Source organism: Marinobacter sp. MBR-105 (assembly GCF_053628895.1).
This window is the reverse complement of the sequence record NZ_JBRJHG010000008.1, coordinates 115,344-207,705: the sequence shown is the minus strand read 5'-3', so window position 1 is coordinate 207,705 and position 92,362 is coordinate 115,344. Positions and strand designations below refer to the sequence as shown.

Below are 92,362 nucleotides of genomic sequence, written 5' to 3'. Positions count from 1 at the left end.
ACCTGGCCGTCGCTAAACTGCATCACCGCCACGTAACCGCCGTCGCTGGTCGGCTCCGCGTGAACGAACTGATAGTTCGGATCTTCCCGGAAATCACTGCCATTCGGGCGCTTCAGCGTCACATCGCCGGCGGACGTTTCCACCGTGTATGCCCCCTCCACCACTTTCAGGGTGGCTGCGCCTTCGGATTCAATCACCGTTTCCACCGGACCCGCACCGGTCAACACGCCGTCACCGTCCAGGTCGATGTTCAGCTCGGCTTCGCGCTCAATATAGGAGCTCAAGGATGCGTTCGGCGTCAGGTCGACCATGTTGCCCGTGGCACTGAACCAGCGCAGGCTCACCTGGCCGTCGCTAAACTGCATCACCGCCACGTAACCGCCGTCGCTGGTCGGCTCCGCGTGAACGAACTGATAGTTCGGATCTTCCCGGAAATCACTGCCATTCGGGCGCTTCAACGTCACATCGTCCGCAGAATTCTCGACGGTATATGCTCCGTCCACCAACTTAAGTGAAACTTCCCCAGCTCGCTCTATATACTCAACTGCCATATCAAAACTCCCTTCCGGCGCAGCACATCATTATTTTTTGAATTTTTGCAAAAGCTCTTCTTTCAAAAGCTTTATCCCCAGCCCATCTGGCTGAAGGCGGGAGGCTTCATCGATTAATTCCAACGCGGCCTCTACCTTGTTAAGTCTCGCCAAAGATCTGGCCAACTCCCTTAATAGCACATGCAAATCAACTTCGTAACGCGCAGCGATAGTTGAAATGTCAATTTTTGAAAAATCATTACCGGAATAGGCCAATAGCCAGCCACTAAATCTGGCATCTCTCAAGCAGCCCGGAACAAGACTAAGCTCCTCCTGGCAAGCTCGTTCATCAACCAAATTCTTCAATTCGCTCTGAGCGATCGCGATTAACTCACCTTCAGTATCAAAGGTTCGCTCCCCAGAAATATCAGGCTCAAAAAAAGGTTGCCCAACCCGTTTCTCAATCCACTCCACCTGACTCCGGTTTTTTCTCAGCATTGATTCCCGTAAAACCTGACCGAAAAGCACTTTGCTTTTCCCGAAACCTGCCAAAAAGTTTAGCAGGTTACTTCGCTCAGACCTGCTGATTCCTGCCCCAGACTCTTTAGCATAACGCTGGAATGCGTATAAAAGAGCTGTTGCTTCTAAAGATAACGACTCGTTGTTTCTAGCTGCCCTGTCCACACCTGCAGTAACTCCGACACGGCTCAGAAAATCTTGAACGACATCCCCCCCCTTAAGGGTACTCGGCGAGTATTTAACTAGGCTGACGTTATCCCGGCCGAACAAGCTATCAATTGGCTCAAACCTTTGCTTATAGGCTGGAAATTTTCTTTCTGCATTAAAGCGAAATTCTCCCCCCTTCACGGACTCTTGAAAGTCACTTTGAGCAAACCCAATCGGAGGACGCACGTAACTAATCACTTCGATTTTATCGAAATGGGGCTCGATCAATTCCTTCATCTTCCGGAGAATCTCAATACTCCCAGGAAGAGATAATACTTCTCCGGAAATCACAAGATCTCGGTCGCTACCAGAAATTTGTTCCTTCAACTCCGCAAGATACTTTTTTCGATAATTCGCAACATCATTCTCTCCCATGCCACGCATTCGCAACAAATGATGACCAGCAGGATCACCAGAAAAAAGCGTATAAAGCGCCACGGAGTGATTTGGCTCGTCTAACTGGAGATAATTAAACTCATCAAAAGTCTGTGATGAAAGAGCCTTTTGAATAGAAGTTGATCCAGTTTTATGCATTCCAACATGGATAAAACACTTCAAACTCTAACTTCCTATATTAAAGGGTGAATTTTTCAGATGGCTTCCCGACAAATTTTCTCTAACCGAGATGGAAGTAATTTTATCAAAAGAAGAGATATCACATTCGAACGCGCAATTGAGTCCAAACTTTTCCTTTAAGTCACTTCGGCTTTTGTCTGCTAAAACACTCTTGAAAAAAGCACCATTCACATAAATATCCAGGCGCACTGGCTCCTGAGAAAATCCAAATCTAGCCCAACCAAAAACCTTCCCCTCGCGAACATCATCCACGCGCGCTTCGAGTTCCTCGATGCTTCTGGCTGCAGGTGCCAAAGCATCTTCATGCCTCGCCAAAGTTTGGGCCTCAGCCTGCCGGTAAAGAATCATGTCAAAGCGGATAAGGGGATAGAGAGCGGAAATGAGCCCTTCATTAGAAACAGAAAGCGGCCCATCGGTGGCTTGACGCACATTATCTCTGGGAGGCTTCTCAGGAGCATTTATAGCTGCAGCTGCGCAGATCCTTCGCAACCCGTTATCGAAAGCTTCAACAAGGCCAAAAGCCCCCATTGCTTCAAGACCTTCAACCGCATGATCAACATCCGACTCACTGACCGCACCTGCATGTCTTTTTCGAAGGTAGCGAACCTGAGGATTGTCTAACAACGCAAACTCAACCGGACTCAGGTTATCAACAAGCTGGCTTACCTCAGTGTCATTTCCAAAATCAACTTGCGATAACTTCGTCGCCAGCTTCTGAATGTACTCAGGATGATCAAGAAAGTCTTGCTCGTGGCCTGGTTCTCTGAGACGGCGAATCCAAGCTAAGTGTGACACCACGTGCGCAACAGGATCCCTCAGAAAAGTAAATACAAAAAACTCACTCAAGTTCAACTTTTCCGAAAAATCAGTGAGCGTTCTATGCCCCGAAATGAAATTTTTACCCTCCGTAAGGGCACCTCTTCTCACAGGGTCATTCCAGTCGGGCTCACTTTCCACATGAACAAGGCAGCGCTCTGCGCCTAAAACGTCCTGAAAAACTGAGTTGACGGATGTTCCGGCGGTCTTTGCAATATGAACAAAAAGGTATTTCATTTAGCGCCCAATTGAGAAATCCTCGCGATCTCTGGTCAGGTTTATTGAGTAATACGGGTCCGCGTCCAACAAGCTCCCCCAACGTGTTCGCATGTACTCAACCTCGCGTTGAAAGCGCTTTAACTTTTCAGGAGAGTCTTCAGCGCCGCGACTAATAGATTCATGATGATACAGCTCGGCAAATGGGGTCCATAGATTTTTGTAACCAGCACTGAATACCTTAAGACAAAAATCTACATCATTGAATGCCACCGTAAGATTCTCTTCATCCAGGCCGCCAACCTCATCAAACACATCCCTGCGAACGAGCAGACAAGCGGCCGTAACTGCAGCTATATTCTGAGGCAGGACCAACCTGTGGAAATAGCCGGTATTTTGAGCGTCGAAATATTTATGAGAGTGACCTGCCACCCCCCCCAACCCAAGAACCACCCCTGCATGCTGGATCTGGCCATTGCCGTAGTAGAGCTTTGCGCCAACACAACCTATTTCCGGCCGAACGGCCTGCCGCACCATTTCAGTGAGCCACTCAGGAGAGATCACCTCGATATCATTATTAATCAGGCCGATAATACTTCCACGGCTTTTTGAAAAGCCATAGTTGTTAATAGCCGAATAATTAAACGGGAAATCATATCTCTCTACTCTAACCCGATTGTCTTCTTTTTGAATCTGCGAGAAAAATTCGAGAGTCTCCGACTCCACGCTTCCATTGTCGAGAATCAGTATCTCAAAATTCCCGTAGGTAGTTTTGTTAAGAATGCTCCGGACAGCAACCTCCACCAAGTCTCGACGATCCCGGGTAGGAATTAGCAGGCTAACCAACGGCTCTGGTTCTGGCAACGGCCACGTCACACGGTAAGTGTTCTCCACCTTCCCCCTTTCAACTCTTGCACCCTTCGGACCATGCACCGACAGGTAATCCCTTAATGCAGTCAAACCGGCTTCGGTCGTATAGCTCTTTTCTGATGCTCCCCGAGCGGTAGAACCCTCAATAGAACGCCAATGGTACAGAACCCTGGGAATGTGAATTATTTCACCATCAGAAACAAAAGGAAGGCACCGTAAAAGTAAGTCCTGGTCTTGGCTACCCTCTAAACCTTTCCTGAACCCTCCCACTCTCTGCACCAGTGAAGCTCGATAAACACCCAAATGGGATACATAATTTTGGGCAAAAAACAGTTCGGGATTCCAACTGCTTTTGAAGTGAGGATCAAAACGAACCCCGGCTTCGTCTATTTTATCTTCATCAGAATACAGTATCTGTGCACCAGGATTCTTATTCAAAGCATCAACAACGAACAGCAAAGCATGCTTAGCTAATTCATCATCATGATCCATCAACACAACAAATTCGCCATCAGCAATCTCAAAAGCACTATTCGAAGCCTCTGAGATATGACCATTATTCTCACGAAAAACCACATTGATGCGAGAATCTTTGGCTGCATATTCTTCCAAAACTTCGCGGACAGCACTATTCGGCGAAGCATCATCGGCAAGGCACAACTGCCAGTTTGTATAGGACTGACTTAATACAGACTCAATACAAGACCTTAACCATTCTGGCTCCGGGTTATAAACTGGCACCAAAACAGACACCAACGGCGTCACATGCATTTCGTCAAGCATGACGTTTACATCTTTGTCTGACGGACATCGCGGCGTTTCAACGGCTTGGATCCACTCCTCATATTCCAAAACACCGGGAGGCTCCGCGAACGACTCCTGATAACGGGAGTGAACAAGCTCCGATAAATCTAAATCTAACTCTACTGCGTCTGCCGCCAGTTTTTCCTTACACGTTGACACCGACAAGCTAGAATACTCCTGGCCCTCGTCACATAGCCTGCGTAGACATTCGTCCAACGCTTCATCCCCGGAAACTGCTGAGAATGAAATACCGTCAAGACGAAAAGGCCCGGGCCTCTCCTGGGGATCAAGACGAACTGCTTCGGCCCCATTAGGCAGATAGACCAACCGGCGGCTAACAGAATTCTTGGGTGTAACCACTGTTAAGCAAGACTCTTCCGAAAACTCACCATCGACCCGAAAATACACCCGAGCCAATTGTCTTCGGGCGGGAAAGTCAAGGTGTATTCGCGCATCGTACCAACCAGGTGAAAGCGCTAACTCAGACTTACCGGCCATGACTTTGAAATACGGATCTAAACCCTCAGACAACCAATGATACTCGCCCTCTAACTGACGTCTCACTTGATTGACTGGCTCAACCATTAAGCCCATTTCGCCATCTTCTAAGCGAAAATAATGCGTTAGCCAGGGGGCATCATCGACTAACCCCGAGGGGACATCCTCACTCCACCTCAGCGTTAGCTCTTCTATCGAAAACTCAACAAGTGCTGTAGCGGGATCAAGCCGCAAACCATCCAAGTCTCCGGGTGAATAAAAAACAAACTGCACCCTCTCCTTTTCGCCAACATCCCGACTTACAACGATATCCTCCTGATACCCGTCGCCCAGGTTCAAGTACAACTGATGATGCGTAGGCTTGTCTGCGCAAAAGTCGTACTCAAGCACCAGCCACCCTTTTCTTTTTAACAAGCCAGGCTCGTCAAGATTCAGGTAAAACTGTGGGTCGCGAGAATGACTGCGCCACATTGACGCAGCCCCCTTCTTCACCGGAGTCAATCCCTGCAGAGCAACAAGTGACGCGGAAGAGTGCGTGACCAATTCATTAATAGAATCTAGATTTGCCCCAATTACTTGAGAAAACAATCTTCTCAGCCGATTCATAGCGCGACACCCGATTCCTTAGACATCAAAATTTTCACCCAAATTACTCTGTTTCGATATTGAGCTTTTCCGACAACGCTTTAACATTTTCTGCAGCAATCTTCCTTGAGTTCTTAAAAAGAACGTCTGACAACTCCTTCAAAACCACTCTTGGAGAGCTTTTTTCGCTGGCAAAAACCTTTATATTGCGCTTCTCTACTTTGAGCGGAACATCATCAATTTTTTTTGATCCCGCTTCACCGGTGGATGGCTTAAAGTCCGCAAAAAGGACTTGACCATCATCACCAATCACCTTTCGCATTTTTGCCGGCTCGGGTGCGGGGGCCTTCCCTTCTACCACGTTAAAATACTGGCCACCCAGGCCTTTATAGGAACCATCCTGAGTTTTTCTTATTCCACTTCTACCCCGATCAATCCTATCAACATTCTGTGCCGCTTTATCCACAAGTCGATCCCCGACTCTTTTAAAATGAAGCAGGGCTAACGGGTGCTCATTTGATGACTTATATCCATAAGTGGTCTTCATATACTCAAACCCAACCCCAGCCGGGTGGCAGCCTACGCTATAAGCCATGTTGAATTCACAGTCAAAGACGATTCTTTTGTCATAGTGAGGGCTCCTGAATCCATACTGATATTGCCCGGCGATACTCCTTGCAGGATCAACTTCATGGTCACCCACCATGTTAAAGCCAGTAATTTGAGGAACAGTAACACCTTTACTTTTGTAATCCTCAAGAATTGACTTAATATCTGGGTGATACAGAATTTCATCCATGTCACACGATATTATCCAGTCAGCAACCTCTTCAGTGTATCTACCCCCCTCCCTACTATACTCTTTATACATCTGGCTCTTGAGGCGAACATACATTCTCTCATCGATCTTTCCATCATCGGTTTTCCATTTGATAATGGAAACCATGGGGAACTTACGTGCAACTTCTACACTTCGGTCTGTAGAATAATTGTCCATAACGAAAATCTTGGAGCAAAACTCTGAATAGTATCTGAGAACACTTTCAATCATTTTCTCTTCGTTAAAACAAAGCAGGTAGCAATGAACCTTCATAGCCTTAAAAATCCTCTAAATACATTTGCCGAATCTGAAAACGTCAAACCCTACCATTTTCTAATTTAGCTTTCCTCACGGCTCGAACGATCCAATTCTCTCTCCAGCAACATTCTCAAGTCGCGAATCCGTGGACCCCTCGGTCTTCGTTTTGCTGCCTCTCGTATTACATTCAAAGCTTCAAACTTAAAACCTTGGTCGGCTAAAAATTCAGCAAACACCTTGAGATAATCTTCGGCTTCAGCCTTAGGAGCCCGAAGAACCCTCAAAAACTCCTCGCCCATTACCTGCGGCGTTTCCGGCTCGCTGTATGGAATACCTATTACATCCGCCAGTTTGTAAATCGCATATGGCACCCGCCGCTGCGTTAGCATTTCCGTAACACGGGCTTGCAAATAACGAGACACCTCGGGAAGCTTTTCTGTCATCGCGCGCCCTAGAGTTAATACTCCGAGCGCATCTGGCACTTCAGGCTCACCAAGCGAATAGGGTGTTTTTAGGAAACCTTTCGGGGGGCTTTGCACAAGCTCTTTCAATAACCTGGCATTTGAATCCTCAAACGCCTGATAAGCGCTTCGTAGCACAGCGGGCTGCACCGGCAATCCACCTGCACGCCTTGGTGTCTCGTTATTTCGCCGATCTGAATAATGCTGGAGAAAGATGTCAACCTGGTGATTTATTGTTCGATCGTCCTGGATCAAAACTGTATTGAGTAACCTCTTAAGCTCAAGCGCTTCAGGCGCGTAACTCGTATTAATCAGTCGCTCAGGAACACGAAAGCCAGACAACGACAATCCCGAAACACCCAACCATTTCAAAAACGCAAATTCCACACGCCCCTTGGGCAAAGATGGCTTGTGATAAGCGAGAACACTCAGATTGTCTCGACCAACGGCCTCAGCCCATTCAAACAGGAGCTCGCCATTTACCCCGCGATTCTGAGACTGTGGCACCTTTTCCAAAACACTTTGGAGGGTTTGAGTGCCAAAGTGCCGCTTAACAGACTGATTGTGGTTGGCAATGACAAACTCAACCGGATGGCGCACAAAAGCTGCGACTGAGAGCTCATGCCCCTCAAACAACAACGGCAATGTTTTAGCTTGTGTGTAAAAACCTTCAGCCGAAAGAAGCAGAACCAAATTTTTCCGCGCTGCGGCTTTTAGCCAGGTATCCAGTTGCGCTCGCGCCTTGTCGAGTTCGCCATCTTCCATGAGCCGGGCCAAACTGCCGTGGCCGCCTGAAATCTGATTTCTGTCGAAGTTGTGCTTCGGGTAATAGTATCCGTGCCGAGCAAGCTGCTTGCGATTTTCGTTCAGAAAATACTGCAGCGCAGAGGAGCCGGTTTTTGGGGTTCCAATGTGTAGAACGACTTTCATGCAGTCAGCCGCACCGCATGTTTTATCATTGCTTGCAGGAATGCCTCACCCACAAAACTCTCCCCATAAACCTTAACCAAATCCTCAGTCCCACTCGGCCTTACCGCAAACCAGCCATTCGCCGTGGTTACCTTCACCCCGCCAATCGCCGCGCCATTGCCGGGGGCTTCGGTAAAGCAGCCGGTTACCGGTTCGCCGGCTATGTCGGTAAAGGGAACATCACTGGCGGTCAAGGCTTTGAGTTTCTGCTTTTGCTCCGGCGTGGCCGGGAAGTCTTTGCGCTGGTACACGGGTGCGCCGTAGGTTTCTGTCAGTGTTTGGTAATACTGGCTGGGCAGTTTACCGGTTTTGGCGAGAATTTCAGCCGCCAGCAGGCACAGAATGATGCCGTCTTTATCGGTACTCCAGGGGGTGCCAGCCATAGTCAGGAAGCTGGCGCCGGCGCTTTCTTCGCCGCCGAAGGCCAGGGTGCCCTGGTGCAGGCCGTCTACAAACCATTTGAAGCCTACGGGTACTTCGTACAACTCCCGCCCCAGGCCTTCTACCACACGGTCAATCATGGAGGACGACACCAGCGTTTTGCCAATCTTCAATTCCGGCTTCCATTGCGGGCGGTTGCGAACCAGGTAATCGATGCACACGGCCAGGTAGTGGTTGGGGTTCATCAGGCCGGCGGCGTCTACTATGCCGTGGCGGTCGGCGTCTGGGTCGTTGCCGAAGGCCAAGTCGAAGCGGTCTTTGATATTCAGCAGGTTCGCCATGGCGGCGGTGCTGGAGCAATCCATGCGGATTTTGCCGTCGTGGTCTGGTGGCATGAAGGCAAATTCCGGGTCCTGGCTGCGGTTGACCACTTCCAGGTTCAGCCCGTATTGAAACGCAATCGCTTCCCACACCGCCAGGGCAGAACCGCCCATGGGGTCTACGCCAATTTTCAGCCCACTGGCCGCAATGGCCGGCATATCTACCACGTCGCCCAGGGCCTGCACATACTGGCCTACGTAATCCCAGCGCTCAGCGTCGTTAATGGCCATACGCCGTGGGGAGGTTTTCACCCCCACCAGGCCGGCAGCCAGTAACTCGTTGGCGCGGTTCTCAATCCAGCCGGTGGCGCCTGTATTAGCAGGGCCGCCGTCTGGGGTGTTGTATTTAATGCCACCGTCTTCCGGCGGGTTGTGCGAGGGCGTAATAATCAGGCCATCCGCCAGCCCTTCTGCCCGGCCCCGGTTGTGTTCAAGAATGGCGTGCGACACCAGCGGCGTAGGCGTAAAACCACCCTCGGCATCAATACGGGTAACCACACCGTTGCCGGCCAGCACTTGCAGCACAGTGTCCATGGCGGGGGCAGACAGCGCGTGGGTGTCTTTACCCACGTACAGCGGGCCGGTAATGCCCTGCCCTGCGCGCCACTCCACCACGGCCTGGGTGATGGCCATAATGTGGTGTTCGTTGAAGCTGTTATTCAGTGCACTGCCCCGGTGGCCAGAGGTACCGAAGCTGACCCGCTCAGCGACAACGTCCGGGTTTGGGCGGCGATCTTTATAAGCTGTCTGGAGTTTGGAGATGGTCATTTTTAGTGTGTTTCGTGGATTTTGTGGCCGAAATGCCTTTTACTTCACCAGGCGTTTCAGGTACTGGCCATAGTGGGTTTTCTTCAGGTCGTCTGCCCGCTGCAGGATGAACTCTTTGCTCACCCAGCCCTGGTTCCAGGCAATCTCTTCCAAACACGCCACTTTCAGCCCCTGGCGGTGTTCGATGGTTTGCACGTACTGGGCGGCTTCCAGCAGGCTATCGTGGGTGCCGGTATCCAGCCAGGCAAAGCCACGGCCCAGGCGCTCTACGTGCAGGTCGCCGCGTTCCAGGTAGGCGTTATTCACGCAGGTGATTTCCAGCTCGCCACGGTCTGATGGCTGCACATTTTTTGCGATTTCAACCACGTCGTTGTCGTAGAAATACAGGCCCGTTACGGCATAGCTGCTCTTGGGCTTTTTCGGCTTTTCTTCGATGGAAATCGCCTTGCCTTCGGCATCAAACTCCACCACGCCGAAGCGCTCCGGGTCTTTCACCAGATACCCAAACACGGTGGCACCGTGAGGCTTCGCGGCGGCGCGCTTGAGTTGGTCGCTGAAGTGCTGGCCATGGAAGATGTTGTCGCCCAGTACCAGACACACAGAATCGTTGCCGATAAAGTCTTCACCAATGATGAACGCTTGGGCCAGGCCGTCCGGGCTTGGTTGAACGGCATAGCTGAACTGCACACCAAACTGCTCACCGTCGCCCAGCAGGCGTTCGTATTGCGGCAGGTCTTCTGGAGTGGAGATAATCAGAATCTCCCGAATACCGGCCAGCATGAGTACCGAGATGGGGTAGTAGATCATCGGCTTGTCGTAGATGGGGAGCAGTTGCTTGGAAACCCCGTGGGTAATGGGGTGCAAGCGGGTACCGGAGCCTCCGGCGAGGATGATGCCTTTCATTACTTCTCCTGAGTTTTAAAGACCTGCTTCTGTCACCTGATTGTACAGATGCCAGTAGTCTTCAGCCATTTGGGCGCAGCTGCGCTGGCCGTTTTCCTGCCAGTTTTTGACTTGTGCCAGGGCCTGCTGCCATTCACCCGGCTGGCTGGCCCGGAAAACGGTGTTCATCATGGCCTCGGCCGTAGCCTCCTCGGCCAGCCACCCTGCTCCGGTGCTCTTCAGCCGCTCGCCCACTGCCCCGGTGTTAAAGCCCATTACCGGCAAACCCGCGGCCCAGAGTTCCGTTAGGGTGTGGCACCAGGTTTCTGGCCATATGGACAACACCGCGCCCAGGTGGGGCTTAATTTCCGCCACATGGGCGAAGAAATCCTTACGTTGGTAGGCGCCGTGCACAATCACATTGGCTGGCATTTTGTCGCCAAACCCCTGCTGCAGAGTACCCAACACATGCCACTCTATATGAGCGAGCTCTGGCCGGTTGGCCAGGTGCTGCAAAATCTCCGCGCCTTTGGAAATGGCGATGTGCCCCGGCACCAACACCCGTACTGATTCACCCGGTACTGGCGCCTGTGCCAGCTGCACCATTTCCGTAAAATCCCGGCCGTGGGGAATCACATCAAAAGGCTTTTCAGCCAGTGCCGGAAACACATCCAGCATAATGTTCTTCACGGCCTGGACCGTCGCCACAAACCCGGAACACAGCGCCAGGGCTCCTGAGAACTGGCCTTGCCAGGCATAGACGGATTCGTGCTTAAGCGGCAACACCTGCGCGTTGGGCCATAACTCCTGGTGGCATTCCCCCCGAGTGGCGGTGCAGCGGCCGCCGCAGAAGTGACGGTTTTCATCCAGCAACTTCACCGATGGACAGGCGGTGTAATAATCGTGGAACGAATACACCACCGGTACGTTGCGTTCATACGCTGCTTCAATCAACCCCAGGCTCTGGTAGGCAGAATGCCGAACGTGCACCAACGATACCCCAAGGGCATCCAGCCACTGGCCAACCACCGTGTCGAATTCGTTATCGCTGTGAGGAAACGGTGCAATGGGCGCGGCTAAAAGATGCTCGGCGATGGTGGCATACACACCATGATAATACAGATACAAACAAAGATTTCGGCCGGTGCACCGAAGCACGAAGCAGTCTACCGGGCCATCATCTCTTGCAGCCAGCGCATTCATCAGGTCTTCATTGGTTTGCGGGGTGCCACCAGATTGCACCGAGAGCGCATAGAGCACCCGTACACCCGCGGCGCCAAGATTTTCCCGCAGCGGCCCGGGCAATCGCTTCTCGGCCAGGCCGTGGTTCAGATAGTGCTGCCATGGGTCCAGACCACTGGCCCGAACGTCCTCGTTTTGCTCCAGATACCATGTAGCATCAAACAGTTGCAGGCGTTGCAGCCGTTCAATCAATGGTTCGGGCTGGCTCATTCACCGTCCACAGGCGGCGCAAAGGCCCGGCCTTCGTCACGGCCAAATCGCAAATAATGCGCCAGCGGGTTGATGCCGGCTTTAGCCACATCAGCATTACTGCGCAGGTAAAACGAGGAATCAAACTCCGGACAAGGTTTGCGGCCTTCGAAAGCGCCAAACAGCGTGTAGTGGGCTGCCGGAGCCTTGGCAAATTTTTCGGATTTGGCAATATCCGGGTAGGTGGCCAGGTACCAATCGGCATCGAACAGATCGCTGCCGGCAACCAGCTCGATATGCTTCTGATTTTTCTCACGCTGCTCGTCGGTCAGCTCCAGTTTCAGCGGCGCCGAGGCCGCCTTCCGAGCTTGCTGCTGCAGGGCTCCTATTTGCTGTTGCAGGGCGTCCACCCCCGCCTGCTCCTTTTCCAGTTGCTCGGTCAGCCGGGCCACCTCTTCAAAACGCTGGGCAAGATCGGCTTTTTTTTGTTCTAGCTGCTCTTTCAACTGATTCAGGTTCTGGTCTGGCACACTTAATTCCTATTCAAAAGACTTGAAGACTTTTTCGCCACGAAATCCACTGAAACCACGAACAAAGATTTTTAGTGGATGCATTACCGCAGTATATCAGCCGGCGCCTTGAACGCACGCCGCTCCGGGCCCCTTGCAAGGTAAAGCTCCCAGGCGCCTTTGGCGCTTTGGTGCCAGGCAAACGCCGCCTTGCGGTACTCGGCCCTTACGCCGGCAAACTGGGTGGCCAGATGGGTCGCGGGCAGCACCGTGAGCGCCGTGGGCACCACTCGGCCGAAGGCCAGGGGAATACCCGGCAGCACTTCGCCTGTGCTTTCGGGGCCGAAGGCGGCGCGTATGCGGTAATAGTATTCGGTGTCTGCCTCTACCCGCACCTCATCCCAGTAGCCCAGGGTTTCAAACACCACGCGGCGAAACATCAACGAGGACGTGTTGCGGTAAATCCACCCCTCTTCCATGCGCCAGCGCGTAAACTGAAGCTCCGGCGTGCAGCGCACCCAATGAGAATTGCAGGCCATCCACTGAGAGTTTTCCTGCAAGGCCCGCCACTGCAGCTCCAGTTTGCGCGGGTGCGACCAGTCGTCGGCATCGTGTACGGTGATAAAATCGCCACGGGCCTCGGCCAGGCCACGGTTACGGGCTGCATAGGCGCCGGCATTGCTCGGTTGGCGAAGTACCCGCACATTCGGGTGCTGGCGCGCGAAGGTTTCTGCCACTGTGGCGGTGTTGTCGGTAGAGGCATCGTCTACCACAAGAATTTCCACTGCCCCGGGGCAAGCAACAACCAAAGACTGATCGACCAGGCTTTTCAGCGCCGTACTCAGCCCTTGCTCCGAGTTGTAGGCCGGGATAATCACCGAAACCAGCGGTGTTTTGGCCGGGGTAACCTGTACCTCTGGCAACGGGCGATCCACCGCAAGATTATCCAGCTGAAGCGCCCCATTTGGGTCGACCAGTTTCGCCGCCTCAAGCCCAACCTGCTGCCACACCCGGTTAATCCAGCCCAGGCGTTGGGCTTGCCAGGCCTGCTTTACCGATGAAGGCGCCCGGGCATAGTGCGTGGCTTTGGCCGCCAACACATTTGCCGTAGCCAGGCTGGCGTCTGCCCATGCGCGTTCTTGCTGCTGCAAGCCACCCAACCGGTGCCAGGCTTTTGCCAGCTGGCCAGAACGAACCAAAACCTCTACCGTCAGCAGTTCCGGGCCGTGATGCGCCGGTAACCTTTGCCCTGCCTGAGCACGCCCTGCCAGCACCCTGGCCGCTTGTGGCCAGTTGTCCTGCCAGGCATGCCAGCGGCCCAGTGCAAAGGCTGCATAAGAAGCTTCCAACGGGTTATCACTGGCGGCCAGTGTCGATAACGCCTGAACACACTCGCGCTCTGGCTGCTCCTTTTGCCACAAAGCCTGATCCCACTCCAGCGACTGCAGCCGACACGGCAGCCGGCCCTCATTGATGCCGTGGTTCAGGTAGTGTTCAAGCGGGTTGAGGCCGGCGCGAGCGATATCGGGGTATTGTTGCAGGTACCAGTGGGGGTCGAACCACTTTGAGGAGGATAAAGCCAAAGTAACACCTTTATAGGGCATGGTATGCGTCTATGTGGGCATACTGCGTAAACTGCTGCCCGTTCCATGCCAAAACGTAATGCCCGGCCTGGGTGACCGGGGTGGTCGCGGGTGGCCTTAGCAGAGCTACAGCCTCTGCCCCCGGAGACCGCACAGAGCTGTATAGGATCCCGTACTCGCCCGCACTAAGGAGCTCTGCAGCCAGTTGTTGGCCCGGTTGGTAATCGGTAGCGCGCCTATATTCCGGTTGCCCCCGTACGTCTACCAACAGCTTGGTGACATGCCCGGTGTAACAGCGCACAACGGCTGAAAAATCATTGCCCACCCCAAAGCCCTGCCACACCTTACCGGTGTGATGCGCCCATTCCCGCAGGGCTGTCTCCAGGCAATCACCGGCGTAATAGGCACCCCGGCTTGCGGTGTTGAACCGGCCCTCTGCCGGGTAGCAGAAAGACGCCATAACCGCACCCCAACCTCCACCGGCGCGGTAATCCTCTTCCAGAACATACCTCGGCCAGTTCACCACCCGATCACTGGTGGCCGATTCCAACTCCCCCAAAATAAGATGATCCGGGCTTTCGAACACATCGATAGGCGGATACTTGCTGTGAATAACCCGATGATGCTTCCACTGCGGTTGAACTCTGTTCATGGAACAATTCCTTTTGCTTCCCCACAAGAGAGCCAGAGGCCTTTCTCAGCCGCGCATGGCATCCAGGTTACGGCGCACATAATACAGAGCGTCCATCGTACCCTGGGCCAGAAGATAGTCCCGAATCGAACGGCCACGCAAGCCCATCAAGTCGATGGGTTTGCAGAACCATTCGTACGCCATGCGCTCATGGCCGGCCGGAGTGATCAGGGTTAAGGCCTTGTGGATACCCAGCAGCAGGCTGATCCGCTCCATGGTATCTCGAGACACCTCTACCTCCTGGCCGGCATTCAGCTTTTGCTGCCAATCGTTCAGGGTGCGCCGCTTCACCCCGCCAAGCAGCTCACCAAGTTCTTCCATGGTGAGAGACCAGGCATCACGACGCTCAAAGAGCCAGCGCAGGCCGGCGCTGCTATGCCGGGCGGTAAGAGTTGGCCCAAGCTGCGTTGGTGGCTGGTGGTCAACCTGATGGTGTGTTTGGTATGCGTGCATGGCTTTGCCTCCTGCATTGCCCTCTGCGGGTGGGTATTTATTGAATGCTCTAATTATAGAGCTCAGCCGGAGTGTGCGCAAACTTGCGCAAGCAACCTGACTTCGAGCAATCTTGCTCGACTTGGCGACAAAACCCGCGCCTTACTCAACCACCTGAATCTCGGCCGTATCGTACACGCCAATAAAGTGAATTCGGCTGATATCGGCCACCGAACGCACCGTATAGGCCCCACGGCTGAACCCAAACAGATACAACGCATCGCCTTCATCGTAGTTATGCACAATGAAGCGGTAGCAATCCATGATGTTCTTATCGATGCCCTTACCGGTAACCCCGCCCGAGAACGTATCGCCCTCAGAGCCGACGCCCCAATCGTAGAACACGACTTGTTGATTACCGGAAGCATCTTCCGGGGCCAACCCCTCTGCCAAACGCAGAATATGGGTGCTGGTAGAAGATTCCGGGGACTGCCAGGTGCCATCGGCACAGATGATGATGTTTTTCCTGGGCTCCTTTCCTTGGAGAGTGTTGTCCTCTAAACCATAGACTGATCAGCTATCAATCACTACCAAACAAATCACGTGTGTAAACCTTCCGGGCAACATCTTCTAATTCAGGGGCCATTCGATTGGCCAGAATCACATCCGCTTCCTCCTTGAAGGCTTCAAAGTCTCTCACCACTCGGGAGTGATAAAACGCCTCGTCTTCCAGTACCGGCTCGTAGACGATAACCTCAACACCTTTAGCCTTGATGCGTTTCATAACCCCCTGCATGGCGCTGGCCCGGAAGTTATCGGAGCCGGTTTTCATAATCAGGCGATACACACCCACCACCTGCGGGTTACGGCGAAGCACCGCATCGGCCACGAAATCCTTGCGGGTGCGGTTGGCATCCACAATGGCCTGAATCAGGTTGTTGGGTACATCGTTGTAGTTCGCCAGCAGTTGTTTGGTGTCTTTCGGCAGACAGTAACCACCGTAACCGAATGAGGGGTTGTTGTAGTGGTTACCGATGCGCGGGTCTAGCCCTACGCCGTCGATAATCTGCTTGGTATCCAGGCCGTGGCTTTCAGCGTAGGTGTCCAGCTCGTTGAAGTAGGCTACGCGCATCGCCAGGTAGGTGTTTGAAAACAACTTAATGGCTTCGGCCTCTGTGCTGTCCACAAACAGAACGGGCACATCTTTTTTAACCGCCCCTTCCTGCAACAGCGCCGCGAACGTCTCAGCACGCTCCGAGCGCTCACCCACGATAATCCTTGAAGGGTATAGGTTGTCGTAAAGCGCCTTACCCTCGCGGAGGAACTCCGGTGAGAACATCAGGTTGTTGGTCCCAAACCGCTCACTGGCCTCCCGGGTAAAGCCAACGGGAACTGTCGACTTGATTACCATCACCGCCTTCGGGTTGATGGCCATGACATCCTGAATCACCGATTCCACCGTGCCGGTATTGAAATAGTTGTTTTCGGGATCGTAATCCGTTGGGGTGGCGATAATCACGAAGTCTGCGTTGGTGTACGCCTGTGCCTTATCCAGTGTTGCCCGGAAATTCAGCTCTTTTTCAGCCAGAAACCGATTAATTTCCGAGTCTTCAACGGGGCTGACTTTGTCGTTCAGTAGCTGGACCTTGTGGGTATCGATATCCAGCGCGACAACTTCATGGTGCTGGGCCAGGAGCATGGCGTTGGAGAGGCCGACGTAGCCGGTGCCGGCGATGGCGATTTTCATGAAACGAGAAGTCCTTTTTTACTAATAGGAGTGAGGTCAGGCGCGACCGTAACGGTCTTCAAAGCGGACAATGTCATCCGCACCAAGATACGTACCGCTTTGCACTTCGATAAGCTCCAGCGGAATCCGGCCCAGATTTTCCAACGCATGAACGCTGCCTACCGGAATGTAGATTGATTGGTTTTCCGTCAGCATCCGGACCTCACCATTAATGGTGACGTTCGCTGTGCCCGATACCACAATCCAGTGCTCGGCACGGTGGTGATGCATTTGAACTGAGAGTTTCTCACGGGGCTTAACAAACAGTAAGGCGGTTCTCTTAGTACCGATCGCCATTATCTACTGAGCTGTATTTGCCCCATGGCCAATGGGGATAGTGCCTTCGAAATCGATACCTGACTTATCTTCTCAATTTCGCCGTCAAACTTCATCCTTCACTTCAGCAAAAAATAGCACTCTTTACAAAAAATCAGACCCAAACGACAATCTGATAAAACACCACTTAAAATTATCGGAATCCCTTCGCTCACCTTATTTCATTGGCCCAAAAACAAAAACTATTCATTTGATAAATCATTAATAGAAACTCCAGAAAAATCAAATTTATGAATTTTATTTTCACTCACATCCCGAGAAAAAACATCAATAAACTCTTCAACATTAGAAATGTCATATTTGAGAATTTGTCTTGGCTCATAGTTCCACCACTTCAATGCCTTAACACTATCTATTAAATCCTCCTTAAATCTAAACTTGATTATTTTCGCAGGGTTACCGCCAACTATACTATAACTTGGGACATCTTTAGTCACGACTGAATAAGCCGCGACAATAGCGCCGTCACCAATTCTAACACCCCTATTCAGAGTGACATTTTGACCTATCCAAACATCATTACCAATAACTGGCATTGGCTTTTCCAATGTTCTAGGATCATATTTTTTAACAGGCTCACCTATAGAGTCAAAATATTTTTCTAAATTTCCAGCATGCCTATCATAGCTTATATTAGAAATTGTCAAAAATTCATATGGATGGCGAGGCCCCGTAATAGTGAGCCCCCAAGAAATAGCGCAGTAACGCCCGATTTTTATACCCGGAACTAAATTAGAGTGACTGTATGAAAACCCGCCCATTGAAGACAACACATCGCCTTTAAAGAATCCAGTGAATTTTTCAATCACTGAATCCTCAGATACAATTATTTTTTCAGGCAAAGGCCGTGGGGCCGATCGCCTCCAATGAAACGATATGTTATTATTTTCGAGCTTCGAAATAACACTATCAGTCAAAAATATACTTTTATTCAAAACGCCTCCGGATATTTTAAAAACTATAGATGATCAACTCTGAAATTAAAAGCTCGCTCAACACGAGAGTTATCATTCTCATCAAAAAAACCTATATATTTCGACTCCATAAACTTGATCAACTTAGAACGAAAGTCAACATCAAAAAAATCAAGATTATTTACATTAACTCTCTCAAAAAATGAAAAATCCAGATATTTCGATGCTTCGGGAATATTAGAACAATAGTTACTTCGCACCCACTCTACCCCAAGCTTCCAGACAAGATAAAGGGCGACCATATCGTCACCAAAACCACTGCCAAAAACATGGCGCCTCATATTTTCATCAGCACAAGATGGCACTCTACCCTTCACAATATCTATAAGCACTTCTTTTCTATATCTTTTTAGTGAACTTTGTGGCGCAAGAGATCGGAGACTTTCGTAAAGTACCTCTTCGCTTAAAGTGTCCACCACTAACTTCGTAGTCAAATATTCGCTTAAACAGGATACTGGATTTATAACAGAAACCCCTGGACCAAAACCAAAATCAGAATAACCAGAAAAGTCACTAAAGCCTTTAAATCGCCACCAAAAAGGGCTCGCTTCCATAATTGTGCCCGTTGCAATCACCAATTGCTCTCCTCTCTTCCGCTTTAGGAGGCTTGGAGCAAGCATAAATCGCCAATCTATACTTTCATTGAATTTGAAAGAACTTTCGCGACGATCTCTAAGATTCCATTTAAAAGTTAACGGGTCAAATTTTTTAAAAAAATCTGCCTCCCTTTTAAAATCACCACCAAAATCATTAGATATTAGATTTGCCTGTCCTAAAACAAAATATGAGGACAAACTATCAAACCCACCAGAAAAGCAAAGATACGGAACATTTTCACCGACTTTATCCAGCTTAAAAAAATGATCATTATCGCACGACTCACAATCTATCTTTGCTTTAAGATATTTTTCGTAGTAATTCAGCGTAACCTTTTCTGGCGTTACACCGACCACCACATAATCTTCAGAGTTCTTTGGCCTAGAAAGAATAGCGACCCTAAAAATCGAATCATCCAATGGAAAACAGTTATTCGGAAAGCTTATTGCATGCTCAAATGACTGACTATCCCAACTATACCTAAAAGTAACAGACCTATCCGATCTAACCACTTGTATTCTCATAATATTACTTTTTTCCAGGTATACTTTCGACATTTATCATCATCTAGATTTTGCGCGACGTACTGCCAAGATTTAATATTTTGCCGATTTAAAGACATATTTACTACCCGAAAATGATTTGTTTTTTGCGCAGCTAAGTTTCTGATCGATGTATTTGATCCATGCAACACACGATTATAACTCATTAAATTCAGGTGTCTAAATTGACCAACCTCGCTTAACTTTAAATAAATATCATAGTCGACAGCGTTTGAAACATCTTCATTAAATCCACCAGTAAGATTCCAAGCACGCGCTGTAAACATTCGAAAATGATGGCATATCATTGAAGATGTAAGTTTTTCTCTAGAATACTCTGGCCAGTTATAGCCTACATTAATCAACTTACCTTCTGGATCGACATTTCTATTTCCGGTGTAGACACAAGCTAGGGTTCTGTCTTTCATAAACTCTTTTAAGCAGTTTTCAACGGCATCAGGTTCCAAGTAGTCATCTGAGTCCAGTTGGCCAATGTAGTAGCCTCGGCAAAGCCTCACCGCGTTGTTGGAAGCTGAGCCAATGCCCCCATTCGGTGTCGACACAAACCTTACCCGTGGGTGATCGCCATAGTTTTCTTTCAATACCCGCAAGGTGTTATCGGTAGAGCCATCGTCACAGATACACACTTCGAGATCGGTCACGGTTTGATTCAGTGCGCTGTCTACACACCGCTTGATAGAGTCTTCGCAGTTATAGGCAGGCACATAGATGGATACCAACGGCACTCTGTGTATACGGGCTTCCTGAATTGACGCCAGCTTGCGATAGAAATAGGGTACTTTTTCCTGAACAATTTTGATCGTTATTGCTTTACCCGCTGCCCTGTCGGTTTCGTTTTCCCGGCCAGGGGGCTCTTGGTGGTATGCCATACCGCCGTGAACAACTTTGAAGAAGCAACCTGCACGGAATAACCGGTACCCGAACTCGTTGTCTTCTCCACCCCAGTGGGTGAACTCTTCATCAAACCAGCCGATTTTTCTCAGCCATTTTCGGGAGAATGCTACGTTACCACCAGAAAAAAACCGGAAAGGAGCATCACAGAGTCGCAGGTCGTCTGTTTTCTTAAAATGCTCAAGGCGCCAATCAACCGAAATATCGCCCTTCTTGGAGTTGCCCAGATCGCTGTTCGTTCTTACCTCCGGCAACCCAGCCACCAGTTTCGGATCGGCTAACACCTGCTCAGGTGTAATATCGTGAGTATCCACGTATTTTCGGGGGCCTATCAGAGCAATGTCATCGCACTTAACCAGTTCTTCCACATAAGACTGCACCCAGTTCACACCCGGCGCCATGTCGCAATCAAGGATGGAGACGAACTCGTATTTGGCGGTTCTTAACCCGAGATTACGCACTGCACACAGTTGGTAACCGTAGTCCTTTTGCCGAACAAACTTGATATCCAGTTTATCTTCATACTTCCGGACAACCTGGGTCAGCTCTTCTTTGCTTCCATCGTCTGCAACGATAACCTCAAAGGGATATTCGGTTTTCTGATGTGTCAGGCAAGCAAGGGTGATATCCAGAATCCGGTGCCTGTTGAAGGTAGGGACAACAATGCTGAGGCCGATTTCTTCGGGTTCGCTTGGTGAGACCAGCGTTGTTTTGGGATGGTAGCGGTAGGTTACGTACCAGTCGTAATCGTTAGGCCCATCCGGGAGGGGGGCAAGTTCCAGCCCCTCTGGCCAGTCTGCTGGAATCGGGTTAACCGGTTTTACGGGCAGTGGCTCAGACTTTTTACTCTGAAGTGCTTGGTAGTGAGCAAGTGCTGCGTCTCTTTCACCGTTAGTGAGTTTTATTTTCTCTGAATTTTCGAGCAGAAGCTGAGTGATTGCATCAGGCTTAACTGGCCTCGATGCGGCACTATCCAAGTGTTTTTGGCAGGTTTTGATGTTAATTTCAACGATATGTCTACCGTACACATGAGACGCTTGTTCGTATAGCTCAAGTGCACTTTCATATTGCTTCTCGCGAAAGGCTTTATTGGCCGCCTTCAACAGATTAAATTCCTTGCCCACTGACTACTCCAGCTTCAATATATTGAGTTTTCGTCTCTGGCTGAATGCCTATCCGATAGCGATGCAAATCGCTCCTTTTTCGAGAGATAACTTGGTTTCGGCGTGATTAATCGATCTTTTTCCAAGCAAATCAATCCATTTGTCCGCCACGCATTTTTCTTCATTTCGATTGTAATCATCAAGAATCACCTCAAAGCTTGCCTTTGGGAGATGATTTAATAACTTAGGAAGCGCGGGAAACCTGGCATTTGGCCCGGTCGCCCCAGGCGGGCCATCAACCAAGACCAAAATATTCGGCTGCCGCTCTTCATAGAGTTCTGCGATCTTTGACAGTGTTTTGTCACAGTCGTAATAGAGGTAGTCACTACCTTGATAGCTGTAGTCCACCAGCGGAGAGTGCACGAGGTCTACAACCTGTTCCAGGCCTGCCTGGCGAAGCATTTCAGCGGTCTGTTGATGGTAATGCTCGTTGTGCTCAAAGGTGAGTACTCGCTTCGGCAGGTCGGTTTCGCTCGGCAAGCTTGTTTCTTCCACCCAGGTTTGTGTTGACTGGGATGTTTTCTCGGTGCCAAGTCGCTTTTGGCCTTTGGCAATGTTCTGCCGCAGCATTTTTTTCATGAGGACCTTGGCAAACAGGACTGTCGAGGTGCCAGAGCCGAACTCGATAACCAGATCGAAGTTCTGAGTTTCCAGCCGCTCCGTGAGGTACAGCGCCAAATCCGGGCTGATTGGCCAGCCGTGGTAGTTAAGTGGCAGCTCTCCGGTACTCAGGTAATTTTGCAGGCCTAGAGTGTCTTCCACCTGTTTGGCGGTGTTGGTCAGCTTTTTGTCAATGTGGTTGGTGAGATTGCTGCCGAGGCTCGCAATTTTCTTTTCCAACTCCTCGAGTTTGGTGTTTGTGGCCTTCTGCTCTTCACGTTTCTCGATTTCGCTGGCTAACGCTTGCTGGGCCTGTTTGAGGGCGTCGGCTTGTTGCCTCAGCTGCTGCTGAAGGTCTTCATTCTGCTTTTTGAGTTCGGCTAGCTCGGTTTGTTGCTGCTCTGCTTGCTGTTTGCGGGCCTGGAACCATTTTTTGTTGTCTTCCAGCGATTTTTCGGTTTGCAGCTGGGTTTGGTGTGCCTCTTCCAGCTGCTGGGTGGCTTTTGTAAGCTCTTGTTCCTTGTTTGCGACTGTCTTCTTCGCCTCTTCCAAGGCGGTGGCGGTTTGCTTGTGGGCCGCTTGCTCTTTGGCCAAGGCATTCTGGCATGGTGGCAGCTGCTCGGCTTTCTGGCGTAGCGTTTCCAGTTCGGTTTTTAGGGCTTGCTCGGTGGCCTGGTGTTGTTCTTTTTCTTTGGAGAGGGCTTGCTCGACCTGCGCTTTAGCTTGTTCGGCTTGCTGTTTAGCGTGTTGTTTAGCCTGCTCTAACTGCTTCAGAGCTTGCTCGGTTTGCTTTTGAGCCTGCTCCCGGACTTCTTCTTCGCTTTTGAGCAGCTGCGCTAGTGTGGTTATTTGTTCCGTTTGCTTTGCCAGTTCGGCTTCACTGGTTTTGAGTTGTTGCTGGTATTTTTCTGCCTGAGCTTTGCAGGCCTGCTGCTCGGTTTGCAGTGCTTGCTGGGCTTGTTTTAAGGCCTGCTCTTTTTCAGCCAGCGTTTGTTGGGCCTGTTTCAGTTGTTTTCTGGCTTGCTGTTCGGCTTGAACTTTGGCGCTGAAGGCGGCTTCTGCATGGGTCAGCCGCTGTTTCAGTTCATCCGCTCTGGCTTTGTGTGCGGCGTTTGCTTTCTGGGCTTCGGCTTTTTGGCTTTCGCTTTGTTGCAGCTGTTCTTTCAGGGTTTCTTTTTCTTTGGCGAAGGCCTGAAGGTTGTCGTCTTTTTCCTGCAGTTGTGCTTCCAGGGTATGGGTGCTTTGTTGCAGTTCGGCGATTTTGTCTTGCAGGGGGTTGCGGGCCAGTTGCCAGGTTGGCCAGTCTGGGTCTTGCTGGTTTTCTTCGGTGATGTTGTAGCCGTTATCTGCCAGTACTTGCAGGGTTTGTTCGGCGGCGGCGCTGCCCTGGTAGTAGGGTTCCGGGTTGGCGGCCAGGTGCAGTTGTTGAAACTGGTTGAGCTGTTCGGCGGTTATCAGCGCTTGGATGATGGCGTGTTCTTCGCCCGGGGTTTGCAGTACCAGCATGGCGGGCTGGCCGTTTTCCGGGCCGTGGTCTGCCAGGAGTTGTTCGGGGCTGAGGGTGGCCACGGTGTGGGTGGCGATGGTTTTCAGGCCCGGAAACAGGGTTTTCAGGCCGGTGAGCGTGTGCAGGCTGCTGGCTTCCGGCAGGTTGTATTCGTGCAGCTGGTTATTGGCCGGGTTGCTGGTGATGGCGGCCTCAACCACCGTTACTCTGGGTTCGCTGCTGGTGTTCTGGCGAAGTTGTTCTGCCAGATTTGGGTTGGGTTCTACCAGAATGATACGTTCGGCTTCGGTGTTCAGCCATTCCGGCAGTTCTGTGGCCTGGCCGGCGCCTATGTGGAGGATGGTGTGCATGGTGGTGGCTTACCTTTTCCGTTGGCCGTTGTTCAGTGTTGTTTGGCCACTGGCTGGGCCTGTGGTGCGGGTAGTGATGCCAGGGCGCCGGGGCGCGGGGCGCGCTGTTCTTTCTGGCCGTAACGGATGTAATGAATAAGCGGGTTGAGGCCGCTATCGGTTACGTCGCGGTAGTAGCTCAGGTACCAGGTGGTGTCGAAGGTTTCGCTGGGGTTGCGGCCTTCGTAGGCGCCGGTTTTCAGGTAGTGTTCGATGGGGTTCAGTTTGGCTTTGGCCACGTCCGGGTATTTTTCTTGATACCAGGTTTCATCAAACAGGCCAGACTTTTCAATTTCAGCTCTTTGCTGTTCCAGTTTTTCCGCCGCGGCTTTTTTGCTCTTCTTACTGTAGCTGGCGGTGGGGTTGGCCAGGCGCCAGCTGCGGCTTTTGGTGACTTTATTAAGTTCGGTGCTGAGTTCGTTGATACGGCGATTGGCCGCTGCCAGGGCCAGGGTGCCATTGCGTTCGGCCTGCTGATGCTTGTGTTCCCAATCGCTTTGGTGCTTTTTGGCGGCGGCGAGCTGGTTTTTCAGCTCGGCCAGGTTGCCATTGAGGGTTCGGTTGGTGCGTTCCAGGTTTTCCATGGCATCGCGTAGTTTGTGCAGGCGGGCTTGCAGCCGCTGGTTTTCGTTTTGGCTGGCGGCGTGTTGTTGAACGGCCTGCTGGTGCTGCTGTGCGGATTGCTGGTGTTGTTGCTGAGCCTGCTGCAACTGGGTTTGCAGGTTGCTGATGGTATTTTGGTGCTCTTTGGCTTGCAGGAATTTGGTTTCAAGTTCTTCCTGTACCAGGTGCAGCTGTTCCAGCAATAGCTGGTTTTCCTCTTCCAGCCCGGCGCGGGTTTGTTGATGCTGCTGCTCTGCGGCTTGGCGGGCTTTTTCCGCCTCTTCGGTTTTGGCGGTTTGGGCTTTGAGTTGCTTTTCCAGCTCGGCGGTGGTTTGGGCCTGGGTTTTGTTGCTGGCTTTCAGGGCTTTTAGCTGGTTTTCCAGGGTGGCTTTTTCGGCTTTGGTTTTGGTGTGCTCAGTTTGTTCTTTTTTCAGGGCCTTTTCGGCATCTGCGCTTTGCTTTTCGGTGGCCTGCTGAGCTTTCAGGGCTGCATCAAGCTTTTTCTGTTGCTCTGCCCGTTGTTTCTCGGTGTCTTTCGCTGCCAAGACGCGTTGTTCGAGTTCTTCTTGCACCAGGTGGAGTTGTTCCAGCAGGAGCAGGCTTTCTTGCCGGGCTTCGTTCAATGCCTGGTTTTCGGTGTTGGCTTCGGTGGTGAGTGCCTGGTATAGCTCGTTCGGGTTGAGCGCTTCGGCCGGAGTGTCTGGGGTTTCCAGCGGCAGGGTGCAGGCTTCCAGCTGGGCCAGCAGTGCGTTTAGCTGCGGGTTTTGCTGGAGGGTGGCGCTGGCCAGTAGTTGGTAGTAGGGGTTGGCAGCCGGTGCGGGTTGTTCCGCTGGGGTTTCTGGCAGTTCGGGCGTTTCTGGCAGTTCCAGGGTTTGTTGCCAGTGCTCTGCCAGGGCCTGGGTGGTGTTTGCCAGGTTTTGTGCGGCGTGCCGGATGTTGATGACTACCGCCCGGCGGCGGTTTGCTTTGAACAGGTTCACCAGTGCCTGGGCGCTTTCGGCCCATTGGTGCAGGGCGCTTTCCGGGGCCTGGCCGTTTGCCATGGCGGTTTCCAGGGTCTGCTGGGGGTGGGTGTAGGCAAGCAGGAGGTGGCCCTCGGGTAGTTCCTGGGTGTTCAGGTGCCCGGTTTCCGGATTGGGGGTTTCACAGCCCAGGGCTCGCAGCAAGGGGGCGAGGGTTTGCCAGTTGCTGTGGGGGGTTGTGCCTAGGGTGGCTTTCATGGGTGTTGCTCCGGGAGACTAATGATTTCCTGGCGAATCAATTCTTTTCCAGGTACTCGGCGAGGGTTAGGTGTAGTTGGCTTTGCCAATCTGGTAGCTGGATGTTCAGGGCTGTTTCGAGTTTGTTCAGGGCCATTCTTGAGTTCAGTGGGCGTTGGGCCGGGGTTGGGTAGTCGCTGGTTGGGATGGGGTGAGCGTTTTCCGGGCCCATCGTCAGCTGTTCGCCCTGCCCTTTCGCCAGGCGGAAAATTTCCTGCGCAAAGCCGTGCCAGCTGGTTTCTCCCGCCGGGGCCAGGTGGTACAAGCCGTTGGGGATGTGGCTCTGAATGGCCATGGCGGTAATCTGTGCAATCAGGCGCGCGGGTGTCGGGGCGCCGATCTGGTCCGCCACGATGTCGAGTTCGGTTTTGCTCTGGGCCAGGCGCAGCATGGTTTTCATGAAGTTGGTGCCACGGGCGCTGTATACCCAGCTGGTGCGGAAGATCAGGTGTTCACAGCCGCTTCGTTGAATGGCGTTGTCGCCTTCGAGTTTGGTTTGGCCGTATACGCTGAGCGGACCGATGGTGCTGGTTTCCTGCCAAGGCTCAGTGCCGTTGCCAGGGTAGACGTAATCGCTGCTGTAGTGCACCAGGAACGCGCCCTGCTCTGCGCTGTACTTGGCCAGCTGTTCCGGCAAACCAGCGTTCAGGCGGCGGGCTTTGGATTGCTGTTCTTCTGCGGCGTCTACAGCTGTCCAGGCGGCGGCGTTTACGATTAGGTCTGGCCGGCTTCGCTCCAGGTAATCCGCTACAGCCTGTGCGCTGGTTAGGTCAAGCTCTGCGCGGCTGGGTGCGTTGATTGGCCCCAAAGGAGAGAGCACGCGGTGGAGTTCAAAGCCGACCTGGCCTGTTTTACCCAAGAGCAGGATATTCTTCATGCGCCTACCCCCAGGCGTTCGCCCTGGTAACTGCCATCCTGTACTCGTTTCCACCAGCTTTCGTTGTTCAGATACCACTCCACGGTTTTGCGCAGGCCAGTCTGAAAGGTTTCCTGGGGTGTCCAGCCCAGCTCTTTCTCAATTTTGCTGGCGTCTATGGCGTAGCGGCGGTCGTGGCCCGGGCGATCCTGTACGTATGTGATCTGTTCCTGGTAACTGGCTTCTTTGGGGGCCAAATCCTGCAGTATGTCGCAAATGGTTTGTACCACTTCAATATTTCGTTTTTCGTTGTGGCCACCGATGTTGTAGGTCTCCCCCACGCTGCCTTTTTGCGCTACCAGAATCAGGGCTCGCGCATGGTCTTCTACGTAGAGCCAATCCCGGATTTGGCTGCCATCGCCGTAAACTGGCAGCGGTTTGCCAGCAAGGGCATTCAGAATAACCAGAGGAATCAGCTTTTCCGGGAAGTGGTACGGGCCATAGTTGTTGCTGCAGTTGGTCACTACCGTGGGCAGGCCATAAGTACGTTGCCAGGCACGTACCAGGTGGTCGGAGCTGGCTTTACTGGCCGAATAGGGGCTGCTTGGTGCGTAGGATGTGGTTTCGGTAAACAGATGTTCAGCCGCGTTTTCGGCCTCGTCCGGGTGCGGGAGGTCGCCATAGACTTCATCGGTGCTGATGTGGTGGAAGCGGAAGTGGGCTGCTTTTTTCGGATGTGTTTGCTGGAGCTGTTTCCAGTAGGCCCGGGTGGCTTCCAGCAAGGTGTATGTACCAACGATGTTCGTTTCCATGAAGGCGGCAGGGCCATCTATGGAACGGTCTACGTGACTCTCGGCGGCCAGGTGCATGATGATGTCTGGCTGATGCTTGGCAAGGGCTTTATTCATGGCATTTGAATCGCAGATATCGGCCTGGATAAAGGCGTAGCGGGGGTTGTTGACTACGGATTCCAGGGATTCCAGATTGCCGGCGTAGGTGAGTTTGTCGATGTTAACCACCGTGTGGTCGGTGTTGTTGATCAGTTCTCGGACGACGGCGGAGCCGATGAAGCCGGCGCCGCCGGTTACCAAAAAGGTTTTGGACATGGTTCTTGATTTCTATTTAACGGAAGTTTGAACTTTGGCGTGCCAGTCGTTTGCTGGATCTGGCACCACATTCTCTGAGGCTATCGGTGCGACATTTATACCTATGTTTTTCATTATCGACTGATTGATTTTACGCACATCAAATTGTTCTTTTGCCAGCCGGTAGCTCTCTACACCCATAGTCGGTATGAGATCTGGATTTCGAATGAATTGGACCATGGCACTTTCCAGGCCAGCCTGATCGTGGGGTTCTATCAGGTAGCCGTTTACTCCCTCCCGCACGGTCTTACGACAGCCTGGCATTCGTGTGGTGATTACTGGGCGGCCCATGGCCAGGGCTTCCTGGGTGCTTCTTGGCACCCCTTCGCGGTAGTAGGTGGGCAGCACAAAGACACTGCTCCTTGCCAACCAGGGGGCTACGTCTTCTACGGGGCCGGGCCAGGTCACTACTTGATCGCATACCAACTGATCCAGCTCGGCCTTGTTGATGGCCCCGGGCTTGTTGTCTGGCGCACCGACCAGGATAAATTCGGTGTCGGGGTATCGCGTTTTCAAGGCTTTTGCGGCCTCCACAAAATAACGCACACCCTTTTCTGGCAAAAGACGGCCCACAAAGATGAACCTCACTGGCGCAGTAACCGGCGGTCGGAAGGGGTAGCGTTTCAGGCATACGCCGATTCCGCCCAACACTGTCGGTTCCGGTATTTTTTTACTGAAGCTTTGGAGGTCTTGCTTGTCGCCTTCGTTCAGCACAAGCACTTTGTGGGCATGGGGCAAGCTGATGTGGAACAGTGCCGCCATTATCCTGCGAAGGATGCGTTTTTTGAGTTTGTCGCCATCCGGGTGGCTCGTAAATACCCGGCCCAGCCCCTCAATTTTTGCCACCCGTGTTGTAACACCCGCCAGTTTGGCGGCCAGGGTTCCGTAGATTGCTGGCTTTGAAAAGTAGCAGTAGCTCAGGGTTATCGCACGCTCCTTGAAAAGCCGGTAGAGCTGCAGCGTGGCTTTAATGTCGGTGAGCGGATTGGTGGAAAGCTGACCCATCCTGTAAGAAACCGGCGTTGCGCCCATGGCCCGGATTTCCTGTTCCGTTACCGGCGTATAATCAATGGCAAAAGCAAACACGGTGTGGCCGCCCGCCACAAGATCTCGAATCAACTCGCCCCTAAAACCCAGCATGGTATTAGCCAACGTTCCAACAATGGCTATGCATTGGTTCTGGGCAGAGTTATTCCGTTCCATGGTGCTCAAGATTACTGAGCTCCTCTGATCAGGTTGATGGCTTTCCTGGCGTATTTACCAAGACGTCTGCCGGGACCCTGTCGACGTGTCTTCTGGCTCTGAAGCTCTTTCAGTGCCTGTTCAGGGGTAATGAAGCCATGGTGATTCAAACTGCTGTACAACGGATATTGAATCAGCACGGCATGTGCCAACTCTTCGAGGCTTAGCGTACGTTTTCGACGATGGCAGGTGTATTGGTCGTTTGTAAGCCCCCACCCCGCATAGAAGGGTAAACCATAGCAGGTGACGCTTTTGTGTCGCAGAAGCGCTTCGAAACCGGCCAGCGAGGTTAGCGTATGGACTTCGTCTACTTGCTCCAGCAATTCCGCAATATTGGCATGGGTGACGATTTCGTCACACCATTGCAGTGCGTTTTGCTCCTGGTCGCCCTGTTTTCGGGCACCGGCGACCACGTCTGGGTGGGGTTTATAGACAACCCAGGCTTGAGGGTTCTGCTGCCGAACGGTTTGTAAGAGTTCCATGTTGGTTTTGATGCCGGGCGCGCCAAACGCGATGGAGGAATCGGTTTCTACCTGCCCCGGCACCAGGATGACGTGTTCTTTCCCTTGGCGTGCCCAGGAGGCCGTCTGGCTGTTGTATTTGCTCACACGTGCCGCTGTGATGCCTTCAATTAATGCTTTGGCCCGGCTTTTTTCGACCTCGGTAACCGATTGCTCGTTGAGCAGGGTCTCCAGGCGAGATGGGCCGGTGGCATCAAAATACAAATGCTGGAAATCCGCCACCCAGGACAGCGGCCTGGCAAACTCCGCTCCCAAACCAACCGACCTCAAAAAGCCATCCTCAAGGCGCACCAGCACCGTCTCTTTATGCTGGATTTCCACCTGGCGTTGGCCCCATATCAAAGCCAGGGCACCTTCCGGCACCTGGTCTGCCGTGCGTACATGAGTTATGTCGCTGCCTTGGGTAAACCTTGCCAGGGTTTTACGCCAGTGTGGGTTAAAGCCAATAGCGTACACTAGCCGGTGCTGCAGGCCGTGTTGCACCAGAAATTCGCGCCAACAATTGGCCTTTGTGCCGTTGTGGCTCATGCTTAGTTAGTCTCTGTGGTCCCGAATGACTGCCATGACCATTTGCAGAATCGCCGCAAAAAGTATGGCGAAAATCAGGAAAACCACGATGTTGTAGGTTCTGTCTGGCCGTGTGGGGTATTCCGGCAGGGTTGGGAACTCCAGCACCGAGACTTGCTTGAGCTTGCGGGCCGCTTCTACCCGGGTGGTTTCGAGTGTAGTCAGGGCGTTGGAATAAAGCTCCAAGGCAAATTCCGCGCGCATCTGCAGGGTTTCGTATTCCGCCGAGACTTTGTTCAGGGCATCGCCGCCCTGGCGTGCCATTTTTTCTTTCTCTATGGCTATTTGTTCTTCCAACGATTGGGCTTCGGCCCGGAGCCGCCGGATTTCAGGTGAGTTCTGGCTCTGGTAGGTACTCTGGGCCTTGATGCGAGCTCGCAACAACGCCAACTCACCTTCCAATCGGGATACGGTAGTGAAGATGGCTTCTACAGTTTGAGTAGGCGCTACCAGCCCTTTTTCGTTCTGATACGCCAGCAACGCATCGCGGGCGTCAAACAGCCGGGTTTCAAGTTCCTTTGCCTGTTTATCGATGAACTCTACCTGCTCTTCGGCCAGGCGTTGGCCCATTTCGTTCATATGGCGTTCACCCTCGTCCAGCAAGGCTTTTACAATATCCTGAGCCATTTCGGGTGAGTAAGCCTGCACTTCGATTTTCAGAACGCTGCTGTAGTCGTCGAACAGTATTTTGATACGGCTGGCCATGTATTCGTGGAACTTTTCTATTGGCACGTCCGCCGATGACAGGCGCGAGAACCGGTCTATGGAGGTTTGTGAGTAGTGGCCGCGCAAATCCAGCTTTTGCTGCAGCGTTCTGAGCATGGCGACCGATTCCAGATGATCTTTCAGCAGTAGAAGATCGCCAGAGCCACTGGTACCAGAGAGCAACGACGAGACGTTCAGACCCGTGGGCACGATTTCAGGTGTTTGCAACACGATGTGAGCCCTGGAGACATAGCGGTCTGTCGCCATTACTCCCCAGTAGATAACGGCAAACAGGGTGGCAATGGCTGCAATGGCCCAAAAGGGGTTGCGCTTGAGGAACTGAATCATTTACCGATGCTCTCGTGGTAACTGTTTATGGCTTCGTTGATGTCGTCGAACCAGGTGGCGGTTCCGTTGTTTATCCATACCCCTGCCTGGCAGAGGTCTTTCAGCATGCCAACCTGATGCGACACCATTACGATGCTGGCTTTGCCTACACGGTCTTTGAACGCCTTGGTGGCCTTGGCTTTGAATGCTGCATCGCCTACGGCGGTTGCTTCATCAGACAGGTAAACATCAAAATCAAAGGCGAGTGACAGGCCGAACGCGAGGCGACTGCGCATGCCAGAGGAATAGGTTTTTACGGGTTGATCAAATGCCTTTCCGATTTCCGCGAAATCCTGAACCCGGCTGATAATTTCCGGAATTCGATCTCCACCTCCGTGGATTCGGGCTACGAATTTCACATTCTGTCGGCCCGTCATAGACCCCTGGAAGCCTCCCCCCAGGCCTATGGGCCAGGATACCCGGCAATCCCGGTTAACGGTGCCCTTGTCTGGCGAGTCCATCCCGCCAATGATCCTGAGCAGGGTGGATTTACCGGCGCCATTTCGACCAAGCAAACCCACGCTGACGTTGTCTGGAATGGTGAAGTTAACGTCTTTCAGCACCCAATCACCACCAAAAGGGCCGTGATAGCGTTTGTAGAGGTTACGAACTTCGATCATTGCGCCAGCAACCGTTGTTTAAAACGAAGTTGCAGCAAGAAGCCCAGAAACACACTGCCCCAAACCCATTGGTGAAGATACAAAGCGCTCACTCCATCGACTGCACGGTAGGTTTCAAAGAACCCGGTACGGATAAGTTCAACGGCGTGCAACATGGGGTTATAGAGAAGGTATTGCTGTAAATCGTGAGGAAAGTACTGCACTGGAATCATAATGCCGGAGAGGAAGTACAGCGGAAACATAAACATACGGATAAATTTGCTGGCTTCCGGCAGGCTGGTAACTACAACAGAAAAGATCAGTGCCACGCCCACGCCGAACGCCCAAACAGTAACCCAGATATGAAGGACAACCATGGGATGATAGGGAACCAGATTGTGACCAAGCAGGGAGAACAGAAACACCATTAGCGTAATGACAACAGTGCTGATTGCCCCCTCGAGGCCGCAGCGGGCCAGCACGGTATCCACAGGCTGTACCTGGCGATAGGCAAAGAGGCCACGGTTGGCCGCTATGGCTTCCATTCCACGATTCATCTGGTTACGAAACATGATGAAGGTGGTGATTCCCACAACCAGCCAGGGTATGAATTCCGCGCCGGGGATCACCCGTATCCTTCCAATGAGTGTGCGTACCCACACCAGCAAAGCCACATGTGCAATCGGTTCTGCCAACAGCCACAGCCAGGCGACCCTGTCTGCGCTGATTCTGGCCACAGCTTCCCTCAGGAACAGGGCCTGCCATACGCCGGTGGTTATCTGCCAGGGGGTACGTTTCGCGCTTTGCACTTACAGGTCCAGCGCTACCTTGGTTGCTACAGCAATCTGATAGAGAATCTGGGTGACGGTGGACGCAATCTGCAGATTCTTGGTCTCTACCTTAGGCAGGACCAGTATCTGATCCCCCGGCAGGAGCTTCACCTCACCCGCGTCCCTTACCTCACCATTCTGGCGGGCAATCAGAATATGGTCCGGGTTGGCATGCTGGCTGAAGCCGCCAGCTGCATCAATGTAATCGCGAGCGCTGCGGCCCGGGATATACACCAGGGATTGCGGAATATAAACCTCACCGGACACGAGGATGGCATCCGTGCGTTGTGGTAGCGTGATGGTGTCGCCATCCTGCAGCCGCACATCTACCAGCTTCCCTTGGTGGGCCACCACCAGGCGTCCATTGGGCTCTACCTTGCGGGCTTCCTCAACGAAGCGAGAGATCAATTCTGCCTCCTGTACCCGGATGGCAGATTCCTCGGCGGTGGATGATGAGGCACCAAGGTAGGTGGTCTCCAGCCGGCGCAAGCTGTCGTTCAGAGCTTCCTTCTGGCGTTCAGCCACGGTTTCCCGGCGCAGCGAGATGCTTTCCCAGGCGGTTTCTTCCGGGTTGATGGCAATTTCGTTCAGCAATTCGTGAAGTGATGTGCCTTTGGGCACCACATAGTAAGATTTGCCCAGGTAGGCGCCCTCTAACTGAACCACGAGATTCTGGGAGCGCTGATCAGCCAGAAACAGGACTTCATCGCCGTTGGCGAGTTCAGCAGATTCAAAGCGTTCAAGGGGCAGGTATTCGGAATAGGGAGCGGTGCCCCGCTTTCCACGAATCAGGGCGTGAGAAACGCCGGGGCGCAATGGCGCCAGTTCACTGAGCATGGAGCCCGTAAGAGGGCCGGGGGGAAGTTCGAAAAGATACGGCTTGCTGACATCCCCCAACGCGGTGATGGCGGGGCCACGCTTTTCAACCAGCAGGGTGTCGCCTTCCTGCAACTGAGGGTGGCTCAGCGCGCCTTCAAGGAGAAAATCGTAAAGGTCAATCCTGGCGATCACTTCGCCATTGCGGCTCAGTTTGATGTTCCGATAGCTGCCCAGCTCTTCATCTATTCCGGAGGCCTGGTCCAGCAGGTAGAGGATAGAATCGCTGGGCACACCCACATACCGGCCCGGCTTGTTGACGTAGCCGGTTACAAATACCGAGACGGGCTGAACGCCCTGGAGGTTGGTGTAAACATTCACGTTATCCGGGTAGACGCGACGCACAGCGCTCTTCACCACGGAATCCAACTGGCTATGGCTGACTCCCTCTACCTGAACGGGGCCAACCGCAGGAATGAAGATATTGCCTTGTGCGTCTACCGGGAGCACTCGGTCCATCTCGACAGCGCCCCAAAGGCGAAGCGTTACCTGGTCGCCCGGCAGAACGCGGTAGTCGGGATTAAGTCCATCTGAGCGCAAGCCGCGAAAGCCACCGGTAAACAGCTCAGCGCCGAAAGGTTGCAGCTCTTCTTTCTGTTCTTCCGTCAGGATCGGACCATAAGTGCCGGTAGACCTCAGGGTTCTGGCCTGGCGCTCCTGGTCTGCGGTATCTGCTTCGGAAGGGCCGTTGCCCGCGTTTTCCGTTGCAGCCTGGATCTGCGGCATCAGCCGTTCGCGCTGACTTGCCGGTATATCACCCAGGCTTTGTGCGCTCACACCCACACTCACCATGGAAGTGACTACAAATAAAAGTGCCGCCACCACGGAGGCAGAATGACGAGTGATCATTGCACACCTCCTATTGCCTGGTCTTGAGCTGCCTTTTGTTCTGCAGTGTAAGACCGGGTTACTCCCCAGTTGCCTTCCGGGTACTCGCATACCGTTGCAGGCTGGGTTCCTTCCGCACTTACTATGCGGGTAATAAAGCAGGATTTACCGGTTGCGGAGAAGTAACGCTCGCCTACCCGTAACTGTGTATTTTCGCCCCAGGGCGAAGCACCCAGCTTAACGATCTCTCCGGTTCGGGCTTTATCGATCTGCTGTGAATGCTGTGCTGAAAGGGAGGTGACTGTGTTCTTGGTATTTAGCCACTGCGGAACTGGAATCGTTTTAGCCGTGTCTATCTGCCCACCGGTCGCACAACCGGCCAATACAGCAACGAAGGCCATCAGCGGAGCGATCGTCGCTGTGGCTTTCGCCTGGTGATGTTTATTCATTCAATCTTGCCTGAATTATCAGAATCCATAAGACCATCGCGCAGAAAGGGACCACTGGTCCAACTCCCGCGAGCGTACTGCAATTTTATCTTCCGCGATCTGACCGGAAAGCCTGACCTTACCGTATTCCGTTCCAAACTCCCAAAAACCGCCGTAAAGCATGACGGCCTGATCTCTTGAGGGATAGAAATACGTCACGTCTGAGTCTGGCACGGTAACCCGAGACGGTGGGTTCCCGGTGAAATCAACATAACTGACGGACGCACCGACGGTACTGCCGTTTGACAGAAAGTCGAAATAACCCAGGGTGAGAATCTGGCTGTCTGAGTCTATGCTTGCGGCGAGGTTACGCCCCTTGTAGCGGTAGCCGGTACGATAAACCCGGTGTTCGTACGCTATGTCTTCCATGGGCGAGCCAAACAGGTTATCGGCCAGCGTGTCTGCACCTTCCAGATACCAACGCTGCTCCCTGCCCCACAAACTGGTGGTTGCATCTACCCCAAACAACCAGGATTTCCGCGACGGAAAGCCGCCTGCTTCGTCTTCGCCCATCATCTGGCCGTAGATAGAGGCGGTCTGCTCACCTACTTTAAATCCGTATCTAACGTCCACCGCCCCCAACTGATTGCTGGGGTCTTCCGCGGCATCTCTGGGGTTGTCATTGCCTGCAAAGGCATCCCAGAACGTCGAGAAAGAGGTAGACCGACCATCCCCACCAAAAATAAAGGTGCGTGTAAGGCCGATATCCAGCCCTTTGATCGGCCTGAATGTTCCGCGAAACCCAACCAGGAGTGGATCGGCCACTTCCCGTTCGCCTTCAAGTTGGCTCACGGTTGCAGTGATTTGCCAGGGACCGAGCCAGGATAGCCAGGGCGTCTCAAATGGCGTTTCACGATGGCGGCTTAACCAAACGCCAGGTGCAGGCCGAGCATTATTCGAAAGAATCAGACTGTTCTGCCAACCTGGCCCCCACCATCGTTCAACGGCGCCTGCTCCCAAGACCCAGTTGCCGGGAAACAGGGCGAGATAACTGCCATCCAGGCGTGCTGCATCGTCATCGCTTGGATTGGCAACCAAGTGCGCATTGATTCCAGCGGCCCACCAGCTGCCATCATACTCCGCACTGGCTGCGAGCATGCCTTCCTGGGACTCCGCGCCGGCGTAGCCGGTAATAAACTCGTTCTCTGTGCTGCCCGAGATGGCCAAACCAGCAGACAGGCCGTTACTGCGAGCCAGGCCAACAGAGTCTTTCATAACCGGCCAGGTCGTAACGGTATGGTTTAAAGAGCCGGAATCTACTCGTTTCTGGAGCTGATGGCGCTCGTAGGCATCGCCGACTGTTGTCCACGGTGCCGCATTGACTGTGATAACGCTTAGGCACGCTACCGCCCCACCGACCAGGGCCCAGTGTTTTGAGGTCATAGGATTTGGTTTTCTTTAGACAAGGATAGAACGGTTACAGCGGGAGGGAAGTTCCCAACGGTTTCCTTGTCAGGGAATGAATGAAGTATTTCAAAAGCATGACGATTCTACGGCAAGCGGTATGACGCGCAAGTGACAAAAAGTCTGACACTTGACCAATCAGGGCGTTAGACCAGTAAACATTTGTTAAAGATTAGAAAATGCAGCTAATCAGGTCACATTTTGGGCGCTTTATCCATCTGGCTTTCTTCAGGGCCTGATTACAGAAACCGGCACCTTTACCTGCTGCTGCTTCTGCATAAACGTAATCAGTACAATGGCCCGCTCCTCGCCATCATAGGCCTGGAAGATAGCGTTGATGCCTTTAAAGGGCCCATCGTCCAGCTCTATGGGCTGACCAGGCTTGATGCCGCCCTGCTCCGCCACTTTTTCCATGCTGTTTTTTATGTGAGCAATCACCTCGTCGTCAATCGGCGCAGGTCGGTTGGCGAAGCTGACGATTCGCAGCACACCGCGAGTCGAGCGAAGCTTCGCCCACATGGGGTCGGTTTGCTCCAGGTTCACAAATACATAACCAGGAAACAGGGGCTCCAGCTTTTTGGTGCGTTTACCTGCCTTGATCTTCTCCACCTCGATTTTCGGGTAGAAGCAGGCGATGTCCTGATTCTGCAGGTGCTGGACCGCCCGGTCGCCCTGAGCCAGCTTGTGTTGTAGTGCGTACCAGGTCATGGGTTAGAAATACCAGTTTCCCGCGGCAATGAAATTGGGGTTCAGGATGTTTTCTTTTCCGTAAACCAAGGGCTGGCCCTCCGGCGTTTGCACCTTCCCCCCTGCGGCGACGAGCACCGCGTGGGCGGCCGCAGTATCCCACTCGCTGGTTGGGCCCATTCGTGGATACATATCAGCATGCCCTTCGGCAATTCTGCAGAATTTCAGGGAACTGCCAGCCTGGACTGTTTCGTGTGCGCCGAGGGTATCGATAAAGGCGCGGGTTTCTTCATTCAGGTGGTTTTTGCTGGCGACCACCCGCAACGTCTCTTTGGGTTCTGCCACCCGTATGCGGTGCACCCTGCCAGTGCGGTCCCGCATGTGAGCACCCTCACCCCTGATGCCCCAGAAAGCCTCTTTCAGGGCCGGAGCGGTGACCACGCCCATTACAGGCTCGCCGTCTTCAATCATGGCGATGTTGACGGTGAATTCGCCCGTGCGCTGGGTAAAATCCTTGGTGCCGTCGATGGGGTCGATCAGCCAGAACCGGCGCCATTTCTTGCGTTCTTCCCAAGGGATTTCTGCGCCCTCTTCCGAGAGTATGGGAATGTCCCGGCTGATTTGGCGCAGCCCCTTAACAATCATGTCGTGGCTGGCAATGTCCGCAGCGGTGATGGGTGAGTGATCTTCCTTATAATTTACTTTGAAATCAGACTGGTAGATATGCAGCACTTTTTCGCTGGCTTCATCAGCGATTTTGATCACATCTGGCAGTATGGAGCTGTAGTGCATCAGATCTCTACCTCTTCGAACAAATCCGGTACCTCGGCATCCCATCCGAACTTTTCCGAGATGCGTTTGCGCATGGTATCACTGGCCACCGCTTCGCCGTGAGTCACGTACACCTTTTCGGGCTTCAGAGTACCTTGCTCCAGCCAGTGCAGGATTTCCCGATAGTCGCCATGAGCACTCATGGAATCCATGTTATGGATCTCTGCTTTCACCGGCCAGTACTCACCGTGAATCTTGACCGATTCGGCGCCATGCACCAAGACATCGCCGCGTGTGCCAGGTGCCTGGAAGCCCGCAAAGACAACGCTATTTCTGGGATTTGGCAGCAGGGTTTTAAGGTGGTGCAACACCCGGCCGCCCGAGGCCATTCCACTGGCTGAGATGATCACGCAGGGATATCTCACGGCATCCAGCTCAATGGATTCCTCGACGGTGCGAACGAACTCTGTTTTGTCGTCGATCAGCTCGCACTGGGCGCCGTTAAGCTTGTGCTCTTTGTGATGTTTGCAGAAAATTTCCGTGGCTTTGATGGCCATGGGGCTGTTGAGATACACCGGAAGTTTGGGAATTCGCCCCTGCCCCATCAGTTTGTGCACAACGTACAACAACATCTGGGCCCGGCCCACGGCGAAAGCAGGCATCAATACGATCCCGCCGCGGCCCGCGGTTTTAGTAATGATCTCTTCCAGATCCTTTTCTGGATCGGTTTCACCATGGGTGCGGTCGCCATAGGTGGATTCACACACCAAAACATCGGCATGACTGATGGGTTCTGGCGGGCGCATGATGATGTCGTCCTGGCGCCCGACATCGCCACTGAACACCACGGTGCGGGAGGAACTCTTGTGCGTAACGTGCACGCAGGAGGAACCCAGGATATGCCCGGCCGGAGTGAACTGAACCTCAAAGCCCTTCACCGGCTCGAATTTCTCGTGGTAGTGCAGGGATTCAAAGTGCTTCAGGGCTTCCCAGGCGTCTTTTTCGGTAAACAGAGGTTCCGGTTTTTCGTGCTTTGAGAACTTTTTCCGGAACGCGTACTTGGCATCCTCTTCTTGGAGGAAGCCGGCATCCGGCAGTAGAACTTTGCAGAGCTCGTGGGTGGCCTTGGTGCAGTAGATCTTGCCTTTGAAGCCGTTCTTGACCAGGGCAGGAAGGTAGCCGGAATGATCGATGTGGGCGTGAGTGAGGACAACCGCATCGATGGTGGATGGATCTACCGGAAACTTGGCCCAGTTTCGGCGGCGCAGGGTTTTCACGCCCTGGTACATGCCACAATCCACCAGCATGCGGTGATTGTCGTCGGAAAGCAGATAACGGGAGCCGGTGACGGTGCCTGTACCACCGAGGAAGCGGAGTTTCATAGGCGCGTAAGTCCTTGTCTGGTTGGCGATAGACCAAGCTTAACGTAATTTTCCGGTGAAGGGAGAGTTGTGGAGAGAGGAATTGACCCCGGTCAGTGGTGATCACCGGGGCCTGATGAAGGTTTTAACCCGCAACAACACCACAGGCCACTCGGGCACCGCCACCTCCAAGAGGCTGGGGTGAATCCGAGTAATTATCTCCCCCGCCGTGAATCACCAGGGCCCGGCCTTTAAAATCGTTCAGCTGCAGTCGCGGCGCAATATTGGTCTGGGCGTTTTCTCCCTCCTGGCCAACGTGTAGCCTCGGCAGGTCACCAAGATGCCCGGATTTATCGAACGGGCCTTTGTGCTTCCCGGTATTTTCTGGGTCGTAGTGTCCACCGGCGGCCCCTGCAGGCGTTGTTTTTCCGTCTTTTTCTACTGGGCTGCAGTCCGGATTTTCATGAAGGTGAAAGCCGTGAATTCCGGGCGATAGCCCAGCCAGGTCAGACTCAATCAGCACGCCCTGATCGTAAGCGGTGAGTGTAACCGTGCCTATTGAATCCCCCTGGCCTTCCACACCGGCTTCAAACATCTCTACTTCAAGCTTTGGCTCTGCGAACACCTGTGAGGCCGCCAGAATAAGAGCAGCGGACGTTGTGATAAGGGATAATCGCTGCCTAGTGCGATGCATGCTGTTCTCCTTTTCCATTGCTGTTGAAAGAAGACGCCCCACTCTCACATTGAGAGTGTTTAGCCACTAGCGTAGTTGTGATTTTCTATTTTTTAAATCTTTGTTTAGGTAAGGATCAGCGCCCAATCACCTTTATAAGCCTCGCGCCCAGGTCGTTTCACGGCCCCACGTCATGGTATTCTTCGGTGAAGGATCCAACACGAGCACAAAACATGGCCGAGCAGGATATCCGCTGGCTCCAGCGATTTAGTAACTTCAGAAAGGCATTCTCTCAGCTGGATTCGGCTGTAAAATTATGCCGAACCCGCGACCTCTCAGACCTCGAAAAACAGGGATTGATTCAGGCATTTGAATATACCTATGAGCTATCCTGGAATGTGATTCGGGATTACTTCCGGTGGCAAGGCAACGGCAACATTGTCGGCTCTCGCGATGCGATTCGTGAAGCTTTCGCCAATGGCCTAATCGAAGATGGCGAAGGCTGGATGCGCATGCTGAAAGACAGAAACCGAACATCCCACACCTATAACGAAGAAACCGCCAAGGAAATCCTCATTAACATTTTGGCGCAATATCACCCTCTGTTTGCTGCACTGCAAACCCGGATAGAGCAGGAAGTGGAAAAGCATGGCCTTGCCTGAACCATCGACGATGAAAGAAACGTTTGGGCTGCCTCCGCAGGTTATCAAAAGGTTGCAGACTATATTCTCGCAGCACCGTGAGATTGAGCAGGTAACCCTCTACGGCTCTCGCGCCAAAGGCAATTACCGGCACAACTCGGATATCGATTTAATGATGACCGCTCCGACACTTTCCTGGCAGGAATTTAACCAGATAGAGCTAGAAATTGACGATATGCTGCTGCCCTGGAAAGTGGATCTTGCCCTGAAGCACCAGGTAGACAATGAAGAACTACTTGAGCACGTAACCCGGGTTGGTATACGCATCTATTGAACCATGGGCCACCGGCCGACCCGTTTTAAGTCCGCTTTTTTGATCTTTGGCAAGATCAGCACTCAAGCACCCGACTATTCTTCGGCCTTTCCGAAGAAGTAGGTGGCTTATGTTTGGTAGTTCACACTTGAGGAAACTGTTGATCGTCGCGTGCCTGACTGCCTCTCCCATGGTTGCCGCAAGCTCTGCAGGCGAAGCCATGACACAGCTAAACGCCATTATGGCCGATGATACCAAACTCCAGGCCAGCTACGAGGCCGGCCACGAACGCATCCGCTTCTGTGGCTATTGCCACGGCGAGGACGGCAACAGCAAACGCGACTACATTCCCAATCTGGCCGCCCAGCATCCTCTTTACCTGTTCAACCAGTTCGAGAAATTCCGTGACGGTACGCGCGAGGACTATGTGATGTCCAAGCTGGCGAAAACACTGTCATTGGAAGAGCGGATTGATATTGCGGTTTATTACAGCCAGCAGACAGCCAAGCCCCGCACTGGCGGCGACCCCACCAAGGCTGACGCTGGCGAGAAGCTGTTTGCTGTGCGCTGTGCCGGTTGCCACGGTGACAAGGCACAAGGTTTCAGGGATATGCCCCGCCTGGCCGGGCAACCGGCGGAATATCTTGGGATTGCGTTGAGGCGGTTTAAGGAGATGGACCCCACCAAGCACAGTACGCCTATGATTGGGGTGGCTGGGATTTTGTCGGAGGGGGAGATTGAGGCTTTGGCGGGGTATTTGGCTGGGCGGTGAATCCATGCATGCTTCGACCACAAATTCATACAGAATGAATAATAAGGCCTGAGCCCCGCTGCCACCAGGCTGATGCCCACCACAGGCTTGCAGGCTTGTGCCTGTCCATGGTTGTGCAGGCTTGTGCCTGTCCATGGTCACCGCCGAAATGTACTGCTGGCCTAACCCGTTTACTCTTCTTTCATAATACGAACGACCCGTTCGTCCATGCAGCTACGCACGAATGCATTCATTTCACGCTGGTCGCCGGACTCGTAGAAGCGGAGCATAAGTTCATTGAATTTGAGTTGGCTTGAAGCCGGGATATTGATGGCCGGATAGCCGTTGCTCAGCAGGTGGCCGTTCATCATAAAACGCCCCATGCGCTTGTTTACATCGTAGAAAAACTGGCAACGGGCCATGGTCAGGAACAGGTGGACAGCCTGATCGTAAACATCATCCATGCGTTGTAGTTCATCGATCATGCGGTCAAAACGTTCCGGTAACTCACTAGCCGCCGGTGGCTCGTAATCAGTGCCGGCAATGAGTACGGAGCCACTGCGAAAGCAGCCCCACTCCAACGCTTCTTCCCTTGCAGCAACCGCATGCAGAGCCATAGCGCAATCGGCCGATAAACTGAAGCTCCCTTCCCGGATCATCTGAAAGAGCAGCTTCCAGGCCTCGCCCTGATTAACGGCGATTTGCTGATCGCTCAGCCGATGCCCTCCCACTGTGACACCCTGCAGCAGGGTTTGCACCTCCGGCAACGTGAAGTTGATGCCCTCCAGGCGCACTGCATCGTAAACAAATACCGCTACCGCACGTTGTGCAAGCATAAGTGCTTTTTCGGGGTTGGGTGGCATTGACCAGTGCTTGTCTGTGGCGGTGGGCATTTCGGCTCCGGTTGGCGGTGCAACTTTCAGTTGTTTTCAAGACTGCCAATTTACCATAGCGGGCGCTGTTCTGAGCACTGGCGAGGATGGATTGAGGAGCGGGCAGCGGTTGTGCCTGTCCATAATCAGCCCCCCCTGATCCTTGATCAATCATTATGTAGCGCATCAGCTAGGCCGCCCGCGGCTTGATCTCCTTGGCAATCTTTGCAGCTTTTTCAACCTCGGCTTGACGCAGCTCAAACTCAGTTTGCAGGTTGAGCCAAAACCGCGCACTGGTGCCAAAGTAACGAGCTAATCGCAAAGCCGTATCTGCAGAAACACCTCGGTTCCCTCGAACAATCTCATTCATTCGGGTTGCCGGAACGTGCAATGCGTTAGCCAGCGCATTCACACTCATTTCCAGCGGCTCCAGATACTCTTCCCTTAATATCTCTCCGGGGTGAATAGGGCGCATACCATTTCGAATCATCGCGCAGCCTCCTCAGTGATAATCAACAATTTCAACATCTTCTGGGCCGTCATCCGTCCACCGAAAGCACACCCGCCACTGCCTGTTAATACGAATGCTGTACTGGCCTTCACGATCACCATTCAAGGCTTCAAGCCGGTTACCAGGCGGAGATCTAAGATCATCCAGTTCTGCAGCCGCTTGCAGCAATATCAACTTACGCTCCGCTACAGCCTTTATCACCGAAAACCGTTTGGTTTTTCCCGTTTCAAACAGCGTTTGAGTGTCTTTGCATCGGAAGCTCTTAATCATCCTTGAACCCTATAACGCTTACCGTTAAACGTCAAACCTCTGTTAATTTTTAGCTGTTACCCCCCATAGCCAAGCACCAATCCCATTCGATTACTACACTGCATGGCATATTCGAAGAGAAAACAAACACCCACAATCATGACCAGCTTGTATATATATACAGTTTCGAATGATTAATTCATGATAAGAGCATGTCAACAGTCACGGAAGACAAGGACCTCACTATGCCCAAAGCCAGAGCAAAACTCGTCAGCGTTTCAGATACCCCCTTCTACCACGTGATCTCACGCTGCGTGCGCCGCACCTTCCTGTGCGGGCAAGATCGCGCCACCGGGCGCTGTTATGAGCACCGGCGCGGCTGGATTGAGGAGCGAATCCGGCTTCTGGCCTCGGTGTTTGCGGTGGATGTGGCCTCTTATGCGGTGATGTCGAACCATTACCACCTGGTCGTGAAGCTAAGCCCCGATGACGTGGAACCGTGGAGCATAGATGAAGTGCTGGCGCGCTGGTGCAGCCTGTATAAAGGGCCACCACTGGTGCAGCGATATCATCGGGGTGATGAGTTGTGTGCAGCAGAGCTGCGACGAGTGCAGGAGTACGCAGAAACCTTCCGGCAGCGGTTGACGGATTTGAGCTGGTTTATGAAATGCTTAAATGAGCCAATAGCGAGGCAAGCCAATAAGGAGGATGAGTGCACCGGCCACTTCTGGGAGAGCAGGTTCAAATCCCAGGCCCTGGACACCGAAGAGGTCCTTCTCTCCTGCATGGCCTACGTCGACCTGAACCCCATCCGGGCCTCCATAGCAGAGACGCCAGAAACCTCCGAACACACCAGCATTAAAGAACGCCTTCATCCTACCTTTGATCTGGCGGAAGCAATAGCAAGGCAAACAGAGCAGCAGGCGTTGAATGACTTTTCGGTGCCACTGAAACCGCTCCTGGGATTTGAAGGCGTGATTCGGAACGGCTTTCAACGAGGCCTACTGTTCAGCTTTGAAGATTATCTGGCACTCGTGGATTGCACAGGAAGAATCAGCCGGAGTGACAAACGGGGTGCAATTGATGAGAAGGCGCTCCCGATTCTGGAACGGCTGAACCTGGAGCCGGAACGGTGGTGCCACCGGGCGACCGCGTTCGAGGACAGTTATCAGGATTATCGGAATCCTGAACGGCGGCGTCGAGCAGCCTAACGTCCCCACCCTTTCCTGTTGAAATACCTATATCGGCATGCCAGCCGAGAACGTCGCTCGCCTGAAATTGGCGGATTTCCAGCATTCACGGTGGAATGCCGCCGCTGTTTTGCCATAACGCCGAAATAGACGCAGCAAACCGAAAACCAGAAACGACAAAGGCCCGGGGTCGAAACCGCCGGGCCTTTGGAGATTTGGAAAGGCAAGAGCCTATCCATGATCACATCTTACGGAATGGCAACACATCCAGACGGACGAAGGTTTTCAGGAATCGCGGCAGCTACTTGACACTGCCATACGCCATTTGCATCACGAGCCAGCCTAACAATCTCGCCGTCCACATCAGGAGCGGCATTATCCAATGTGCACTGCAAGGCAGCAACCTGAGCACCAGTTGCGTCTGGGGCGTTTACCGCCATGGCGCAACGGTTTGTATCGGCTAGCCCCATATTTGCAAGCGTGTAATAAGCTGCGTCTCGACCTTCGTTTACCGCACTCTCATACGCTGTCTTTGCACCAGCAATTTCTGCTAAACCGGTAGTTACCTGCGTTCTTGCCGTATAATTTTGATACTGAGGAATCGCCACAGCCGCCAAAATACCAATAATCGCAACAACGATCATCAGTTCGATCAGAGTAAAACCCTGCTGACCCTTATTCATTTGAATCTTTTGCATAATATCAACCTCTGGAGTTGTCATCTTCGGTTTCAACCAGCTCCGGGGCGGTGGAGCTTTGCCCCTTCACCGCATTGAGCTTGAGATAAACTAAGCACCAGCCATGCCAATTGCAAGATATTGTTAAAAACCGGCAAGCAGCAATAACTTGCGAGCTTTTGTGAAGCTGGTCACACATCGGTTTTCTGCTGATTTTCGGTCGCTTTGAGTCTCAGAGTGACAAATTTGGTCACCTGAGTACGGCCCTTTTCGACGAGTCGACAGAGGCGACACGTCTATGAGATTGGTCAAGTTTGAGGCGAGCTCCGCTTTCCAAAAGGTAAGTACACATCTAAACTCTCTGAGCATAAACACGCGATTCAGCCACTTAGACGATTTTTCTCAGAGCATTTATGGTGAGCAGCAACCGAAACGTGACGTTGACGGGCCTGGCCCGTCGATTTGTAGATGACGGTCTTCTGGACGAGGAAACCGCGAAAGATGCTTTCATAAAGGCGTCTCAAAACCGGATTCCGCTGATTACCTATCTGACCCAGAATCAACTTGCCGACAGCTCGAAGCTCGCCTTCTCCGCAGCCATGGAATTTGGTGTTTCGGTGCTGGATCTGGATTCCTTTCTTCCCGAAATGATGCCGGAGAAAGTGGTCGACGAAAAACTGGTTCGCAAACATAACGCTCTCCCGCTCTATAAAAGGGGCAACAGACTTTTTATAGCAGTTTCAGACCCGACGAATATTCAGGCTTTGGATGAGATCAAGTTCAATACTGGCCTGAGTACCGACGCAATTCTTGTAGATGACTCCAAGCTCCGCGCTGCTATTGATAAATATCTGGAGTCCCAGGACACGACAATGGGCGACCTGGACGATGCCGATTTGGAAGGCGTTGAAACGGAAAGTGGTGAAGGCGAGGACGACGACGGTGCCGTATCCGCCACAGATGTTGATGATGCACCCATTGTTAAATATGTGAACAAGATGCTGCTGGACGCCATTCGGGGCGGGGCTTCAGATATTCACTTTGAGCCTTACGAAAAAATCTACAGGGTGCGTTACCGCACCGATGGCATTTTGAAGGAGGTTTCGCGGCCGTCCATCAAGCTGGCGCCCAAGATTTCGGCCCGTGTAAAGATTATGGCGCAGCTGGATATCTCCGAGCGCAGGGTGCCTCAGGATGGCCGCATAAAGATGAAACTGTCCAAAACCAAGGCCATCGACTTCCGGGTAAACACACTGCCCACCCTTTGGGGTGAGAAGATCGTTCTGCGGATTCTGGATCCAAGCCAGGCAAAGCTCGGTATTGATGTGCTGGGCTACGAAGAGGATCAGAAGAAGCTATATATGGACGCCTTGGCCCAGCCCCAGGGCATGATCTTGGTCACAGGTCCGACAGGCTCCGGTAAGACCGTTTCGCTTTACACCGGCTTGAACATTCTGAACACGCCGGGTATCAACATATCCACAGCTGAAGACCCGGCAGAGATCAACCTGGAAGGCATTAATCAGGTAAACGTTAACAACCGTGTAGGGCTAGGATTTGCCGAGGCACTGCGCGCCTTCCTCCGGCAAGATCCGGACGTGATCATGGTGGGTGAGATCCGGGATCTGGAAACTGCCAACATAGCCATCAAAGCCGCGCAGACCGGCCACCTGGTTCTTTCTACCCTTCACACGAACAGCGCAGCTGAGACTCTCACCCGTATGATGAACATGGGCGTGCCCGCGTTTAACATAGCCACATCGGTCAGTTTGATTATTGCCCAACGGCTGGGTCGACGACTCTGCAATAGCTGCAAGCAACCCGCCGATGTGCCTAAAGACGTGCTTTTGAAGGAAGGGTTCACACAAGAACAAATTGATACAGGCTTCACGTTGTACCGCCCCAAGGGCTGTGATAAATGCAATGGTGGATATAAAGGCCGCGTTGGTATTTACGAGGTGGTCAAGATTACCGACGAGCTGGCAAGCATGATTATGGAAGAGGCCAGCTCCATCAAAATTGCAAAGCAGGCTCAGGCGGAAGGCTTCCGAAACCTCAGGCAATCGGCACTTCTCAAGGTTATTGAGGGAGTGACCAGTCTTGAAGAAGCCAACCGTGTGACGAAGGATTAAGCATGGCAGAAAAAGCGCAGAAGCTCGAAGCATACGTTTGGGAAGGCAAAGACCGCAAAGGTAATAAAGCCAAAGGGGAGCTTGCGGGCTCCAATATCGCCTTGGTAAAAGCCCAGTTGCGCAAACAGGGCATTATTCCGGATAAGGTTAAGAAAAAGCCAAAGCCACTGTTTGGCGGCAGCAAGAAGATCACGCCTTTCGACATCGCAATGCTCACCCGTCAGCTAGCAACCATGATGAAAGCCGGTGTCCCTCTGGTTCAGAGTTTCGATATCGTTGCCGATGGCCTCGAAAATAAAGGCTTACAGGAACTGGTGATGACTATCCGGAACGATATTTCCTCCGGTACCGGTTTCGCATCTTCTCTGCGCAAGCATCCTAAATATTTTGATGATCTTTATTGCAACCTGGTGGACTCAGGTGAAAAAGCCGGTGCGTTGGAACAAATGCTGGATCGTATCGCGACTTACCTTGAGAAAACGGAGATCCTGAAGAAAAAAGTCAAAAAGGCCATGACTTACCCAATTGCGGTTATCGTTGTCGCAATTGTCGTTACGGCTATTCTCTTGATAAAAGTCGTTCCTCAGTTTGAGAGCTTGTTCCAGGGCTTTGGGGCGGATCTACCTGTATTCACACAGTTCATTATTCGAATATCCGAATGGCTTCAGTCCTGGTGGTTTATTGTTTTGCTTGGAATCGTCGGTACGATTTTTCTTTTCAAAGAATCGAAGCGAAGATCCCAGAAATTCTCGGATTTCGTCGATAAATATGTATTGAAGTTGCCGATTGTCGGAGAAATCCTGGACAAATCTGCTGTCGCTAAATTCGGCCGTGTACTCTCTACCACGTTCGCGGCGGGCGTTCCGCTTGTTGACGCACTCGATTCGGTTGCTGGCGCAACCGGCAACGCCGTGTATCGGGACGCTGTGATGAACATCAAGAACGATGTCTCAAGCGGTACCCAACTGCAAGCCTCTATGCGGCAACAGGGCGTCTTCCCTGTGATGGCAGTTCAATTGACCGCCATCGGCGAAGAGTCGGGCAATCTGGACGATATGCTGTCCAAAGTGGCCGAGCATTACGAAGGGGTTGTCGACGACATGGTTGACAACCTTACAGCCCTGATGGAGCCCATGATTATGGCCGTACTCGGCGTTCTGGTTGGCGGGCTGATTATCGGCATGTACCTGCCAATCTTCCAGATGGGCCAGGTTGTTTAACGGATAACTCACCACGCTTTTTCATCTGCCCCCTCTCCTCCAAGGAGAGGGGTCAAAACAAAGATTTAATCGAGTCTCTGAATGCTCCCCCTAGAAACCATCCTGTCCACTCCCTGGCTTCTCTATCTGGTCGTCATTTTCGTCTCTCTCTGCGTCGGTAGTTTTCTGAACGTTGTCATCCTTCGCCTGCCCAAAATGATGAAGCAGGAATGGCGCTGCCAGTGCGAGGAGTTTCTGGAAGTGCCGGAGGACGACCGCAAGTCAGATGAGCGGATAACTCTTTCAAAGCCGGCCTCCACCTGCCCGTCCTGCGGCCACAAAATTCGCGCCTGGGAAAACATTCCGGTCATCAGCTGGCTAATGCTTGGTGGCAAATGCTCTTCGTGCAAAACACGTATTTCGCCGCGTTACCCCATCATTGAAGCACTGACTGCGGTTTTTTCCGTCGTAACGGTTTATCTGCTGGGGCCATCTGAGACCGCGCTCTGGGCACTGCTGATGGTCTGGGCGCTGGTAGCCCTGACCATGATCGATTTCGACACCCAGCTCCTGCCAGACGGCATCACCCTGCCCCTGATGTGGCTTGGCCTGGTGCTTAACTACTTTGGTGTGCTGACGGATTTTGGCAGCGCTTTCTGGGGCGCTGTGGCAGGTTACCTCTCGCTCTGGAGCGTGTACTGGTTGTTCAAGCTGGCCACCGGCAAGGAAGGCATGGGGCACGGGGACTTCAAGCTGTTAGCGGCGCTGGGGGCCTGGCTGGGCTGGCAACTGCTGCCTGCGGTGATTCTGCTCTCATCTCTGGTGGGCGCGATAGTGGGCATCAGTCTGATGGTATTCCGCAAACACGGGCGTGAAGTGCCGATTCCTTTCGGCCCCTACCTGGCCGCTGCAGGCTTACTCTCGTTGTGGTTCGGCGCTGAAATCCAGGCCTTGTGGTTCGGGTACCTAGGAGTCTGAATGTCCCGCTATTCGGTTATCGGCCTCACCGGAGGTATTGGCTCTGGAAAATCCACCGTTGCCCGCATGTTTGGCGCTCTTGGCGTGCATTGGGTGGACGCTGACGATGTCGCCCGACAGGTCGTAGAACCAGGCACACAAGCCCTCAGAGCCATCGCTGATCACTTCGGCGAAAGCATTCTTCAGGGTAACGGCGAACTGGACCGTGCTGCCCTGCGCCAGAAAGTATTTGAGGATCCGGAACAACGACGCTGGCTGGAAGGCCTGTTGCATCCCATTATCCGCCAGGAACTGATCCGCCAGTTATCACCCGAGGATTACAATCTGCCCTATGTGATGCTGGTATCTCCCCTGCTTCTGGAGACCAACCAGCACGAACTGGTGGAGCGGATTGTTGTGGTGGATGTACCGGAAGAAACTCAGATTAACCGCACCATGGCGAGAGACGGGAATAGCCGCGAACAGGTGGAGCGGATACTCGCCGCCCAAATGCCCAGAGTCGCCCGCCGCGAAAAAGCCGATGCGATTATCAACAATGCGCAGCCGCTGGAGCGTGTGGAAGCTTCAGTACACGCTCTGCACCAACGTTTTCTGGCGGATTTCAGCCAAGGAGCATAGTCTGATCCGCGCCGCACTTATTCGTACTGCACTTGCCACCGGCCTCCTCGCTTGTTCCTTCACGAAAGCGGCAGAACCGGTTATCACCATGCGTGATATCTCGGTGCCCGCCCTTCTGGCGCCGGAGCGCCTGCCGATTTCGTTCTATACCTTCAAACCCGATGAGTTCTGGGCAGAGCCCAGGGATTCCTGGTGGCTGGGAGTCAGCGACTGGGTTATTCGGCAGGAACGTCAGCACGGCCCAACCGTGCAGTCGTTGGGTGCATGGGCGGATCGAACACTGTCCGGCTCTTCCCAGGCGCTGCCAAATAACGAAAGCTACCTGAGACTGGGGTTTGCAGCAGAATCCGAATACAGCGATCCGGCCCAGTTTGAGCCGGAGCTTCGCTTTCGTCTCGATGTTCCCACCGCTGAGGAGAAGCTGAGGCTGGTGGTGGAAAGTGAAAGCGAAGAACTGATCCCGCTGGCGGAACGTGAGCGGGACAGGCAACTGACGGAACCGGAGCGAACCGACACAGAGACAACCGGCGCCCTGAGGTTTCTGACGGATGTTGGAGACTCCATCAATCTCTCCACCGACATTGGTGGCCGGCTGCGACTACCACCCGAACTGTTCTGGCGTATGAAAGCTAGAAAGGGCTGGAAGATTGACAGGGACTGGTCACTGAATACTCAGCAGCGCCTGTACTACTATCACACAGAAGGCTGGGGGACGCGCAGCTGGATTGGCCTTGATCGCTCATTGGGGAAAGGCTGGCACTACTACAACTCGTCCGAACTGGAATGGGTTCATAGTGACCGCAAGTTTGTAGCGGCCCACGTTCATAGCGTGCAGAAACGACTGAACACTCGTTCGGTAATTACCCCTCGAGTTGGCATTCTTGGCGAAAGCCAGCCAACCTGGCGAACCACAAGCTATTTCGCAGACGTAACCTGGCGCTACCGGATGTACAGCAACTGGCTTTTTGCCGAGTTGATACCAGCTCTGGAGTATCAGCGGGATGAGGGGTTTGACGATCAGGCCTCTATCGTATTCCGAATCGAAATGTACTTTGCAGGCACCATTGACCGGGAATGACATCAGAAATGAGCAGACCACAGCATAAAAGCCGGCCCGCCGAGGAAGCTCTGACGCTCACACCGATTGCCATCACTCGTTCCTGCTTTCAGGACAAGTTCGGCGTTCCCCGGCAACCCGGCCTTACCCGCCATGCCCACGCGGAACTGGTTATACAAAGTCCCTTTGATCGTGAAGACGCTTTCCGGGGCCTTGAGTCAGCGAGCCATATCTGGCTTACCTTCCAGTTTCATGAAGCCGTTCGCGCCGAATGGCGCCCGGTGGTTCGGCCCCCGAGGCTTGGGGGTAACAAGAAAATCGGTGTGTTTGCCAGCCGTTCGCCTTTTCGCCCGAACAGTCTTGGCCTGTCAGTCGTCAGGAACGAAGGCCTCGCTCGCAAGAATGGCGAACTGGTCCTGAAGATCAGTAATCATGATCTTATTGAGGGCACACCAATTCTCGACATCAAGCCCTACCTGCCGTTTTCGGACTCCGTCCCGGAGGCATCACTGGGCTGGGCAGACAGTGCGCCGACCGACAGATTGGAGGTGACCTTCGCACCAGATGCCTCTGACCAGCTAAGCCAGCTTCCGGAGGCCGACTATCCGGATTTCCGCGCCCTGATTGAGGATGTCGTCAGTTACGACCCGCGCCCGTCATTCCGCCGTGGACGGGATGAAGAACGAATCTACGGAGCCAACCTGTTCGACAAGAATGTTCGGTTCCGATTTGTGAACGAAGATTCAATCAAGCGTGTGGAAGTGATATCCGTCTGTTAAGATGGCAATTTGGTGATTTTGTAGTCGACACAGGGAACTTGTGCCTTGCCTTCAAACCAGTTCTTCAAGCGTTTGGGTCTGCGCCCACTGGCACTGCGGTTGCTGGGGTGGGTGCTGCTGTACAGCCTGATATTGTCACTGGTGGCGACGGGCGTCCAGATGATTGGCGAATTCGAACGCCAGAAATCGGAATTGCAGAGCAGTCAGGAGCGCGCCGCTGACCTTATCGCCGGCGGCATGAGCACCAACCTGTGGGTGATGAATTTCAGCGAAGTAGCCAATAGCCTGGACGACATGCGTTCCATGCCTTTTATTGGCTATGCACGGGTGATCACAACCACCGGCGAAGAATTCAGTACCGGCTCCTACCCTGAAGGCCGGGTAATTACCCAGACATTCCCCCTCGAATTCAACCGTTCCAGTTTTGACCGTCCGCAACGAGTGGGGGAACTGACCATTGTTTCGTCTATTGAACAGGTATACCAGGATATCCTCGATCGCGCCCTGCTGAATCTCCTGTTCCAGTCCATTGTGGTGATGCTGGGCACATTGGGATTGCTGTTGATTGTACGGGTAGCACTGTCCCGCCACCTGGAGACCATGGCGGACTATGCGGCCAAGCTGAATCTGGATGCACTTGTTGAGCCTCTCAAACTGCGCCGGCGCAGCCCTTCCCGGCCGGACGAGCTTTCAGAACTGGAACATGCATTAAACAAAATGCGCTTGCAGATTCTTGAGGACACCCGTTCCTTAAGGCAGACCACCATCCAGACTCAGGGCGAACGGGACGAAGCCATCCGGGCCAATCACGCCAAGAATCAGTTTCTGGCCAATGTCAGCCACGAGCTGCGTATTCCGCTTCAGTCTGTCCTCGGTTACGCCAATTTGCTGACCGACACGCCTCTGGACCAGGAGCAACGGGAGTATGTGAATACCCTGCTCAATGCCTCGGAAAGCCTGTCTTCCATCATCAATGACCTGCTGGATATCTCCAGCATGGAAGCCGGCAAGCTGGAGCTTGAGGCTATTCCTTTTGACCTGCGCGAAACCCTGAACGACCTGATTCATATGCTTGGCTCCAGGGCCCGGGAAAAAGGTCTGGCCCTGGAAGTACGGGTGGATGAAAACCTGCCCTGGGCGCTGACGGGCGACCCTGTACGCATTCGACAGGTGTTGCTGAACCTGTTATCCAATGCCATCAAATTCACGGATTCCGGCCATGTGCTTATCAGCATTGAGGTTCTTGGCAGAAAAGAAGGCAAAGTGCGCCTACGGTTGGCGGTTGAGGACACCGGGGTTGGTATAAATCCGGAGGATATACCTCTGGTATACGAGCCCTATGTTCAACTTGGTCAACGCTTCCAGCGTCAGTTACCTGGTGCGGGGCTCGGGCTCACCATCTGCCGTCAACTGGTCGATCTGATGGGCGGCTCGATGGATCTGGAGAGCCGGCCCGGCGAGGGCTCTACCTTCTGGGTGGAACTGTCACTTCAGGAAGCAACCGACGGCTCCGCCAAGGTGCGGCCGGATTCAAGGCAGGTGCAGGGCCGACGGGTTCTGGTGGTCGATTCCTACGAGCTGTCGCGCAAGATTACACTGGAGATGCTTTCGCGTTATGACGTTCATATTGATGCCGTGCGTTCAGCCGGAGAAGCGCTGACCGCCTTGCGACAAGCCTTTGACGAAGGGATTCCCTACGACGCCACGATTCTGGATGGCTTCGTGCCCGACATGGATGCGGATTTGCTATGCCGCCAGGTACGGAGTAACCCGCAATGGGCCGAAATGAGGCTTCTGATCCTGTCCTCCAACCCCCAGCGAGGGGATGCCGAGCATTTTCGCCAGGCGGGTGCTGATGCGTTCCTCAGCAAGTCTCTCCGGGAATCCTACCTTATCCCGATTCTGAACCAGCTCTTTACCCACGACACCCAGCAAGAGCGCCGTTTTCTTACCCGCTTCTCTCTGAATACCATGGCGGATGCCGGAAGTCGCCAGCGAGAAATCCCTTGCGGCCGAATGCGGGTACTGCTGGTGGAAGACAATCCCGTAAACCGCACCCTTACCCGGCGGTTGCTGGAGAAACTGGGTTGCGAAGTACTGACGGCAAACGATGGCCAGGCCGCCACCTCTCTTTGGCAATGGCACCAGTTTGATGTGGTTTTCATGGACTGCGTTATGCCCCGGATGGACGGTTACGAAGCGACACGCCAGCTCCGCGCCTGGGAAACCAACCATGGTCGCAGACGAGTACCGGTTGTCGCGCTGACAGCCAGCGCCATGGAGGAAGATGAGGAACGCTGCCGCCAGGCCGGCATGGATTCCTTTGTGGCTAAACCTGTCAACCTTGAAATGCTACGGGCAGTGCTGGAACAATATTGTCAGGCTTCAGCAACCTCCTGATGGAGCCGCAAGTCACCTGCCCGGAATCAAGCTATGAATGTAGAGTGCCCCACCTGTAAGAAATCCGTGGAGTGGAGTGAGACCAACCCCTGGCGCCCCTTCTGCTCTGAGCGCTGCAAGTTAATCGATCTGGGCGCCTGGGCCAATGAGGAGTATCGGGTGCCCGCTGAAAATGCTTCTCCTGATGATCTCGATCAGGGTGGCGAGGTTACCCGCCATTGACGTTTTGGTTGCCAACCACTTACGGGCTTTTAAGTTGTTAACCCGCAGGCAGATGTTTAACATCCATCGAAGTTGAAACTATCGTTTATACCGGCAGTTACGCCGGCCACGCTTTCATAACGACAGCAATAAAGGTGTACACATGAAGATTACCCGCATCTCAGCACTGGCATTTTCTCTTGCCGCTGCGCCGGCTCTGGCCAGTGATCTGGACCTGAGCCTCACCAACGATTCGGTTAAGGGTCAGGTTAACTTCTTCGGCAGCCAGGACGAGCTGCAACTGGGTGCCGGATACACCTACCATGAAGGTAGTCGCCACATTATCAACGCCGATTTCCATGCCCAGGGCCGTACCGCTCTCGGTAACCTGCCAACGACTGCCGGCATCGGCATGCGTGGCGTCGGCTGGGATGACGACGATGTTGATGGCGGTGCCATCGGCCTTGGTGGTTTCGCCACGGTTAACATTCCGACCGTGCCCGGTCTGTCGTTTGGCGGCAGCCTGCACTACGCTCCAAGCATTCTGTCGTTCGGAGATTCCGACGACATGACCAGCGTGGAACTTCGGGGCAGCTACCGTGTTATCCGGAATGCGGAAGTGTTTGCCGGATACCGCTACCTGAATACAGAACTGGATTTTGCCGGTTCTCCCGATGTGAATCTGGATGAGGGCGTGTTGGCCGGTATCAAGATCTTCTTCTGACCGCTTCGCCTCGGTTACCCGGCGCCCTGCCGGGTGACTGATTCGTGCAGCCATTCACGCCCTGCCCTCCTGATTACTGCTAGTCTGTCCGGACATTTGCAAACCGGACTGCGCTTTCATGAGACTGACAATCCCTTCCATACTGGCTACTTCCCTGTTGCTTTCCGCCTGTGGGGGCGGAGATAGTGCGATTGACGGCGCCAAAGACATCCCCAACCGGTTCGGCAACACTCAAAACGCGCTGGACGATTTCAGTTCCGGCAGTACCGGGGATTCCAGCAACGCCCGGGGCCTGGAGCCAAACCAGGTACGGGTTACCATGGAGCTACCCGCCAATCTGGCGCCAGAAGGCGAGCAAACCCGGCGAAATCTTCGCATTGTGATTCCCGACCAGGTTCGGGTGTACCGAACCAACACCAGCGAGCAGAAATTTGACGATGTTCGCTATTCCACCGAGAAGGGAACCGACGGCCATTTTATTCTGACCTTTGATAATGGCGTTCCGATTGGCCCGGATGTGATCATTGAGGCACGTTACGGCACGGCCACCATGACAGCCCTGGCGGCAGACGCCGACCGGGATGTGAAGGTGAACCCCTTCTCCCATTATCTGGTTACGGAGGTTCTCTGGAACCGGTATTCCACCAATGATTTTCAGACAGTCATGGCCTGCGTGGATAACGCGTCCTGCCTTAATAAATATGTATGGGGAACCCTGGCCGACCAGGTACACGATTTCGAGATTGATATCCCGGAGAACGCCAACATCAGCCAGGCGACGGCCAGCTTGGGAGCCCGGGCTGATTTTGCCAGTTATGTTGGAGATATGGCGGACTACGCGTTACTCGGCCAGGCATCGTCAGACCGCATTTCCGCCAGTGCAGCCGATTACAACTCGGTGTTTTTCGGCCTGGAGTTGGGCCAGACATTCCGGGAATCCAATGTCTCTGGGGCCGGCCAATGGGGCGTTCGTATGGCTCAGGAAGAACAGCTGACTGAGGACAACCGCGCCTTTTTGTATCCCGCACTGACGCTCACGTCGTTCGATGCCTTCAACCTGAACATCACGTCTCTGGCCACGGACATACCTTACGATCGCCAAACGCAGATTCACGGTTTTTTCGAGCGGAATAATTCCGGCATTCCAGAGCAGCTCTTTTTCGAGCGCGGGACCGAAACCTGGGAACGAAACAGCCATTCCAGCGCCCCAGGCGCTGCCACACTGACCACCGAAACACCGGCTCGCTTGCTGGCAGGAAGAGCCTTGTACCAAACCATCACCAAACGAAACAGCAGCCTGATCAATGGCTGGACCAGAAACCCGTACTATCTGGATGCCTTCACCTCCGAACCGGTGAATGACCAGAGCGGGCCGGACCGGGTACTGACCAACTATTTCACCGGCGGCAAAGCGATCGCACTGGAAGATGATAACGCCAAGCTCAAACGCCAGAACATTCTCGAAAACCACTACCTGAGCGTATTCGAGCTACACCTTCAACGTGCGGAGGCATTCCAGATCTCCGATATGGCCGGACAGGCCTATAACGTGACCTACCTCACCACCCGCTTTTCCGATGAAGCCCCTGCGACATTCGAAACCGGGCACGGTCAGTGGACATTCGGCTCAGCGAGCGATCAGACCCTGAACGGCACCACCAATGTGGATCAGTTCACCCTGGCCCGCGACGCCTCCGGTGGCGTAGCCACACCCGATACCAGCAACGACACCTGGAATCTGATTAACCGACGTTCCCGCCTGAGCTCGGGTGATATTTATATGGGGCGGCTGGGGTTGTTCCGCAACGAGATCGACGAACGAACCGACTTCAACGACCCCAACTTTGGCATCCCCGACATGGGCCTGGGGGCGGCAACTCCAAATCAGGACCTGATGGCCTTCAATCTCAACGATGGCACGTTGGGCAGTGGCCTGCTAGTGGCAGGAAAAACACTCACAAACGGCGCACTGACAGAAGGCACCTATCGGTTACAGGGCGCCATAGTTGGCGTGACCCAGGAGGAAAACCGGCTCTACCACGTGAACAACGCGCGGCTGAACCTGGCGAATAATTCTGCCAGCTTCGAGGGCACAACCATGATGGTGAACCACCTTATCGAAGACAACGATGTGGAGGCCCCTGAAGAACTACCGATGCAGTTTAATGGCAGCGTCACAACAACATCGGAAGGGGGTATTTCGATTACCGGCGCCGGAGAGTACGAGATGCACGGTTTCTATACCACGGCCGGCAACCAGATCTTTTTGGTGATCAGCGACAGTACCGGGCTGGAAGTGAAAACCGGGCTATTGCTCGCAACCCTTGTTGAGGAATCCTCCGCGCCTTAAAACCTGAACCGCGGACAGCCCCGTATAACCTGTTATAATTCAAGCCATATCGATAGTAACGAGGGGTTTATGACTGCAGTTAACCGGGCGCTGATGCTGTTCGTACCGTTGTTTGCGTTTGCTTTTGCAGGTGCCATCTACACGCCAACCGCCAGTCAGAACACCCTGCCGGGAGAAGGGGAAGGAGAGGTTATCCTGTCTTCCCTGCCTCCACTTCCAAAATGGGCGAATGAGGGCCTCCCGGACTTTTCCAGGTATCAGGACACCACTGAAAAGAAAGTCGCCTTCTTCTCTTACCTCTACCCCAGAATTGTTCTCGCCAATTCCCGTATTCTGCTGGAACGTGAATATCTGGCATCACTTGAGGAAAAGGCAACACTGAGCAAAGATGAACTCGCCTGGTTAACGAACCAGGGAGATCGGCTGCGTATTGATGCTGAGCCTGGAAGTGACAAGCAGTTTGCCTTGCTTCGGAAACGCCTGGATGTCATCCCCCCTTCACTGATCCTGGCTCAGGCAGCGAATGAATCCGCCTGGGGGACCTCCCGGTTTGCGACCGAAGGTAACAATCTCTTTGGTCAATGGTGTTTCTCCCGGGGCTGCGGGCTGGTTCCGCAGAGTCGAATCGAGGGTGCCAATCACGAAGTGGCAAAATTCCCGTCACCTTATTACTCCGTACGCTCCTACATTCAGAACCTGAACCGTCATCCCACCTACCAAACGGTTCGGGATATTCGGCTCGCTGATCGCAAAGCCCGGAAACCCCTGTCTGGATGGGAGCTTGCAGAGGGCCTTCTGGGCTATTCCGAACGCGGTGAAGAGTACATAAAAGAGATTCGCGCCATGATCCGTTACAACAACCTGGAGTTCTACGACAAGGAGTTCAGAACCTTGCTGGGTGACCGGACCCCTGCTCAGTTTGAGCGCCTGGCATCGGCTATCCCGGATACAACACTCCTGCCCGGTGGTTCCGGTGGCCAAGCGACCCCATTCGAAGGCTGATTCCCGAACCTGACAAATCTGAGATTTTCCAATGCTTGATTTCTTGCCTGCACCGCTAAAAGGTGCTCTTGCAGTCCTGTTGATACTGATCAACACCCTGGTGTTTCTTCCGCTACTGCTGCTGGTAGCGCTGGCCAAACTGATTGTTCCTGTCCGGCCGTTTCGTAAAGCGTGCACCATCGCGCTGAACACCATTGCCTGGTACTGGATCGGCTTCAACAACACGTTGGTTAAACTGCTCCACAGAGTAGAGTGGGATGTTCGTGGAACAGAGAAACTCAGCAAGGAGCACTGGTATTTTGTCACCTGCAACCATCAGAGCTGGGCTGACATTCCCGCTTTTCAATATGTACTGAACAGCAAAATCCCACTGCTGAAGTTCTTCCTGAAAAAGCAGCTGATCTGGGTGCCTTTGTTAGGAGTTGCCTGGTGGGCTCTGGATTTCCCGTTTATGCACAGACATACCAAGGAACAGATCGCCAAACGCCCGGAACTGAAAGGCAAGGACATTGAAGCGACAAAGGCCGCCTGTGAAAAATTCCGGTACACACCAGTGACCATTTTCAATTTTATGGAAGGCACCCGTTTCACCCCGGAAAAACACCAGCGCCAGAACTCACCTTACAAGCATCTGCTGAAACCCAGAGCGGGCGGCACGGCCTTTGTATTTGGCGCCATGGGCGAGATGATTCATACCATGCTGGATGTCACTATCGTGTATCCCGGTGGTCGACCCGGCATCTGGGACTACCTGTGCGGACGGGTGCGCAAGATCGTGATCGATATTCGCACCCGCGAAGTGCCGGAGCGTTTTCTTGGAATGGATTACGAAAACAACCGGGAGGTCAGGGTCGACTTCCAGCGATGGGTAAGTGAGATCTGGGCGGAGAAAGACCAGCGAATTGAAACACTGTTGGCCGAAAACAGCTAACGAATAATCCCTGCGGGGCTGCGGTATTACAGCAGCCCCAGCTCCCGGGCCCGGACAATTGCCTGTGTCCGTGATTTAACATCCAGCTTGGCGTTTATCCTTCTGGCGTGGGTTTTCACGGTATGCAGCGAAATGTGCAATTTGTCGGCGATTTCCTGGTTTGATAGCCCCTGGGCGATCAATTCCAGAACGCCCTGCTCTCGATCACTGATAGGCTCGGCCAGGGGGTCTGCCGCCGGTGCCACGGGCTCACAACCAAACAGCCGCCCAAGCGCTGCGGTGAAGTCCCCGTTATCAAGATGGCGATAACATTTGTCCATCAACGGGCCAAGCTCTTTCATAAGCTCTGCAAAGGGGCTTATAAAATGCTCCCGGCTCGCCTGGGCAACGACGCTCTCCAGCCTCTTCCGGGCGGCAGGAAGGCCTTTCTCGGCTTCCAGCAGAACAGCATCCAGCAAACCCGCATGCAGCTGCAGCCCCCAGGGCATGCCGCCCTCGTATTTCTCTGAGACAGCATCCAGATGTTCCCGGGCTCTCACCAGGTCGCCATTGGCCATATCAGCCCGCACCTGCAAGCAATCCAGCAGGCCTGGCATCATCGGGAAAAGCTCTGGAACACATCCACCTTTACGGTAAGGTTCCAGTTTGGCGATCGCCTGCGTCGCACTGTAGTGTTGGCCTTGAGCCAGCCAACAGCTGGCCTTCAACGCTTCCAGAACCGGTACGTACAGGCTCTCATCCACCTGCCAGGTATGCATGGTGCGCTCTGCCCGGCCCACCCAGACGAAGGCATCATCCATCCGGCCCTGGGCGCGACACATCAGTACCCTCAACGCCATGGCGAGCAGCAACCCGAGATCACGGGTCTGTTCGGCATGACGGGCACAGTTGACCAATAGTCGATCGGCTTCCGTCAGACGCCCCTGATGCCAGAGCACCAGAACCAGATTCAGCTGCAGGCGGGTTTCCCCGATTCGTGCCGGCCGGCTAAGCTCCTGCATGGCCGTATCCAGCCCGGTTCGCAACAGTTGCTCCGCGTGGCGCAGTGCCCCTTTGCCCAGTTCAATGCGGGCATGGGCGTATACCGCCAGGGCCTCGGACCCCGAATCGCCAGCTTCGCGGGCCAGCTTGGAAGCAACGCGATTGGCATCCCGAGCCTCCTGAAAAGACCCGGCCGCACAAAGCGCGCTCGAACGAACAATTTGAGTCACCAACTGCGCCTGGGTCGACATACTACCCATCGCCAGCGCCTTGTCAGCCATGGCCAACGCGGGCTGCACAAAGCCCTCACCGCGCAATATAAACGCCTTCAAAGCGTAGATGCGGCCCTCATGCTCGTTCCGGTCCCGGTCATTGAAGCCTTCAAGAAGCTGCTTTGCCTGCTGGAACTGACCACCAATGGCATGTACCCAGCCGTAAACAATACGCAGCCGGGCGCTTCGCTCCAGCAATTCTGCAGGCAGGTTTTTTCTCAAGCTCAACAAAGAGGCAGTATCCTGGCCCAGTAACAGCGCCTCGGTACTCTCGGAGGCAATGCGCACGACCTCATCGCTATCACCGGCCAGGACCGCATACTTTAATGCTTCCGGGAATTGCTGGCGCTGCTCGAACCATCGGCTGGCCATAAGCATTCGGGTGATGTAGCCCCCCATCACCGGGGTTTGCAGCCAGGCCTGTAGCAATGGGTTCAGGCGATACCACCGGCCCCGGCCAGGGACCGGCTTCAAGGGCAGACCACGATCAGCAGCCTCAGACGGTGGCATCCCCGACTCTGACACGGAAGGCTCGATAGCGAAAAACAACTCATCCGAACAGCTGTCCATCTCGGCAATCGCCCGCAGTGATTTCAACTGAGCGGACCCCAGCTGGGCCGCAATACAGTCTTTCAGGAAACGCTCTACCGAAGGGGTTTCGTGCAGGGCCCGACGCTCCCCGCCCTGTTTCAGCTCCCGCCGATACAGTGCCAGTGGCGTTGGCCAACCTTCAGTCAGCCCGAATAAATGATCAATCGCGACGCTGGTAATCAGGCTGTCGGAGCGCGCTTTCGCAAAAAACTCAAAGGTTTCAGACCGTGAAAACTCCAGAATATCGGGTCCCAGCCTGGTGTAGTTGCCATTCAATTCCAGTGTGTGGCTCTCAAAGGGCACCGGAAGCCGAGAAGCCATGGCAACGGAAAGACCCGACGGCAGATGGGTGACCAGCTGATGCAATAAGCCGCTGACCGCCGGATTGGTAAGATAATGGACATTGTCCAGAACCAGCACTTCTCTGGCCTCGCGGGCCTGCCGACCTCGATTGACCAGAAGCATGGTCAAATGATCTTCAAAGGTACCGCCATTGGGCGGCAGCACCTCTGCCAGCCCTAACGCTATCGCAAGTATTGACAGAAAACGGGAGGGGGCATTGTCGCCGGCATTCAGGGCGATCCAGCGAACATTCACATCCGGTTCACTGGCAAGCGCACTGACCAGTGCGTGGGTTTTACCATAGCCTCCCGGTGCTTCTAACTGAAGCAACCGCCCCGGCTGCAAGGCCTGGCAGATTATTCGATCCAGATCCGGCCTTGCCAGGGTATCGCCTGGTACAGAGGGAACCCGCAGCCGGTGCTCCATAAGATCCCGCACCAGCTCACCGCTCTGTAGACCACTGTTCGCGGTCTGGAACTCGTCGTTGGCTGCACAGCCTTCTTTAAAGGATTTCACGCACTGCCCCGTTTGAAACCGGCCAGACGAAAGCCTGAACCGGAAAATAAGAGTCTTGCTCTTGCCGAAAACGGCATGGCGCCCTGCATGGGGTACGCCTTTAGTATGAGTCTTCAGGGAGAGGTTAAACTAAAGCAGGTGCCTGCTGCAAAAAATTGACGGGGAAAAAAGAGGTTAGAGGCGAATTTTTAACGCGGGAGACAAGATCAAACGGCAAAAAAAAAGCGAGCCGTGGCGGCTCGCTTTTTCTAACAGCTTTGAAGAGCCGCTATTAACGGGTACCAGCGCGACGCAGAGCCGCCGGCGTATAATCCCGGGACTGACGATCAACACCAAAGGTGTACGGCTGGTTTTCCTCGTTGGTCAGGCCAGAAGCCAGGTAACGACCGGAAAGCAGATCGTACAGTACTTCGATGGCGTACCAGGGTACGTTCTGGTCATAGAACTGCATTCCATGTGCTTCTGCTACACGCCAGAGCTCGCCACGGCCATCGTAGTGATCGATAACCGCTGCCTGCCAGGAGTCTTCATCAATGTAGAAGTCACGCTGGGCGTAAACGTGGCGCTCACCGTCTTTCAGAGTTGCACGTACGTGCCACACCCGGTGCAACTCGTAACGGGTCAGATCCTGATTGATGTGTCCGGCTTTGATGATTTCATCGTAGCTCAGGTCGCGATCCACCAGCTTGTAGGAGTTGTACGGAATGTACATTTCCTTCTTGCCCAGCAGTTCCCAGTTGTAGCGATCGGGAGCACCGTTGTACATGTCGAAGTTGTCAGAGGTACGCATGCCATCAGCCGCGGTACCCGGACCATCATAGGCAACCTGCGGAGCACGACGAACCCGACGCTGACCGGCGTTATAGATCCACGCCCGGCGCGGTTCTTTTACCTGATCAATCGTTTCATGTACCAGCAGTACGTTGCCCGCCAGACGCGCTGGCGCAGTAATAGCCTGCTTGAAGTAGAACAGAACGTTGTCGTCTTCACCCGGCTGATAATCGTTCAGGTAAGTACGCCATGTCAGTTCGTCCTGGAACTTGACCACTGAGTAGTCGCCACCGGCCGTCGGAGTAACCTGGCCAACGTTCCGTTGCACCGAACCACCGCGATACCGGGTGATATGGTTCCAGATAGCTTCCAGGCCGTTCTGGGGAATCGGGAACGGCGTCGCGCTCTCATAATTACCCAGGCCGTTACCGTTCTGAATCAACTCCACCTTGGTGGCGTTTTCAACGGTCTCGTCCATCACCTCTTTCGGGTACGCCGCCGTACGATGGGTCGGATACACCGGAATCTTGTAATCAGCGTATTGACGAATCATCGCCACCTGGCCTGGAGACAGCTTGTCGGCGTACTGATCAACATTGCTCTGATCGATAACAAACTCAGGCTGCTCATCAGGGAACGGATTCACATAAATACCGTCGCCTTTGTAACCGGCTGGCGGAGTCGTTAACCCGCCGGTCCACGCCGGGATGGCGCCACCGTTACCGGACTTCTCTGCACCCATCGGGGTCAGAGTGTCTCCCAGTTTGGCCGCTTCTTCTGCAGAAACCGCGCCCCAGGCCTGACCGGTAAAGAGACTTGCAGCCAGTACACCTGTGGCCAGTAGTTTCTTGTTTAATTTCATCTAAATTACCTCGTTGAACGAATTCGGTCCGGTTCAGAATGAGTAGGAAACGCTCGCACTCACGAAATCACGGTCGGTCAACTCGTTATACGGTTTGCCACCGAAAAAGTTTGTGTAGCCGATGTTACCTGTGATTTTGTTCTGGTAGACACCAGTCAGCGAGAGACCAATAGACTTGTTACCCTCATTGAACGCGCCTCCTGGCTGCGGGGCATAGCCTTTCACATCATGGCTCCAGGCAATCTGCGGTGACAGATTAATACCTGCGACAACGTTCGGATAATCCCAGACGAATCGCGCACGATAGCCCCAGGAGAAGTCGGTTACAAAACCATCGTTGGTGCAATAGTTAGTGTTGATGTTCGCGGATTCCCCGGACTCACACTGCCCATTGGGCAGAACACCAATACCAAAGGGCCCTGAACGGCCATAACGAGCCTCGTCCTTGCCTGGGAGATCGTGCACATAGGTTGCACCGAACTCTGTAATAAACGACAGGCGGCTTGCACCCATGACCTGATCGAAGAACTTGATCAATGTCATTTGAGCCTGCGATACACCGTAGCGGTCATAGCCTGATACTTCTCCGTTATCAGTTGTGCCAAACTCTGCCTGCAACCGCTCCGCTTCACGCTGATACAGCAAACTGGTATCACGCTGAAGGCCACCATAGATAAGTTCAAAGGCGTTCCACTGAATTGGCAACTTATCCCGATAACTATATTCGGCACCAAGGGACCAACCGCCAGGTGTAGTCGTGTTGATACTGATTCCGTAAAGATCAATACCTTCCGGATACTCGATGAAGTAGCTTGGGAAACGCCCCCCAGCCGCCTGGTTACTGGTAACACCGCTGATGTAGGGAAGCCGACTGTTGTACTTGATGTAGTAGAAGCCCAGCTCTGAGTCATTCAGTGCAGGTACATACCATCGCAGCGCAACACCAAACTGGTCCTTCGAATCTGCTTCACGATCCCCAAGGCGTGGCGCAATGAAGCCCTGCTCATAAGCTTGACTGTCTGACAACTGACCAGCTAGGAGAACCGGACCGCAGCCATCAGCCACGAAATCATTTGTGGAGAAGAAGGTACCACAGTCATCTATGCGAACCTTTTCCCAGTCGGTCTGAACAAAAGCCTCAACGGTGACGTTCTCGGTAACACCAGCAGAAATGTAGAACATCTCAACTGGCAACAAAGCGTCCTTCAACTCCGCACCTGGCGCCCTGAAGGCCGGCACATCAATCGGGTTTATCGTATTGATACCACCTTGAATGAAGGTGCTTTCGCCCCAGGATACCACCTGTTTGCCATAGCGGGCGCTAACGGGGACATTGCCGAAATACCAATCAGAAAACACATAAGCGTCGAGAATCTCACCGCCAGAAGCATTGTCCTGGCCATCAGCACTGAGTTGCCGCCGCTGGCCCACCGGATCAACAGCGCGGTTTTCATCTTTGAGTTCAAAATCATACCAGTAGCGACCACGGAGCAAACCACCAACCCGCGTCAGGAACTGACTATCTACTGAATAATCGAGAAAAAGTTCGCTGTTACCTTTTACAACTTTGGAGTAGGTATCACCTTTTTCAAAGTTCAAATTGCCATCATCGTAGTTATTCGTGGATGCACCGATATTGGAAAATTCGGGATCACCCCCAAACTGGACTGGAGCGTATTCGGGGCCGAGGTTACCCTGAGCAATCAAACGCTTATCTGCATCCTGGACTCGCCAGCCAATACCCGCACTTAGCGTGGTATTGAACTGAGCCTCAACATCCCCCATGTAGAACGAGTATGCTGCTGCCTGGCCGGACACGCCGGCGGCTATGGCTACGGCAAGTGGTAACTTGGTCCAACGCTGCCACGGTTGAGTTTTTCTTGTCATTGGAAGGCTACTCCGTTGTTGTTCTGAGTCGCTGCTCGATTGTTCTGGTGTTAGGTGTCCTGACGGCTGTACACACAGTGCCGTGATGATTGCACTATAGCTAAGCCTTTCGGGGGCTTTGATCAGTCAAAAGTATGATTTTGCTGTCACTCTCTGTTCAGCCGGGGCTCGCACTCCCTCACTATAGACAAGATTCAGGAGTGCAACCACCTGTCGTCTTACAGCATTTCGATCGCCATTGCGGTGGCTTCACCACCTCCGATGCAGAGCGCGGCAACACCCTTCTTTTTGCCATAGCGCTTGAGGGCATGCATCAGGGTAACCAGAAGACGGGAACCGGTCGATCCAACCGGATGCCCCTGGGCACAGGCACCACCGTGAATATTCACTTTGTCCGGATCCAGGCCCAGCTCTTTGATAGGCATCATGGCCACCATGGCGAAGGCTTCGTTGATCTCGTAAAGGTCAACATCGTCCTTGGTCCAGCCGGTTTTCTGGAAAAGCGTCTGGATCGCGCCCACTGGCGCACAGGTGAACTCGCTGGGATGCTGGGACTGAGTGCTATGGGCAACGATCCGCGCCAGGGGCTTGAGGCCACGTTTTTCGGCTTCGGATTCACGCATCAGCACCAGTGCTGAGGAGCCGTCAGAAATGGAAGACGCGTTTGCCGCAGTCACCGTACCGTCTTTGGCAAACGCCGGGCGCAGTGTCGGAATCTTCTCAATGTTGGCGTTGTGGGGCTGCTCATCATCCTCTACCACCACCTCGCCCTTACGGGTCTTGACGGTAACGGGGATGATCTCTTCTTTGAGCAGGCCTTCTTCAATCGCTTTCTTGGCACGATTCAGGGAAGAAATCGCGTAGTCGTCCATTTCTTCCCGGGTATAGCCTTTCTTGTCCGCCATTTCCTGGGCGAAAGATCCCATCAAACGGCCAGTCTCGGCGTCTTCGAGGCCATCCAGGAACATATGGTCCTGGGGCGCCTGCCCAGGCCCCATGCGGTAGCCCTGGCGGGCGCCCAGCAAAATGTGAGGCGCGTTGGACATACTCTCCATGCCACCGGCTACCATGATGTCGTTTGAGCCGGCTTTGATCAGGTCATGGGCGAACATGGTCGCTTTCATGCCGGAGCCACAAAGTTTGTTAATGGTGGTGGCGCCAGTACTGTCTGGCAGTCCCGCCTTGCGCATGGCCTGGCGAGCGGGCCCCTGTTTCAGGCCAGCCGGCAGCACGTTACCCATAATGACTTCCTGAATATCGGCAGGCTGCAGGCCGGCGCGCTTCACCGCCTCAGCGATGGCAATTGCGCCCAGTTCCGGCGCGGAAACCGGGGCAAGACTACCCATAAAACCACCCATGGGGGTGCGAACACCGCTCACGATGACAACGTTGTCCTGACTCATGCTGTGACCTCTCTGTTGGTTCTTTATGATTCTGGTTATGGTTTGTGGGGCGCTTCGAGATACTCCTGGGATTGCATTTCCAGCAACCGGGATTCCGTGCGCTCGAATTCAAAGCTCAGGCGCCCGCCCGAATAGAGCTCGGTGATGGGCGCCGCAGCGGAGATAATGACCTTGACGTTGCGGTCGTAGAACTCATCGATCATGTTGATAAAACGGCGCGCCTGGTCGTCCTTGTCGCCACCAAGCACCGGTACATTGCTGACGATAATGGCGTGGAACTGGCGCGCCATTTCGATGTAATCGTTCTGACTCCGGGGGCCGTCACACACGTCTTTGAAGTCAAACCAGACCACATCGTCTGCGTGGGCCTGGGCCGGAATCTTGCGACCGTTGATTTCCATGGTTTTACTGTGCTTCGCCGCTTCGACGGCCAGGGCGTCGAAACTGTTCCGCAAGCTGATATCCGCCTCATCATCCAGCGGACAGTGATAAAGCTCTGCCTGCTCCAGGGTACGCAGGCGATAGTCCACGCCGCCATCCACATTCACCACATCGGTGTACTTCTTTACCAGCTCAATGGCAGGTAGGAACCGCGCGCGCTGGAGGCCATCTTTATAAAGGCCATCGGGGACGATATTGGACGTACACACCAAGGTAACACCACGACCAAAAAGCCCATCCATCAGCGTGGCAAGGATCATGGCATCGCCAATGTCGGAAACAAAGAACTCGTCGAAACAGATGACACGGGTCTCGTCCGCAAACTTTTTAGCCACCATCTCAAGGGGGTTTTTCTCCCCTTTCAAAGCTTTCAATTCGTTGTGAACGCGCTGCATAAAACGGTGGAAGTGCACCCGCATCTTGCGCTCGAATGGCAGCGACTCAAAAAAGGTGTCCATCAGATAGGTTTTACCCCGGCCAACGCCGCCCCAGAAATACAGGCCTTTAACCGGCTCTTCCCGGCCCTTCTTGAGTTTGCGGCGCAGTTTGGCCAACCCTTTGTTGCGCTCGTTTTCAGCAGCCACCAATTTATCGTACAGTGCCTGCAAGCGTTGAACTGCATCTACCTGGGCGGGGTCCTTGTGAAAATCCGGGCGTTCAAGATCCTTTTGGTAACGCTCCCAAGGGGTCAGGTTCGCAACGGTATCGGAGGACGTGGCTGCAGTCATCAGGCTTCCTGAATAGTTGAGTCGAGTGAAAAATCGGCGCGGTATTGTCGCCTATTTCGCGCTTTTTCGCCACGCCGGGCGGCTCTCGGGGCAATACGACGATTGGCTCAGTGTTTCAGCATGGGCTCAACCGGTTTGGGGCGTTATACTCCGTTTACGGGGATTGGCTCACTTCCAGGCAATATAAGGACGATTTTCATATGACAAACCTGATTCTGGCGGCAGTTGCCGCGTTGGTAGTTGGCATTGTCATCGGGATTCTGGTTGGCCGTTCCGGCCAGGGAGCAACGTTGCGGCAGCGCCGGGCGGAGCAGCAGATTGAAGAGCTGCGCAGCGAGTTTACGCGCTATCAGGCCCAGGTGAACGAACACTTTATGGAATCCGCGCACTTGTTGCGCCGGTTCAACGACGCCTACCGGGATGTGAACCAGCATATGGCTCGCGGCGCCAACCGTCTGTGCAATGACGAAGACTGGATGGAAGAGCTGGACCAGAAATCCAAAGGCAGACTGGAGCATGGCAGTGATGGCGAGCCTTCAGAACCTCCGAGGGATTATGCACCCAAGGCCGACCCTGAGGCCAAAGGCACGCTTGCCGAGGACTACGGTCTGGACAAGGGCGAGAAGCGCCCGGCTTGATTCGAAATCAGAGGCTGCGCCACGCGCAGCCTGACAACGATCTTCATACCGGATTATCACAATCGATGAAACGGTGTGTAACACCAAACGCCTCAGCAATCGCCGCCCCTAACGCCTGCACTCCATAACGCTCTGTCGCGTGATGGCCCGCCGCAAAGTAATGAATGCCGCATTCCCGGGCGGTATGAGTTGTCGGCTCCGAGATTTCACCACTGATGTAGGCGTCTACGCCCGCCTCCAAAGCAACGTTGATAAAGCCCTGAGCGGCGCCCGTACACCAGGCGACGGTTTTGATTTTGTCTGCCCCGCCACCAACGTGCAACGGCTGCCTGTGCAGAGCCCGAGCCATCTCTAACTCAAACTTTTCCACTGACAAGGGCTCCGGCAACTCACCCTGCCAGACCAGCCCCCCCAGCGGCCTAGGATTCTGGATCCCGAGCACTTCGGCCAGTTGCCGGTTGTTGCCATACTCCGGATGATCGTCCAGTGGCAGATGGTAGGCGACGAGGTTGATGTCGTTGTCCAGCAACTGCTTGATCCGGTTTTTCTTCATGCCACGGATGGCCTGATCTTCGCCTTTCCAGAAGTAGCCGTGGTGGACAAGGATCATGTCTGCGTTTTGTGCGACTGCGGCGTCGATCAGTGCCTGCGATGCCGTCACTCCCGTCACGATAACGCCTACGCTCTCCTTACCCTCTACTTGCAGCCCATTGGGAGCATAGTCCTGAAAATTATCGGGCTGGAGCCATTCGGCTATTTTAACGAGGATTTCGTTTCTAAGGGCCATGACACCTCTCCTGCTCTATCTGACTCATGATCATCGTAAGCTGGCGTGCACTCAGTTCAGCGGTGACGGGCGGGAGGGGCTTTCCGGAAATTTCGGAGGCCATGGATGGCCGGAGAGAAGCGCACAGGGATGTGCTTGTAGCGGTTTCCGGGAAGCCCCTCCCGCCCGTCACTACCACCGAAGTTCTGCACGCCAGCTGGCTCAATGCTTAGCGAGCCCACCCTTTGGGAGCAAGGCCTTACAGCACACCGAGACCTTTTATCAGAGCATTGTTCTGATCGCTCGTACCAATCGTGATGCGCAGAAAATCGCTGATTCTTGGCTTATTGAAATGCCGGACAATAATGCCCTGCTCCCGAAGCTTCGCCGCAATCGCAGCGCCTTCATGGCCGGGATGGCGGGCAAAAACAAAGTTTGCCTTGGATGGCAACACCTCAAAACCCAGAGTTTCCAACTCCCTGGTCACCCGCTCGCGCTCGCGGATCACGCCACTGCAGGAATCCTCGAACCACTGCTTGTCCTCAAACGCAGCCACGGCACCAGCCAGAGCCAGACGGTCCAGCGGATAGGAATTGAAGCTGTCTTTGACTCGATTGAGAGCCTCGATCAGATCTTCATTACCAACCGCAAAGCCAACTCTCAGGCCAGCCAATGAACGGGCCTTGGATAAGGTCTGGCATACCAGAAGGTTTGGGTATTGATTTACCAAGCGAATCGCCGTCTCGCCACCGAAATCCACATAGGCTTCATCAACCACCACCACGCTATCCGGGTTGGCCTGCAGGATATCCTCTACATGCCCAAGTCCGAGGTAGCGTCCCGTCGGCGCATTCGGGTTCGGGAAGATAATGCCGCCGTTGTCACGCCTGTAGTCGTTCGGATCGATCTCGAAGCTGTCGGTCAATGGAATAACCGCGCTTTCGATCTGGAACAAGCCACAATACACCGGGTAGAAGCTATAGCTGATATCCGGAAACAGGATCGGCTTGTCGTGTTTCAGCAGCCCCTGAAAGATATGCGCCAGCACTTCATCGGAACCGTTGCCAACAAACACCTGTTTGGGGTTGATTCCAAAATCCACGTGATATTCGGCAATGGCATCTTTCAGGGCCTGGCCTTCCGGGTCCGGATACAGACGCAGGCTGTCATTCAGTTCTCTCTGAATGGCTTCGATCACTTTTGGCGATGGGCCGAACGGGTTTTCGTTGGTGTTCAGCTTAACCAGATTGGCCATTTTTGGCTGTTCACCCGGCACGTACGGCTTGAGTTCACTGACCAGGTCACTCCAGTACTTACTCATTGATCCGGTACTCCGCTGAACGTGCGTGTGCTGTCAGACCTTCGCCACGGGCCAGAACCGACGCTACCCGCCCCATACGGTCGGCACCCTGAGCGGTAAAGCCGATAAGGGAAGAGCGCTTCTGGAAATCGTACACGCCCAGAGGTGAACTGAATCGTGCGGTGCCGCTGGTCGGCAAGACGTGATTCGGACCCGCGCAATAGTCACCCAGGGCTTCGGCCGTGTGCCTGCCCATGAAAATCGCGCCGGCGTGGCGGATGTCGTCGAGCATGGCCTGCGGGTCTTCCACTGAAAGCTCCAGGTGCTCCGGCGCAATCCGATTACTCACTTCTGCGGCTTCTTTCAGATCTGCCACCTGAATCAGTGCACCCCGTCCCAGCATGGAGGTGCGGATAATTTCTTCTCGCTCCATGGTCGGCAGCAGCTTGTTGATACTGGCTTCCACGGCATCCAGGAAGTCTACGTCCGGGCTGACGAGAATACTCTGGGCCTGCTCGTCGTGCTCAGCCTGGGAAAACAGGTCCATGGCAATCCAGTCCGGGTCGGTCTTGCCATCACAGATCACCAGGATCTCGGAAGGGCCGGCAATCATGTCGATACCGACAACTCCGAATACTTCGCGCTTCGCGGTGGCCACAAAAATATTCCCCGGACCCACAATCTTGTCCACCGAAGGAACGGTGTCCGTGCCATAGGCCAGCGCAGCCACGGCCTGGGCGCCACCGATAGTAAACACGCGGTCTACCCCGGCAATGGCGGCCGCTGCCAGCACCATGTCATTCACCACACCATCCGGGGTCGGCACCACCATGATAACTTCAGACACACCAGCGACTTTGGCCGGAATCGCATTCATCAGTACCGACGAAGGATAGGCCGCCTTGCCACCCGGCACGTACAGACCGGCGCGATCCAGCGGCGTTACCTTCTGGCCCAGCACGGTTCCGTCTTCGTCCTGGTATTGCCAGGATTGCTGATTCTGGCGTTCGTGGTAGTCACGGATGCGTTCCGCCGCTTTTTCCAGACCCTCACGCTGATCCTGGGGAATTCGGTCCAATGCTGCCTGCAAACGGCTTTTATCCATTTCCAGCTCAGCCATGGAGCCAACGTCCAGGCGATCAAACTTGGCCGTAAACTCCAGCACTGCCGCATCGCCCCGGGTCTTCACCTCGTGCAGGATATGCCGAACCGACTCATTCACCTGATGATCCACACTGTCGTCCCAGGCCAGCAGCTGGGCCAGCGCACTGTCAAAGTCGCTCTGGGTGGTGTTCAGTCTGGTGATTCTGTCGGTCATTTTTCAGATCCTGTCTTGGAGTAACACTACGAATCGCGGCGTCGTTCAACGGCCGCGGACATCTTCTCGATTATGGGGTTTATCTGGCCGTGTTTCATCTTCATGGAGGCCCGGTTAACCACCAGTCGGCTACTGATGTGGTCAATCAGTTCTCTTGGCTCCAGCCCGTTGGCCTTGAGGGTATTGCCGGTATCCACGATATCAACAATCTCATCGGCCAGATTCAGGATCGGTGCCAGCTCCATTGCCCCGTAGAGCTTGATGATATCGGCCTGCCGGCCCTGAGCCGCATAGTAGCGCCGGGCCAGGTTGACGAATTTGGTGGCAACACGAATCCTGCCTGCCGGTGGCTGCTCGCCTTTTTTGCCTGCGGTCATCAACCGGCAACGGGAGATGTTCAGATCAAGCGGTTCGTAGAGGCCGTCGCCACCGTGCTCCATCAGAACATCCTTACCTGTAACGCCCAGATCGGCGCCACCGTATTGAACATATGTGGGCACATCGGTCGCCCGGATGATCAGAATCCGCACGTTCGGGTCGGTGGTGGGAAACACCAGCTTGCGGGACTTTTTCACGTCGTCGACAAGCTCAATGCCCGCTTCCGCCAGCAGCGGCAGGGTTTCTTCCAGAATGCGACCCTTCGACAAGGCGATGGTGATGGAATCTGTCATGTATCCTTCCGGGTTCCCGTTGGTCAAATTCAGGCTGGCAGACGGCGGATGCTGGCGCCCAACAGCTGCAACTTCTCTTCAATGCACTCATAACCACGGTCAATGTGGTAAATGCGGTCAACAATGGTATCGCCGTCTGCCACCAGGCCGGCGATCACAAGGCTAGCCGAGGCCCGCAGGTCGGTCGCCATGACCGGAGCCCCGGTCAGATGTTCGACACCCTTGATGATGGCAGCGTTACCCTCAAGGGTAATGTCTGCGCCCATCCGGATCAGTTCCTGCAAGTGCATGAATCGGTTTTCAAATACGGTTTCGACGATGGTACCTGAACCCTCGGCCACCGCATTCATGGCCGCAAACTGAGCCTGCATATCCGTGGGGAACGCCGGATAAGGCGCGGTCCGCAGGCTGACTGCCTTGGGCCGCTTGCCTTTCATATCCAGTTCAATCCAGTCCGGGCCGGTAGTGATGTGCGCCCCCGCCTCTTCCAGCTTGAGCAGCACCGCTTCCAGAATATCTTCCCGGGTATCTTTTACTTTCACCCGGCCACCGGTCGCAGCCGCCGCCACCAGATAGGTTCCGGTCTCAATCCGGTCAGGCAACACGTTGTAGTGGCATCCGTGCAGGCGCTCCACACCATTGATTTCAATGGTCGCGGTACCGTGGCCTTTGATATCGGCACCCATGGCGATCAGGCACTCAGCCAGATCCACCACTTCCGGCTCACGGGCCGCGTTTTCGAGGATGGTTTTACCCTCGGCGAGCGCAGCTGCCATCATCAGGTTTTCGGTACCCGTTACGGTGACCGTATCCAGGAAAATGTGGGCGCCCTTCAGCCGGCCATTGGTCTTGGCCTTGATGTAGCCATTCTCCACCTTTATGTCGGCACCCATCATTTCCAGACCGTGGATGTGCAGGTTAACCGGTCGGGTACCGATGGCACAGCCACCCGGCAGGGAGACTTCGGCTTCGCCAAAATGTGCCACCAGCGGGCCAAGCACCAGTATGGAGGCACGCATGGTCTTTACCAGCTCGTACGGTGCATGGAAGTGCTTGATGGTGTTGGCGTGTACTTCAACACTCATCTTTTCGTCAATGAGCAGCTCCACCCCCATGCGACCGAGCAGCTCGATCATGGTGGTAATATCGTTCAGGTGCGGCAGGTTGCCGACGGTGACCGGCTCATCCGCCAGCAGTGTCGCCGCCAGAATGGGCAGGGCCGCGTTCTTGGCACCGGAAATGCGAATTTCGCCATCCAGGGGCTTTCGACCCCTGATCAATAGTTTGTCCACGGTAATTATCCTGTTCGGTTCAGGCGCCGGCCTGCTGATCGGCCCACTCGCTCGGGGTAAAGGCTTTCGGGTGAAGGGCGTGAATGGTGCCGTCCATGACATGCTGGAATAGCACCTTGTTGATCATTTGCTGCCGTTTGATGGTGGGCAGTCCCTCAAATACGTCACCCACCACCACTACAAGATAGTGGTTGCCATCAACCTGTACCTGAACCTCGCAACCGGGCAGGGCTTCTTTGACAAGTTCGGTAACCTGGGCGGCGTCCATAAGGATTCCTCGACTAAGTTGAAATCAGGGGCGGAATTGTAACCAATTCCCGGGCGCCGGTCAGCTGTGCTCGGCAAATCCGGGAATCTGATCCTGAAGATTACTGAGTGCGGCCAGAGAACGAAGTCGCTCACTGGCGCCTGTGAAGGAGAGATGGCAATGTCGGCTTAGCGCCAGACGCTGCCAACACAAAAGCATCGAAAGCACCACACTGTGCGCGGTGCCAAGCCCGGACAGATCAACCTCAAGCGTCCCATCGGCCTGCCGTATTTCCTGTTCGCCCTGCTTGCGCAACGCCAGGACCGTGTCGGCATCGACATCGCCGGTTACGCAAAGAGTTTTGCCGTTCCGGACGATGCCCGGCAACCGATCACTCATGAACGATCCACCTGCTCGTCCAGATTCAGGGCCTCAACCGCGTCACCCCAGCCGTCAATGACCGCCTGAACCTGGCCGCGATTCTCTTCCATTTCCTGAGCAAAGCGATCCCGGAAGGCAAGGCCGATGTTGACGCCCTCTACGATGACGTTTTCCATCATCCAGCGGTCGTCACCTGTCCGGTACATTGAGTAAGTGACCGGATAACGGTTGCCGGAGGCACTGATCAACTCCATTTCTACTGAAGCGCGATCCTCATTCTGAGGAAGGATGGTGGCTTCCTTGACGATGATCTCGAAATCTTCCGCAGAAACCAGGGCCTGGGCATAACTGTCAAACAGGCTGCGCTTGAACTTCTCGACAAAAGCATCCCGCTGCTCTGGCGTGGTCTGGCGGGCATATCGACCCATCACCCGGGCAGCAATCCGGCGAAAATCGACAAACTCCTGAAGGGTTTCATCCATGCTGGCATAAAACGCCTCAGGGTCCTTTTCGTACAACCCTTTCTCGGCATTGAGCTTCTGCACCAGCTTCTGGGTATTCTCGTCCACGTAACGCTTCAGATCCTCCTCCGGGCCGGCCCAGACCTGGCCCACCATCAGGGCGACCATGGCAATCATCAACGTCAAACGGTGTTTCAGGACACTCATTAGTTTCTCCTGTGCATTGCTCTGGCTCAGCGGCCGGAGGCAAAGTTACTGATCAGCCGTTCCAGATTCATGGCAGACTGGGTGGAATAGAAGGTATCCCCCGCGTTCAGCGATTCCAGGTCCCCGCCAATCGATATATCAATGTACTGCTCACCCAGCAGTCCGGATGTACGTATTACTGCTGCACTGTCGGCCGGGATGTTATCAACCTCGGCATGGATGGACATGGTTACCCTCGCCTGGAAGGTGTCCCTGTCCAGGGTGATGGACTCAATAGTACCGACAGTGACACCGGCCATGGAAACCTTGCCACGGGGCGTCAGGCCTCCGGTATCGTTGAAATTCGCGTACAGCGTGTAGGTCTGCTCCGCGGATTTCGGCGACAGACCGCTAACCTGCAGTGCCAGAAACATGAGCGCGGCCAGGCCGGCAATCATGAACAGCCCAACAATGATTTCTATGCTTCTCTGTGCCATGAAAGGCTCCCTGAATCCTGTTAAAAATCACCGAACATGACGGCGGTGAGTACGAAATCGAGACCGAGCACCGCCAGCGATGAGTACACCACGGTTTTGGTGGTCGCCGAACTGATACCTGCGGAGGTGGGCACGCAATCATAACCCTGGTAGACCGCAATCCAGGCACACACGAATCCGAACACCACACTCTTGATAAAGCCGTTAAGCACATCGTCCACAAAATCGACGGAGGACTGCATGTTGCCCCAGAAGGAGCCCTCGAACACACCCAGCCATTCCACGCCAACCAGCATGCCACCCCAGATCCCCACGACCGAGAAGATCATGGCAAGTACCGGCATGGCGAGAAAACCAGCCCAGAGTCTTGGAGCAATGACCCGGCGCAATGGATCCACCCCCATCATTTCCATGCTGGAAAGCTGTTCCGTCGCCTTCATCAAGCCGATTTCTGCCGTCAGGGCGGAGCCCGCGCGACCGGCGAACAGCAGGGCCGTAACCACCGGCCCCAACTCTCGCACCAGCGTTAGGGCAATCATCTGGCCAATCGCCGACTCCGAGCCGTAATCACTGAGAATGGTATAGCCCTGAAGCCCCAATACCATCCCGATAAACAATCCGGAGACCACCACAATCGCCAGCGACAACACGCCGACTGCGTAGAGCTGTTTGACCAGCAGGGGAAAACCTGTGGCCGGACGGGGAACACCGGCCAGCACACCAAAGAGAAACTGCCCGGAACGACCAAAGGAGGCAATGATCGCGATCCCGAGCCGCCCCAGGCCGGCAATACGATCCATCATGAAGACCGCCCTCCCACACCAAAATCAGCCGCCGCATCGCCACTCGGGTAATGGAACGGCACCGGGCCATCAGGCTGCCCTTCAAGAAACTGCTGAACCCGCTCAGACGGATGTGCCCGCAGCTCCTCGGGAGTGCCCTCACCGATCACCTTGCCGTCGGCAATAATGCAGGCGTAATGGCAAATACTCAGGGATTCAGGCACGTCGTGCGACACCAGAACGCTGGTTAGCCCCATGGAACTGTTGAGATCCCGGATCAGCTTGACCAGCACGCCCATGGCAATCGGATCCTGCCCGGCAAAGGGCTCGTCATACATGATCAACTCCGGGTCGAGTGCGATACTGCGGGCCAGAGCGACGCGCCGGGTCATGCCACCGGACAACTCTGAGGGCATCAGCTCTCTGGCACCACGCAAGCCCACCGCCTCCAGCTTCATCAGAACAATGTCCCGGATCATATCTTCGGGTAACGACGTGTGCACACGCAGCGGGAAAGCGACATTCTCGTAGACACTGAGATCGGTAAACAGCGCGCCACTCTGGAACAGCATGCCCATTTTTTCGCGCAGCTGGTAAAGCGCCTTGCGCTTTAGCCGGGGCACGTCATGGCCTGCCACACTCACCTGGCCGGAATCCGGGCGAAGCTGACCTCCGATGAGCCTGAGGAGCGTGGTTTTACCGGTACCACTGGGCCCCATGATGGCAGTCACCTTCCCTTTGGGAATATCCAGACTGATTCCATCAAAAATCCGGCGCCCGGAACGGGAAAACACCACATCCCTAAGTGTTATGTACGCAGATGACTCCATAATCCATCCCTTTCAAGGAGCGCCTACATTATGACAAGCTCTCCCAGACCTCAATTAAAGCAACGTAAAATGTCTTGATGGCAATGATCAGAATCCCTGATGCAGGCGAGCCGGGGGCACCAGAAGTGATATACTTCGGCCTCAAATCCCAGATCGAGCAGACAGCCAGCCGACATGACCGAATCAAATACCTTCAACACCCAGGACTTTTGCAACTCGGCCCTACGGGCAATCCGCATCGAGCGCGAAGCCATTGAAGCGCTGGAAAGCCGTATAAACGATGATTTCAGCCGCGCCTGCGAGGTCATCATGGCCTGCAAAGGCCGGGTTGTGGTGACAGGTATGGGCAAATCGGGGCACATCGGCAACAAGATTGCCGCCACGCTCGCCAGCACGGGCACGCCCGCCTTTTTTGTTCATCCCGGCGAAGCCAGCCATGGCGACCTGGGTATGATAACACCCCAGGATGTGGTCATCGCCATTTCCAACAGCGGCAGCACCAGCGAAGTGGTCACCATTCTCCCCCTGATCAAGCGCATGGGCGCGCCATTGATCAGCATGACCGGCAAACCCGATTCGGTACTGGCACAAGAGGCCGTTGCCAACCTGGATGTCAGCGTGGCCATTGAAGCCTGCCCGCTGGGCCTGGCACCCACCTCCAGCACAACCGCCACCCTGGTCATGGGCGATGCCCTGGCCGTGGCGCTGCTTGAAGCCCGGGGATTCAGCGCCGAGGATTTTGCGTTTTCCCACCCTGGCGGCAGCCTCGGACGCCGTTTGCTGCTGCGGGTATCCGACATCATGCATACCGGTGACCAGATTCCTCAGGTTGCCGAGGGCACAACCCTGAGCGGGGCACTGCTGGAAATAACCCGCAAGGGCCTGGGTATGACCACGGTCGTTAATGCCGCCGGCACCCTGACGGGCATCTTCACCGACGGCGACCTGCGCCGGACCCTGGACAAATCCGTGGATGTGCACACTACCCCCATCCAGGACGTGATGACCCGCAACGGCAAAACCATCCGGGCAGACCACCTGGCGGCAGAAGCCTTGAATATCATGGAAGAAATGAAGATCAACGCCTTGCCGGTTACCGACGCAAACGGCACCCTGGTGGGCGCTATTAATATGCACGACCTGCTGCGGGCCGGAGTGATTTGATGACTCAGACAGCGCATCCGTTACAAACCCACTGGGACGCAGCCCTGAAGGCCAAAGCCTCGGACATTCGCCTGATCGCCCTGGACGTGGACGGCATTATGAGCGATGGCCGCCTCTATTTCAGTGCCAGCGGCGATGAACTCAAGGCCTTCAACATTCTTGACGGCCTGGGCCTGAAACAACTGATGCAGGCAGGCATCACCGTGGCGGTGATTACCGGACGGCGCTCGCCCCTCACGGAAAAGCGGATGTCGGATCTGGGCATCCCGCACCTGATGCAGGGTCGCGAAGACAAAAAAATTGCATTACTGGAATTGATCCGGGATATGAACCTTGCGCCGGAGCAGATTGCCTACATGGGCGACGACCTGCCCGACCTGCCCGCGCTGCGTTTTGCCGGCCTTGGCATCACGGTACCCAACGGCTACTGGCTGGTTCAGCAACACGCCGACTACTGTACCCGCAGCCCCGGTGGACAGGGCGCTGTGCGCGAGGCCTGCGATCTCCTGCTCTGGGCGCAAGGGCACCTGGACAACACTCTTGCCCCCTATCTGGACGAGCCAGCATGATCACCGAGCGGCTTTTCGGCGATCGTGGCAAACGGCGGATTACAGCGCTGGCCCTTGCCGCCACCGTAACAGCAACCGTTTTTCTGCTGTGGCAAAGTGACGAGCCTGTCAGTTCGCGGAATGCCGCCAGCGAACTACGGGGGCCCGCAGAGCCCGACGGCTTTGTGATCGGCGGCCAATACCGCGCCTGGGATGAGCAAGGGAACCTCCAGATTGATCTCACAAGCCCCAGAATTGAGCAGTTTGAAGCAACCGGCACGGCTCATCTGGATACGCCGAGAGCCCGGCTTTTCAGTGAGGGCAGCCCCGACCCTTGGCTCATTGAGTCCAATGAAGGTAGCCTTCAGCAGAACAATGAAAAGCTGGAACTTACGGGGAACGTCCAATTGACCCGACAGTCCGAAGGCCGCGAAGCCGTTCTGGAGACCGAGGCACTGACCCTGGACAACAGCAACGGCACCGTCTACACCGACCAGCCGGTGACCATCACCGAGCCTTTCGGCGTCACCCGCTCCACCGGCATGAAAGCCTGGATCAACGAACGCATTCTCGAACTCAACTCCCGGGTAGAGGGACAATATGAAACCGTCAGGTAAACGATCTTTCTGCCGGCCAGCGATTCTGGCCATGGCATTGCTGGCCGGCCCGGCATCGGCATTCAACCTGGATTCCGATATCCCCATAAAGGTCAGTGCAGATTCGGCCCGCCTGGATGAAAGCGCCGGAACGGCCGTTTACACCGGCGCTGTCGAACTGATTCAGGGCGAAACCCGGCTGGACGCGGATCGGGTGGTACTTTACCGCAACCAACAGGGTGTCAGCCGGATTGAAGCCGCCGGCAACCCCGCCCATTACCGGCAACCCGGCCAGGAAGGCGAAGGCACGACCGATGCCAAGGCCCTGAACATCACCTGGTCTGGCGATGAAAACCTGGTTATTTTTGAACGCCAGGCCGTTATTGAACAAGACGGCAACGTATTCCGGGGCGACGTCATTCACTACGACACCGTTCGCCGCGTTGTTACTGCGGAAGGCGGCACGCCATCCGACGGCGGCTCCGGCCGGGTGGAAATGGTGATTCAGCCTCGTAATTCAGCTCAATCCAGTGACGGGAAAGGTTCGGATGGCAGTTCTCAGGGCCAGTAATCTGGCAAAAAGCTACAAGCAGAAAAAAGTGGTGCTGGATGTTTCTCTGGAAATTCGCTCCGGCGAGATTGTCGGCCTGCTCGGCCCCAACGGCGCCGGCAAGACCACCTGCTTCTACATGATCGTGGGCCTGGTGCCTGCGGATCACGGCCGGATCACCATCGACGCCAAGGACATCACCCCGCTGCCAATGCATGGGCGCGCCCGCAAGGGCATCGGTTACCTGCCCCAGGAAGCCTCCGTGTTTCGCAAACTGACCGTGCGGGACAACATCATGGCCATCCTCGAAACCCGCAAAGGCATGAGTCGGGCGGAACGGGAGGCCAAGCTGGAAGAGTTGCTGGAAGAGTTTCATATTACTCACATCCGAGACAGCGTGGGTATGGCGCTATCCGGAGGCGAACGCCGCAGGGTTGAAATCGCCCGGGCGCTGGCCATGGAGCCCGCGTTTATCCTGTTGGACGAACCCTTCGCGGGCGTAGACCCTATCTCCGTCAGTGACATCAAGCACATTATCCGGCACCTGCGGGATAAAGGTATTGGCGTGTTGATTACCGACCACAACGTTCGGGAAACCCTCGACATCTGCGAGAATGCCTACATCGTTTCCGGCGGCCACATCATCGCCTCCGGCAATGCCGAAGCCATTCTGGCAAACCAGCAAGTGAAAGAAGTGTATCTGGGTGATGAGTTCCGGCTCTGACCTGATAAAACAGGGTTTATCCGAGGTCTGATTGTTTTGATGATCTGTAGCAAGTAAACTCGGCAAAAAACTTGCTTATACTGTTCACAGACAATGGCAAGTAACCAGCGTACAACATTTTTTTCGGCCTGTGCGCCGGCAAAGCAACAACCGGGATGCCCATGAGTTATGGATCTTGAGCCATGGTTATGAAAGCCTCATTACAGCTTAAGCTGGGCCAGAGTCTGACCATGACGCCCCAGCTGCAGCAGGCCATACGCCTGCTACAGCTTTCTACCCTCGATCTCCAGCAGGAAATCCAGCAGGCGCTGGAATCCAACCCAATGCTGGAAACCTCAGAGGACGATGAGCACCCTGAAGGCGACGAGCGCGAAGAGCACGAGCACAGTGAAGCTTCCAGCTCTGAGGCCAACCAGGACGACAGCCACCAGGACGCGAGCCCGGACTGGGACGAAACCGAGAACGGCCCTGACTGGTCGTCCGAGAACGATATTCCGGACAACATTCCCGATGATCTGCCAGTGGATACCGCCTGGGACGACATCTACCAGTCTGCCCCGGCTCCGGCCAGCAAAGGCGAAGACGAGCACGAATCGGATTTCGAAACCCGGAACTCGCCTACCGAAACCCTGCAGGATCACCTTGAGTGGCAGCTGAACCTGACACCTCTGAGCGAGCGGGATCAGGCCATTGCCCACGCGCTGCTGGATGCTGTGGATGAGCGCGGCTACCTGACGTCTGACATTGAGGACATTCACGCAGGCCTGCTGGACGAAACCGAAGAAGACCCGTTGGAACTGGACGAAGTGGAAGCGGTACTCCACCGCCTGCAACACTTCGACCCGCCCGGCGTGTTCGCTCGGGATCTCCAGGAATGCCTGCTGATTCAGCTCAACCAGCTGCCACCGGATACCCCCTGGCTGCGCCAGGCGAGACTGGTGGTTACCCAGTTCCTGCACCTGCTTGGCAACCGGGACTACGCGCAACTGTTACGCCGCAGCCGGCTCAAGGAAGACCAGCTGAAACAGGTACTGGCCCTGATCACCAGCCTGAACCCTCGCCCTGGCGATGTCGTGGACCGGGCCGAACCGGATTACGTTATCCCGGACGTTATCGTACGCAAACACGAAGGCCGCTGGCGGGTTGAACTCAACCCGGAAATCGCTCCGCGTATCCGGGTGAATGCCAGCTACGCGTCACTGATCCGCCGGGCTGACAGCAGTGCCGATAACACCTACCTGCGCGACCAGCTGCAAGAAGCGAAATGGTTTATCAAGAGCCTGCAAAGCCGGAATGAAACCCTGCTGAAAGTGGCCACCCGCATCGTTGAACACCAGCAAGGGTTCCTGGATCAGGGCGAAGAAGCCATGAAGCCTCTGATCCTGTCTGACATTGCCCAGGCGGTGGAAATGCACGAGTCCACGATTTCCCGGGTTACCACCCAGAAGTACATGCACACGCCCCGCGGTATTTTTGAGCTGAAGTACTTTTTCTCCAGCCACGTCAGCACCGCCGAGGGCGGCGAATGCTCGTCTACAGCCATCCGGGCGATGATCAAGAAGCTGATTGCCGAGGAAACCCCGAAAAAGCCATTGAGCGATAGCAAAATTGCAGCCATGCTAGGGGAACAGGGAATCAACGTGGCGCGGCGTACCGTGGCCAAATACCGGGAGGCCATGCATATTCCTCCCTCGAACGAACGAAAACGCCTGGTTTAAACTTTCGCCGGTGCAAGATGCACTGGCACGCAATCCGGCAAGCACGCCGGCAGTATGACAACAGGAGACGCCTATGCAACTCAACATTTCAGGCCATCACGTAGAACTGACTCCCGCTCTGAAGGATTACGTCAACACCAAGTTCGAGAAGCTGGAGCGTCACTTCGACCACATCAGTAACTGCCAGGTCACCCTGGAGGTCGAGAAGGTGCGCCAGATGGCGGAAGCCACGCTGCACGTGATTGGTGGTGAGATTCACGCAAAGGCAGAAAATGAGGACATGTACGCCGCAATCGACGCTCTGGTCGACAAGCTGGACCGTCAGATCCTCAAGCACAAGGAAAAGAACGTAGACCGGATGCACGGTAACGGCGGTCGCTGAAGCGCGAACCTTACCGGGTGTTTCATGAAACGAGCTGCGGCGGGGCTAACCGGCCGCAGCCTTTTTTTTACGGACATGCAGTCGATCCATGAGCGAGCCATCCCTGACCATCGACAATATTCTTGCCCCTGAACTGACCCTCTGTAAGGTGCCGGCCTCAAGCAAGAAACGTGTGCTGGAGTTCATCGCTGAACGGATTCACTTTCAGGATGAAATCCTCAGCGACACCCAGATCTTCAACAATCTGGTCTCCCGCGAACGGCTGGGCAGCACCGGTATCGGTGAGGGTATTGCCATCCCCCACTGCCGACTGGAAGGCCTGGACCGCGTCATCGGCGTGCTGATGACTCTGGAGGAACCGGTAGACTTTGATGCTATCGATAACCAGCCGGTAGATCTGGTGTTTGCACTGATCGTCCCCAAAGAAGCCACCAGTGAACACCTGGAGTTACTGAGCCAACTGGCGGAGCGCTTCAATGACAGCACTTTCTGCGCCCGGCTGCGCCAGAGTGAAGATCCCGCGACCCTTTACCAGCGTATGGCGGAGAGTAATCACTGAGATCAGCCTGATATCTGGACAGGCTGCCAGGCAGATTGAAGGAGAAACAGTCCCATGAAGCTGATTATCGTCAGTGGCCGATCCGGTTCCGGCAAGAGTACGGCCCTGCATGTGCTGGAAGACCTGGGATTCTACTGCATCGACAACCTGCCCATTGGCTTGCTGTTCCCGCTGACCCGAGAGGCGGCCACTCAGGAAGCGCCCGGCCGGCTGAAAAAAATGGCCGTCAGTATTGATGCCCGTAACCTGTCCGCCGAGCTGGCCAATTTTGAAACCATTTACCAGCAACTGAAGCAGACCGGTGTCGAGGTTGAAATCATTTTCCTGGATGCCGACGAACAGTCACTGCTGCAACGCTTTCACGCAACCCGCCGCAAGCATCCACTGAGCGATGACAAGACGTCTCTGCGGGAGGCAATCACCAACGAAAAGCAATTGCTGGAACCCCTGTCAAAGCTGGCCGATCTTTACGTCAACACGACCGGGCTCTCCATGTACGAGCTACGCGACATGATCAAGCAGCGCGTGGCCGGCCGCAAGGATCAGGAACTGGCACTGCTGTTCCAGTCCTTTGGCTTCAAGCACGGCGTGCCGGTGGATTCAGACTATGTCTTCGACGTACGCTGCCTGCCCAATCCATACTGGGACACCAGCCTGCGCAAACACACCGGCGTTGATCAGCCGGTCATCGAATTTCTGGAACGGGAACCGCTGACCCGTCAGATGGTGAATGACGTCACGGGCTTCCTGAATACCTGGCTGCCCTCGTTTGCCGACAGCAATCGTAGTTACATGACCATTTCCATCGGTTGCACCGGTGGCCAGCACCGCTCCGTTTATGTGTGTGAGCAGCTCGGGCGCTATTTCCGCGATCATTACCGTAATGTGCAGGTGCGCCACACCGAACTGCCACACCTTCAAGCCCGGGGAGAAATCTGAGCGCCTATGATTTGCCGCCCCATCACCATCATCAACAAACTCGGTCTGCATGCACGGGCTACAGCAAAGCTTGTGGCCACCGCTTCGAACTTTGACAGCAAGGTACGAATCCGGGGCAAAGGCCGGGACGTAGACGCCAAGAACATCATGCAGGTGATGATGCTGGCTGCCAGCCAGGGCACCGAAGTGGAACTGGTTGCCGATGGCCCGGACGAACAGGATGCCATCGACGCATTGACTGCCCTGATTGACGATTATTTTGGTGAAGGGGAATAACCTCCGGTTTCGTCATTCACCTACAATCCTTTCTCACGTGTGCCACCTAACTCCGCTATAATGCAAAGGTTTTCTGATCGCAGGTGGTTCAATGACCGACATTCTGGAAAAAAGCCAGGCCCGCCAACGCCTTCGCTCACTCAGTGAAGCGCTGGACAGTGGTGCCCTCAAGCAGGTGGCCCGCATTCTGAATGGCGGTCTGAGCCCCAGCGATATTGCTCACCTTCTGGAATCCTCGCCACCACGCCAACGGGCCCTGCTCTGGAACCTGGTCGACAAGCAGCTGGAAGGGGAAGTCCTCCAGTATCTTGGCGACGATATTCGTAGCTACTTCCTGAGCCAGCTGAACGCGCAGGAGCTGGCGGACATTCTGGAAGATTTCGAGTCGGATGACCTGGCCGACTTGCTTCAGCAATTGCCGGACACGGTGATCCAGGAAGTCCTGGACACCATGGACGAGCAAGACCGTCAGCGGGTCGAGGAAGTCCTCGCTTACCCGGAGGACACTGCTGGCGGCCTGATGAACACCGACACCATCACGGTTCGGCCGGACATCAGCATCGACGTTGTGTTGCGCTACCTGCGCCGTCACCGCAGCCTGCCCCCGATGACCGACAGCCTGATTGTGGTCAGCCGTCGGGACGAGTTTATCGGCATGCTGCCCATTACCCGGATGCTGGTATCCAATCCCGCGGCTACCGTTCGGGAAGTGATGGACACGGACATTGAACCCATTCCCGTGTCCCTGTCCGACACCAAGGTCGCCACTCTGTTCGAACGCTACGACCTGATTTCTGCCCCTGTGGTGGATGAGACCAACAAGCTGCTGGGCCGGATCACCATCGATGACGTGGTCGACGTTATCCGTGAGGACGCAGACCATTCCCTGATGAGTATGGCTGGTCTGGATGAAGACGAGGACACCTTTGCCCCGGTGATGAAGACCACCCGCCGGCGCGCGGTCTGGCTGGGCATCAATCTGATCACGGCCTTTACCGCATCGGCCGTGATTGGACTGTTTGAAGACACTATTGCCAAAGTCGTTGCACTGGCCGTACTGATGCCAATTGTGGCCAGCATGGGCGGCATTGCCGGTAGCCAGACTCTGACCCTGGTGATCCGGGGTATGGCCGTTGGCCAGATCAGCGGTGCCAACGTGGGCTGGCTGCTGAACCGTGAGTTTCTGTCCGGGGTACTGAACGGCCTGCTGTGGGCGGTGGTGGTTGCCACCGCCGCGGTGGTCTGGTTCCAGGACTGGCTGATTGGTGCCATCATCGCGGCGGCACTGGTGATTAACCTGGTGGCGGCGGCGCTGGTGGGCACCGTCTTGCCGCTGTTCCTGAAATCCCGGAACATTGACCCGGCCCTGGCCGGCAGTGTGATACTCACCACCGTAACCGACGTTGTCGGCTTCATGGCCTTCCTGGGACTGGCCACCATTTTCTATGCCTGAGCAACCTGTGACCTACCATGACTGACCAATTTGACGACGAATTCCAGGACGACCTTGGCCCCAGCAAATCGCAGCTGAAGCGCGAAATGCACGCGCTTCAGGATCTGGGCAAACGCATGCTGGACCTGAACGACGAACAGCTGGCCACCCTGAGCATCAGCGAGACCCTGAAAGCGGCGATCATTGAATCACGCCGGATTCCCCAGCGTGAGGCCCGCCGGCGACACTTGCAGTACATTGGTAAGGTGTTGCGCCAGGAGGACGACCCCGAAGCTATTGGCCGTGCCATCGACGCCTTCCACGCTGGCAGCGAAGAGCATACCCGCCGACACCATCTCGCCGAGCGCTGGCGCGACCGGATGATTTCCGAAGGTGACAAGGTGGTAGGAGAGTTTATTGATTACTGCCCTTCAGCGGATGTACAGCACCTGCGCAATCTGGTGCGCAATGCCCGCAAGGAAGTCGAAAAAGGCAAGAATACCGGTCAGGCCCGGAAGCTGTTCCGGGCTCTGCGGGAATGGATCGACGACGCCGAGCAGTAATCAGAGCCGCCGGTGCTCCCAAACGGGCATACGGCTTCGCAACTGATGCAGCTGCTCCAGGTCCAGATCGGCGCAAGCCATGCCTGGGCCTTCATCGAACTCACTGACGACCTTACCCCAGGGATCGCAGATCAGGCTGTGGCCATAGGTTCTTCGCCGGCTACTGTTCTGCCCCCCTTGCCCCGGCGCCACCACCCAAACCTGGTTTTCAATGGCGCGGGCGCGTATCAGGGCGTGCCAATGGGCATTGCCCGTCTGCCAGGTAAAGGCGCTGGGCAGGCAGACCCATTCGGCGCCCTGCTCTCTCAAGGCCCGGAACAGTTCTGGAAAGCGAAGGTCGTAACAGATCGCCAACCCCAGTCGTCCGGCCGGCGTATCCACCGTAATCGCCTGATCACCGGGCTCAAAGGTATCCGATTCCCGATACTGGCCGTGGGCGTCTTCAACCATGGCGTCAAACAGGTGAATCTTGTCGTAGCGGGCCACTTCTTCGCCATGATCGTTGTACACCAGACAGGTGGCGCGTACCCGGTCTGTTATCTCTGAACCATCTCGCCGACTGGCCAACGGCAGGGAGCCGCCGACAATCCAGAGCCCCAATGACCGGGCCTGCTCGGCCAGAAAGCGACGGATAACAGGCTCGCTACCCGCCTCCCGGCGGCCGCACTCCAGCATCTGCGCGGTCGCCAGAACGGCGAAGTTCTCGGGCAACACCGCCACCTTCGCCCCTGCGCCTGCCGCTTCAGCCAGCAGTCTTCGGGCCTCTTCAAGGTTGGCATCGATGTCATGGGTACTGACCATTTGTATTGCCGCGACCTGAACCATCATGGCCTCCTTACTCACCGGTATCGAACACGCCCCGCAGATCCACTTCCGGATTGCTCCAGGTTCCTGTGACACTGTACGTGGCACTGGTCAGTTTGCTCAACGGGTCGCCCAGAATTTTATCGAGCACGAACAAGGCGCCGCCGATGGGGGCGCTCGCCCCCATCAGTATGGCAGCCAGGGGCAGATTCTGTGTCACGGGTAGTACCAGTACCAGGCGCATATCCAACGTTTCTTCGGCCATGTTGGTATTGCCACTGAGTTTGAACGCGCCGGACGGACCCACCAGTTGCAGTTCCGGATCCATGGTCACCAGGCCATTTATGATGTTGGCTTTACCGGAAATGGCGTCAAAGGCGACGCCCCGTTCGTACAGATCCGAGAAGTCCAGCCGCAACCTGCGCCAGAGCGTATCAGTGTTCAGCAGGTTGAAGATCCGGAACAATTGCGCCGAATTGCTCTGCTCCATGATCATGCCGTCGTCCAGGCGGGCACTGACCGTGCCGCTTATCTTGCTGAGAGCAATGTTGTTCGGGCTTCCCGGCCAATCCAGATCCAGTTCAACCGCCGTTTCTTCGTTGGTCATCGGAATGGTGCTGCCAGTCAGCGCTTCCAGATCCTTAAGGGCCCCGCCCTCCAGCTTACCAGTAAACCGGGTCGTTTCCCGGTCATCCACAATGCTCCAGGTCATATCGCCGGACAACACCAGGGATCCAAGCCGGCCTTCCACCTCCTGTACACGCAACCGATAGGGTTCAGGGCGCAGCTTGAAACGCCAGCTTCCCGCAGACTCGCCGTCCAGCCGGAGATCCGAGATTCTGGCATTAATGTCGGGCCAATTTCCCATATCCAGCTCCCTGAACGCCTGCAACTGCTCCTCAAGAGTCAGAAATTCGTTGTCCTGCTCTGCGGCACTGGCCTCCCGCACCAGGCGCAGGGTTGCAAAGTCGGCCTCTACCGTGCCTCCTTCTCTGGGTAACACCACCCTGCCCCGGGCCCGATCCGAGTCGGTATGAACGACCCACCGGTCCTCCAGCTCAAGCGCATCAATGGTGATATTGGTCAGGTGGTGAGCGCCCAGATTCAGATGCCCGAACACCAGTTCGAAGCCCGTCTCCTTAAAACGGAGTTCAGCATCCAGACGATCCTGCCATTGCGCAGCGATCGCCACGCCTTCGCTCTGGAACGGATCAACCCGGACCGACAGGGGGGTTCGCTCGCGCGCGGTCTTTGCCAGTGGTTTGGGCCAATCCACCTGCAGACCTTCAAGGTCTGAAAACAGGGAAATCACCGGCTCGCTGGCACCGCCTAACTCCAGCTCTGCGGTGTAGACAAGCTCTCCGGCAAGCCCGCGCGCCGCATCGTTAGCCAGGCCAAAGGCCGCCAGGGAGTCTGGCAGCTTCAGACCACCTTGCTGGCGTATCAGCATGGCATCGCCGGCCTCCGCGGTGGAAAAAACGACACTGACCGGTTGATCGAAAAAACGGGCAGTGACCGGTGGCCCGGAAAACCCATCAACACTGTCGTAAGTCACGTCGGCCCGAATATTCTGCCAGCGAAGTCCCGCATCCGGTAACCAGAATCCGGCATTGTCGGTTTTTACCTGCGCCGTAACCCGGGTGTCCTGCCCTTGCGATAGCGGTAGCTCCAGCCCAAGGTCCAGCTCAAATTCCCCCTCATAACGGGCCCGGGTGTTACCGTATCCCAACAATTCCCCTAACGGAGTATTGGTCAGCCACCAGGGTATTCTCTCTGCCGGAACCGTCGACGCGGCATCTACGCGCACCAGCGTGCCAGTTTCCCCATCTCCGGGAAGGACCCGAACACTGGCGTTTTCCAGCTCCAACCCACCGATCTCGCCCCGAGCGAGCGCTACCCGGGTGTCGGCATTCTGGATCTCGACCCGCCCGCTGGCCTGCTCCACAGCGGGCCAGCGCTGGTCGTATCGAATCCTGGCGTTATCGAATTCATACCACATGGAGGAAACAAACGATCCAGACGGCGCGGCGGAATCGATACGGCCGTGGCCATAGTACTGCCCCCGGATACCGGCCTCCGGAATACTGTTGGTAAGCCATTCGTAAAGCCCTTCGCCCACAGCATTCGCCGGCACGAAATCCGCCAGCATATCGGCATTGCCGCCTTCTACGCCGACGCTCAAACCAAGATTGTCCTCCCCGTATCGATCCAGCCGCAGGTCAAAGGCGCCGCTTAACCGGGTATCTGAGCGATAGATAAACTCCAGATCATCGGAGAATACCCTGGTGATCCCTCCTTCCAGGGTCCAGGCGACGGTTCCGGATAGAGAGTCCAGCATCCAGTCAGTGTTGAACAACTGCGGAAAGCCCAGCATGATGGGTTCTGGTGTATCCAGGGTCACCCTGCCGCTGTCTGGATTCATCTGGATAAAGCCATATAGCCCCTCGGCGCGGGGAGCGCCAGACCAGGCCCGCACCCCGAACTCCCGCAATCTGGCACTTAACGAGAACCGGGAGCCCTGCTCTGGCAGAGTAAACAACATATCGTCCAGAAAACCCGCAGGCTGATAATGCTCCAGCGCCTCGCTGGCGGCATCCGGCAGCAGCTCCAGGGCCTGAACCAATCGCCGCAAAGGCTTGAGCGGCAGTGAGTCTGCCACCAGCTTAAGCTCATCCTGACCGTCTTCGATGCGAACACTGAACGGCAGAACCTGATCGCCGATCCAGTCCCAGCGAAGCTTCTGCAAACGTAGGGCCTCCCCCCGCCGCCAACCGAAGTGAGCCTGAATATCTTCAAGAGGCGCCAGAGATTCACGGTTAACACCTAACTGAAGATAGGGGGTGCGAACCTGGCCCTGAACCTGCTGCAGCTCGCCATCCTCAAAGCTTAGCCAGGCACTGCCCCCCAGATCGAAGCCTTCAACCCGTATGCCTCGCCAGTTCAGATCATCAATCAGGCCGTCGAACAGTCGACCGGAATCCACATCCAGGTAGAGTTGACCGGTAAACTCACCCCTGAAAAACCGCTGTCCTACCAGAGCAAAACTGGCCAGCTGTGTGGTCGTACCGCTCTGCATGGCCCGGCCTGCGGCCTGGAACAAGCCGCCCTGGTAGGACAGATCAAGCTGTGGAATATCCAGAAAACGCAGGTTCTGCCGGCTTGGGCCCAGCGCCAGGCTGACCCGTGTCACCCGGACTTCCGGATTCGACAACCAGCGGCCAGCCAGGCGAATCCACTCCTGGAGTTCCGGCGCACCCGGCTCGGCCAGCTCCGCAATCTCTTCGACCGGATTGATAAACGGATCCTCGGTAGGGCGCACCACCGTTAACGCCAGACCGTCAGCGTCAAAATTGCGGAACACCAGGCGGAAGCGGAACAGGGAGGCAAAAAAATCGAGCCGCAATTCCAGGTGCTCAAGTTCCGCGGCAATGCGGTCTGAATCCGGAGAATTGATGGTGATGTCTTTGGCGGTAATGGAAGGATCCAGCCAATACCATTGGGAGGATAAACGGCCAACAGACACATCCAGGCCTGTGGCTTCGGAGAGCGAAGCCGCCAGTTCATCAGAAAAGCTGTTGATATCAGAGGTGAGCTGGCGACCGACACCAACATAGAGTGCGAATAACACCAGCAGCGTCAGGATGGACCACCAGACCACACTGGCAAAGACCGCCAACCCGCGGGCAACCAGACCGCGCTCATCCTCGGCTGGTTGCGAACTGTCCGGCTCGCGGATCGACATAAGACTCAGCTCCCTGCAACGCCCTGCTGCTCAGGTGTCAGAGCAAAACAACGTCGTACTGTTCCTGGCTGTAGAAAGGCTCAACCTGGAAGCGAATGGTTTTACTGATAAAGGTTTCAAGGTCTGCCACGTTATCTGACTCTTCATCCAGCAGGCGGTCCACCACCTTCTGGGACGCCATCACCAGATAATTTTCGGCTTCATAGGCCCGGTTAACGCGCAGGATTTCCCGGAAGATTTCGTAGCACACGGTTTCGGCGGTTTTCAGGAACCCCCGGCCATCACAGATCGGGCACGGCTCGCACAGAACCTGGCCCAAGCTTTCTGTGGTGCGTTTTCGGGTCATCTCCACCAGGCCCAGCTCGGAAACGCCGGTAATCTTGGTTTTGGCGTGATCCCGTTCCAGCATCTTCTCCAGCATCCGATGCACCTGGCGCTGGTGTTCGGGATCTTCCATGTCGATAAAGTCGATGATGATGATCCCGCCCAGATTCCGCAGCCGAAGCTGACGACTGATCGACCGGGCGGCTTCCAGATTGGTTTTGAAGATGGTCTCTTCCAGATTGCGGTGGCCCACAAAGGCACCGGTGTTGATGTCGATGGTCGTCATCGCTTCGGTCTGATCGATGATCACATAGCCACCGGATTTGAGCTGAACCTTGCGGCTCAGGGCTTTCTGGATTTCATCTTCAACCGAATACAGGTCAAAGATAGGCCGCTCACCGGGGTAGTACTCCACCTTGTCGGCAAACTCAGTGACGAACTCTTTGACAAACTCCATTACCCGCTGATAGCTCTCGCGACTATCAATACGCACTTTTTCAGTTTGCGGT

At 54.7% G+C, this 92,362-nt stretch carries 86 protein-coding genes and 2 pseudogenes (1 of these 88 running past the window's edge); 30 read left to right on the top strand and 58 right to left on the bottom strand.

Translation table 11 applies throughout. The features are described 5' to 3' along the window. From ACSSVV_RS11575 to ACSSVV_RS11480, 20 genes and pseudogenes are all read right to left on the bottom strand, one after another. Positions 1 to 551, bottom strand: a 551-nt coding sequence (locus ACSSVV_RS11575; protein WP_454106292.1) for a hypothetical protein, incomplete at its 3' end; no start/stop codon positions are given. A gap of 30 nt (positions 552 to 581) precedes the next feature. Continuing rightward, complete coding sequence (locus ACSSVV_RS11570) at positions 582 to 1,814, bottom strand: hypothetical protein (RefSeq protein ID WP_454106291.1); 1,233 nt, start codon at positions 1,812 to 1,814, stop codon at positions 582 to 584. A gap of 3 nt (positions 1,815 to 1,817) precedes the next feature. Continuing rightward, complete coding sequence (locus ACSSVV_RS11565) at positions 1,818 to 2,885, bottom strand: hypothetical protein (RefSeq protein WP_454106290.1); 1,068 nt, start codon at positions 2,883 to 2,885, stop codon at positions 1,818 to 1,820. Continuing rightward, positions 2,886 to 5,642, bottom strand: coding sequence for a glycosyltransferase family 2 protein (locus ACSSVV_RS11560; RefSeq protein WP_454106289.1), 2,757 nt, complete (start codon positions 5,640 to 5,642; stop codon positions 2,886 to 2,888). A 43-nt stretch (positions 5,643 to 5,685) separates the two neighbouring features. Beyond that, positions 5,686 to 6,714: a glycosyltransferase family 2 protein gene (locus ACSSVV_RS11555; RefSeq protein WP_454106288.1), complete on the bottom strand. Its 1,029-nt coding sequence runs from the start codon at positions 6,712 to 6,714 to the stop codon at positions 5,686 to 5,688. Between the two features lie 65 nt (positions 6,715 to 6,779). Next, positions 6,780 to 8,090 (bottom strand): hypothetical protein, encoded by a 1,311-nt coding sequence (locus tag ACSSVV_RS11550; protein ID WP_454106287.1) that lies wholly within the window; start codon positions 8,088 to 8,090, stop codon positions 6,780 to 6,782. Further along, a pseudogene (gene pgm / locus ACSSVV_RS11545) lies at positions 8,087 to 9,676 on the bottom strand (phosphoglucomutase (alpha-D-glucose-1,6-bisphosphate-dependent)); the annotation flags it as partial. The gene ACSSVV_RS11550 and the pseudogene pgm, both read right to left, overlap by 4 nt. A gap of 21 nt (positions 9,677 to 9,697) precedes the next feature. Next, positions 9,698 to 10,561, bottom strand: coding sequence for a glucose-1-phosphate thymidylyltransferase RfbA (gene rfbA / locus ACSSVV_RS11540; RefSeq protein WP_454106286.1), 864 nt, complete (start codon positions 10,559 to 10,561; stop codon positions 9,698 to 9,700). Between the two features lie 15 nt (positions 10,562 to 10,576). Further along, entirely contained in the window at positions 10,577 to 11,992 is a 1,416-nt protein-coding gene (locus ACSSVV_RS11535) for a glycosyltransferase (RefSeq protein WP_454106285.1), read from the bottom strand. Further along, positions 11,989 to 12,501 (bottom strand): hypothetical protein, encoded by a 513-nt coding sequence (locus tag ACSSVV_RS11530; protein ID WP_454106284.1) that lies wholly within the window; start codon positions 12,499 to 12,501, stop codon positions 11,989 to 11,991. The genes ACSSVV_RS11535 and ACSSVV_RS11530 overlap by 4 nt, the downstream gene beginning before the upstream one ends. 83 nt (positions 12,502 to 12,584) lie before the next feature. Then, the gene (locus ACSSVV_RS11525) at positions 12,585 to 14,063 is read right to left on the bottom strand and encodes a glycosyltransferase family 2 protein (RefSeq protein WP_454106283.1); all 1,479 of its coding nucleotides are present in this window, start codon (positions 14,061 to 14,063) and stop codon (positions 12,585 to 12,587) included. A 10-nt stretch (positions 14,064 to 14,073) separates the two neighbouring features. Then, the gene (locus ACSSVV_RS11520; RefSeq protein ID WP_454106282.1) at positions 14,074 to 14,715 is read right to left on the bottom strand and encodes an RES family NAD+ phosphorylase; all 642 of its coding nucleotides are present in this window, start codon (positions 14,713 to 14,715) and stop codon (positions 14,074 to 14,076) included. A 45-nt stretch (positions 14,716 to 14,760) separates the two neighbouring features. After that, positions 14,761 to 15,207, bottom strand: coding sequence for an antitoxin Xre-like helix-turn-helix domain-containing protein (locus ACSSVV_RS11515; protein WP_396621497.1), 447 nt, complete (start codon positions 15,205 to 15,207; stop codon positions 14,761 to 14,763). A gap of 141 nt (positions 15,208 to 15,348) precedes the next feature. After that, the gene (locus ACSSVV_RS11510; protein WP_454106296.1) at positions 15,349 to 15,699 is read right to left on the bottom strand and encodes a phospholipase effector Tle1 domain-containing protein; all 351 of its coding nucleotides are present in this window, start codon (positions 15,697 to 15,699) and stop codon (positions 15,349 to 15,351) included. A 67-nt stretch (positions 15,700 to 15,766) separates the two neighbouring features. Beyond that, entirely contained in the window at positions 15,767 to 16,933 is a 1,167-nt protein-coding gene (locus tag ACSSVV_RS11505) for a nucleotide sugar dehydrogenase (RefSeq protein WP_454106281.1), read from the bottom strand. A gap of 36 nt (positions 16,934 to 16,969) precedes the next feature. After that, positions 16,970 to 17,297: pseudogene (locus ACSSVV_RS11500) on the bottom strand (cupin domain-containing protein); the annotation flags it as partial. 193 nt (positions 17,298 to 17,490) lie between these two features. After that, positions 17,491 to 18,117 carry a CatB-related O-acetyltransferase gene (locus ACSSVV_RS11495; RefSeq protein ID WP_454106280.1) on the bottom strand — a complete coding sequence of 209 codons (627 nt, stop codon included), beginning with the start codon at positions 18,115 to 18,117 and terminating at the stop codon, positions 17,491 to 17,493. A gap of 149 nt (positions 18,118 to 18,266) precedes the next feature. Then, positions 18,267 to 19,298 carry a hypothetical protein gene (locus tag ACSSVV_RS11490; RefSeq protein ID WP_454106279.1) on the bottom strand — a complete coding sequence of 344 codons (1,032 nt, stop codon included), beginning with the start codon at positions 19,296 to 19,298 and terminating at the stop codon, positions 18,267 to 18,269. Positions 19,299 to 19,399: 101 nt separating this feature from the next. Then, positions 19,400 to 21,457 carry a glycosyltransferase gene (locus ACSSVV_RS11485; protein WP_454106278.1) on the bottom strand — a complete coding sequence of 686 codons (2,058 nt, stop codon included), beginning with the start codon at positions 21,455 to 21,457 and terminating at the stop codon, positions 19,400 to 19,402. A gap of 48 nt (positions 21,458 to 21,505) precedes the next feature. Further along, entirely contained in the window at positions 21,506 to 23,602 is a 2,097-nt protein-coding gene (locus ACSSVV_RS11480; protein ID WP_454106277.1) for a hypothetical protein, read from the bottom strand. On the opposite strand from ACSSVV_RS11480, the gene ACSSVV_RS11475 reads away from it, so the two are divergent. Next, complete coding sequence (locus tag ACSSVV_RS11475; RefSeq protein WP_454106276.1) at positions 23,570 to 24,076, top strand: hypothetical protein; 507 nt, start codon at positions 23,570 to 23,572, stop codon at positions 24,074 to 24,076. The two genes, ACSSVV_RS11480 and ACSSVV_RS11475, sit on opposite strands and share 33 nt — an antisense overlap. On the opposite strand, the gene ACSSVV_RS11470 is transcribed toward ACSSVV_RS11475, so the two are convergent. From ACSSVV_RS11470 to sodC, 15 genes are all read right to left on the bottom strand, one after another. Then, positions 23,986 to 25,815, bottom strand: coding sequence for a hypothetical protein (locus ACSSVV_RS11470; protein WP_454106275.1), 1,830 nt, complete (start codon positions 25,813 to 25,815; stop codon positions 23,986 to 23,988). The two genes, ACSSVV_RS11475 and ACSSVV_RS11470, sit on opposite strands and share 91 nt — an antisense overlap. 37 nt (positions 25,816 to 25,852) lie before the next feature. After that, positions 25,853 to 26,731: a dTDP-4-dehydrorhamnose reductase gene (gene rfbD / locus ACSSVV_RS11465; protein WP_454106274.1), complete on the bottom strand. Its 879-nt coding sequence runs from the start codon at positions 26,729 to 26,731 to the stop codon at positions 25,853 to 25,855. Continuing rightward, complete coding sequence (gene rfbB, locus ACSSVV_RS11460) at positions 26,728 to 27,816, bottom strand: dTDP-glucose 4,6-dehydratase (protein WP_454106273.1); 1,089 nt, start codon at positions 27,814 to 27,816, stop codon at positions 26,728 to 26,730. The genes rfbD and rfbB overlap by 4 nt, the downstream gene beginning before the upstream one ends. A 12-nt stretch (positions 27,817 to 27,828) precedes the next feature. Beyond that, positions 27,829 to 29,058, bottom strand: coding sequence for a glycosyltransferase family 4 protein (locus tag ACSSVV_RS11455; RefSeq protein WP_454106295.1), 1,230 nt, complete (start codon positions 29,056 to 29,058; stop codon positions 27,829 to 27,831). An 11-nt stretch (positions 29,059 to 29,069) separates the two neighbouring features. Further along, entirely contained in the window at positions 29,070 to 30,146 is a 1,077-nt protein-coding gene (locus tag ACSSVV_RS11450) for a capsular polysaccharide export protein, LipB/KpsS family (protein WP_454106272.1), read from the bottom strand. 6 nt (positions 30,147 to 30,152) lie between these two features. After that, positions 30,153 to 31,238, bottom strand: a complete 1,086-nt coding sequence (locus tag ACSSVV_RS11445; protein ID WP_396621514.1) for a chain-length determining protein — start codon at positions 31,236 to 31,238, stop codon at positions 30,153 to 30,155. Next, a complete protein-coding gene (locus ACSSVV_RS11440) occupies positions 31,235 to 31,897 on the bottom strand; it encodes an ABC transporter ATP-binding protein (RefSeq protein WP_454106271.1) in 663 nt (220 codons plus the stop codon). Before ACSSVV_RS11440 ends, ACSSVV_RS11445 begins: the two co-directional genes overlap by 4 nt. Next, on the bottom strand, positions 31,894 to 32,613 hold the full coding sequence (locus tag ACSSVV_RS11435; RefSeq protein WP_454106270.1) for an ABC transporter permease: 720 nt from the start codon (positions 32,611 to 32,613) through the stop codon (positions 31,894 to 31,896). The genes ACSSVV_RS11440 and ACSSVV_RS11435 overlap by 4 nt, the downstream gene beginning before the upstream one ends. A 72-nt stretch (positions 32,614 to 32,685) precedes the next feature. Further along, on the bottom strand, positions 32,686 to 34,431 hold the full coding sequence (locus tag ACSSVV_RS11430; RefSeq protein ID WP_454106269.1) for a polysaccharide biosynthesis/export family protein: 1,746 nt from the start codon (positions 34,429 to 34,431) through the stop codon (positions 32,686 to 32,688). Then, complete coding sequence (locus ACSSVV_RS11425; protein WP_454106268.1) at positions 34,428 to 34,859, bottom strand: DVU3141 family protein; 432 nt, start codon at positions 34,857 to 34,859, stop codon at positions 34,428 to 34,430. Before ACSSVV_RS11425 ends, ACSSVV_RS11430 begins: the two co-directional genes overlap by 4 nt. 18 nt (positions 34,860 to 34,877) lie before the next feature. Then, a complete protein-coding gene (locus ACSSVV_RS11420) occupies positions 34,878 to 36,113 on the bottom strand; it encodes a capsule assembly Wzi family protein (protein ID WP_454106267.1) in 1,236 nt (411 codons plus the stop codon). A 417-nt stretch (positions 36,114 to 36,530) separates the two neighbouring features. Further along, entirely contained in the window at positions 36,531 to 37,010 is a 480-nt protein-coding gene (gene rfaH / locus ACSSVV_RS11415) for a transcription/translation regulatory transformer protein RfaH (RefSeq protein ID WP_454106266.1), read from the bottom strand. 3 nt (positions 37,011 to 37,013) lie between these two features. Continuing rightward, complete coding sequence (cysQ, locus tag ACSSVV_RS11410; RefSeq protein WP_454106265.1) at positions 37,014 to 37,781, bottom strand: 3'(2'),5'-bisphosphate nucleotidase CysQ; 768 nt, start codon at positions 37,779 to 37,781, stop codon at positions 37,014 to 37,016. Then, complete coding sequence (locus tag ACSSVV_RS11405) at positions 37,781 to 39,142, bottom strand: MBL fold metallo-hydrolase (protein WP_023009043.1); 1,362 nt, start codon at positions 39,140 to 39,142, stop codon at positions 37,781 to 37,783. The genes cysQ and ACSSVV_RS11405 overlap by 1 nt, the downstream gene beginning before the upstream one ends. A gap of 124 nt (positions 39,143 to 39,266) precedes the next feature. Next, entirely contained in the window at positions 39,267 to 39,815 is a 549-nt protein-coding gene (sodC, locus tag ACSSVV_RS11400) for a superoxide dismutase [Cu-Zn] SodC (RefSeq protein WP_454106264.1), read from the bottom strand. 212 nt (positions 39,816 to 40,027) lie between these two features. Between sodC and ACSSVV_RS11395 the strand changes: the two genes are divergently transcribed. From ACSSVV_RS11395 to ACSSVV_RS11385, 3 genes are all read left to right on the top strand, one after another. Then, positions 40,028 to 40,456 carry a nucleotidyltransferase substrate binding protein gene (locus ACSSVV_RS11395; RefSeq protein WP_454106263.1) on the top strand — a complete coding sequence of 143 codons (429 nt, stop codon included), beginning with the start codon at positions 40,028 to 40,030 and terminating at the stop codon, positions 40,454 to 40,456. After that, a complete protein-coding gene (locus tag ACSSVV_RS11390) occupies positions 40,443 to 40,769 on the top strand; it encodes a nucleotidyltransferase domain-containing protein (RefSeq protein ID WP_454106262.1) in 327 nt (108 codons plus the stop codon). Before ACSSVV_RS11395 ends, ACSSVV_RS11390 begins: the two co-directional genes overlap by 14 nt. A 199-nt stretch (positions 40,770 to 40,968) precedes the next feature. Then, a complete protein-coding gene (locus ACSSVV_RS11385; RefSeq protein WP_454106261.1) occupies positions 40,969 to 41,520 on the top strand; it encodes a c-type cytochrome in 552 nt (183 codons plus the stop codon). 170 nt (positions 41,521 to 41,690) lie between these two features. Here the strand turns inward: ACSSVV_RS11385 and ACSSVV_RS11380 are convergent, their stop codons facing one another. The 3 genes from ACSSVV_RS11380 to ACSSVV_RS11370 all read right to left on the bottom strand — a co-directional run bounded on the left by ACSSVV_RS11380 (position 41,691) and on the right by ACSSVV_RS11370 (position 43,152). Beyond that, a complete protein-coding gene (locus ACSSVV_RS11380; protein ID WP_454106260.1) occupies positions 41,691 to 42,392 on the bottom strand; it encodes a Fic family protein in 702 nt (233 codons plus the stop codon). A 169-nt stretch (positions 42,393 to 42,561) separates the two neighbouring features. Further along, entirely contained in the window at positions 42,562 to 42,861 is a 300-nt protein-coding gene (locus tag ACSSVV_RS11375) for a HigA family addiction module antitoxin (protein ID WP_454106259.1), read from the bottom strand. Positions 42,862 to 42,873: 12 nt separating this feature from the next. Beyond that, the gene (locus tag ACSSVV_RS11370; RefSeq protein WP_022992841.1) at positions 42,874 to 43,152 is read right to left on the bottom strand and encodes a type II toxin-antitoxin system RelE/ParE family toxin; all 279 of its coding nucleotides are present in this window, start codon (positions 43,150 to 43,152) and stop codon (positions 42,874 to 42,876) included. 191 nt (positions 43,153 to 43,343) lie between these two features. On the opposite strand from ACSSVV_RS11370, the gene ACSSVV_RS11365 reads away from it, so the two are divergent. After that, positions 43,344 to 44,342, top strand: coding sequence for a transposase (locus ACSSVV_RS11365; protein WP_454106258.1), 999 nt, complete (start codon positions 43,344 to 43,346; stop codon positions 44,340 to 44,342). A 227-nt stretch (positions 44,343 to 44,569) separates the two neighbouring features. Here the strand turns inward: ACSSVV_RS11365 and ACSSVV_RS11360 are convergent, their stop codons facing one another. Continuing rightward, positions 44,570 to 45,055, bottom strand: a complete 486-nt coding sequence (locus tag ACSSVV_RS11360; RefSeq protein WP_454106257.1) for a pilin — start codon at positions 45,053 to 45,055, stop codon at positions 44,570 to 44,572. A gap of 356 nt (positions 45,056 to 45,411) precedes the next feature. Between ACSSVV_RS11360 and pilB the strand changes: the two genes are divergently transcribed. From pilB to ACSSVV_RS11300, 12 genes are all read left to right on the top strand, one after another. After that, positions 45,412 to 47,130 carry a type IV-A pilus assembly ATPase PilB gene (gene pilB / locus ACSSVV_RS11355; RefSeq protein WP_454106256.1) on the top strand — a complete coding sequence of 573 codons (1,719 nt, stop codon included), beginning with the start codon at positions 45,412 to 45,414 and terminating at the stop codon, positions 47,128 to 47,130. Positions 47,131 to 47,132: 2 nt separating this feature from the next. Then, the gene (locus tag ACSSVV_RS11350; RefSeq protein ID WP_454106255.1) at positions 47,133 to 48,350 is read left to right on the top strand and encodes a type II secretion system F family protein; all 1,218 of its coding nucleotides are present in this window, start codon (positions 47,133 to 47,135) and stop codon (positions 48,348 to 48,350) included. Positions 48,351 to 48,431: 81 nt separating this feature from the next. Further along, positions 48,432 to 49,307, top strand: coding sequence for a prepilin peptidase (locus ACSSVV_RS11345; RefSeq protein WP_454106254.1), 876 nt, complete (start codon positions 48,432 to 48,434; stop codon positions 49,305 to 49,307). Continuing rightward, positions 49,308 to 49,925, top strand: coding sequence for a dephospho-CoA kinase (coaE, locus tag ACSSVV_RS11340; RefSeq protein WP_114434212.1), 618 nt, complete (start codon positions 49,308 to 49,310; stop codon positions 49,923 to 49,925). 88 nt (positions 49,926 to 50,013) lie between these two features. Then, positions 50,014 to 51,003 carry a hypothetical protein gene (locus ACSSVV_RS11335; protein ID WP_181861263.1) on the top strand — a complete coding sequence of 330 codons (990 nt, stop codon included), beginning with the start codon at positions 50,014 to 50,016 and terminating at the stop codon, positions 51,001 to 51,003. Positions 51,004 to 51,011: 8 nt separating this feature from the next. Beyond that, the gene (tsaA, locus tag ACSSVV_RS11330; protein ID WP_454106253.1) at positions 51,012 to 51,761 is read left to right on the top strand and encodes a tRNA (N6-threonylcarbamoyladenosine(37)-N6)-methyltransferase TrmO; all 750 of its coding nucleotides are present in this window, start codon (positions 51,012 to 51,014) and stop codon (positions 51,759 to 51,761) included. Between the two features lie 45 nt (positions 51,762 to 51,806). Beyond that, on the top strand, positions 51,807 to 54,161 hold the full coding sequence (locus ACSSVV_RS11325; protein WP_454106252.1) for a response regulator: 2,355 nt from the start codon (positions 51,807 to 51,809) through the stop codon (positions 54,159 to 54,161). 33 nt (positions 54,162 to 54,194) lie between these two features. Next, positions 54,195 to 54,383 (top strand): DNA gyrase inhibitor YacG, encoded by a 189-nt coding sequence (gene yacG, locus ACSSVV_RS11320; protein WP_011786133.1) that lies wholly within the window; start codon positions 54,195 to 54,197, stop codon positions 54,381 to 54,383. Positions 54,384 to 54,525: 142 nt separating this feature from the next. Beyond that, positions 54,526 to 55,086 (top strand): YfaZ family outer membrane protein, encoded by a 561-nt coding sequence (locus ACSSVV_RS11315; RefSeq protein ID WP_023011314.1) that lies wholly within the window; start codon positions 54,526 to 54,528, stop codon positions 55,084 to 55,086. A 118-nt stretch (positions 55,087 to 55,204) separates the two neighbouring features. Continuing rightward, on the top strand, positions 55,205 to 57,436 hold the full coding sequence (locus ACSSVV_RS11310; RefSeq protein ID WP_454106251.1) for a hypothetical protein: 2,232 nt from the start codon (positions 55,205 to 55,207) through the stop codon (positions 57,434 to 57,436). A gap of 69 nt (positions 57,437 to 57,505) precedes the next feature. After that, the gene (locus ACSSVV_RS11305; protein WP_031211385.1) at positions 57,506 to 58,438 is read left to right on the top strand and encodes a glucosaminidase domain-containing protein; all 933 of its coding nucleotides are present in this window, start codon (positions 57,506 to 57,508) and stop codon (positions 58,436 to 58,438) included. A 31-nt stretch (positions 58,439 to 58,469) separates the two neighbouring features. Beyond that, positions 58,470 to 59,369, top strand: coding sequence for an acyltransferase (locus ACSSVV_RS11300; protein ID WP_454106250.1), 900 nt, complete (start codon positions 58,470 to 58,472; stop codon positions 59,367 to 59,369). Positions 59,370 to 59,395: 26 nt separating this feature from the next. Here ACSSVV_RS11300 and ACSSVV_RS11295 read toward each other — a convergent pair whose 3' ends face one another. The 5 genes from ACSSVV_RS11295 to zapE form a co-directional block, all read right to left on the bottom strand. Further along, positions 59,396 to 62,071: a LuxR C-terminal-related transcriptional regulator gene (locus ACSSVV_RS11295; protein ID WP_454106249.1), complete on the bottom strand. Its 2,676-nt coding sequence runs from the start codon at positions 62,069 to 62,071 to the stop codon at positions 59,396 to 59,398. A 271-nt stretch (positions 62,072 to 62,342) separates the two neighbouring features. After that, positions 62,343 to 63,704 carry a DUF1329 domain-containing protein gene (locus tag ACSSVV_RS11290; protein WP_454106248.1) on the bottom strand — a complete coding sequence of 454 codons (1,362 nt, stop codon included), beginning with the start codon at positions 63,702 to 63,704 and terminating at the stop codon, positions 62,343 to 62,345. 33 nt (positions 63,705 to 63,737) lie between these two features. Then, complete coding sequence (locus ACSSVV_RS11285; RefSeq protein ID WP_454106247.1) at positions 63,738 to 65,591, bottom strand: DUF1302 domain-containing protein; 1,854 nt, start codon at positions 65,589 to 65,591, stop codon at positions 63,738 to 63,740. Between the two features lie 218 nt (positions 65,592 to 65,809). Beyond that, positions 65,810 to 66,994 carry a thiolase family protein gene (locus tag ACSSVV_RS11280; protein ID WP_014422096.1) on the bottom strand — a complete coding sequence of 395 codons (1,185 nt, stop codon included), beginning with the start codon at positions 66,992 to 66,994 and terminating at the stop codon, positions 65,810 to 65,812. A gap of 35 nt (positions 66,995 to 67,029) precedes the next feature. Then, positions 67,030 to 68,127 carry a cell division protein ZapE gene (zapE, locus tag ACSSVV_RS11275; protein ID WP_031210185.1) on the bottom strand — a complete coding sequence of 366 codons (1,098 nt, stop codon included), beginning with the start codon at positions 68,125 to 68,127 and terminating at the stop codon, positions 67,030 to 67,032. A gap of 236 nt (positions 68,128 to 68,363) precedes the next feature. On the opposite strand from zapE, the gene ACSSVV_RS11270 reads away from it, so the two are divergent. Continuing rightward, positions 68,364 to 68,801: a YhcB family protein gene (locus ACSSVV_RS11270; protein WP_011786143.1), complete on the top strand. Its 438-nt coding sequence runs from the start codon at positions 68,364 to 68,366 to the stop codon at positions 68,799 to 68,801. A gap of 43 nt (positions 68,802 to 68,844) precedes the next feature. Here ACSSVV_RS11270 and ACSSVV_RS11265 read toward each other — a convergent pair whose 3' ends face one another. From ACSSVV_RS11265 to ACSSVV_RS11215, 11 genes are all read right to left on the bottom strand, one after another. Continuing rightward, positions 68,845 to 69,588 (bottom strand): Nif3-like dinuclear metal center hexameric protein, encoded by a 744-nt coding sequence (locus ACSSVV_RS11265; protein ID WP_454106246.1) that lies wholly within the window; start codon positions 69,586 to 69,588, stop codon positions 68,845 to 68,847. A 238-nt stretch (positions 69,589 to 69,826) separates the two neighbouring features. Further along, positions 69,827 to 70,888: a histidinol-phosphate transaminase gene (gene hisC, locus ACSSVV_RS11260; RefSeq protein ID WP_454106245.1), complete on the bottom strand. Its 1,062-nt coding sequence runs from the start codon at positions 70,886 to 70,888 to the stop codon at positions 69,827 to 69,829. Further along, complete coding sequence (gene hisD, locus ACSSVV_RS11255) at positions 70,881 to 72,185, bottom strand: histidinol dehydrogenase (RefSeq protein WP_022991999.1); 1,305 nt, start codon at positions 72,183 to 72,185, stop codon at positions 70,881 to 70,883. The genes hisC and hisD overlap by 8 nt, the downstream gene beginning before the upstream one ends. 26 nt (positions 72,186 to 72,211) lie before the next feature. Further along, complete coding sequence (gene hisG / locus ACSSVV_RS11250) at positions 72,212 to 72,856, bottom strand: ATP phosphoribosyltransferase (protein WP_011786147.1); 645 nt, start codon at positions 72,854 to 72,856, stop codon at positions 72,212 to 72,214. Between the two features lie 29 nt (positions 72,857 to 72,885). Then, positions 72,886 to 74,148, bottom strand: coding sequence for a UDP-N-acetylglucosamine 1-carboxyvinyltransferase (murA, locus tag ACSSVV_RS11245; protein ID WP_022992001.1), 1,263 nt, complete (start codon positions 74,146 to 74,148; stop codon positions 72,886 to 72,888). Positions 74,149 to 74,167: 19 nt separating this feature from the next. Further along, on the bottom strand, positions 74,168 to 74,416 hold the full coding sequence (locus tag ACSSVV_RS11240; protein ID WP_014422100.1) for a BolA family protein: 249 nt from the start codon (positions 74,414 to 74,416) through the stop codon (positions 74,168 to 74,170). Between the two features lie 60 nt (positions 74,417 to 74,476). After that, complete coding sequence (locus ACSSVV_RS11235) at positions 74,477 to 74,794, bottom strand: STAS domain-containing protein (RefSeq protein ID WP_011786150.1); 318 nt, start codon at positions 74,792 to 74,794, stop codon at positions 74,477 to 74,479. Further along, a complete protein-coding gene (locus ACSSVV_RS11230; protein WP_014422102.1) occupies positions 74,791 to 75,444 on the bottom strand; it encodes an MlaC/ttg2D family ABC transporter substrate-binding protein in 654 nt (217 codons plus the stop codon). The genes ACSSVV_RS11235 and ACSSVV_RS11230 overlap by 4 nt, the downstream gene beginning before the upstream one ends. Positions 75,445 to 75,470: 26 nt before the next feature. Beyond that, entirely contained in the window at positions 75,471 to 75,920 is a 450-nt protein-coding gene (mlaD, locus tag ACSSVV_RS11225; RefSeq protein ID WP_022992004.1) for an outer membrane lipid asymmetry maintenance protein MlaD, read from the bottom strand. Between the two features lie 20 nt (positions 75,921 to 75,940). Further along, positions 75,941 to 76,723 carry a lipid asymmetry maintenance ABC transporter permease subunit MlaE gene (gene mlaE / locus ACSSVV_RS11220; RefSeq protein ID WP_454106244.1) on the bottom strand — a complete coding sequence of 261 codons (783 nt, stop codon included), beginning with the start codon at positions 76,721 to 76,723 and terminating at the stop codon, positions 75,941 to 75,943. Next, entirely contained in the window at positions 76,720 to 77,532 is an 813-nt protein-coding gene (locus ACSSVV_RS11215; RefSeq protein WP_011786154.1) for an ATP-binding cassette domain-containing protein, read from the bottom strand. The genes mlaE and ACSSVV_RS11215 overlap by 4 nt, the downstream gene beginning before the upstream one ends. A gap of 174 nt (positions 77,533 to 77,706) precedes the next feature. Between ACSSVV_RS11215 and ACSSVV_RS11210 the strand changes: the two genes are divergently transcribed. The 12 genes from ACSSVV_RS11210 to yjgA all read left to right on the top strand — a co-directional run bounded on the left by ACSSVV_RS11210 (position 77,707) and on the right by yjgA (position 86,983). Beyond that, on the top strand, positions 77,707 to 78,696 hold the full coding sequence (locus ACSSVV_RS11210; RefSeq protein WP_023011329.1) for a KpsF/GutQ family sugar-phosphate isomerase: 990 nt from the start codon (positions 77,707 to 77,709) through the stop codon (positions 78,694 to 78,696). After that, complete coding sequence (locus tag ACSSVV_RS11205; RefSeq protein ID WP_222448971.1) at positions 78,696 to 79,265, top strand: KdsC family phosphatase; 570 nt, start codon at positions 78,696 to 78,698, stop codon at positions 79,263 to 79,265. Before ACSSVV_RS11210 ends, ACSSVV_RS11205 begins: the two co-directional genes overlap by 1 nt. Then, entirely contained in the window at positions 79,262 to 79,861 is a 600-nt protein-coding gene (gene lptC / locus ACSSVV_RS11200; protein WP_113880025.1) for an LPS export ABC transporter periplasmic protein LptC, read from the top strand. The genes ACSSVV_RS11205 and lptC overlap by 4 nt, the downstream gene beginning before the upstream one ends. Next, positions 79,845 to 80,411: a lipopolysaccharide transport periplasmic protein LptA gene (lptA, locus tag ACSSVV_RS11195; protein ID WP_114434201.1), complete on the top strand. Its 567-nt coding sequence runs from the start codon at positions 79,845 to 79,847 to the stop codon at positions 80,409 to 80,411. Before lptC ends, lptA begins: the two co-directional genes overlap by 17 nt. Then, on the top strand, positions 80,389 to 81,114 hold the full coding sequence (gene lptB / locus ACSSVV_RS11190; RefSeq protein ID WP_113880023.1) for an LPS export ABC transporter ATP-binding protein: 726 nt from the start codon (positions 80,389 to 80,391) through the stop codon (positions 81,112 to 81,114). The genes lptA and lptB overlap by 23 nt, the downstream gene beginning before the upstream one ends. Before the next feature lie 188 nt (positions 81,115 to 81,302). Beyond that, on the top strand, positions 81,303 to 82,832 hold the full coding sequence (locus ACSSVV_RS11185; protein WP_036149291.1) for an RNA polymerase factor sigma-54: 1,530 nt from the start codon (positions 81,303 to 81,305) through the stop codon (positions 82,830 to 82,832). Between the two features lie 73 nt (positions 82,833 to 82,905). Further along, complete coding sequence (gene hpf, locus ACSSVV_RS11180) at positions 82,906 to 83,214, top strand: ribosome hibernation promoting factor (RefSeq protein ID WP_011786161.1); 309 nt, start codon at positions 82,906 to 82,908, stop codon at positions 83,212 to 83,214. Between the two features lie 88 nt (positions 83,215 to 83,302). Continuing rightward, complete coding sequence (gene ptsN / locus ACSSVV_RS11175; RefSeq protein ID WP_022992011.1) at positions 83,303 to 83,773, top strand: PTS IIA-like nitrogen regulatory protein PtsN; 471 nt, start codon at positions 83,303 to 83,305, stop codon at positions 83,771 to 83,773. A gap of 54 nt (positions 83,774 to 83,827) precedes the next feature. Continuing rightward, a complete protein-coding gene (gene rapZ, locus ACSSVV_RS11170; RefSeq protein ID WP_022992012.1) occupies positions 83,828 to 84,712 on the top strand; it encodes an RNase adapter RapZ in 885 nt (294 codons plus the stop codon). A 6-nt stretch (positions 84,713 to 84,718) separates the two neighbouring features. Next, complete coding sequence (locus ACSSVV_RS11165; protein WP_022992013.1) at positions 84,719 to 84,988, top strand: HPr family phosphocarrier protein; 270 nt, start codon at positions 84,719 to 84,721, stop codon at positions 84,986 to 84,988. Between the two features lie 91 nt (positions 84,989 to 85,079). Further along, entirely contained in the window at positions 85,080 to 86,441 is a 1,362-nt protein-coding gene (gene mgtE, locus ACSSVV_RS11160; RefSeq protein ID WP_011786165.1) for a magnesium transporter, read from the top strand. Between the two features lie 17 nt (positions 86,442 to 86,458). Beyond that, positions 86,459 to 86,983, top strand: a complete 525-nt coding sequence (gene yjgA, locus ACSSVV_RS11155) for a ribosome biogenesis factor YjgA (RefSeq protein WP_011786166.1) — start codon at positions 86,459 to 86,461, stop codon at positions 86,981 to 86,983. On the opposite strand, the gene ACSSVV_RS11150 is transcribed toward yjgA, so the two are convergent. The 3 genes in view from ACSSVV_RS11150 to rng are tightly spaced (at most 37 nt apart) and all read right to left on the bottom strand, a layout consistent with a single transcriptional unit that may run on beyond the window. Further along, positions 86,984 to 87,808, bottom strand: a complete 825-nt coding sequence (locus ACSSVV_RS11150; RefSeq protein ID WP_454106294.1) for a carbon-nitrogen hydrolase family protein — start codon at positions 87,806 to 87,808, stop codon at positions 86,984 to 86,986. Between the two features lie 10 nt (positions 87,809 to 87,818). After that, positions 87,819 to 91,529, bottom strand: a complete 3,711-nt coding sequence (locus tag ACSSVV_RS11145) for a YhdP family phospholipid transporter (RefSeq protein WP_454106243.1) — start codon at positions 91,527 to 91,529, stop codon at positions 87,819 to 87,821. Between the two features lie 37 nt (positions 91,530 to 91,566). Beyond that, positions 91,567 to 92,362, bottom strand: the 3' portion of a protein-coding gene (rng, locus tag ACSSVV_RS11140) for a ribonuclease G (protein ID WP_454106242.1). It continues 686 nt past the right edge of the window; only the last 796 of its 1,482 coding nucleotides appear in the window; its start codon lies off the right edge, out of view; its stop codon occupies positions 91,567 to 91,569.

Coding starts and splice junctions, on each gene's coding strand:
- ACSSVV_RS11565 (WP_454106290.1), bottom strand. CDS start 2,885: ATGAAATACCTTTTTGTTCATATTGCAAAGACCGCCGGAACATCCGTC.
- ACSSVV_RS11560 (WP_454106289.1), bottom strand. CDS start 5,642: ATGAATCGGCTGAGAAGATTGTTTTCTCAAGTAATTGGGGCAAATCTA.
- ACSSVV_RS11555 (WP_454106288.1), bottom strand. CDS start 6,714: ATGAAGGTTCATTGCTACCTGCTTTGTTTTAACGAAGAGAAAATGATT.
- ACSSVV_RS11550 (WP_454106287.1), bottom strand. CDS start 8,090: ATGAAAGTCGTTCTACACATTGGAACCCCAAAAACCGGCTCCTCTGCG.
- rfbA (WP_454106286.1), bottom strand. CDS start 10,561: ATGAAAGGCATCATCCTCGCCGGAGGCTCCGGTACCCGCTTGCACCCC.
- ACSSVV_RS11535 (WP_454106285.1), bottom strand. CDS start 11,992: ATGAGCCAGCCCGAACCATTGATTGAACGGCTGCAACGCCTGCAACTG.
- ACSSVV_RS11520 (WP_454106282.1), bottom strand. CDS start 14,715: ATGAACAGAGTTCAACCGCAGTGGAAGCATCATCGGGTTATTCACAGC.
- ACSSVV_RS11515 (WP_396621497.1), bottom strand. CDS start 15,207: ATGCACGCATACCAAACACACCATCAGGTTGACCACCAGCCACCAACG.
- ACSSVV_RS11505 (WP_454106281.1), bottom strand. CDS start 16,933: ATGAAAATCGCCATCGCCGGCACCGGCTACGTCGGCCTCTCCAACGCC.
- ACSSVV_RS11480 (WP_454106277.1), bottom strand. CDS start 23,602: ATGCTGGTACTGCAAACCCCGGGCGAAGAACACGCCATCATCCAAGCG.
- ACSSVV_RS11470 (WP_454106275.1), bottom strand. CDS start 25,815: ATGAAAGCCACCCTAGGCACAACCCCCCACAGCAACTGGCAAACCCTC.
- rfbD (WP_454106274.1), bottom strand. CDS start 26,731: ATGAAGAATATCCTGCTCTTGGGTAAAACAGGCCAGGTCGGCTTTGAA.
- rfbB (WP_454106273.1), bottom strand. CDS start 27,816: ATGTCCAAAACCTTTTTGGTAACCGGCGGCGCCGGCTTCATCGGCTCC.
- ACSSVV_RS11455 (WP_454106295.1), bottom strand. CDS start 29,058: ATGGAACGGAATAACTCTGCCCAGAACCAATGCATAGCCATTGTTGGA.
- ACSSVV_RS11450 (WP_454106272.1), bottom strand. CDS start 30,146: ATGAGCCACAACGGCACAAAGGCCAATTGTTGGCGCGAATTTCTGGTG.
- ACSSVV_RS11445 (WP_396621514.1), bottom strand. CDS start 31,238: ATGATTCAGTTCCTCAAGCGCAACCCCTTTTGGGCCATTGCAGCCATT.
- ACSSVV_RS11440 (WP_454106271.1), bottom strand. CDS start 31,897: ATGATCGAAGTTCGTAACCTCTACAAACGCTATCACGGCCCTTTTGGT.
- ACSSVV_RS11430 (WP_454106269.1), bottom strand. CDS start 34,431: ATGATCACTCGTCATTCTGCCTCCGTGGTGGCGGCACTTTTATTTGTA.
- ACSSVV_RS11425 (WP_454106268.1), bottom strand. CDS start 34,859: ATGAATAAACATCACCAGGCGAAAGCCACAGCGACGATCGCTCCGCTG.
- ACSSVV_RS11420 (WP_454106267.1), bottom strand. CDS start 36,113: ATGAAAGACTCTGTTGGCCTGGCTCGCAGTAACGGCCTGTCTGCTGGT.
- rfaH (WP_454106266.1), bottom strand. CDS start 37,010: ATGACCTGGTACGCACTACAACACAAGCTGGCTCAGGGCGACCGGGCG.
- cysQ (WP_454106265.1), bottom strand. CDS start 37,781: ATGCACTACAGCTCCATACTGCCAGATGTGATCAAAATCGCTGATGAA.
- ACSSVV_RS11405 (WP_023009043.1), bottom strand. CDS start 39,142: ATGAAACTCCGCTTCCTCGGTGGTACAGGCACCGTCACCGGCTCCCGT.
- sodC (WP_454106264.1), bottom strand. CDS start 39,815: ATGCATCGCACTAGGCAGCGATTATCCCTTATCACAACGTCCGCTGCT.
- ACSSVV_RS11395 (WP_454106263.1), top strand. CDS start 40,028: ATGGCCGAGCAGGATATCCGCTGGCTCCAGCGATTTAGTAACTTCAGA.
- ACSSVV_RS11390 (WP_454106262.1), top strand. CDS start 40,443: ATGGCCTTGCCTGAACCATCGACGATGAAAGAAACGTTTGGGCTGCCT.
- ACSSVV_RS11385 (WP_454106261.1), top strand. CDS start 40,969: ATGACACAGCTAAACGCCATTATGGCCGATGATACCAAACTCCAGGCC.
- ACSSVV_RS11380 (WP_454106260.1), bottom strand. CDS start 42,392: ATGCCCACCGCCACAGACAAGCACTGGTCAATGCCACCCAACCCCGAA.
- ACSSVV_RS11375 (WP_454106259.1), bottom strand. CDS start 42,861: ATGATTCGAAATGGTATGCGCCCTATTCACCCCGGAGAGATATTAAGG.
- ACSSVV_RS11370 (WP_022992841.1), bottom strand. CDS start 43,152: ATGATTAAGAGCTTCCGATGCAAAGACACTCAAACGCTGTTTGAAACG.
- ACSSVV_RS11365 (WP_454106258.1), top strand. CDS start 43,344: ATGTCAACAGTCACGGAAGACAAGGACCTCACTATGCCCAAAGCCAGA.
- pilB (WP_454106256.1), top strand. CDS start 45,412: ATGGTGAGCAGCAACCGAAACGTGACGTTGACGGGCCTGGCCCGTCGA.
- ACSSVV_RS11350 (WP_454106255.1), top strand. CDS start 47,133: ATGGCAGAAAAAGCGCAGAAGCTCGAAGCATACGTTTGGGAAGGCAAA.
- ACSSVV_RS11345 (WP_454106254.1), top strand. CDS start 48,432: ATGCTCCCCCTAGAAACCATCCTGTCCACTCCCTGGCTTCTCTATCTG.
- coaE (WP_114434212.1), top strand. CDS start 49,308: ATGTCCCGCTATTCGGTTATCGGCCTCACCGGAGGTATTGGCTCTGGA.
- ACSSVV_RS11335 (WP_181861263.1), top strand. CDS start 50,014: ATGCGTGATATCTCGGTGCCCGCCCTTCTGGCGCCGGAGCGCCTGCCG.
- tsaA (WP_454106253.1), top strand. CDS start 51,012: ATGAGCAGACCACAGCATAAAAGCCGGCCCGCCGAGGAAGCTCTGACG.
- yacG (WP_011786133.1), top strand. CDS start 54,195: ATGAATGTAGAGTGCCCCACCTGTAAGAAATCCGTGGAGTGGAGTGAG.
- ACSSVV_RS11315 (WP_023011314.1), top strand. CDS start 54,526: ATGAAGATTACCCGCATCTCAGCACTGGCATTTTCTCTTGCCGCTGCG.
- ACSSVV_RS11310 (WP_454106251.1), top strand. CDS start 55,205: ATGAGACTGACAATCCCTTCCATACTGGCTACTTCCCTGTTGCTTTCC.
- ACSSVV_RS11305 (WP_031211385.1), top strand. CDS start 57,506: ATGACTGCAGTTAACCGGGCGCTGATGCTGTTCGTACCGTTGTTTGCG.
- ACSSVV_RS11300 (WP_454106250.1), top strand. CDS start 58,470: ATGCTTGATTTCTTGCCTGCACCGCTAAAAGGTGCTCTTGCAGTCCTG.
- ACSSVV_RS11290 (WP_454106248.1), bottom strand. CDS start 63,704: ATGAAATTAAACAAGAAACTACTGGCCACAGGTGTACTGGCTGCAAGT.
- ACSSVV_RS11285 (WP_454106247.1), bottom strand. CDS start 65,591: ATGACAAGAAAAACTCAACCGTGGCAGCGTTGGACCAAGTTACCACTT.
- ACSSVV_RS11280 (WP_014422096.1), bottom strand. CDS start 66,994: ATGAGTCAGGACAACGTTGTCATCGTGAGCGGTGTTCGCACCCCCATG.
- ACSSVV_RS11270 (WP_011786143.1), top strand. CDS start 68,364: ATGACAAACCTGATTCTGGCGGCAGTTGCCGCGTTGGTAGTTGGCATT.
- ACSSVV_RS11265 (WP_454106246.1), bottom strand. CDS start 69,588: ATGGCCCTTAGAAACGAAATCCTCGTTAAAATAGCCGAATGGCTCCAG.
- hisC (WP_454106245.1), bottom strand. CDS start 70,888: ATGAGTAAGTACTGGAGTGACCTGGTCAGTGAACTCAAGCCGTACGTG.
- hisD (WP_022991999.1), bottom strand. CDS start 72,185: ATGACCGACAGAATCACCAGACTGAACACCACCCAGAGCGACTTTGAC.
- hisG (WP_011786147.1), bottom strand. CDS start 72,856: ATGACAGATTCCATCACCATCGCCTTGTCGAAGGGTCGCATTCTGGAA.
- ACSSVV_RS11240 (WP_014422100.1), bottom strand. CDS start 74,416: ATGGACGCCGCCCAGGTTACCGAACTTGTCAAAGAAGCCCTGCCCGGT.
- ACSSVV_RS11235 (WP_011786150.1), bottom strand. CDS start 74,794: ATGAGTGATCGGTTGCCGGGCATCGTCCGGAACGGCAAAACTCTTTGC.
- ACSSVV_RS11230 (WP_014422102.1), bottom strand. CDS start 75,444: ATGAGTGTCCTGAAACACCGTTTGACGTTGATGATTGCCATGGTCGCC.
- mlaD (WP_022992004.1), bottom strand. CDS start 75,920: ATGGCACAGAGAAGCATAGAAATCATTGTTGGGCTGTTCATGATTGCC.
- mlaE (WP_454106244.1), bottom strand. CDS start 76,723: ATGATGGATCGTATTGCCGGCCTGGGGCGGCTCGGGATCGCGATCATT.
- ACSSVV_RS11215 (WP_011786154.1), bottom strand. CDS start 77,532: ATGGAGTCATCTGCGTACATAACACTTAGGGATGTGGTGTTTTCCCGT.
- ACSSVV_RS11210 (WP_023011329.1), top strand. CDS start 77,707: ATGACCGAATCAAATACCTTCAACACCCAGGACTTTTGCAACTCGGCC.
- ACSSVV_RS11205 (WP_222448971.1), top strand. CDS start 78,696: ATGACTCAGACAGCGCATCCGTTACAAACCCACTGGGACGCAGCCCTG.
- lptC (WP_113880025.1), top strand. CDS start 79,262: ATGATCACCGAGCGGCTTTTCGGCGATCGTGGCAAACGGCGGATTACA.
- lptA (WP_114434201.1), top strand. CDS start 79,845: ATGAAACCGTCAGGTAAACGATCTTTCTGCCGGCCAGCGATTCTGGCC.
- lptB (WP_113880023.1), top strand. CDS start 80,389: ATGGCAGTTCTCAGGGCCAGTAATCTGGCAAAAAGCTACAAGCAGAAA.
- ACSSVV_RS11185 (WP_036149291.1), top strand. CDS start 81,303: ATGAAAGCCTCATTACAGCTTAAGCTGGGCCAGAGTCTGACCATGACG.
- hpf (WP_011786161.1), top strand. CDS start 82,906: ATGCAACTCAACATTTCAGGCCATCACGTAGAACTGACTCCCGCTCTG.
- ptsN (WP_022992011.1), top strand. CDS start 83,303: ATGAGCGAGCCATCCCTGACCATCGACAATATTCTTGCCCCTGAACTG.
- rapZ (WP_022992012.1), top strand. CDS start 83,828: ATGAAGCTGATTATCGTCAGTGGCCGATCCGGTTCCGGCAAGAGTACG.
- ACSSVV_RS11165 (WP_022992013.1), top strand. CDS start 84,719: ATGATTTGCCGCCCCATCACCATCATCAACAAACTCGGTCTGCATGCA.
- mgtE (WP_011786165.1), top strand. CDS start 85,080: ATGACCGACATTCTGGAAAAAAGCCAGGCCCGCCAACGCCTTCGCTCA.
- yjgA (WP_011786166.1), top strand. CDS start 86,459: ATGACTGACCAATTTGACGACGAATTCCAGGACGACCTTGGCCCCAGC.
- ACSSVV_RS11150 (WP_454106294.1), bottom strand. CDS start 87,808: ATGGTTCAGGTCGCGGCAATACAAATGGTCAGTACCCATGACATCGAT.
- ACSSVV_RS11145 (WP_454106243.1), bottom strand. CDS start 91,529: ATGTCGATCCGCGAGCCGGACAGTTCGCAACCAGCCGAGGATGAGCGC.